Origin of the sequence: Rhodococcus rhodochrous, assembly GCF_900187265.1 — a bacterium.
In the GTDB taxonomy this organism is placed as follows: Bacteria; Actinomycetota; Actinomycetes; order Mycobacteriales; family Mycobacteriaceae; genus Rhodococcus; species Rhodococcus rhodochrous.
On sequence record NZ_LT906450.1, the window covers coordinates 2,181,752 to 2,297,094 of the forward strand.

The window sequence follows — 115,343 nt, forward strand, 5'->3', positions numbered from 1 at the left end:
TCCGGCAGCGATCGGATCCTGCGCGCCATGCGCCGCTCGTACCGCAAGGAACGCTTCCTGGGCATCATCGAGCGGGTCCGTGCCGCGATGCCGCACGCGGCGATCACCACCGACATCATCGTCGGCTTCCCCGGTGAGACCGAGGAGGACTTCCAGCAGACCCTCGAGGTCGTCGAGAAGGCGCGCTTCACCAGCGCGTTCACCTTCCAGTACTCGAAGCGCCCCGGCACGCCCGCAGCCGACATGGAGGGGCAGGTCCCCAAGGCCGTGGTGCAGGAGCGTTACGACCGTCTGATCGCGCTGCAGGAACGCATCACCCTCGAGGAGAACCGCAAACTCGTCGGCACCGAGGTCGAACTGCTCGTCGCAGCGGGGGAGGGCCGCAAGAACGCCGAGACCGCCCGGATGAGCGGGCGTGCCCGCGACGGCCGCCTCGTCCACTTCCGTCCCGAGGGCGCGATCGACACCTCGGTGCGTCCCGGCGACGTCGTCACGATCGTCGTCAGCGACGCCGCGCCGCACCACCTCGTCGCGGACACCCTGATCCTCACGCACCGCCGCACACGTGCGGGCGACCACTTCGAACAGGGCCGGCTGCCCAAGACACCGCCGATCGGTGTCGGACTCGGACTGCCGAGCATCGGCGTCCCGGACCCGCTGCCGCCTCAGATGGGATGCAACGCATGACCACCGACAAGCCGCACGATCACCACGCGACGGGTGACGTACGCGCCGAACTCGAAGCCGCCGAACGGAAGGTGGCGAGCGACATCGACCCGGGCGCCCGGGCGATGTTCGTCGCGATCGCGGTCCTGATCCTGCTGGCGACCTTCAGCCTGCCCCACGCCGGATCCGCCAACGGGTGGGAGGTACTGTCCTTCGCCCCGGACGCGACCGCCGAGGAGATCGGTCTCCCGTCACGGCTGTTCGTGGGCTTCGCCGTGGTCTTCGCCGGTCTGGGCTCGATCCTCGCGCTCGTCACCCGCAAGTGGGCGCTGGCGTGGGTGTCCCTGGCCGGCTCGGCCGTGACCATCGTCTTCGGCATGCTCGCGATCTGGTCGCGCCAGACGCTGCCTGTCGAATCATCCGCCGCGGGACCGGGATTCGGTCTCGTGATCGGCTGGTTCGCCGTCATGGTCATCGTCTTCCACTGGGCCCGTGTGGTGTGGGCGCGGACCTCGGCCCAGCTCGAGGCCGAGGCCGAGTTGCGGAAGGTGGCGGCCCAGCACGAACGGCCCCGCCTGATGCGCGACGACCCCGAGGACTGACGCCTCCCGAACGAAGACGATCCCCCTCTCCCGACCGGGAGAGGGGGATCGTCCGTTTCGGATGTCGCGGGTCAGCGCTCGCCGACGGCGCCTTCGGCTGCGTCCGCCCACTCACGCCACTGCGCCGCCTGGGCGAGAGCCTTCTCGGCCTCCTTGGCCCGGCCCGCGGCGGTCGCCTTGGCGGCCTGCTCCTCGAACTGGCGCACCCGCTCACGGAACTGGGCCGCGCGCGCGAGTGCCTCGGGATCGGTGCGGCGCCACTCGGAATCCGCGGCCTCGCGCACCTTCTTCTCGATGGCCCGCAGCCGACCTTCGAGATCGTGCATGCGGTCGCGCGGCACCTTGCCGATCGCCTCCCACTGGTCCTGCAACTCGCGCAGGCGCGCCCGGGCACCTTCGAGATCGGCCGACGGGTCGATCGAGGAGGCCGTCTCGAGCAGGGCCTCCTTCGCGCGGGCGTTCTCCTCGAACTCGGCGTCGCGCTCGGCGTTCGCGGCGTTGCGCGCGGCGAAGAAGACGTCCTGGGCGCCCTTGAACCGCTTCCACAGCTGGTCGTCGGCGTCCTTCGGTGCGCGTCCGGCCGCCTTCCACTCGGCGAGCAGGTCGCGGAAGGCCGCGGCGGTGGCACCCCAGTCGGTGGAGTTCTGCAGTTCCTCCGCCCGGGCGACGAGTTCCTCCTTGCGGCTCTTCGCCGCGGCGCGCTCACGATCGAGTTCGGCGAAGTGGGCTCCGCGACGCCGGTTGAACGCCTCGCGTGCCTTCGAGTAGCGACGCCACAACACGTCGTCGACCTTCCGGTCGACCCCGCGGATGGTCTTCCACTCCTCGAGGATCTCGCGCAGCCGGTCGCCGGCGGCCTTCCACTGGGTGGATTCGGCGGCGATCGTCTCGGCCTCGGCCGCGAGGGCCTCCTTGCGGGCCGTGCTCTCGGCGCGCCGACGCTCCTTCTCCTGCTTGGCGAGAGCCGCAGCCTCCTCGGAGTGCTCGATGATCGCGGCGAGCCGGGTGGCGAGCGCATCGAGATCACCGATGACGGCGGCGGTCGGCAGCGACTCGGCCAGTGCCTCGGCGGCCGCGCGGGTCTTCTTCACGTCGGCGGTGCCGGAGGTCAACCGGGTCTCGAGGATCGCCACCTCGGTGGCGAGATCGTCGTAACGGCGTCCGAAGTGCGCGAGGCCCTCGGCGGCGTCGCCTGCCTGCCACGATCCGATGCACCGCTCGCCCTCGCTCGTGCGGACCCATGCGGTGCCGTCCTCGTCGACGCGTCCGAACCGACTCGGATCGCTCGCGGGCACCGCCGGGACGTGGGGGTGCGTCTGGGCCGCGACAGGATGCGGCTTCGGGGGTGCTGCGGTGGAACTGCCGTTCTCTCGGCCCGCAGGGCCGGGCGTCGCAGCATGGGCTCGGGGCGTGGCGGGACCGGGACGCGGGGTCCGCTCCTGCGTCGACTCGCCGGTTCGGTCCTGTGCGTTCGGGTCGCTCATCGATACCTCATCTCTGCCGCGCGGCACGGCTGCCTGGTCGCATGGTCTACCGCCGGTCGATCCCGGGGTTCCGCGATCGTGTCCGCCCACTATTGAAACAGGTCGTGTCGATGCAGGGCGCCGGGTCCGGTGGACTACGGTTGCCGATGTGTTGACCGCCGCGGCGTTCGTGCCGTCCCCACCGCTGCTCGTCCCCGAGCTGACCGGTCTCGCCGCGTCCGAGACCGACGATCTGCGCGAGGCGGTTCTCGAGGTCGGTCGCAGCCTGTCCGATGCCGCGGAATGGGTGGTCGTGGGCGCCGAGTCGGCCGAACAGACCGTTCCCTCCACCGCGCGCGGGACCTTCCTCGGGTTCGGTGTCGACGTCACCGTGCAGCTCGGTCCCGAGGCCGCCGGCGAACCCGATCCCGCGCTCGCATTGACCGCTCTGGTGGCCGGCTGGATCCGCGACCGCACGGCACCCGGCACCCGCGTGACGACCCACGTGGTGGCCGTCGACGCGGACGCCGCGCACTGCGCCGATCTCGGCCGCGACCTGCGCACGGCGCTCGACCGCGACGATCTGCCGCGAGCACTGCTCGTCGTCGCGGACGGAGCGACCACCCTCACGACCAAGGCGCCCGGCGCCTACGATCCGCGCTCGGAGGAGGTCGAGGCTGCCCTGGCGGCGGCGCTCGCCGCCGGCGACCCGGAGGCGCTCGCGGCGCTCGACCCCGACCTGTGTTCGGACATCAAGCTGACCGGACGCGCCGCCTGGCACGTCCTGGCGGCCACCCTCGGCGAGCGCCCGCGCTCGGCGTCCGTGACCTACTCCGCCGCGCCCTACGGCGTGGGCTACCACGTGGGGATCTGGACACCGTGAGCGCAGGAAGCACCGGTCCCGCCGACACGCTCGTCCCGATCGCGGTCGTGGGCCCCACGGCCACGGGCAAGTCCGATCTCGGACTGGACCTTGCCGAGGCGCTCGGCGGCGAGATCGTCAACATCGACGCGATGCAGCAGTACCGCGGCATGGACATCGGGACGGCCAAGCTGCCGGCGGACGAGCGTCGCGGCATCCCGCACCATCAACTCGACGTCCTCGACGTCACCGAGACCGCGACGGTCGCCCGCTACCAGCAGGCCGCCATCGACGACGTCGAGGCGATCCTCGGCCGCGGTCGCCTCCCGATCGTCGTCGGTGGATCGATGATGTACGTGCAGGCACTGCTCGACGAATGGCAGTTCCCAGCGACGGATCCGCAGGTCCGCGCCAAGTGGGAGGCGGTGCTCGAGACCGAGGGACTCGCAGCGGTCCACCGGGCACTGCAGAGCGCCGATCCCGCCGCCGCGGCGACGATCCTGCCCACCGACGGCCGCCGCATGGTCCGCGCGCTCGAGGTCGTGGAGCTGACCGGGCAACCGTTCGCGGCATCGCAGCCGACGATCGGTGAGCCCCGTTGGGGCACCGTGATCCTGGGCGTCGACCGCGACACCGCCGAGCTGGACGACCGCATCGCGCGTCGCACGGACCTGATGTTCGAACGCGGCCTCGTCGACGAGGTGCACGGACTCCTCGAAGTCGGCCTGCGCGAGGGTGTCACGGCGCGTCGCGCGATCGGTTACGCGCAGGTCCTCGCGTACGTCGACGGGGAGTACGACCTCGATCACGCGCGCGAGCGGACGTTCATCGGGACCCGGCGCTACGTGCGACGGCAACGCTCGTGGTTCCGCCGCGACCCGCGCATCCACTGGCTCGACGGCGCCGACCCCCACCTGCTCGACGTCGCCCTGCGGGCCGTCCGGGACGCACGCACATCACCGGCCTCACCAGCCCGATAAGGTAGCGCGCATGGAGTTCAGCAAAGGGCACGGAACCGAGAACGACTTCGTGATCCTTCCCGATCCCGACGCGCGTCTGGACCTCGACGCAGGCCGGATCGCCGCCCTGTGCGACCGGCGTCGCGGGCTCGGTGCCGACGGTGTGCTCCGCGTCGCCCGTGCCGGTGCGCTGGTGTCGGCCGGCGTGCTCGGAGAACTGCCCGAGGGCACCGGGGCCGACGACTGGTTCATGGACTACCGCAACGGCGACGGATCCATCGCCGAGATGTGCGGCAACGGTGTGCGGGTGTTCGCGCACTATCTCACCGCGCACGGGCTCGAGAACCGCCGCGAGTTCGTCGTCGGCAGCCGCGCCGGAGGCAAGCCCGTCACGGTGCACGAGACCGGACCTGTCCTCGGCGAGGTGACGGTGGACATGGGCACGGTGCGCACCCTCGGCGAGTCGGCGGCGACCATCGACGGGCGGGTCTATCCGGGCATCGGCATCGACGTCGGCAACCCGCACCTCGCGTGCGTGGACCCGCACCTGAACGAGACGAGCCTGGCCGGTCTCGACCTCACCTCGCCCGGCTTCGACCCGGGCTTCTTCCCGCACGGCGTCAACATCGAGTTCCTGACCCCCATCGCGGCCGGAACGGTCCACATGCGCGTCCACGAACGCGGCGTGGGGGAGACCCGCTCGTGCGGAACCGGCACGGTGGCCGCGGCCGCTGCGGCCCTGCGCTTCGACGGCGCATCCGACGGTGCGGTGCGGGTGCAGATTCCCGGCGGCTCGGTCGAGGTGCGGATCGAGGACGGTCGCGCCTGGCTGCGCGGACCGTCGGTGCTGGTCGCGACGGGTGAACTGGACGACACCTGGTGGTCGGCGCCGAACTGATCGGCGCTGCTCGGCCCGGCGGAGGGTGCACTCGGGTACCCCCTGCGCGAATGCGGCGGAGAAACTCGAATGCACCGATTCGGGCTTCGTGACACCATGGAGGTGTATGACGAACACACAGCGCACGCGCCGCGCAACCACAGATGACAGCACTTCGACCGCGTACGACGCACCCGGAGGCTGGACCGCCGAGGATCCGTCCGTCGGCGAGATGCAACTCGAAGACCGCAGCGCGTTGCGGCGTGTGGTCGGTCTGTCCACCGAACTCGAGGACATCACCGAGGTCGAATACCGCCAGCTCCGACTGGAGCGTGTCGTGCTCGTCGGTGTCTGGACGGGCGGAACGGCCGCCCAGGCGGAAGCGAGCCTGGCCGAGCTGGCCGCACTCGCCGAGACCGCCGGCTCCGAGGTCCTCGAAGGTCTCGTCCAGCGTCGCGACCGGCCCGATGCCTCCACCTACATCGGTTCCGGCAAGGCCGACGAGCTCCGGCAGATCGTACTGACCACCGGCGCGGACACCGTGATCTGCGACGGCGAACTCACTCCCGCCCAGCTCACGGCGCTGGAGAAGGTCGTCAAGGTCAAGGTCATCGACCGGACCGCGCTGATCCTCGACATCTTCGCCCAGCACGCCACCTCGCGAGAGGGCAAGGCGCAGGTCTCCCTCGCGCAGATGGAGTACATGCTCCCGCGTCTGCGCGGCTGGGGCGAGTCGATGTCGCGGCAGGCCGGTGGTCGTGCCGGCAGCAACGGCGGTGTGGGCCTGCGTGGTCCCGGTGAGACGAAGATCGAGACCGACCGTCGCCGGATCCGCGAGCGGATGGCCAAGCTCCGTCGCGAGATCAAGGCGATGAAGGCCGCGCGCGACACCAAGCGCACCCGGCGTCTGCGCAACAGGATCCCGTCCGTCGCGATCGTGGGCTACACCAACGCCGGCAAGTCGAGCCTGCTCAACAAGCTCACCGGCTCCGGTGTCCTGGTGCAGAACGCACTGTTCGCGACCCTCGACCCGACGACCCGCCGGTCGGCGCTGCCCGACGGCCGCGAGTACGTGCTCACCGACACCGTCGGTTTCGTCCGGCACCTCCCGACCCAGCTGGTCGAGGCGTTCCGGTCGACCCTCGAGGAGGTCGCCGACGCCGATGTGCTGCTCCACGTCGTCGACGGCTCCGACCCGCTGCCCACCGAGCAGATCAAGGCGGTGCGCGAGGTCGTCACCGAGGTGCTTCGCGAATCGGACGCACCGCCGCCGCCGGAGTTGATCGTCGTCAACAAGATCGACGCCGCCGATCCGGTGACCCTGACACAGTTGCGCAGCGCGATCCCCGGCGCGGTCTTCGTCTCCGCGCACACCGGGGAGGGCGTCGAGGAGTTGCAGACCCAGCTCGCGGGTCTGCTCGAGGATCCCGACGTCGAGGTGAAGCTGCTCCTGCCGTACACCCGCGGCGACCTGCTCGCACGCATCCACTCGGACGGTCAGATCCTCTCGTCCGAGCACGAGGTGGACGGCACGCGGGTGCACGCGAAGGTGCCGGCAGCGCTGGCGTCGGCATTGGTCGACTTCGCGGCCTGATGCGGGTCGTGCGCCGGGCGGCGCTGCTCGCTGCCGTCGCGGCGTTCGTGCCGGCCCCGAACGCCGGCGCGCAGGACACCGCGATCCCGGTCGCGGATCTGCCGACCGGGATGCTGTGCACTCCCGACGATCCCGCGCTCGCCGAACTGTCCGGCCTCGCGACGATCGGAGACCGGCTGTTCGCGACCCCCGACGCCGGAGAGGACGAACGCATCGTCGAACTCGACGGGAATTGTGCGGTTCTGCAACGGATCCCGTCGCCCGTCGATCCCTACGACGTCGAGGATCTCGCCGCGGGTCCCGACGGCCGGTTGTGGCTCGGCGATCTCGGCGACAACACCCGCGTCCGCGAGACGATCGCGCTCATCTCCCTCGACCCCGACACCGGGCAGGGAGATCTGCACCGGCTGACCTATCCCGACGGTCCCCGCGACGCCGAGACCGTACTCGTCTCCGCGACAGGCGAACCGATCATCGTGACGAAGGCGCTGTTCGGATCGAGCAATGTCTACCGACCCGCACGTGGACTGACGATCGACGGCCTCCCCGTCCCGGGGCCGGCCCCTCTCGAGAAGGTCGGGTCGCTGGCACTCGGACCGTCGGATACTCCCGGCGGCCCCATTCCCGGTGCGTCGTCCTCGATGATCACCGGTGGGGCGGTGAGCGCCGACGGGACGGTCGCGGCGGTCCGCACCTACACCGACGTCTACCTGTTCCACGTTCCCGACGGCGATCTCGCGGCCGCACTGGTCGCCGGTCCGCGCTTCCGCATCCCGGTCCCGGACGAACCACAGGGCGAAGCCGTCGCCTTCACCGCCGACGGTGACCTGCTCACCGCGTCCGAACGGGGTGCGGCGGGCACGGAGAATCCACCGATCCGGATCCGTCGCGGCGCGACCGATCTCTTCGCGCCCGCGGACGACGCTGCCGCGGACGAGATATCGTCCGCGGCACTGCCGGTCGTGGGTGCGGGCGTGGCGGCCGGGGTCATCGTCCTCGGGGTCCTCGGACTCGTCGTCCGGCGCCGCACCCGCGGCTGAGATCAGACGCCGCGAGCCCGCGGCCGAGATCAGGCGTCGAGGTCTGCGGCGACCAGTTCCGCGACCTGCGCGAGGACCGCGTCGTCGTCGCACGAGATCGTGACCTGCGTGCCCTTTTCCGCGCCGAGCGTCATGATCATCAGGGCCGAACCGGCGTCGACGGGCTCGCCGCCGTCGACCGAGAGGGTCACCGGGACACCGGCCGCGACCACGGCCTCGGCGATGATTCCTGCGGGACGGGCGTGGAGGCCGATGGACGAACCGACGGCAACCGTGGTGCTGGGCATGTGAATCTCCTTCGTGGTGGGGAAGTGCAGGGCGTCGATCAGGAAGATGCCGCTGTGATCAGGAGCGTGCGGCTACGGGCTCGGGGTTCGTCTCGTCGGCGGCTTCCCGGGCGGGACGGGTGATCGACTTGGCGATGCTGACCGCGAGTGCGGCGACCACCGTGCCCGCCGCCAGCGCGATCAGGAACCACACGACGCGGTCCATCGCGAACAGCACGAACAATCCGCCGTGGGGAGCGGTGAGCGTGACACCCGTCGCCATGACGATGCCGCCGGTCACGGCGCCGCCGAGCATCATCGACGGGATCACCCGGAACGGGTCGGCCGCCGCGAACGGAATGGCGCCCTCCGAGATGAACGACGCACCGAGCAGCCAGGCTGCCTTGCCGTTCTCGCGCTCGGCGGTGCTGTAGAGACGCGGACGCACCAGCGACGACAGCGCCATGGCGAGCGGCGGAACCATGCCGGCAGCCATGACCGCCGCCATGATCTCGAGCGAACCGGTGTTGGCGACGTCGAGACCCGCGACCGCGAAGGCGTAGGCGGCCTTGTTGACCGGTCCACCGAGGTCGAAGCACATCATCAGGCCGAGGATCGCACCGAGCAGCACCGCGGAACCGCCGGACAGACCGTTGAGCCAGTCGGTGAGACCGGTCGTGATCGCGGCCAGCGGGCGACCGAGCAGCAGGAACATGAGCCCGCCGACGATCAGGCTTGCGAGCAGCGGAATGATCACCACGGGCATCAGGCCGCGAGCCCACGTGGGCAGCGGGATACGGCCGACCCACAGGGCCGCGAAACCGGCGATGATGCCGCCGACGAGACCACCGATGAAACCGGCGCCGACGAAGACTGCCACCGCACCGGCGGTGAAGCCCGGGGCCAGCCCCGGGCGGTCCGCGATCGCGAAGGCGATGTAACCGGCCAGTGCCGGGACGAGGAACGAGAACGCCAACGAGCCGATCTGGTACAGGACCGCACCGAGATAGGTGCCGAGCCCACCTGCGGGCAGGTTGGTGAGCGTGTTGTCGAGAACGATGTCGGAGGCCGAGTCGGTGATGTCGGGACCGGCGAGCAGGAAGCCCAGGGCGATGAGCAGACCGCCGGCCGCGACGAACGGGATCATGTAGCTCACGCCGGTGAGCAGGATCTGCCGCAGACGGGTACCCCAGCCGAGGTCGCTGCCGCTCTCCGACTCACCCGCCGGGGCGCCGGAGGTTCCTTCGACGGTGCGCGCGGACGGATCGGTGGCGGCCCGCAGAGCCTCGTCGATCATGGTGTCCGGTTCGTTGATCGCGCGCTTGACGCCCGAGGCGATCACGGGCTTGCCGGCGAACCGCTCCCGGCCCTTGACGCCCACGTCGGTGGCGAAGATGACGGCTTCGGCGCCGGCGATCACGTCGGCGGGCAGGGGAGTGCTGCCACTCGATCCCTGCGTCTCCACCCGGACAGTCACACCCGCGCGTTCACCGGCGGCGGACAGCGCGTCGGCGGCCATGTAGGTGTGCGCGATGCCGGTCGGGCACGCGGTGACCGCGACGATCGTGCGGCCTCCGGGCTGTTCCGCGCTCTGAGGCGGCGCGACCGCGGGCTTCGCGGAGGCTGTCGGTGCCGGCTGCTGCGGCGCTGCGGTCGAGGTGGCGGGAGTGCCGCTCGACGGCGCCGGTCGGGGCGGGAGGACGTCCTCGACCAGCGCGATGACCTCCTCCGCGGACGCGGCCGCGCGCAGCGACGCGACGAAGTCGGGGCGCACGAGTGCACGAGCGAGAGCGGTGAGGAGCTTCATGTGGTCGCCGCCCGCCCCTTCGGGCGCGGCGATGAGGAAGACGAGGTCGGCGGGGCCGTCGGGCGCACCGAAGTCGGCCTTCGGGGATAGTCGGGCGAATCCGAGCGACGGTGTGGTCACCGCTTCGCTGCGTGCGTGCGGGATCGCGATCCCGCCGGGAAGACCGGTGGCGGACTTGGCCTCCCGTTCGAGAACGGCTGCGGTGAGTGCGTCGGCGTCGGACGCGCGACCGGTCGCTGCGAGGCGCTCGGCGAGTGCGGCGATGACGGAGTTCTTGTCGGATCCCAGGTCGGCATCGAGCGAGACGAGTTCCGTGCCGATGATCGAGGAACCGCCTGCGGAGCCGGAGGTGGTGTCGGACATGACGTTCCTTAGGAGTGGGAGGGGAGCGGTCGGGGTCGGCGGTGGACGTCGGTGACGTGCACTCGGGATGGATCGACGGAATCGGGTGTGGGCAGGGCTGTTCCGGGGAGCGTGACGGCCGCGGTCCCGTAGGCCACGGCGAGGCGCAGGCACTCGTCGGGTGTGTGACCGGCCTGCTCGGCGAGCAGATATCCGGCGAGCGACGAATCGCCCGCGCCGACCGTGCTGCGGACCGTGACGTCGTCGGTGGTGGCCCGCCACGCTCCGGTGGCGGTGACCAGCACCGCGCCCGCACCACCGAGGGTCGCGAGCACCGCACCGACGCCGCGTTCCACCAGCACCCGGCCCGCGTCGACCACGGCGCCGACGTCTCCTGCGGCGGCGCCGGATTCGAGTTCGTGGGCGTCGGCGCCGGTGAGCTGGGCCAGTTCGTCGGAGTTCGGCTTGATCACGTCGGGGGCCGCCGCGGGGAACCGTTCGGCGAGGGCGAGCAGAGGCCGTTCGGAGGTGTCGACCGCGATGCGGCATCCGAGACCGCGCAGAGCACCCACGAGGTCGGCATACCACGACTCGGGCACACCCGGAGGGAGGGAACCGGACAGGACGGTCCACGCGGCTCCCTGCGCGCATTCGAGCAGGACGGCGTTCAGCTCGCCGAGTGTACTTCCGGTGCAGGGCGTTCCGGGTTCGTTGAGCTTCGTGGTGGTGCCGTCGGGTTCGGCGACGGTGACGTTGTTGCGCGTCGGCCCGGAGGTGGGCACGGCCCGATGGGTGATGCCCTGGTCGTCCAGCGCGGCGAGCAGAGGATCGCCGGCGTTGGCGGGAAGCACGGCGACGACCTCGGTCGTCGCGGCGTGCAGCACGCGAGCGACGTTGATCCCCTTACCACCCGGATCGACGGTGGATCGCTCGGTGCGATGCACCCTCCCGCGCTCGAGAGGGCCCGTCAGCCCGACCGTGCGATCGAGACTGGGGTTGGCCGTGAGCGTGACGATCATGCCGTCACCACCTCGATTCCGTGTTCGATGAGTTGCCGACGGTCGGTGTCGTCGAGGTCGGTGTCGGTGACCAGGACGTCGATCGGATCGAGCGACGCGAAGCTCAGCAGATTGCGCCGACCGACCTTCGAGGAGTCGGCGACCACGACGACGCGGTCGGCGGTGCGCACCATCGCGCGCTTGACCGCGGCCTCGTCGGCGTCGGGGGTGGACAGGCCGTGGTCGATGCTGAGCGCGTTGGTGCCGATGAACGCCACGTCGACGTGCACCGTCGACAAGGTGGCGAGGGCCTCGGCGCCCACCGCCGCCTGCGTGACACCGCGGACGCGACCGCCGAGCAGGTGCAGTTGCACGGTGCTCATCGCGGCGAGGCGCGCGGCGATCGGTACCGAGTTGGTGACGACGGTGAGTTCGACCTCGGGCGGCAGTGCTCCGACGATCCTGCCGGTGGTGGTGCCGGCGTCGAAGAGCACGCTTCCGCCGGACGGTGGGAGAAAGGACGTCGCGGCGGCGGCGATGCGGTCCTTGTGTTCGGCGCGGGTGTGCTCGCGTTCGGAGAGAGCGGGCTCGGAGACCGAGAGCGAGGCGGCCGGGATCGCGCCGCCGTGGACACGACGCACGAGTCCCAGGCGTTCGAGATGCGCGAGGTCGCGGCGCACCGTCTCGGTGGTGACGCCGTACCGGTCGGCGAGCGCCGCAACCGATACGCGGCCGCGAGCCGCCACCAGCGCTGCGATCGCCTGCTGCCGTTCCTCTGCGTACACCGACACTCCTGAGGGTACCCGATTTGTGGGAAAACAATGTTGGTTTATGTTGTTTTACACCCGTCTGTGTTGACATGTCAAGGCTTCTGAGTAATCTGAGTCACAACGAACTACTGCGGTGAGGAGATCTCCATGGAGCAGTCGGCGTCCGTCCTGCACGGCACCCCCGTCGTCCCCGGCATCGGATACGGGCCGGTCATCCGGCCCATCGCGCGTCCTGTGGTCCCGGAGCAGGGCGCCTCGATCCCCGACACGGCGCGCGAGGCCGAGGTGGGCCGATTCGAGGACGCCGCGAAGGTCGTGGCCGAGCGGCTGCGGGCCCGCGCCTCGCGTGCATCGGGAGCCGCGGCAGAAGTGCTCCAGGCCACCGCCGTGCTGGTCGAGGACCGCGCCTGGCGCGGGGCGGCCGCGACGAAGATCCGGTCCGGCACCGACGCGGTCGGCGCCACAGTCGCCGCCACCGACCAGTTCGCGGCCCTGTTCGAGAAGATGGGCGGGCTGCAGGCCGAGCGGGTCACCGACCTGCTCGACATCCGCGACCGCGTGATCGCCGAGCTGCAGGGCGCCCCCGAGCCGGGCCTCGAGATGCCCGACGCGCCGTCCGTGCTTCTCGCCACCGATCTCGCGCCCGCCGACACCGCCGGACTCGACCCGTCCGTCGTCGTCGCGCTGGCCACCTCGCTCGGAGGACCCACGAGCCACACCGCGATCATCGCGCGCCAACTCGGCATCCCGTGTGTCGTCGCGGTGGCAGGTCTCGACGACGTCCCTGCCGGCACCGAGGTGCTGGTCGACGGCGCGACGGGCCGGATCGTGATCTCCCCGGACAGCGCCGAGGCCGCAGCCGAGGTCGAACGCGACCGCGTCGAGCGCGAGCGGGTGGCGGGCTGGTCCGGTCCCGGCGCCACCGCCGACGGTCACCCGGTCGAGATCCTCGCCAACGTGCAGGACGGATCGGGTGCCCGCGCGGCGCACCGGACGCCGGCGCAGGGCGTCGGACTGTTCCGCACCGAGCTGTGTTTCCTCGACCGCGACACCGAACCGACGGAGGACGAGCAGGCCGACATCTACGCGGAGGTCTTCGACGCGTTCGAGGGACGGAAGGTCGTCCTGCGGACCCTCGACGCCGGCTCCGACAAGCCCCTCCGGTTCGCCAACCACCCCGACGAACACAATCCCGCCCTCGGCGTCCGCGGAATCCGCATCACGACCACGGCGCCGGGAGTGCTCGATCGTCAGCTCGACGCGGTGGCCGCCGCGGCCTCGCGCACCGGCGCCACGCCGTGGGTCATGGCACCGATGGTGGCGACCGTCTCGGAAGCAGCCGATTTCGCCGCGCGGGTGCGCGAGCGCGGGCTGTCACCCGGCGTCATGATCGAGGTTCCGTCCGCGGCGCTGCTCGCCGATCGGTTGCTCGAACACCTGGACTTCCTGTCGATCGGCACCAACGACCTCGCCCAGTACACGATGGCGGCCGATCGGATGTCGCCGCAGCTGGCCGCACTCACCGACCCGTGGCAGCCCGCGGTGCTCGCACTCGTGGCCCGCGCGGCGGAGGCCGGGGCGGCCGCGAGCAAGCCGGTGGGGGTGTGCGGCGAGGCGGCGGCCGATCCGCTCCTCGCCTGCGTCCTGGCCGGGATGGGCGTGACCTCCCTGTCGTGCGCGGCGTCGGCGGTGACGGGCGTCGGGGCCCGGCTCTCCTCGGTTCCGATGGACCGTTGTCGCGAGGCGGCCGAGGCGGTCCTCGCGAGCGACGACCCCGTCGCGGCACGTGCTGCGGCCGCGAAACTGCTGGACTGAGCGGCACGGCCGGGACGGCCTGTTCCACCCGGCCGGGACGGCCTGTTCCACGCCGCCGGGCCAACCGGTTCTACGATGTCCTGTCGTGACCGAACGAGCGAACACCACCGGACGCACGACCACACGCCGCGGCTGGACACTGCACGGCGACGGGCGTCGCATCAACCCCGGTGCGGTGGTCGCACCGCACGAGCGACTGTCGTGGCCGCGCACCATCGGCATCGGGATGCAGCATGTCATCGCGATGTTCGGCGCCACGTTGCTCGTGCCGACGATCACGGGCTTCCCGGTCACGACGACGCTGCTGTTCTCCGGTATCGGCACCGCGCTGTTCCTGATCATCACGCGCGGTCGGGTGCCCAGCTATCTCGGTTCGTCGTTCGCGTTCATCGCGCCGCTCAGCGCGTCGGCCGGTTCCGGTCCGGCAGCGCAGCTCGGCGGGATCGTCGCGGTCGGTATCGTGCTCGTGCTCATCGGCCTGGTGGTCAAGGCGGCAGGTTCGCGCATCATCGATGCGGTCATGCCGCCGGTGGTCACCGGGGCGATCGTCGCCCTCATCGGTCTCAACCTTGCGCCGACCGCCACGGGCTCGTTCGAAGCCCAACCGCTCGTCGCCACGATCACGCTCGTGGTCACGCTGCTCGTGACGGTGGTCGGCCCGGGCATGCTCGGCCGCCTCGGCATCCTCGTCGGTGTGATCGTCGGATGGATCTTCGCGGCGTTCACCGGGGCGATCGCGTCCGAACGTATCGACGCCATGCGGGACGCCGCCTGGTTCGGTCTGCCCGACCTGCGCGGCCCCACCTTCGAACTGTCGGTCGTGCTGCTGGCGCTGCCCGTCGTCGTCGTGCTGGTCGCGGAGAACGTCGGCCACGTCAAGGCGGTCGCCGCGATGACCGGCCGCAACCTCGACGACATGGCCGGCAACGCGCTCATCGCCGACGGCCTCGCGACCACCCTCGCAGGTGCGGGCGGTGGCTCGGGCACGACCACCTATGCCGAGAACATCGGCGTCATGGCGGCCACGCGCGTGTACTCGACCGCTGCATACGCCGTCGCGGCGGTCACCGCCGTGGTGCTCGCCTTCTCGCCGAAGTTCGGTGCGCTGGTGTTCACCGTGCCCGACGGTGTCCTCGGTGGCGCGACCCTCGTGCTCTACGGCCTGATCGGCATCCTCGGTGTCCGCATCTGGACGGAGGCGAAGGTCGACTTCACGGATCCGGTCAACCTCACGGTCGCGGCCGCCGCGCTCGTTGCCGGAATCGGCGACCTGACCCTGTCGATCGGCTCGGTCGAACTCGGCGGTATCGCCTGGGGTTCGATCGGCATCCTGGTCGCGTACCCCCTGCTGCGCAGACTCGCGGATCTGCGTCGCTGACCCGAGATCGGCGCGTCATGCGACCCACTCCGCGCCCATGGGGTCGTCCGGGTCACAAAATGCGCTCGCTTGTGTCAGCGTCACCACGCGCTCTCCTGCATACCGTGAGTATGTCGAACGACGTCTCACACAGGAGCGCAGATGGAACGCACCCTTTTCGAGCCCGAGCACGACCTCTTCCGGGAGTCGTACCGGAAGTTCCTCGAACAGGAGGTGGCCCCCTTCCACGAGCAGTGGGAGAAGGACAAGATCGTCGACCGTGAGGTGTGGAAGAAGGCCGGCGCGCAGGGCTTTCTCGGCATGGCGGTGCCGGAGGAATACGGCGGCGGTGGCATGGACGACTTCCGTTACAACGCCATCATGGCCGAGGAGACCACCAAGCTCGGCTTCAGCGGCCTGGGCTTCATGCTGCACAACGATGTCGTCGCTCCCTACCTGCTCGAACTCACCAACGAGGAGCAGAAGAAGCGCTGGCTCCCGGGCTTCTGTTCGGGCGAGCTGATCACGGCCATCGCGATGACCGAGCCCGGCACCGGCAGCGACCTGCAGGGCATCAAGACCCGCGCGGTGCGCGACGGTGACGACTGGGTCCTCAACGGCGCCAAGACGTTCATCACCAACGGTATCCACTCCGACCTGGTGATCGTCGTCGCCTGCACCGATCCGGAGAAGGGCGCCCAGGGCTTCTCGCTGCTCGTCGTCGAGCGCGGCATGCCGGGCTTCGAGCGGGGACGCAACCTCGACAAGATCGGCCTCGACGCCCAGGACACGGCGGAGCTCAGCTTCAACGATGTCCGCGTCCCGGCGTCCAACCTCCTCGGCCAGGAGGGCATGGGCTTCATCTACCTGATGCAGAACCTGCCGCAGGAGCGCCTCGCGATCGCCGTCGTCGCCGCTGCCGCGATGGAGCGCGTGCTCGACGACACGATCCAGTACTGCCGCGACCGCAAGGCGTTCGGCAAGCCGATCGGCAAGTTCCAGAACACCCGCTTCGAGCTCGCCGAGCTCGCCACCGAGACCCAGCTGGCCCGGGTCTTCGTCGACCGGTGCATCGAGCTGCTCAACGAGAAGAAGCTCACCGTCCAGGAGGCCGCGATGGCCAAGTACTGGACCACCGACAAGCAGGTCGAGCTGATCGACCGCTGCCTGCAGCTGCACGGTGGCTACGGCTACATGCGCGAGTACCCGGTCGCCAAGGCGTACCTCGATGCGCGCGTGCAGAAGATCTACGGCGGCACGAACGAGATCATGAAGGAAGTCATCGGGCGCGGCCTCAACGTCTGAGGCACGTACGAGAAGGCCGGGGTGGCTCCGCTGTGCGGAGCCACCCCGGCCTCGTTCGTCTCCGGTGGGCCCGGGGATCAGATCTTGCGGACGACCGTGACGACCTTGCCGAGGATGACGGCGTCGTTGCCCGGGATCGGTTCGAACATCGGGTTGTGCGGCATGAGCCAGACATCGCCATCGACCCGCTTGAAGGTCTTGACGGTGGCCTCGCCGTCGAGCATCGCGGCGACGATGTCGCCGTTCTCGGCGACGTTCTGCTGCCGGACGACCACCCAGTCGCCGTCGCAGATGGCCGCGTCGATCATCGACTGGCCGACGACCTTGAGCAGGAACAACGAGCCCTGACCGACGAGCTCGCGCGGCAGCGGGAAGACGTCCTCGACCGATTCCTCGGCGAGGATCGGACCACCGGCCGCGATGCGGCCGACGACGGGAACCATTGCAGCCGAAGGAATGTCGTCGGTCGACGAGCCGGCGACCACCTCGGGGGAGGACTCCGGTGCGGGGGTGGGCTCGAGGCCGCGGACGTCCACGGCGCGCGGACGGTTCGGATCCCGGCGCAGGAAGCCCTTCCGTTCGAGCGTGCGGAGCTGATGTGCGACGGACGACGTGGAGTTGAGTCCGACGGCGTCGCCGATCTCACGGATGCTCGGTGGGTACCCCCGTTCGCTGACGGAATCGCGGATGACCTCGAGTACACGACGCTGACGCTCGGTGAGGCTCGCGGTGGGATCGTCGGTCGTGGGTCCGCCCCGGCGGGCTGTGGATGTTCCGTCCGCCTTCATCGTGACCTCCGTGCGGCGAGTGTCGGATGGGTTGCAAGTTGCCTTTCGAATCTATCGAGATCCCGCGCGTATATCAAACAGATGTTCGAGATTCACCCTCCGAGGAGCTGTCGCAGGGGCGTGACTCGTGGTAGAACATTCGAACAGACTTTCGTTCGAACACATGATCGAGTGATCGAACAGGGTCGTGAGACCACGCCCGGCGACACGGACGGGGTCGGAAGACCACGCACAGCGACACGGAGGATTTCCGATGAGCAGAGCGGTTCGGATCGACACGGCGGTTCCGGTGGGTACGGCGGGAGAGGGCGCTGTGGCCCGAACCGGTGCCTTCGTCCGGACGAGCACGGCAGGGCGAACCGTCGCGAGCCCGCCCGGAGCAGGTGCCCCCGGGGCTGCGGCGTATCGCATCCGGCCGATCGCGACGTCGACGCTGCATCATCGCACCCGTGTCCCGGCGCGGACGAGACCGCGCGTCGCCGCGCCCACGCGCGAATATCGCGAATATGTCGCCGCACCCTCGCACGAACCCCTGCACCGTCGCTCGGAGATCACGCCGCGCAGTCGCCGGCCTGCGGAGGGGGCGAGTTGGCGGCAGATGGCCGCGACGGTGCTCCTCACCGCGCTCGCGACGACGATGCTCCTCGTGCTCGCCCACGTGCGTACCGATGAGGTGATCTCGCAGGGCGCCGGCACCACGGTCACGGTCGTACGCGAGGGGGAGAGCCTGGAGGCGTTGGCCGCTCGCGTGTGGCCCGATGCTCCGGTCGACGTCACGGTGGCGAGGATCGCCGACCTCAACTCGCTCGACGGTACGGCTGTGCAGGCCGGAAGCCGTCTCCTCGTGCCGGATTCCTCCCGGGGATGAGGGTGTCGTGGCCCTGCCCGACCCGCGATCCGCGCCCGAACCGGACAGGCGGGTATTGTCTAACACTGTCAGTCACACCACTCCGTGTGGTTGCGGCGGTGTCGGCCCACTCGCGGGTGGAGACGGTTCCGGTCGGGAGGCATTGCTTCGGCGCCGACGTCGCGACCCGCACGGGCACGACGAAGGAACCGACATGTACTGCCCGTATTGCCGCCACCCCGATTCCCGGGTGGTCGATTCGCGCGAGGCAGACGAGGGTGCCGCGATCCGTCGTCGGCGGGCGTGTCCCGAATGCGGGCGCCGCTTCACCACAGTCGAGACGGCCGTGCTGTCCGTCGTCAAGCGCAGCGGCGTGACCGAGCCGTTCAGCCGCGAGAAGGTCGTGCGCGGCGTGGCCCGCGCCTGTCAGGGACGCGATGTCGACAACGATGCGCTCAACAAGCTCGCGCAGCAGGTCGAGGACGCGGTGCGGGCGAAGGGATCACCTGAGGTCCCGAGCCACGAGGTGGGACTGGCGATCCTCGGGCCCCTGCGCGATCTCGACGAGGTCGCCTATCTGCGATTCGCCTCGGTCTACCGTTCCTTCAGTTCCGCAGAGGATTTCGAACGCGAGATCCAGGAACTGCGCGAGCACAAGAAGTCCCGCTCGGACGCGACCGACTGACGGTTTCGGTCGCTACCGGATCGTGTCGATCGCCTTCAGGACGCGCTTCTCCGACACCGGGATCCGTGTCCCGAGACCCTGCGCGAACAGGCTCACGCGCAATTCCTCGATCATCCAGTAGATCTCGACCACCTCGGGTGCGGCACGTCGCTCCTCCGGCAGTCGCGCGAGCAGCTTGTCGTAGGCGCCGTAGACGCGATCGAGCACATCCATTCCCGCCGCGTCGCGATGCGCACTTGCCGGCAACGCCTCCAGGCGCTGCGCGGCCGCGGTGAGGTAGCGCGGCAGGTCGGCGATCCGCCGCGATCCGAGGTCGGTGACGAAGCCGGGGAACAGCAACGACTGCAGCTGTTCGCGTACGTCGTCGGCAGCCTCGCCGTTCGACCGATCGAGGAGCACACCCACCTCGTGGGCGCGGGACAGCACGGGCACAACCGCTTTCAACAGACGGGCCACGCGCCCCGGCAGATGTGAGCGCACCGTGGCCGCGAGCGCCTCGAACTCCTCGGGTGTGCGCACGGGAGCTCCGTGTGCGGCGATGAGTTCGTCCACCGCGCAGGCACGGCAGTCCTCGATCAGCGCTTCGAACGATCCGTCCGGGTTCCGCCCGAGCGCGAGTCGCTCCATGTTGGTCAGCCCCGAGGTCACGGCCTTCGCCTTCGTCGGTGCCGACGAGAGCAGCAGGGCGCGCAGCCCTTGCCGTGTCGCGTTCTGCTGGGCCTGCGGTGTGCTGAGCACGCGCACCGCGACGCCGTCCTTCTCCGCGACGAGGGCGGGATAACCGGTGACCTTCCGGCCGCCGACCTCGCGGGTGACGGTCTCCGGCAGGTTCCCGAGGGTCTCGGCCGTCCACACCACCGCCGCGGGACGCTCGGTGCCCGCCGCGGCGCGTGAGACCTCCGCTTCGACCCGCGGAGCCAACTTCTTCCGCAGCGCCGCCAGGCTCTTGCTGCGGCCGAGCACGGTACCGCGCTCGTCGACCGCGGCGAAGGTCATCCGCAGATGGTCGGGCAACGCCCCGGGATCGAAGTCCGAGGGTTCGATCGTGCACCGTCCGAGCCGGGACAGTTCGCGGGCCATCGCGTTGACGAGCGGTTCGGAGCGGGGCGTCACCGACGCGAGCGCGGCCGCCGCGAAATCCGGAGCCGGGACGACCTGTCTCCGAAGATGTTTCGGCAGGGTCTTGATGAGGGCCGTGACCAGCTCGGTCCGCATCCCGGGTACCAGCCAGTCGAAACCGACGGACTTGAGGTTCGCGAGCAGCGCGACGGGGACGCGGGCGGTGACACCGTCCTCCTCCGTGCCCGGCTCGAACTGGTAGGTGAGGGGGAACTGGATCTCACCCTGGCGCCACGCATCCGGGTAGTCGCCTTCGAGCACCGACGCGGCGTCCTGGTTCACCACGGTGTCGGGCGTGAACGTCAGCAGGTCGGGTTGTTGCCTCCGGGTCTTCTTCCACCACGTGTCGAAGTGCCGGGCCGAGATCGCTTCCGGGCCGACCCGCTGGTCGTAGAAGTCGAACAGGGTCTCGTCGTCGACGACGATGTCGCGGCGGCGCGCACGGTGTTCGAGTTCCTCGACGTCCTCGAGCAGCGCCCGGTTGTCGTGGAAGAACTTGTGCTGCGTGCGCCATTCGCCCTGCACGAGGGCATGGCGGATGAACAGTTCGCGCGAGACCTCCGGATCGATCCGTCCGTACGGCACGGGACGCTGGGCGACCAGGGGGATGCCGTAGAGCGTGACGCGTTCGTAGGCCATCGCCGATTCGCGGCGCGTGGACCAGTGCGGCTCCGAGTAGGTGCGCTTGACCAGGTGCGGGGCGAGCTTCTCGACCCACTCGGGTTCGATGCGCGCAGCCGTCCGGGCCCACAGCCGTGAGGTCTCCACGAGTTCGGCCGCCATCACCCAGCGCGGTGGCTTCTTGAACAGCGACGACCCCGGGAAGATCGCGAACCGCGCGCCGCGGGCACCGAGGAAGTCGCGCTTGTCGCCCTCGCGAAGACCGATGTGCGACAGCAGACCTGCGAGCATCGACTTGTGGACGTCGTCGGGGTTCACGTCGCGATGGTGCGTCTGCCAGCCCATGTCGACGGTGATCTGACGCAGCTGCCCCTGTAGGTCCTGCCACTCGCGGATCCGCAGCCAGTGCAGGAACTCGTCGCGGCACAACCTGCGGAACCTGCTCGACGACAGTTCCCGCCGTTGTTCCTTCAGGTAGTCCCACAGCCGCAGGAAGGCCAGGAAGTCCGAGCCCTCGACCGCGAACCGCGCGTGCTTCTCGTCGGCGGCCTGCTGGAACTCGGTCGGGCGCTCGCGCACGTCCTGGATCGACAGGGCCGCGACGATGATGAGGACCTCGCGCAGGCATCCGTTGCGGTGGCCCTCGACGATCATCCGGGCCATGCGCGGATCGACGGGCAGCCGGGCGATCTCGCGGCCCGTCGCGGTCAGGCGCGGCGTCTCGCCCTTCTTCGCGGGTTCGAGCGCGCCGAGTTCCTCGAGCAGAGCGATGCCGTCGCGGATCGCGCGGGGATCCGGTGCCTCCACGAACGGGAACGCCTCGATGTCGCCGAGACCGAGCGCCGTCATCTGCAGCACGACCGACGCAAGGTTGGTGCGCAGGATCTCGGGTTCGGTGAATTCCGGCCGACCGTCGAAGTCGTCCTCCGAGTACAGCCGGATGCAGATACCGTCGGCGACGCGACCGCACCGTCCGGCACGCTGACGCGCCGAGGCCTGCGAGATCGGCTCGATCGGCAGTCGCTGCACCTTCGTCCGCACCGAATACCGCGAAATGCGGGCGGTGCCGGGGTCGACGACGTAGCGGATGCCGGGAACCGTCAGGGACGTCTCGGCGACGTTGGTGGACAACACGACCCGCCGGCCCGTGTGCGGTGCGAAGACCCGGTGCTGTTCGGCCGCCGACAGGCGTCCGTAGAGCGGGAGGATCTCGGTGTTGCGCAGCTTGCGGTCGCGCAGTGCGTCGGCGGTGTCGCGGATCTCGCGCTCGCCGGAGAGGAAGACCAGGATGTCGCCGTCACCCTCGCGCTGGAGTTCCTCGACGGCCTCGCACACCGCGTCGACGGGATCGCGGTCGACGAGCGTGTCGCCTACCTCGACGGTCAGCGGGCGGTAACGCACCTCGACGGGGTAGGTGCGGCCGGAGACCTCGACGATGGGCGCGGGCGTGCCGTTCGCGTCGGCGAAGTGGCGCGCGAAACGTTCGGGGTCGATCGTCGCCGAGGTGATGATCACCTTCAGGTCGGGGCGACGCGGAAGCAGCTGCGCGAGGTAGCCGAGCAGGAAATCGATGTTGAGGCTGCGCTCGTGCGCCTCGTCGATGATGAGCGTGTCGTACTGACGCAGCAGCCGGTCGCGCTGGATCTCGGCGAGGAGGATGCCGTCGGTCATCAGCTTGACGAGTGTCGACTCGGTGACCTGATCGTTGAACCGCACCGTGTATCCGACGGCGTCGCCGAGCTCGGTGTCCAGTTCGTCCGCGAGTCGCTCGGCGACGGCGCGCGCGGCGATACGGCGCGGCTGGGTGTGGCCGATCAGGCCGCGAACTCCACGCCCGAGTTCGAGGCAGATCTTCGGGATCTGCGTCGTCTTGCCCGAACCGGTCTCACCGGCGACCACCACGACCTGGTGGTCGCGGATCGCGGCGGCGATGTCGTCCTTGCGCTGCGAGACCGGCAGATCCTCGGGATAGCGGATCTGCGGGACCGACGACGCGCGGGACGCGAGCCGGGTGCGGGCATTCTCGATCTCGGCGGCGACCTCGGTCAGCGCCTCGCCGCCCCGCGCCCGGTCGAGCCTGCGACGGAGGCGGTTCTCGTCGCGGAGGGAGACCTCGGACAGGGCAGCGCGCAGTTCGCGACGATTCGGGGCGGAGGAGATGGACATGCTGATCACACAGCCTAGCGAAACGGCCCGGTCGGGGCCGGTCGGGGAGGGCAGGCTCCGGTGGTCAGCCCGCCGAGACGCGTACCCGGCCGATCACCTCACCGAAGATCTCCCGGTACGGGGCATGGACCGTGAAGTGGGTGAACCCGTAGCGCTCCCGGCTGCGCAGGATCTGCCCGGCCATCTCGTCGACCGTGCCGATCAGCACGAACGGCGAGTCGAGCAGATCGTCGGCGTCGATCGTGTGCTCGAACCGCTCGGCGAGCGCGGCGGCGGTGCCCGCCCGGTCGTCGGTCTCGACGACCGCCTGGAGCAGGGTGTGCCACTCGATGTCGTCGACCCGGTCGCCGGCCCGCGCCCGCGCGAACGCGACACGGTCGTCGGCCTCGGTCGCGGTGGCGATGCGGAACGTCCCCGGTGGCTTCCCCGGCAGCTGGACGGCGCCCGCGACGCTCACGATGTCGGCGTGGGCGGCGGCGACGGCGAGGATCCGGTCGCCGGTGCCTCCGACGATCAGGGGCGGGCCGTAGCCGCCGAATCCGCGCCGCTGCACCGGACGGAGCACGGGCAGGTCGAACGCTTCGCGCAGCGCCGCCTGCTCGTCGAAACCGGGCCCGGTGAACGATCGCTGCAGTTCCTGCACGATGGATTCGAGTCGCTGGGCTCGTTCGTCGAAGCGTTCCCATTCGATCCCGGCCGCCTCGAACTCCCATCTCATGTGGCCTGCGCCGAGGCCGACCTCGAGCCGCCCGCCGGTGAGCAGATCGGTGGTCGCGATCTCGCGAGCGAGCAGTGCCGGATTCCAGAAACCGGCGTTGAGCACCATCGTGCCGACCCGCATGCGCTCGGTGGCGCCGGCGGCGGCGACCAGGACGGGGAACGGTGCAGGGACACCGAGGTGGTCGGCCGCGTACACCGCGTCGAAGCCGGCGTCCTCCACGGCGCGGCACCAGCGAGCGAACCCGTCGGGGGACCCGACCTCGAAGATGTTGACGGAGAAGCGGAACTCGGTCATGGCTCCCAGGGTGGTGGGTTCGGGCCTCCGGCGCCAGAGTCGTTTCCTCCGCATACGATGACGGGTGTCGTGATCGTCGTGGACGGGAGTTGGTCGTGGGTGCGTTGTGGCACGGATTCGCCGATATGGGCGCGATCGAACGGGACGGCGCATTCGTCGTGTCGCGCGGGGAAGGCGCCTACATCTGGGACGACGCCGGCAACCGTTATCTCGATGCCACCGCCGGACTGTGGTTCACCAATGTCGGTCACGGCCGTACCGAGATCGGCGAGGCGATCGCAGCGCAGGTCGCGAAGCTCGCCCACTATTCGAACTTCGGCGACCTGACCTCCGAGCCCGCGGTCGAACTCGCCGAGCGTCTCGCGGGGATCGCCCCGGTCCCCGGCAGCAAGATCTTCTTCACTTCGGGTGGATCCGACTCCGTAGACTCGGCGGCCAAGCTCGCGCGGCGTTACTGGCAGGAGGTCGGCAAGCCCGGCAAGCGGCTGCTGGTCTCGCGTGAGAAGGCGTACCACGGCATGCACGTCGGTGGCACCTCGCTCGCCGGTATCCCCGTCAACGGGGAGGGCTACGGCCGCCTGTGGGAGGACACCGCGCGGGTTGCCTGGGACGACGCCAAGGCGCTGCTCGAACTCATCGATTCGGTCGGTGCCGACTCCATCGCGGCCTTCTTCTGCGAACCCGTCATCGGTGCGGGCGGGGTGTACCTGCCGCCGGACGGCTATCTCGCCGAGATCCGCGACATCTGCCGCGACCACGACATCCTGTTCGTCGTCGACGAGGTCGTCACCGGTTTCGGTCGTATCGGTGGTTCGTGGTTCGCGTCGTCACGATTCGACCTGGCTCCCGACATGGTCACCACCGCCAAGGGACTCACCTCCGGCTACCTGCCGATGGGCGCCCTGTTCGTCGCTCCGCGCGTCGCCGAACCGTTCTTCGCCGGAGACGTGTGGTGGCGCCACGGTTACACCTACGGTGGGCACGCCGCTGCTGCGGCGGCCGCGCTCGCCAACCTCGACATCATCGAGCGCGAGGATCTGCTCACCGAGGCGGCGCGGATCGAACGGACTCTGCACGACAAGCTCGCTCCGCTGGCGGATCATCCGCGGGTGGCCGAGGTGCGCAGCGGTCTCGGTGCGGTGGCGGCCGTGCAGCTCGCCGATCCGTCCGAAGCTCTCGGTTTCGTCAAAACCCTGCGACAGCACGGGATCTCGGGACGCGCGGCCGGTCAGGGCGCGATGCAGATCTCCCCGTCGTTCGTGATGACCGACGAGCAGATCACCGATCTCGCCGACGGAATCGCCGCAGCACTCGGCTGATCCGTTCCTTCGGCCCGATCGGTACCTCGGCGAGGGGGAGTTCGGCGCTGCCGTCGCGTGCGGCGAGCGAACGGGCATAGCGCTCGTGCAGCACCGAACGCACCTCGTCGGGGCTGTAGTTCCGTCGCTGTCGCTCGTTGCGGGCGGCGACAGCACCGGTCGCCGCGACTCCCACGATCCCGGCGAGTCCGACGAGCTTCCACCACTTGCCACCGCGCAGTGCCATGGGGACGACCCTAGCGGCCGTCGGGGCCATGGGGACGACCCCCAGCGGTCCGTCGGGGTCATGGGGACGACCACAGCGGCCGTCGGGCATGGCAGGCTGACGGCATGGACACTTCGTCGGCAGATCGGTCCGCCGGTGCGCGTTCGCGTCTCACCCTCGACGAGGCCGTGGCGACGACCCGCACGGGGGACCTGTGGATCTTCCGCGGCGCCGCCCCGGCCGACCGAGCGATCCAGACGCTGACCAACGCACCGGTCAACCACGTGGGGATGACGGTCGCGCTCGAGGACCTGCCGCCGCTGATGTGGCACGCCGAGCTCGGACGCAGTCTCCCGGACATGTGGACCGGGCGGCACCAGCGCGGCGTGCAGTTGCACGACCTGCGCAGCGCGGTGCAGGTGTGGGCCGCGCGTTACGGCCAGCGCGGTTGGCTGCGGCAGATCTCGGTGGCGGTCACCCCGGACCAGGAGGACCAGCTGCTGCGCACGATCGCGCGGCTCGACGGCACACCGTTCCCGTCGACGACGAAACTCACGGGGCGATGGTTCGCGGGCCGGCTCCCGCGCCGTCGCCGAGCTGCAGTCCCGTCCGGTGGGCTCGAGAGCGCGTACTGCGCCGAGGTGGTGGGGTTGACGCTGGAGGAGATGGGGTTGCTGCGGCAACGGCACCGGGGGAGCAACTGGTACGACCCCGGCCGGTTCTGGAGCGGCGACCGGCTGCCGCTCGCTCCCGGGGTGGAGTTCGGTGGCGAGATCGAGGTCGTGCTCGACGAGGACGACCTGGCTGCCGGAAGAGCGGCGGGCTCGGCGTCGTAGGACCTGGCAGTCGGCGCAGCGAGCGCCCCGTCTCGTGGTCGACGCACGACCGTCCGATAGTTGCGAAAGGTAAAGGCGATAGGTCGCACTACACTGATAGGCGTGACCGATCAGAGCTACCAGCCCACCCTCTCGCAGCTGCGTGCCTTCGTCGCGGTGGCCACCTACCGCCACTTCGGCACGGCAGCAGCGCGACTCGAGGTCAGCCAGCCCACCCTGTCCCAGGGCCTGGCGGCTCTCGAGAACGGCCTCGGCGTCCAGCTCATCGAGCGGAGCACCCGCCGCGTGCTCGTGACACCGGTGGGAGCGCGCCTGCTTCCCTACGCGGAGGTGGTACTCGACGCCGCCGACGGCTTCGTCGACGCGGCCGCAGGCGTGTCCGACGGACTCTCCGGCCCGCTGCGGGTGGGCCTGATCCCCACCGTCGCGCCCTACGTCCTGCCCGAGATCCTGCCCGCACTCGACCGGGCGATGCCGGCGCTGTCGCTGCAGGTCGTCGAGGACCAGACCGCGCGTCTCCTCGACGCACTGCGCGCCGGAACCCTCGACGTCGCCGTCCTCGCCCTCCCCGCAGACGTCTCGGGTGTCATCGAAGTGCCGCTGTACGACGAGGATTTCGTCCTCGTCCTACCGACCGGACACGAACTCGCCGGGCGCACCGACCTCTCGGTCTCCGCACTCGACGACGCACAGCTGCTCCTGCTCGACGAAGGTCACTGCCTGCGCGACCAGACACTCGACCTGTGCCGGTCCGTCGACGCGCGACCGGCACTCGGCGACACCCGTGCGACCTCCCTGTCCACCGTGGTGCGCTGCGTCGCAGGACGATTGGGCATCACCCTCGTCCCGGCCTCCGCGGTCGCCGTCGAAACTGCCCGGGGAGACCTCGAGGTCGCGCACTTCGCGGACCCGGCACCCGGCCGCCGGATCGGGCTGGTGTTCCGCTCGTCGTCCCCACGCGGAGTCGACTACCGCATCCTCGCCGACACGATCCGCGGCTGCGTCCCGCCGACCTGCCGCCCCGTCTCCTGACGAAGACCCCGATCAGCGCCGACCGCGGCAGTGTCGATCAACGCTTACCGCGGCGGTATCGATCAGCGCTTACCGCGCCGGGGCTTCCCGGGGCGCTTCCGCGCGGACGTCCCCGCCCGGCGGGACGTCTTGGGCTCGGGCGCGCGGCGCTTCGGGGTCGAGCCCTTGCGTTCGCCACGACGCGAGGTGCCGCCCGACTCGGCGTCCGGCTCGGAATCGCTGCGGCGGCCACGGGAACTGTTGGCCGTCCGTCCCCGGACGATGCCCACGAACTCGTCGACGTGATCGGTGGTCCGGTCGGTGACCCACACGAGACCCACCTGGGACGCGGGCGCGTCGACGACGGGACGGTAGGTCAGGTCGCGGCGGTGGTGCAGGCGGGCGAGCGACTGCGGCGTGACGAGCACACCCACCTCCGAGGCGACGTGCGAGATCGCGTCCTCGGTGGTCGCGGGCCGCTCGAAGGCCTCCTCACCGGGGAGGGCGACCCAGTCGAGCACGTCGTCGAGCGGATGCAGCACCGTCTCGTCGGCGAGGTCGGACACCGACACCTCGTCGACCGCCGCGAACACGTGCTCCTTGGGCACCACCACGACGGAGACCTCGGTGTAGAGCGGGATGACCGACAGGCCGTCCCGCTGCAACGGCAGGCGCAGCAGCGCGATGTCGGCGACGTCCTCGCGAAGCGGATCCGCACCGGCCGTGGGATCGACGGGGACCAGTTCGATCGGGACGTCCGGCATCCGCTCGTTCCACACCCGCACCCACTTCGCGGGGGTGACACCCGGGACGTAGGCCAAGCGGAAGGGTTGCACGGTCGGTTCGCTCACCGAGTCAGGCTACCGCTCCCGAGGTCCGCCGCCTACGACGATCAGCCCTCGACGATCTCGAACTCGTCGAACACCACTTCACCGGCCGCATCGGACTCGCCGAGGTTCACCTCGCCGATCAACGCCCAGCCGTGATCGCCCTGCGGATCGTGCAGGGTCTGACGCACCCGCCACAACTCGGGACCCATCTCGACGGTGAACAGCAGCGGTCCACGCGCGTCGGGGCCGGTGCCGATCTCGTCGTACTCGTCGAAGTACAGCTCGAGCAGGTCCTCCCAGTCCTCGGCGTCGAGACCGTCGCCGAGGGCCGCGAGTTCGTCCCAGCGTCGACGCGAGGCCAGTTCGACCCGCTTGAACATCGCGTTGCGGACCATGACCTTGAACGCGCGGACATTCGCGGACAACGGGCGAGGGGAGTCGACGCCGAACGCGATCTGCTGGTCGTCGGATTCCACCCCGGGATGGGTGAGGGACTCCCACTCGTCGAGCAACGACGAGTCGACCTGCCGGATCAGCTCGCCGAGCCACTCGATGATGTCCTCGAGTTCCTCCGTGCGCGCGGCGTCCGGCACCGTCTGCCGCAGCGCGCGGTAGGCGTCGGCGAGATAGCGCAGGACCAGCCCCTCGGAGCGGGCCAGGCCGTAGTGCGAGACCATCTCGGAGAAGGTCATGCTGCGCTCGATCATGTCGCGCACCACCGACTTCGGGGACAGGGGGAACTCCGACACCCAGGGATGCCCACCCCGGTACGTCTCGAAGGCCGGCTCGAGCAACTCCACGAGCGGCTTGGGCCAGGTGATCTCCTCGAGCAGTTCCATCCGCTCGTCGTACTCGATGCCGTCGGCCTTCATCTGCGCGACGGCCTCACCGCGTGCGGCATGCTGCTGCGCCATGAGCACCTGACGGGGATCGTCGAGCGTCGACTCGATGACCGACACCACATCGAGTGCGTAGGTGGGGGAGTCGACGTCGAGCAGTTCGATCGCTGCGAGGGCGAACGGCGACAGCGGCTGGTTGAGCGCGAAGTCGCGTTGCAGGTCGACGGTGAGGCGGGCCCGGCGCCCGAACTCGTCGGGCTCGTCGAGTTGCTGCACCACACCCGCCTGGAGCAGGCCCCGGTACAGCGAGATCGCCTTGAGGATGTGCTTGCGCTGCGCCGGACGGGGTTCGTGGTTGTCCTCGAGCAGGTGCCGCATCGCGTCGAAGCAGTTGCCCGGTCGCGCAATGACGTTGAGCAGCATCGAGTTGCTCACCGAGAAGCGTGACTGCAGCGGTTCGGGCGAAGCCGCGATCAGCTTGTCGAAGGTGCCCTCACCCCACGAGACGAACCCTTCGGGAGCCTTCTTGCGCTGCACCTTCCGGCGCTTCTTCGGGTCGTCCCCGGCCTTGGCGAGCGCCCGGACGTTCTCGATCTCGTGCTCGGGGGCCTGCACGACGACCGTGCCCATCGTGTCGTATCCCGCGCGGCCTGCGCGACCGGCGATCTGGTGGAATTCGCGCGCCTTGAGCTGCCGGGTGCGGGTGCCGTCGAACTTCGTCAGGCCCGTGAGCAACACGGTGCGGATCGGCACGTTGATGCCGACGCCGAGCGTGTCGGTGCCGCAGATGACCTTCAGGAGCCCGTCCTGCGCGAGCTTCTCGATCAGGCGCCGGTACTTCGGCAGCATGCCCGCGTGGTGCACACCGATACCGTGCCGGACGAGACGCGAGAGGGTCTTGCCGAAGCCGGTGGAGAACCGGAAGTCGCCCAGCGCGGTGGCGATCGCCTCCTTCTCGGCCTTCGTGCACATGTTCACGCTGGTCAGGGCCTGGGCGCGCTCGAGGGCCGCCGCCTGGGTGAAGTGCACGACGTAGACGGGCGCCTGATGCGTGGTGACGAGTTCTTCGATCGCTTCACCGATGGGTGCCTGCGAGTACGAGAAGGTCAGCGGGACGGGGCGTTCGGAGCCCGAGACCTCCATCGTCGGCCGTCCGGTGCGGCGGGTCAGATCCTTCTGCAGGAAGGTCACGTCGCCGAGCGTCGCGGACATGAGCAGGAACTGCGCGTGCGGCAACTCGATGAGCGGAACCTGCCACGCCCACCCGCGGTCGGGTTCGGAGTAGAAGTGGAACTCGTCCATCACGACCTGGCCGATGTCGGAGTCCGGTCCTTCGCGCAACGCGAGATTCGCGACGATCTCCGCGGTCGCGCAGATGATCGGCGCTCCGGCGTTGACCGATGCGTCGCCGGTCATCATGCCGACCTTGTCGGCACCGAAGACGTCGCACAGGGCGAAGAACTTCTCGCTCACGAGCGCCTTGATCGGGGCGGTGTAGAAGGTGCGCTTCCCGGCAGCGAGCGCGAAGAAGTGCGCGCCGAGCGCCACCATCGACTTTCCCGAGCCGGTGGGCGTGGCGAGGATGACGTTGGAGCCGGCGACGAGCTCCATGAGCGCTTCCTCCTGCGCCGGATACAGCGAGATGCCCCGATCCGTCGTCCAGGTGGTGAACGCGTCGAACAGCGCGTCGTCGTCGACGGGGTCGGGTATCAGATCGGGAAGCAGCACTTCTCCAGGCTAGTCGGAAGGACCCGACCCACCGGAGCGGGTCGCGTGGCCCTGCGTGTAGTGCAGGTCAGGTGGCGCTGCGCTCGTCCGAACCCATCGCGCCGAGCACCGCCATGCGGGTCTCCGGGCCACCGGAGATCTGCGACTCGCTCACACCCGACACGAGGAGCCGACGCCAGCGGTCGAGGTCGAACTCCAGGGGAGCGGTGGTCTCCAGGAAGTTCTCGACCACCCGCAGGAAGCGCATCGGGTCGTCGCGGAACGGGAAGTGGCCGGAGCCCCGGAAGACCTCGAGACGTGAACCGGGCATGGCCGAATGCGCGAGATAGCCGTGGGCGATGGGGATGACACTGTCGTGATCGCCCCAGATGAGCTGGACGGGAAGGTTCTCCGTCAGATAACAGCGGTCGAGCATGGTCACCACCTGACCGCGCCAGTCGACCACCGCACGCAGCGTACGCAGATACGCTTCGTAGGCCGTGGGGTCGGGGAGGTTCCCCAGTACGCGCACCAGATCCGAGGTGTCGTGCAGCAGGGCACCGGGCCGCAGCGGTGATCCGTTGACCCGGTTCAGTACCGCGCCGGCAGCGCGCAGGACGGGCATCGCCCCGGGCAGCCGCAGGACCCGCAGCGCTTCGCTGACGATCGGCACCGAGATCAGGCGCAGGGCGGGATGAACGTCCTTGGTGACCCCGCCGGAGGCGACGAGCACGAGACGCTCGACCATGTGGGGGAACTGGTAGGCGAACTGCATCGCCACCCCGCCGCCGAGGGAATGGCCGATCACCGTGACCGATTCGATCCCGAGGACCGACAGCAGGTCGCGCATGCCGTTCGCGTAGGCGGCCACCGAGTAGTCGGCCCGCGGCTTGTCGGAGCGACCGTGCCCGAGCAGGTCGGGAGCGATCACGGTGTACTTCTCCGCCAGGTGCGGGATCACGTCCTGCCAGGTCGACGAGTCGTCACCGATGCCGTGTACGAGCAGCAGTGCGGGACCGCTGCCGGCCATGCGGAATGCGCGTCGGTAACCGTGGATCGTGCGGAACACGATGCGGGGTTCGTTGTCCGGAACCGGGCGGAGCGTCCGGGCGCGCGGTGGAACCATGAGCGTCTCCTGCGACGTCGGTGATCGCGTGGTGGTAGCCGGGCTGCCCGACCCGTCGCCGGGAATCGGACACGACTACCACTGTGGCATGCCGCCGAAGCGTACCGCCTGTATGTGACGTCGACAACGACGATTGTGACGATCATGAAACATCCGGCGGACCCGTCGTGGCGTCAGCGCGGAGCGGAATCGTCCCCGTCGTCCGGACCGAGCTCGCCGAACCCACCGCCGCCGGTTCCTCCGTCGCCCGGACCGGGGAGATCGTCGCCGGGGTCGGTGCCACGCCGGTCGTATTCGGCGAGGAACCGCTCGAACTCCGCCCCGATCTCCTCACCCGTCGGCAGACTCTCGTCGGTCGGCAGGGGAGAGGTCTGTTGTTCCTGGGCGGCCACGTAGCTGTCGTACTGCCGCTCGAGCGCGTGCACCACCCCGAGGACCTCGGCGTTGTCCTCGATGTGCTCGTCGATCTGTTCCCGCACCCGCGCTGCGGCCTCACCGAGCGCCTGCAGCGGCAGATCGAGACCACCGACCTCGGCGACGTTCGTCAGCAACGTCTCGGCGGCCGCCGGATAGTCGGTCTGGGCGAGATAGTGCGGCACGTGCACCGAGAAGCCCACGGACTCGTGCCCGTGCTGTCCCATCCGGTATTCGAGCAGCGACGACACTCCTGCGGGCACCTGCAGCTCGCCCGACCAACGGTGGTGGCCCGCGATGAGGTCCTTGTTCGTCGAGTGCGCGGTGACCGCCAACGGCCGGGTGTGAGGGATCGCCATGGGGATCGCGTTGAGCCCGATCGTCCGCCGCACCCCGAACTGCTCGGCGAGCAACCGCACTGCGGTGATGAAGCGCTCCCACTTCAGATCCGGCTCGGCACCTGCGAGGAGCAGGAACGGGGTGCCCGCCTCGTCGATGAGTGCGTACAGATTCAACTCCGGCTCGGCGTAGTCCGAGAAGTGGTCGGCCTTGAACGTCATGAGCGGGCGACGCGACCGGTAGTCGATCAGTTCGTCGACGGCGAACGACGCGACGAGTTCGGTCTCGAGACTCTCGCGCAGATGTGTGGTCGCCAGCCGCACCGCGTGTCCCGCGTCGGCGAACCCTTCGAGACCGTGCACGAGGACCGGCCCCTCACCGTCCGGGGAGGTGAGTTGCGGAGCCGGGAATTCCAGCTCGTACATGCGGGACTGCTCGTCCATCTGCGAACCACTCCGATCACACTTCGTCTCGGCTCTCCGTCGGGTCACCCGACGTGGCATGGTGGTGTTCGAGTCTAATTGACGCCACGACGACCGATTCCGGGGCGCACATCCTGCCCGACGTCGACGACCGAGGGAGGTTCGGGTGACCCGACGCGACACTCGTCCGATGCACCGCGCATCGGCCGGTCGGAGCGCGGTGGCGGCCGCCTGCCTGGTGCTCGCATCCGCCTGCTCCCAGACCGTCTCCGGTGATCCCAGGCCCGAGCCGGCGGCCCTGACGGCAACCGCACCTGCGTCCGCACCCGCGATCGTCCGGGCACCCGGCGATCTGGTGCTGCCCCCCGAACGTTTTCCCGAACCGTACGTCGCGGTGGTCCTCCCGCCGGAGGCGGTGGCGCAGGCGGCGCCCGACCTGACCGGGATCCAGCCCGGTTCGAAGGTCGATCCGGGCGGATGTCTGCCGCCCGCGCAGGATTACGGCCCGGAGAGCACCGCCATGGTGGTCGGTACCGACAACGCCGGTCGCGCGACGATCAGTGTCGAGGTCACCCGTGCCGCTCCGGATCTCGGCGAGTACCGCACCTATCTCACCGAGTGCTCGCAGGTGGACGCCACCGTGCGGGGGATCACCTCGACCGTCTCGACCGTCCTCGGCGACGATCCCGCCATAGCCGTCGACGGGGCCGAGACGCTGGCCCTGACCCGCACGGTCGACTCCGGCAGGGGATCGGGTGGCATGACGCAGTCGATGGCCGCGCGGATCGCGCAGATCGAGGACGTGCGTGTGACGGTCACGTACCTGTCCTTCGACGCGGCGCCGCCCGACGCCGACAATCTCGACCTCGTGTTCCGGGAGGCCGTCGACTTCGCCGCCCGCCCCTGACGGGGCCGGGTGCGCACCCTAACAGCGCTCACCGACGGGATCGTCCGTTCGGCACGGGTCGACGATGCCGGTCGCGGAGTTGTCCACAGCCGGCCGGTTCATCCCCAGAAGGCCGCGGAACGGCCCCGGGAGCCGCTTTCCGCTCGGACCGATGGGCCACGGTCCGAGCATGACAACTTCCACGCCTTCGTCGTCGCATCCGCTCCGTCTCACCGATGTCGGTGACGTGATCGCCGCCCTGCCCGCACTGATGGGGTTCCCGCCGACGCGCTCGATCGTCGTGATGTGCCTGACCCCGACCGGTGACGCCCCGACCCGCCCGAACGGGAAGGTGGCGAGTATCGGCGCCGTGATGCGACACGACCTCGTCCTGCCCCGGCCCGGGGAGCCGGTCCCGGAACTCATGCGCGCGGCGTTCCGGCGCTTCTGCGCCGTCTGTGCCCGCGAGGGCGCCGAATCGGTGGTGGCCGTTCTCGTGGACGACGATCTCATCGACCGGCACGATCCGGTGATCGCCGACGTGTGCAGGCTCGTCGACGACTTCGCCGATCGTCTCGACGCCGTCGGCATCGACCTGGCGGGGGTGTATGCGCTACCGGAGATCTCCGGTGGAGCGACCTGGTTCGTGCCCGGCCAGGACATCACCGGCAGCGTGGCCGATCCCGGGTCCTCGGTGGTCGCGGCGGCCCGGGTGTTCGAGGGCAGCCCGATCCGCGGCTCCCGCACCGAACTCGCCGCCCTGCTCGCGCCGTATCCGCCGGCGGTTCGGCAGGAGGTCGCGCGGTGCATCGACGAGGTCGTCGAAACCCGCGACCGCGAGTACGAGCGCTGTGCCCGCGAGGGCGGTGGTGAACGCGCCGACCGTCTCGAACTCGAAACCGTGCTCGCGCACATCGAGACGTACGCCGCCGGAACGGATCCCAGTGCGTCCGACATCGCCGAACTGGCCGTCCTGCTCGCCAACCGCACGGTGCGGGACGCCGCCATGGGGCTCGCGACCGGACCGCTCGCACGGCCGGCGGAGCGCTTGTGGACCGAGCTCGCCCGCGCCCTGCCCGATCCGGAGCGGGCCGATGCCGCCGCGCTCGTCGGCTTCGGTGCCTACGTGCGCGGCGATGGTCCGCTCGCCGGGGTCGCACTCGCAGCGGCCCTCGAATCCGATCCCCGCCACCGGCTTTCGGATCTACTCGACCAGGCCCTGCAGGCGGGACTGCGACCCGAGTCGATCCGCGGCCTCGCGGAGACCGGTCACGAGATCGCGGCGCGGTTGGGACTCGAACTGCCGCGCGGCGACGAACCGTCCTGACCGGAGCCGTGTGCGCGGTCGGGTCGTGCGCTCGATCAGCGTCGAGCGGCGTGCAACCGGTCGCCGAGGGCGCGGGTGAACTCCCACGCATCGGAGACGATCTCGTCGAGATCGGTGTGCTGGGGGTTCCACCCGAGTTCGGAGATCGCGCGACCGCTCGAGGCGATGAGCACGGCCGGATCACCGGCGCGGCGCGGCGCGTCGACCGCTGCGATCGGCAGGCCCGTGACCCGCTCGCATGCCGAGATGACCTCGCGGACGGTGAAACCCTCGCCGCTGCCGAGGTTGTAGATGCCGTGGCGGCCGGGCTCGGACTTCGTCAGAGCCAGCACGTGGGCGTCGGCGAGGTCCTTCACGTGGATGTAGTCGCGCACCGCGGTGCCGTCCTTGGTCGGCCAGTCGGTGCCGAAGACCGAGATGTGATCGCGCACACCGAGAGCGACCTGCAGTACCAGCGGGATCAGATGCGTCTCGACGACCCGGTTCTCCCCGGCACCGCCGTAGGCGCCGGCAACGTTGAAGTACCGCAGGCTCGTCGCCGCGAGACCGTGGGCGTGCGCATACGAGGAGATCGCATGATCGATGGCGAGCTTCGACGCACCGTACGGGTTGGTCGGCCGGGTGGGCGCGTCCTCGGTGATCGGCACGCTGTCGGGTTCGCCGTAGGTCGCGGCGGTGGAGGAGAACACCAACCGCGGGGTACCCGAGCGACGGATGGCCTCGAGCAGGGCGAGAGTGGTCACCACGTTGCCCTGCCAGTACTTCTCGGGGAACTCCACCGACTCGCCGACGAGGGACTGTGCACCGAAGTGGAGGACGCCGTCGAAACGGGATCCGGAGAGCAGTTCGTCGGCGACGGCCGCGATGTCGCCCTCGACGAACTCGGCACCGGTGGGCACCGCCTCGGCGTTCCCGGTGGACAGGTCGTCGACGACCACGACATCGTGGCCCTGCTCGAGCAGCACGGTCGTGCACACGCTGCCCACATAGCCGGCGCCGCCGGTCACCAGAAGTCTCACGCTGGACATCCCCTTTTCGCATGCCCGTACCGGACATGCGAAAAGGGGTCTGTGTCAGACCTGCTTCACCTGCACGGCGTGGGCCATCTCGTCGGAAAGCTCGAAGCTGTCGTGACCGGCCACGGTGATGGACACCGAGCCCGGTCGCGTCTCGACTGTAACCCGCGCGTCCGGGACCACACCGGCCTCACGCAGTCGCGCGATGACCTCGGGGTCGGACTGGACGTACTCCGCGAGCCGGCGCACCACGACCGCGGTCGGCTTGCCGTGCGGGATCTCCGTCAGCCGCACCAGTTTCTCGTCGAGGACCGCCGTGCGGTCGAGACCGAGCTGCGCCAGTCCCGGGATCGGATTGCCGTAGGGGGAGGTGGTCGGGTTGTTGAGCACCTCCACGAGGCGGCGCTCGACCTCCTCGCTCATCACGTGCTCCCAGCGACACGCCTCGGCGTGCACGTTCTCCCAGTCGAGACCGATCACGTCCACGAGAAGCCGTTCGGCGAGCCGGTGCTTGCGCATGACCGAGACCGCGAGATCGCGGCCCTTCTCGGTGAGCTGCAGGTGGCGGTCGCCGGCGACCCGGAGCAGGCCGTCGCGTTCCATACGGGCCACGGTCTGGCTGACCGTCGGTCCGCTCTGTTCGAGGCGCTCGGCGATACGCGCGCGCAGCGGCACCACGCCTTCCTCTTCCAAGTCGTAGATGGTCCGGAGATACATCTCCGTTGTATCGACCAGGTCCTTCACTCTCACACCCCTTCGTCTGGGCCGATTCTAACCGTGCGAACAGGACGGTGGGGGCGCCCTCCGAGGCTCGCATGTCGGTGGGTGGACCAGTAGCGTCTGTGTCCATGACCACGAGCTCCACCGCGGCGGGCGGTACGACACAGCTGAGCGGCGATCGGATAGTGGTGTGGAGCCCCGACTACCTCGATTACCGGTGGGGTCCGACACATCCGATGAATCCCACGCGCCTCGATCTCACGATGGCGCTGTCCCGCAGTCTCGGTCTCCTCGAGGGCGTCGAGACGGTCCGCCCGTCCCCTGCGGACGACACCGATCTGCTGCGCATCCACACCGCTTCCTACGTCGACGCGGTCAAGCGCGCGGGCTCCGCTCCGGAGGGAGCGGCACCCCCGGCCGACGCACCCCACGGTCTCGGCACCGAGGACAACCCGATCTTCCCCCGTATGCACGAGGCCAGCGCGACGCTCGCCGGGGGAACCCTCGCGGCCGCACGCGAGATCGCGAGCGGCCGGGCCCGCCGCGCGGTGAGCATCGGGGGCGGCATGCACCACGCGATGGCCGACTGGGCCGCCGGGTTCTGCGTCTACAACGACGCCGCCATCGCGATCTCGTGGCTGCTCGACCACGGCTACGACCGCATCGCCTACATCGACGTCGACGCTCACCACGGCGACGGTGTGCAGCACGCCTTCCTCGGCGATCCCCGCGTCCTGACCATCTCCCTGCACCAGCATCCCGCGACGCTGTGGCCCAACACCGGGTGGTCCAGCGAGGTCGGTTCGGGTCCGGCCGAGGGCACCGCCATCAATCTGCCGGTGCTGCCGGGCACCGTGGACGCGTTGTGGTTGCGCGCCTTCCATGCCGTCGTGCCGGGCGCGGTCGCGGCGTTCCGCCCCCAGATCCTCATCAGTCAGTGCGGTGCCGACAGCCACCGCGAGGACCCTCTGGCCGATCTCTCCCTGACCGTCGACGGCCAGCGCGCGTCGTATCTCGCGATGCGCGATCTCGCCGACCGCTACTGCGAGGGTCGCTGGCTCGCCGTGGGCGGCGGCGGTTACGGCCTCGTGCGGGTGGTGCCGCGCGCGTGGACCCACCTGATCGCCGCGGCGCTGGACCGCGAGATCGACCTGAGCACCCCGGTCCCGGCGGACTGGAGCGAGCGCGTCGGCGCTCTCGCCCCGAGCGTCGAACTGCCCACGGTCATGGGGGAGGGCTCCGACGTCTCGTACCTGCCGTGGGACGGTCCCGGTGGCACACCGGAAACGGGGATCGCGTCCCTGGACCGCGCACTGACCCGCATCGATTCGGCGATCATCGCCACGAGGCGGGCGGCCTTCCCGCTGCTCGGCCTGGACCCGGAGGACCCCCGTGACTGACCGGCAGAATCCCTCGGCGGCACCGGACTCCGCGTCTGCGACGGGCGCGGCCCCCGCGCAGGGTGCCGGGACGGCGGGGGAGACCGACCCCGCGCGCGAGGCGGCGCTGGCGCGCGCCCGCGACTATCCGCGGCACTGGGTCGCAGACGTGCTGGCCTCGGACGGCGGTGTCGTACACCTGCGGCCGATCGTCCCCGAGGACGCCGACGCGATCGTCGCCTTCCACAGCAAACTGTCCGAACGCACCCGCTATCTGCGGTACTTCGGTCCGTACCCGACGATCTCGAAGAAGGACCTGTTCAACTTCACGGTCGTCGACCACAAGTCCCGCGTGGCGTTCGTCGCGGTGCTCGGCGACGAGATCATCGCCGTCGGTCGGTACGAGGGACTCACGAACGAGGGCGACGGTCTCTCCGCCGAGGTGGCCTTCACCGTCGCCGATGCCCACCAGGGCCGCGGCCTCGGTCCGATCCTGCTCGAACACCTCGCCGGCGCGGCCGCCGAGAACGGACTGCACACCTTCGTCGCCGAGGTGCTCGCCGAGAACCGGCACATGATCACGGTCTTCCGGGAAGCCGGCTACCAGGTCAGCCGCAGCTTCGAAGGAGGAGTCGTCCGGCTCGAATTCGCGATCGATCCCACCGAGGCCCTCGTCTCCGTCCGCAACGCGCGCGAACGCGCCGCCGAGGCGCGCAGCGTGCGAAACATCCTCGGCCCCGGCAGTGTCGCCGTCATCGGTGCGTCCACCGACAGCCGCAAGGTGGGCAACGCCGTGCTGGTGAACATGCTGCGCAGCGGGTTCACCGGGCCGGTCTACCCGGTCAACGCCGAACACCGGTCCGTCCGGGGGGTCCGCGCCTACCCGACGGTCCGCGACATCCCCGACGAGATCGACCTCGCCGTCGCCGCCGTACCCGCCGAATCGATCGACTCGGTGCTCGACGACTGTCTCGCGAAGGGCGTCAAGGCGCTGCTCGTCGTCTCGTCGGGTTTCGGCGAGACCGGACCGGAAGGCCGCGACGCCGAGCGGCGGCTCACCCTGGCCGCGCGGTCGCACGGTATGCGCCTCATCGGGCCGAATGCTCTCGGTGTCGCCAACAACGATCCCGCGGTCCGGCTCAACGCGACCCTCGCACCCGTGCTCCCGGCAGCCGGCAACGTCGGCTTCTTCTGCCAGTCCGGTGCCCTCGGCATCGCCATCCTCGACGAGGCCGCCAAGACGGGGGTCGGGCTGTCGTCCTTCGTCTCGGCCGGTAACCGCGCCGACCTGTCCGGCAACGACCTGCTGCAGTACTGGGACACCGATCCCGCCACCGAAGTGGTGCTGCTGTATCTGGAGAGCTTCGGCAACCCGCGCAAGTTCTCGCGCATCGCGCGGCGGGTGGCGCGTAGCAAACCGATCGTCGCCGTCAAGAGCGGCCGCCACGCGGTGCCGCCGGCGCTCGCCGCGCGGACGGGGGAGATGGACGACACCATCGTGCGATACCTGTTCGAGCAGGCCGGTGTCGTCCAGGTCGAGTCCATCGGCCAGCTCTTCGACTCGGCGCTGCTGTTCGGTTACCAGCCGCTGCCCGCGGGTCCCCGCGTCGCCGTGGTCGGCAACTCCACCGCCCTGGGTCTGCTCGCCGTCGACGCCGCCCGCGGCCAGGGTCTGCAGGCACCGGACGCGGTGGATCTCGGCGCGCAGGCGTCGCCCGAGGAATTCGCCGAAGCCGTCGCCCGGGCGCTCGACTCACCCGATGTCGACTCGGTGATCGCGGTCTTCGTCCCACCGGTCGCCGTCGACGTCCAGCCCTACGCGCAGGCCCTGCGCGACGCCGTCGCCGGATCGGAGAAGCCGGTGGTCACGACCTTCCTGGCGACCGAGGGCATCCCCGACGTCCTGGCCGTGCGCGGACCGGACGGCAACCCGACCCGCGGATCCGTGCCGTCCTATCCCGGTCCGGAACGAGCCGCGCTCGCCCTGGGACGGGCCTGGCGGTACGCGAAGTGGCGCAGTCGTCCGCCCTCGCAGGTCGTGCGACCGGCGGGCATCGATCCCGAGCGTGCCCGCGCGCTCGTGGACGGCTGGCTCGAGACGACTCCGGAGGGTCGCTACCTGTCGGACACCGAGGCGGCGCTGCTGCTGTCCTGCTACGGGGTCGAGGTCGCGGACTTCCGCGCGGTCACCACCGAGGAGGAGGCGGTCGAGGCGGCGGAGGAGATCGGTTTCCCCGTGGCGGTCAAGGCCACCGGTGCCCAGTGGCGGCACCGGCCCGACCTGAGCGGGGTCCGGCTCGATCTCGTCGACGCGGATTCGGTGCGGATCGCCTATCGCGACCTGGCCGCGGTCTCCGGGGAGCCGTTGATGCACGTGCAGCGGATGGCCCACAAGGGCATCGGGTGCGCGATCCGTGTGCAGGACGACCCGTCGTTCGGTTCGCTCATCTCGTTCGGTCTCGCCGGTGTGATCTCCGACCTGCTCGGCGACCGGGCCTACCGGGTCCTACCGCTCACGGAGGACGAGGCGGTCGAGCTGATCGATGCTCCGAAGGCGGCGCCGCTGCTGTCGGGCTACCGCAACGCCGCGCCCGTGAACAAGCCGGCGCTCGTCGACTTCGTCCAGCGGATCTCGGCGCTCGCCGACGACCTTCCCGAGGTACGCGAGCTGGTGTGCGAGCCGGTGCTGGCCTCGGTGGTGGGAGCCGAACTCACCGACGCGCACGTGCGGATCGGGCCCGAACCGCACCCGCTGGACCTCGGACCGCGCCGTCTGCGCTGACGTGAGGCCGGGGCGACGACTCCCGGCGGGACACCCCGGACAGCAACGATCCCCGAGAACCCAGCCCGGTTCTCGGGGATCGGATACCGCTGACGCGCCCGGTCAGCTGGCGTAGGCGCGAAGACGCTCGGCGCGGTCTCCTTCGCGGAGCTTGGCCATCACTTCGCGTTCGATCTGGCGGACACGCTCACGGGAGAGCCCGAAGAGCTTGCCGATCTGATCGAGGGTGCGGGGCTGACCGTCGTCGAGGCCGTAGCGCAGCCGGATGACCTGCTGTTCGCGCTCGTCGAGCGTTGCGAGGACGCTGCGGACGTCGCTGTGCAGCAGGCCGGCGATGACGGCGGTCTCGGCGGACGTCGCCTCGGCGTCCTCGATGAAGTCGCCCAGCGGGGCCTCCTCGTCGTTGCCGACGGGCATGTCGAGGCTCACCGGGTCGCGGCTGTGGTCGAGCAGGTCGGCGATCTTCTCGACGGGGATACCCGACTCGTTGGCGAGTTCCTCGTCGGTCGCCTCACGGCCGAGCTGCTGGTGCAGCTCACGCTTGATGCGGGCGAGCTTGTTGACCTGTTCGACGAGGTGGACGGGGAGCCGGATCGTGCGGCTCTGGTCGGCCATGCCGCGGGTGATGGCCTGACGGATCCACCACGTCGCGTAGGTCGAGAACTTGAAGCCCTTCGCGTAGTCGAACTTCTCCATCGCGCGGATCAGACCGAGGTTGCCCTCCTGGATGAGGTCCAGCAGGGGCATACCGCGTCCGGTGTAACGCTTCGCCAGCGAGACGACGAGGCGCAGGTTGGCCTCGAGCAGGTGGCTGCGAGCGGCCTGTCCTTCACGAACGATGATCGCGAGGTCGCGCTTCTTCGCGGCCGACAGGCGCTTCTTCGTCTCGAGCAGGTGCTTGGCATACAGGCCGGCCTCGATCCGCTTGGCCAGTTCCACCTCGTCGGCTGCGGTGAGCAGAGCAGTCCGTCCGATACCGTTCAGGTAGACGCGAACGAGATCGGCTGCGGGGCTCTGACCGTCGAGGTCGGAATCGAAGCGAGCGGTGGTTTCGGGGCGTGCCATGACGTGCCTCCTCATCGGTGGTGTCTCACAGGGTTCAACGACCGGCGAAGCGGTGGAGTTCCCGTCGGTCTCCGAGTACCACCGCGCTGACCTGCACTAACCCGATGAGCTCCTGAGAAGTTGCTGAGAGAACCGAATCGTGGAACCTCAGGAACGCCCCGAAGGGGGTCAGACGGGCTCGATCAACCCGTGCCGGACCAAGCCGTGCACGAGGCCCACCGATTGCGTGAGGAGGTCGTCCTCGTCCTCGCCGTGCGCGGCCGCGAGCAGCGACACGAGATCCCCGAGCGGAAGACCGTCGGCGCGCATGCCGCCGAGCAGGGCGGCCGCGAGATCGTCCACCTCGTGCTGCCAGGCCGGACCGCCACCACGGTGCACCCGCACGACCACCTGGTCCCACCCGTCCTCACCGGGCAGGTGCACCCGCTCGAGGGCCGTATCGGGCCGCACCGCGAAACGGGCGTCGAGCACCTCGTGCGTACGCAGCCAGTCGAGGCGACGGAAGTAGTCGACCGCCTCGTCACCCAGCGCATCGGTGAACGCGTGCCGCAGATCCTCGGCCATCACGTCGGACGGCAGGTCGGTGCGGCGCAGGTAGACGAACCCGAACCCGACGCCCTCGACGCCGTGCTCCTCGAAGTGGTCGAGCCACTGCTCGGCGCGCACCGCGACCTCCGGCTCCCGCTGATCGGCGTCGCCGTCGCGCAGCCACGTCCCGACGTACAGGGCGGGATCGGCCACATCACGCTGCACGATCCAGGCGTCGACGCCGTGTGACGGCAACCACGATGCGACCCGCGCCCGCCAGTCCTCACCCTCGACGTGCACCCAGGACGCGAGCATCGCGGCGGTGCCGCCGGGATTCAGGTGCTCGGCGGCCTGCGAGATCATGAGCCGACTGGCGCCGTCGAGGTCGAGACCGGAGTCGCGGTAGCTGTGCTCGACGCGTCCCGCGCTCACCACGAACGGCGGGTTCGCGACGATGCGGTCGAAGGTCCGGCCGGCGACCGGCTCGAACCACGACCCTTCGAGAAGATCGATGTCGATCTCGTTCAGCGCGGCGCTCGCGGCGGCCAGGGTCAGGCAACGGGGATTGATGTCGGTCGCGGTGACCTCGTCCGCGTGGTCCGCGGCGCGGATGGCCTGCACCCCGCAACCGGTGCCGAGGTCGAGCACCGAACCCACCCGATCGGTGGGGGTGGCCTGCAGCAGCGACAGGGAGGCCTGACCGACGCCGAGGACGTGATCGGGCCGGGTCGGGGCGGGCCGGATCGAGCCGTCGAGATCGGACAGCACCCAGCGGCTACCGGTCCCGGCGTCGAGGGGTCGCAGGTCGAGAGCGGCCCGCACGCCGTCGCCGTCGCGTTCGACGAGCCCCGCCTGCACGGCCTGCTCCGTCGTCACCGGAGCGAGAGCCTGCGCGACCTCGTCCTCGGGGCAGGTGTCCTGGAGGAGGAACAGTCGCACGAGCACGCCGAGATCGCCCGCGCCACGCGCGATGCGCCGGGCGGGGACGGGTTCACTGCGTCCGAGGGCGGCGTGCGCCTCGGGTCCGAGCAGTTCCCGCACGGTGTCGAGGTCGTAGCGGCACCGGATCAGTGCGGTGCGCAGAGCCGGGCAGAGAGACAGGAGAAGGTCGCGGTCCACCACGACATTCTCGCAAGCGCCCCGTCGGGGGTCCCTCTCAGCCGTCGATCACATGGTGTCGGGACGACTCGATCGCCGGGGCGTCGTCGAAGCGGCCGTCCCAGCGGCTCGGTTCGTCCTTGCGGCGCGGCGGCCGGTCGTTGGCGATGAGGACGGCGATCCACGGCAGCGGGATCGACACCCCGATGATCGCCATCGAGATCCAGGGATTGGCCCATACGCCGTACGCGATCGCCGCCAGCAGCAGGGCGGGGATGCGGACCGACATGATGGTGAGGTACTTGCGAACCCGTGCTCGGTGCTGATCCTCGAGCGACGTCTCCGCCGCGGTGATCAGAACCGGGTTGTCGGGCGATCCGTTCTCGGGGGATCCGCCGAAACCGTGAGTTCTCGCCATGTCTTCCACCTTCCCACGCCGGGCCGTCGCACGCACATACGCATCCGGCCCTTCCGTGCGGCATCATGGACACGTGAGCACGGATATCAAGGAACGGCCGGATACCACCACCGACGAAACGACCGACGACGACACCCCGAAGTTCTTCCACTACGTGAAGAAGAACAAGATCGCCGAGAGTGCGGTCATGGGTACCCATGTGGTCGCGCTGTGCGGTGAGGTCTTTCCGGTGACCCGGTCGCCGAAGCCCGGCTCGCCGGTGTGCCCCGAATGCAAGAAAGTCTACGACGGTTTGCGCAAGGGCGACTGAGACACCTGGTGGAACACCCCGTCGTCCGCCGCGGCGTCGGGTGATTCCGGCGGAAGCGTCTCCACCGGCGGAAGTTCGGTCTCGGCCGGGGGAACTTCGGATCCCCCGGCCTTGTCGTCGTGCCCGGCCTTGTCGTCGTGCCCGGCCTTGTCGTCGTGCCCGGCCTTCTCGTCGCACGAGGCCGTGTCGTCGGGTGGTGTCGTGTCGTCGTGGGATGCCGCCTCCGACTCGGCGGGCTTCCCGTCGATGGGCCACGACTCGGGTTGGCGATCGCCGGGCCGGATCAGGTCGGACAGACGGATGGTCGTGGAGCCCGTCAACCGGCGGGTGAGGTTCGTCACCGGCCCGCTGTCGGGCGACGGATCACGTGCCGACTGCTCGGCGAGCCAGATCCGCCACTGCTCCAGACGTGTGGCGCGCGCCGGCCAGAACTCCTGCACCGTGGCGTTGAACTCGGCTCCGAGGACCACGGCGAAACCCAGGAAGAACGTGAACAGCAGGAACGCGATCGGTGCGGCGAGTGCGCCGTAGGTGTAGCCCGTGGCGGCGACCCACGTCAGGTACCACCTCAGGATCACGCTCGACGCGAGGAAGAACACCCCGGCCAGGACCGCGCCACCGAGCAGTCGGTGCCACGGCAGCGACTTGGGCAGCGCCACCTTGTAGAGGGTCGTCAGCCCGATCAGCAGGAGCAGGCCCACCGCGGGGAAGTAGAAGGTGTCGATGATCCGTGAGCCGACATCGAACCAGGCGTCGGGCAGCAACCTGCCGATCAGGGTGGGTCCGAGCGCGACGAGGGGCATCGTGAACACCGCCAGGATCAGGAAGACCACGTAGAGGAGCAGCCCGAAGATCCGCTGCCACACGGGGTGACGATGGTCCTGCTGGTGGTGCGCTTCGACGATGGAGTCCACGAACGTCGAGATCGCCGACGATCCTGCCCACAGCGACAACACGAAGCCCAACGACATCACGTCGGCGCGCCCCCGCCGGAGGACGTCCTCGACGGTGGGCTCGATGATCTGGTCGACCACGCTGTCGCTGAAGACCGAGCGGAGGAAGGTGACGGTCTTCGACGTGATGATCTCCACCGTGTCGGGACCGAACCAGCCACCGACGTACCCGAGGCTGCCGAGCAGACCGAGCACCAACGGCGGTAGCGAGAGGGTCTGCCAGAAGGCCGCGGTCGCCGCCTTGCTGAAGATCGAGTGGTCCCAGGCGGACGACAGGGTGTGGGTGACGACCTTCCAGCCCTTTCCGACCGCGCGGCGAACGCGGCCGGAGGATGCCTGGGCGGGGGATCGTGGTGTGTCGTTCATCTACTTCCAGAATTCCTGATGACACGCTCGCGTGCGCGCACAGGCAGGTGAGGGCCTCTCGAATTCTGCCACGCAGTCCTCGGAGAACCCGCCGACGCCGCGGCTTCGGCGGGTTCGCGGGCTCCGAGACGATAGGCTGCATGACGGTCGGCGCCCGGACGAGTGCGGTGGGACCGACCCGAGCGAAGCGGACAAGGAGCACGAGAAACCGGTGAGCACCGAAACCGTCGGACAAGCTACGACCTCCGCCCCTGTGGCCCAGCTGCGTGCCTGGCAGCGCCGCGCCCTCACCAAGTACCTCGCGACGAAGCCGCGCGACTTCCTCGCCGTCGCGACCCCCGGCGCCGGTAAGACGACCTTCGCCCTCCGGGTGGCGTCGGAGCTGCTGCGCGACCGGACGGTCGACCAGATCACCGTCGTCGCCCCCACCGAGCACCTCAAGCACCAGTGGGCGGGTGCCGCTGCCCGCATCGGCATCGCGCTCGACTCGAACTTCACGAACTCCACCGGGCAGACGTCGAGCGACTACCAGGGCGTCGTGGTCACCTACGCGCAGGTCGCCTCGCATCCGTTCAAACACCGCGTGCGCACGGAGGCGCGTCGCACCCTGGTGATCCTCGACGAGATCCACCACGGTGGCGACGCGAAGAGCTGGGGTGAGGGCATTCTCGAAGCGTTCGGGGACGCGACCCGTCGTCTGGCGCTGACCGGTACGCCCTTCCGCAGCGACGACAGTGCGATCCCGTTCGTGAGCTACGAGCCGAACGAGGACGGTCTGTTGCAGTCCAAGGCCGACCACGCCTACGGCTACGCCGACGCGCTCGCCGACGGCGTCGTGCGCCCCGTCGTGTTCCTCGCGTACTCGGGCGAGGCGCGCTGGCGCACGAGTGCGGGGGAGGAGTTCACCGCCCGGCTGGGAGAGCCTCTCAGCGCCGAGCAGACGGCTCGGGCGTGGCGGACTGCCCTCGACCCCCAGGGCGACTGGATTCCCGCGGTGCTGGGGGCGGCGAACACCAGACTGCAGCAGCTGCGTGCCGGCGGCATGCCGGACGCCGGTGGACTCGTCATCGCCACAGACCAGACCACCGCCCGGGCGTACGCGAAGATCCTCGAGGCGATCACCGGCGAGATGCCGACCGTCGTGCTCTCGGACGATCCCACCGCGTCCGACCGCATCTCGCAGTTCAGCGAGGGCAACCAGAGGTGGATGGTCGCCGTGCGCATGGTGTCCGAGGGCGTCGACGTCCCGCGACTGGCGGTGGGCGTGTACGCGACCAGCGCCTCGACCCCGTTGTTCTTCGCGCAGGCGATCGGCCGCTTCGTGCGGTCGCGGCGCAAGGGGGAGACCGCCAGCGTCTTCCTGCCGTCCGTGCCGGTGCTGCTCGAACTCGCCAGCCAGCTCGAGGCCCAGCGCGACCACATCCTCGGCAAGCCGCACCGGGTCAAGGAGGGCTTCGACGACGAGTTGCTCGCCGACGCGAACCGGCGCAAGGACGAGCCCGGCGAGGACGAGAAGGCCTACCACTCGCTCGGGGCGGACGCCGAACTCGATCAGGTCATCTACGACGGATCCTCGTTCGGCACCGCGACATTCGCCGGTTCCGACGAAGAGGCCGACTATCTGGGGCTCCCCGGTCTGCTCGACGCGGAACAGATGCGGGCGCTGCTGCGTCAGCGTCAGGAACAGCAGCTGAACAAGCCCAAGGCCGAACCGGCACCCACGCCGCCGCCCCAGGTGACCGAGCGGGTCGAGACCGCCGACACCCTCGCCCAGCTCCGTCGCGAACTCAACTCGCTCGTCGCGGTCGTCCACCACCGGACCAGGAAGCCGCACGGGGTGATCCACGGCGAACTGCGTCGCCAGTGCGGTGGTCCGCCGACGGCGATGGCGACCGCCGAGCAACTGCGCGATCGGATCGCGATCCTGCGCAGCTGGTGACGACGAGAACGGGCGACCACCGCGAAGGTGGTCGCCCGTTCGGTCGGGTCTCGGAACCGGGGTTCCGGACGGCGGATCACACGGTGGCGTCGGACTCGTTCACGATCGTCGCTCCGAGTTCACGGAGGCGGTCGGTGTGCTCGTTCGCGTGGTGCCCGCAGAACAACAGTTCTCCGCCGGTCGGAAGGACGGCGCGGACACGAGCGGCGGCATTGCACCGATCGCAGCGATCTGCAGCGGTCAACTTCGGGCTGGTCAACGTACCGGGCATGACTCCTCCAAACTGGCCACCGCTCATATCGGGTGCCGGGGTCTGGTCCGCCGCACCGGCCGGCGCGGTGGATCTACTCTGACAGACGATTCGTATTCACGTGTTGTTCCCTTGGATGCCCAATGGTGGCGTGTTTCACGCATCCAACAGCGAAAACGCTGCGACATGGCCGTTTTCCGCACCGTGTGTTCGCTCACAGCGCAGAGCCCGAGGGTGCCCGGAACGCCTCGGACGGGCTGTCCTACGCACAATGACGCCATGACCGAGACCCTGCTGCACATCATCACCCGTGACGATTGGAACCGCTTCCGGCCCCTCGGGGCGGTCGCGCCGGACTCCCTGGGAACCCAGGGTTTCGTCCACCTGTCCACGCCGCACCAGGTGCACCTGCCTGCCGACCGGTTGTACTCGGGGCGCACGGATCTCCTCCTGCTGCACGTCGACGCGACGCGCCTCGTCGACCCGCTCCGTTTCGAACCAGGCGTGCCGGAGGACCCGGAGTCCATGCGCTTCCCCCATCTCTACGGGCCGCTGCCCGTCGACGCCGTGGTGGAGGTGACGCCCTACCTGCCGGGGCCGGACGGTCGGTTCGCACCCCTCGACCGGGAGCGACCGGACGCGGTCGGGCCGGAGGACTAGTCTTTCGGCATGATCGTCGACGTGACGCCGCTGCCCGGGATCGGTGTACGCAAGGACTTCGAACTGGCCTCCGGGCGCCGCATCGGGGTGATCACCCACCGGGACGGTCACAGCGACCTCATCATCTCGAAGGCGGACGACCCCGACGCGTGTGCGGCCTCCCTCCCTCTCACCGTCGAGGAGGCGGCGACGCTCAGCAATCTGCTCGGCGCCCCACAGCTCGTCGCCCAGTTACGTGAGGACCACCGCGACCTGCCCGGGATCCTCACCCGCCAACTCCACATCCACGAGGACTCCCGCTTCGACGGAGCGGTCCTGGGCGACACCGCACTGCGCACCCGCACCGGCGTATCAGTCGTGGCGGTGATGCGTGCCGGCCAGGTCATGCCGTCCCCGACACCCGACTTCGTTCTCACAGGCGGGGACATCCTGGTGGCGGTCGGCACGGCGGACGGCCTCGACGCTGCCGCCAGGATCCTGCGCAACGGCTGATCCGGCGGTATGGACACCACGACACTCGCACTCATCGAACTGGGTGCGGTGTTCTTCGGACTCGGCGTCCTCGGCCGGCTCGCGGCGCGGATCGGCATGTCGCCGATCCCGTTCTATCTGATCGGCGGCCTGTGCTTCGGCAACGGTGGCTTCATCCAGCTCGGCGACATCGGGGCGTTCAGTCACATCGCCAGCGAGATCGGCGTGGTCCTGCTGCTGTTGCTGCTCGGTCTCGAGTACACGGCGAACGAGTTGATCAGCGGTCTGCGGCGCTCCCGGATCGGAGGCCTGATCGACCTCGCTCTGAACGCGGTGCCGGGAGCCGCCGTCGCGTTGATCCTGGGTCTCGGACCCATCGGAGCCTTCGTGCTCGCGGGTGTGACCTACATCTCGTCGTCCGGGATCGTGGCGAAGGTCCTCGCCGATCTGGGGCGCCTCGGCAACCGCGAGACACCGGTCGTCCTGTCGATCCTCGTCTTCGAGGATCTCGCGATGGCCGTCTACCTCCCGGTCCTCACGGCGATCCTGGCGGGCGTGAGTCTGCTCGGCGGCCTCGAAGCCGTCGCGATCTCGCTCGGTGTCGTCACCGTGGTGCTGGTGCTGGTGGTGCGATACGGGCGCTACGTCTCGGTCGTACTCGACAGTCCCGACCGGGAAACCCTGTTGCTCAAGCTGCTCGGCGCGGCGCTGTTGGTGGCGGGGATCGCGTCGGCCCTGCAGGTGTCCGCGGCCGTGGGCGCGTTCCTGCTGGGCATCGCCATCTCCGGTTCGACGGCACACAACGCGGTCCGGGTCCTCGAACCGCTCCGCGATCTGTTCGCCGCCATCTTCTTCGTCTTCTTCGGACTGAACACCGATCCGACGGCGATACCGCCGGTGCTCGGCTGGGCGATCCTGCTGGCTGTACTGACGGCGCTGACGAAGCTCGTCACCGGATGGATCGCGGCGGCCCAGCACGGTATCGCCGTGATGGGGCGGGCGCGCGCCGGCGCGGCACTCATCGCCCGGGGCGAGTTCTCCATCGTGATCGCCGGGCTGGCCGTCGCCTCCGGCCACGTCGACAGTCGCCTCGCGGCGATCGCGTCGGCATACGTGATGATCACCGCGGTGCTCGGTCCGGTAGCCGCGCGGGTCGTCGAACCGGTGATGCGGTTCGCGTCCGCCCGGCTCCCCGGACGCGAGGGACGACAACGTCTTCCAGGAGACGAACCGGAACTTCTCTAGCGCCCCCCGTGCCCGGAACCCCCGGGCCCGGAACGAGGAACGAGGGCCACCCGATCGGATGGCCCTCGTTCGTCCGTGAAGGATGTCAGTCGAGGTAGTCGCGCAGTACCTGCGACCGCGAGGGGTGGCGCAGCTTCGACATGGTCTTCGACTCGATCTGGCGGATGCGCTCGCGCGTCACGCCGTAGACCTGACCGATCTCGTCGAGGGTGCGCGGCTGGCCGTCGGTGAGGCCGAAGCGCAGACGCACGACGCCCGCTTCGCGCTCGGACAGGGTCTCGAGCACCGACTGCAACTGATCCTGCAGCAGGGTGAAGGAGACGGCGTCGACGGCCACGACGGCCTCGGAGTCCTCGATGAAGTCGCCGAGCTGGCTGTCGCCCTCGTCGCCGATCGTCTGGTCGAGCGAGATGGGTTCACGCGCGTACTGCTGGATCTCCAGCACCTTCTCCGGCGTGATGTCCATTTCCTTGGCGAGCTCCTCGGGCGTGGGCTCGCGGCCCAGATCCTGGAGCAGCTCGCGCTGGATACGGCCGAGCTTGTTGATGACCTCGACCATGTGCACCGGGATACGGATGGTGCGGGCCTGGTCGGCCATGGCGCGGGTGATGGCCTGACGGATCCACCAGGTCGCGTAGGTGGAGAACTTGTAACCCTTGGTGTAGTCGAACTTCTCGACCGCGCGGATCAGACCGAGGTTGCCTTCCTGGATCAGGTCCAGGAACGCCATACCGCGGCCGGTGTAGCGCTTGGCGAGCGAGACGACGAGGCGGAGGTTCGCCTCGAGCAGGTGGTTCTTGGCCCGGTTGCCGTCGCGGCAGATCCAGTTCAGATCGCGGCGCTGGGCGACGGGGAGCTTCTCGCCCTTCTCCGCCAGCTGCTGCAGCATGTGGGTCGCGTACAGACCGGCCTCGATGCGCTTGGCGAGCTCGACCTCCTCCTCGGCGTTGAGGAGGGCGACCTTGCCGATCTGCTTGAGGTAGGCGCGCACGGAGTCGGCCGAGGCGGTGAGCTCGGCGTCCTTGCGTGCCTGACGCAACGCTTCGGACTCCTCCTCGTCCCAGACGAAGTCGCCCGAGGCCTTGTCCTTCTCGCTGGGCTCGTCCTCGACCGCGACATCCTCGGCGCCGGCGAGATCACCCTCCGAGACCTCGAGGTCTGCGAGGTCCGCTTCCTCGGTGGCGTCGAAGTCCTCGTCGCCCGAACCTGCAGCCTTCGTGGCCTTCTTTGCTGCCTTCTTCGCGGTGGTCTTCTTGGCTGCCTTCTTCGCAGGAGCCTTCTTGGCGGCTGCCTTCTTCGCGGGGGCCTTCTTCGCAGCGGTCTTCTTCGCCGGCGGCTTGGCACCGGGAGCGGTGCCCTCCGCGGAGTCCGCAGCGCCTGCGACGCTCGAAGCGCCCGCAGCGGGTGCCGATTCGTTGGCGGAATCAGCGGTGTGGATGTCGGTGGCTGCCACGTACGCCCTTTCGTGACGAGGTAGTGCGGCGTCGCGCCAGAGTGATTCCGGCGGAGAGGTCTGTCGGGATGAGGGCCGGTTCCGGCCTGCTGGGGACCATTGTAACGATCCCTCGGGCGGCCGATGCGCCGGACTCAGGGAGTGACACCTGTTTTCGCAGCATATGCAGCCCCTACGATTCCCGCCGCGTTGCGCAGTTCGGCGGGGACCACCGGGGTGCGGTTGGTCAGGTGCGGGATCCACTTCTCGTGCTTGCGGCTGATGCCGCCGCCGGCGATGAACAGGTCGGGCCAGAGCAGAGCCTCGAAGCGGGTGAGGACACGGGAGACCTCCTTTGCCCACTGCTTGTACGACAGGTCGTTGCGTTCCTTGACCGACGAGGCGGCGCGGTGTTCGGCTTCCTTGCCGTCGACCTCCATGTGCCCGAACTCGGTGTTGGGCAGCAGTACACCGTTGTGCAGCACGGCCGAACCGATCCCGGTGCCGAAGGTCAGGAGGATGACCACGCCGTCGGTGTCCTTGGCGGCACCGAAGCGGTCCTCGGCGATCCCCGCGGCGTCCGCGTCGTTGAGCACCGAGACGTCCCGACCGCCGAGCACCCGCGAGAAGAGGGACCCGGCGTCGGTGCCGATCCACGACTTGTCGATGTTGGCGGCGGTGCGGGCGACGCCTCCGGTGACCACGCTCGGCAACGTCACGCCGACGGGACCCGTCCAGCCGGCCTGCTCGACGATCTGCGCCACCGTCGTCGCCACGGCCTCGGGAGTGGACGGTTGCGGAGTGAGGATCTTGATCCGGTCGCCGACCAGACGACCCGTGTCGAGATCCACCACGGCACCCTTGACGCCACTTCCCCCGATGTCGACTCCGAATCCGTGGTTGGCGGGAGTCGATCGGTCCGTGGGGACGTCCTGTGCCATTGCGTACTTCCTCTCGCTGGGTGGGGCCGGCTGCTCCGCTCGTGTGGAAACGATAATGCCCGGTGTCGCCGGGTGCGGGGTCGGTGGCGAAACCGTCGGCACTGTGTTCGGATCGGTTCGTGCACGCACAGAGAACACTCCCCGAATCCGAGTTGTCCGAACTGAGGGACGTGGCGGTGACCGTCGCACGTGAGGCCGCGTCCTACGTCCGTGCACGCCGGGTCGAACTGTTCGGTCCTCCGGGCTCGGGGGAGGCCGCCCGTGTCGGGACGAAATCGACGGCGACCGATCCCGTCACCGCCGCCGACACCGAGAGCGAGGAACTCATCCGGCGCCGGCTCGCGGAACTGCGGCCGGGCGACGCCTTCCTCGGTGAGGAGACTGGGAGCGACCACGGGACGTCGGCGGCCGCGGGCGGCGTCGTCTGGGTGGTCGATCCCATCGACGGCACGGTCAACTTCGTCTACGGACTCCCTGCCTCGGCGGTCTCGGTGGCCGCACGGGTCGACGGGCGCTCGGTGGCCGGTGCCGTCGTCGACATCGCATCGGGGGAGACGTTCTCGGCGGCAGAGGGCCTCGGTGCCCATCTGGACCTCGACGGCACGCGGGTGCCGTTGAGATGCAATCCCGTGACGGATCCGCGACTGGCGCTCGTGGCGACCGGCTTCTCGTACTCACCGGCACGGCGCGCGCGTCAGGGGCAGCTGGTGGCGGCGTTGCTACCGAGGGTGCGTGACATCCGGCGGGTAGGAGCGGCCGCCCTGGACCTGTGCATGGTCGCGGCCGGCAGGGTCGACGCCCACTACGAACACGGACTCGGTCCCTGGGACTGGGCGGCGGGGGCACTCGTCGCCGCGGAAGCCGGTGCGGTGGTGCGTGTCCCGAGCGGCACCGGGGACGACGGGGAGCTCACGGTCGCGGCCGCGCCGGGGATCGCCGCCGATTTCGAAACTCTGCTCGCCGAAATCGGAGCGCTCGACGCAATTCCGAATTGACCGATTCGTCGCATCGGGGAATTGCCGTTCGTCACCTTTTACCGCAATAGTGACGAAAAACAGGATGCACGGTCTGTGAATACGGATTCAGCAGCGGGCATTGCGTGCGGCCGTGAGCAGATCGAGGTCGAGCGGAGCCGTCTGCTCGCCCACCGGGACCTCGCGCAGCGCCCGCAGGACCTCCTCGGCGTCGGCCCCGGGAGAGATGTCCCGGAAGTAGGTCCCCAGCGCGAGATCGACCGTGTCGTCCTCGCGTGTGTCCTGCACCAGTTCGGCGCACGGGGCGAGCAACCACACCGAGGATGCGGCCGCGCGCCCGGCCTCGCCGAAGCGGATCTGCCCCTGGCACTGCATGTTCTGGTCGACGTAGACCGGATCGTTGCCGGCCTGCACGTCGGGCGGGCTCGAGAAACCGTAATCGCTCAGTTGCGCGGCCACATGCGTCGCCTGGCCGCGTTCGCCGTTGGCGTTGTAGACCCGGACCCGGGTGGCCGCCAGGGGAGCGGGTTCGACCTCGAGCAGCGTCGATCGGTCCACGACCTCGCCGAGTGGCGCCGGCTGCGGGCCTTCGGGATCGGTGGCCTCGGTCGGGGGAGCGTTGCATGCCACGGTGGTCGTGACGGGCTCGGACGAGGTGAACACGGAGGTCCACACGACGATGGTGGCGGCGGCGAGGACGGCACCCGCCACGGCGGCCGGAACCATCCGGCGCCGACGGAACGGGCGGCCGCGGTCATCGGTTGCGCTTCCTTCGGTGATCAGGGAAACCACGCGGCCCTGCCTCTCGTGTCATGCCGTGTTCGTCGCACTCACTGTAGAGGTCGCGGACGTGGTCGGTGGAACCGCCGACCCGAGGAAATGTCACGAGTCGTTGTGTTGTTGATGACGATTGCCAGACAATTTCCGGCGTTTCCGCGCATCGATTGCATATTCGTGCGTGCGGTCGGCTATTGTTCGGCGGCCGAACCGTCCAAGAAGGGACGGTGCGGCGCGAAAACAGAGTGAATTCGGGTATGCCACAGCAGTGACACACCCGTCGGGAACTCCAACGGACGGCCGTGCGTTGCCCTGGCCGGGAGCACCGTCCGTGTCCCGGCCGGCTACCGGTACGAGTACTAGAAGGTAAGAGGAAATGGCGACTGACTACGACGCACCCCGGCGGACCGACAGCGACGATGTGTCGGAGGATTCACTCGAGGAACTGAAGGCCCGGCGCAACGAGGCCCAGTCCGCGGTGGTGGACGTCGACGAATCGGATACCGCCGAGTCCTTCGAGTTGCCCGGGGCGGATCTGTCCGGAGAAGAACTGTCGGTGCGTGTCGTCCCGAAGCAGGCCGACGAGTTCACCTGCTCGAGCTGTTTCCTGGTGCATCACCGGAGCAGGCTCGCGAGCGAGGAGAACGGAGTCATGATCTGCAGGGACTGCGCCGCGTAGGCATAGGGCAGCGTGAGGACCCACGTGCGAAACGAGGCGGGGTGACGACGGTGCGCCGTGGTCACCCGCGTCTCCCTCGTGCGTGCCCCGGCGCCGCGGCAGCCTGTGCTGTCCCGGCACCCGGGGCACGGTTGTATCCGGGGTCCTACCTACCTGTCGGTCCGGCCGTCCTTGCGGCCCGACTCGTCGCAACCCAGCGCCGCGAGCAGTTCGGCAGGCCGCCGCGTGCTCACCAGCCAGTAGGGAGTCGGATCCTCCGGGTCGTCGAGCACGACGAGTGCCATGGTCCGCACCCAGGGACGGTGCTGGACGAACGCTGCCGGATCGAGCTGGCGTCCCATCGCGGCGCTCTTGGCCGATGCCGGAACCACCACACCCCGCGAGATCACGTCGACGGGCAGATGTGCGCGACCGACGACGAGTTCGCCGCCGACCACCTCGACCCGGCTGCGTGAGAGCCAGGTCAGGACCCAGATCGGGACGGGGAGCAGAAGGACGTAGGGCAGCCACGCGTACATCCCCGGGGCGCCCATGTGCAGCTCGGCCGCGAGCAGAGCGGCCACACCGAGCCCGATCGGCCACCACCACCACGGCACCCACATCCGCTCCGAGAAGGTCGGAGCGTCGGCCGTCGGAGGGGTAGTCGGTGAGGTGCGCGAGGAACGGGACACACCGTAAGGATAGTCGCCTCGGTGGGGCGGCCCGGCACGCGAGTAGTCTCGGACGACGTGACCGATCTTCCCCCGATACCGCTGCGCCGGCTCGATCCGGAGCTCCCCGTGCCCACTCGTGCCCACCCCGGTGATGCCGGTGTGGACCTGTGCACGTCGGTCGACGTGACCCTTGCCCCGGGGGAGCGGGCGCTCGTCGGCACCGGCATCGCTGTCGCGCTGCCCGTGGGCACGGTCGGCCTGATCCACCCCCGTTCGGGCCTCGCCGCCAAGTTCGGCCTGTCCGTCGTGAACACTCCCGGGACGGTCGACGCGGGCTACCGTGGAGAGATCAAGGTGTGCCTGATCAACCACGACACCGAGCGCGCCGTCGAACTCCGCCGAGGCGACCGCATCGCGCAGCTGCTCGTCCAGCGTGTCGAACTCGTCGACTTCGTCGAAGTGGACGAGCTCGACGACACCGCGCGGGGCAGCGGCGGATACGGATCGAGCGGCGGGCACGCCGGCCTCGTGAAGGAGGGTTCCTGACATGTTCGGACGACGCCGCAAGGACCGCGGGTCGAACGTCGAGACGACCGACGCGGCATCCGCCGGCGACCTCGGCGCGTACGACGGGCCCTCCGACGAGGACTACGACGAATACGCCACCGGAAGTGCGGCCGATTCCGGCCCGTACGACATCGACGAGGTCGACGAGGAGACGGTGACCGATTCCCGTCTGGACCTGGGGTCCGTGCTCGTCCCGCTGCCGGCCGGTGGCCAGATCCAGGTCGAGATGGCACCGAACGGGACGCCGCAGAACGTCCACCTTGTGACCCAGTTCGGGCGCATCACGGTCTCCGCATACGCCGCACCGAAGTCGCCGGGACAGTGGCGCGAGGTCGCGGCCGAGCTCGCAGAGACGCTGCGCAACGACAACGCCGAGGTCAGCATCGAATCGGGGCCCTGGGGGCGTGAACTCCACGGCAGGACTCCGAACGCCGATCTCCGGTTCATCGGTGTCGACGGCTTCCGCTGGATGATCCGCTGTGTCGTCGCGGCGCCATCCGGGAACGCCGGAGCCGACTCCGAACTCGTCCGGATCGCGCGGTCGGTGATCTCCGGTACCGTCGTCCGCCGCGGATCCGAGCCCCATCCGGTCCGTACGCCGCTGCCGATCGTGCTGCCCGAGGCACTCACCCGCCAGCTCGTCGCGGCGCAGCAGCAACAGGCCGCCGCTCAGCAGCAGGGCGCGGTTCCGGCGCAACCCGCTCCGCGGACGGCTCCGCCGGCGCAGCCCGCCCAACCGACGCAGCAGCAGGTCCCGCCCACCCAGCCGAGCCCGCCGCCGCGCCGGGGCGAATCCGGTTCGGCGATGCAGCAACTCGGCTTCTGAGGCCGATTCCGATCATCGTTTCGGGACGGGGGCGATCCTGTCGAGCGCGGTGAGGCACAGCCTCCCGAGCACGGAGGGATCGTCCCCGACCTGTCCGAGCGTCACCGTCGCGAGTTCCGCGTGCGGGATCTCCCGCGCCCATTGCTGCCCCACCTCGAGCGGATGGACCGCGTCGTCCACCGCGGCCGCGATACCGACCGGCACGGTCACCGATCGCAGTTCTTCGACGTCGAGTGCTCGGTACTGTGCGGCCTCGTCCAGCGCGGACGGGAGATCGGGCCACTGTGCGCTCCACGAGCGCGTCAACTCCCGTGCGAGCCAGGGCGGACTCGATGCCGTCATCGCAGCGGTGACCGCGGCGAGCCCGTGTTCGCGCAGCTCGGAGGCCGTCCACCGCGCGCTCGCGGCGGCCGGCGCCTCTCGCGGATCGCCGGTCCACGCAGGTAGGGCCGCGAGGACGCCGACGACCCGATCCGGATTGTCGAATGCCCACCTCAGGGCGACGGCCGCTCCGATCGACACCCCTCCCACGAGGATCGGTCCGTTTCCGGCCGCGTCGTCGAGTGCGGCGAGATAGCTCGCCACCACACCTCGCGGATCCGGATCGACGGCGATCGGGGTGATGCCCCGCCGTCGGAGTTCGGCGCCGAACGCCTTGTCGGCGAAGCATGCGTCCGAACCCGTGCCGGGAAGCACGACCGCGGTGCCGGCGGTCGGAGTGACCGGGGATGCGCTGTGGGACATGCGGACGATCCTGCCCCATCGGGCCCCGGAGACCGCGCTCACCTGCCCGCACAGCAGGACGAACGACAGCTGCACGCCTGTGTGCATCGTGCAACTTGTATCCGGCGAGAATGCGTCTACAGTGGCGGTCGAAGAAGAGTCCGGTGGCACGTGATCCGTGCCCCTTCCGTACAGGAGCGTGTTATGGCTTCCCCGGCCGGCTACCTGCGTCGGCTCACACGGCGGCTCACCGAGGACATCGAAGAACTCGATGCCGAGGAGATGGCCGAATCCTCGCACTCCACGGGCGCCCTACCCGTCGTCGAATGCGCCCGCGGTCAGGAAGTGACCATGTACGGACGTCTTCGCAGTGTCGAGTCGTGTTCGCGTGCTGCTGCCGCCGTCGTCGAGGCGGAGTTCTTCGACGGCACCGATTCGATCCAGCTCGTGTGGATCGGTCGTCGGCGCATCCCGGGGATCGAACCCGGGCGTACGTTGACGGTCCGCGGTCGTGTCGGCGAGCGCGGCGGACGCAAGGTGATCTACAACCCCTACTACGAGTTGCGCGAGCCCGCCTGACCCTGGCGAGCGCGAGGGGTACCCCTGGTGCATGCAGGGTCTCGTACCCCTGTGCCGGATGTGGCAGGCTCGTAGGAGTGAGCGACACCAACCAGCAGACGATGCTCGAACAACTCGGTGGGATCAGCGGGTTGATCTATTCGACGCTGCCGGTGCTGGTGTTCGTCCCCGTCAACAGCCTGTGGGGTCTCACCGTCGCCATCTGGTCCGCGCTGGGCGTCGCCCTCGCGGTCCTCGTATGGCGTCTGATCCAGCGCACCCCGATCCAGCCCGCGATCTCGGGCTTCTTCGGTGTCGCCCTGTGTGCCTTCATCGCTCATCGCACCGGCGACGCGAAGGGATACTTCCTCTTCGGGATCTACGCGAGCCTGGTCTACGGGGGCGCTTTCCTGGTGTCCGTGCTCGTCCGCAGACCGCTCGTGGGTGTGATCTGGGGGATGCTCAACGGCCAGGGATCGCGGTGGCGCTCGCATCCCACCGCGGTACGCGCATACGACGTCGCGACCCTCGCGTGGACCCTGGTCTTCCTCGGCCGCTATCTCGTGCAGAACCACCTCTACGACGAGGACCGCACCGGCTGGCTCGCGGTGGCGCGGATCGGTATGGGCTGGCCGCTGACCGCGCTTGCCCTGCTCGTGACACTCTGGGCGGTCCGGCGCGCCGACCGCATCGTCGAACCCCCGCCTGCGGCGACGGCCGACGACGCATCGGTCGACGACGCACCTACCGATGATCCTGGGGCGGACGAGGCGCGGTCCGAAAAACCCCGCGACGAACACGGCGCGCACGACGAGCAGCGATTCCCCGGTCGGCACAGACTCCACGACTAGTCGGTACAAGCTCTGCGACCAGTAGGTACTGCCTCCGCGACTAGCGGTTCACCGCCTGCCGGAGATCGTCCTCGACGTCCTCCGCCGTGACGAACAGCAGTTCGTCCCCGCCCTCGAGCGGATCGTCCGGCTGCGGGACGATCACACGCCCGCCGCGCAGGATCGCCACCAGCGTCGTATCGCGCGGCAGTTCCAGTTTCCGAACCGGTTTCCCGGCGAGAGCGGTGGTGTCGCGCAGAGTGATCTCCACCAGGTTCGCACCCTTGCGGAGCGTCATCAGCCGCACCAGATCGCCCACGGTGACGGCCTCCTCGACGAGCGCTGCGAGCATGCGCGGCGTGGACACCGCGACGTCCACACCCCACGATTCGTCGAACAACCACTCGTTGCGGGGATCGTTGACGCGGGCCACGACCCGCGGGACACCGAACTCGGTGGTCGCCAGCAGACTGAGGACCAGATTGGCCTTGTCGTCGCCCGTCGCCGCGATCACGACGTCGTACTGCTCGAGTCCGGTGGATTCGAGCGAGCTGAGTTCGCAGGCGTCGGCGTGGACCCACGTCGCGTCCGGCACGGACTCGGGTTCGACGTGGTCGAGCTTGCGTTCGATGAGCATCACCTCGTGGGCGTTGCGCAGCAGTTCCCGCGCTATCGAGCGCCCCACCGCGCCGGCGCCGGCGATCGCCACCTTCATGTGGGCTTCCTCTCGGGTGGACGGGTCAGTTCTCGTCGACCGGCGGGTTCTCGGCGCGCGTGATCGCCTCCGAGACCGAACCGGACACGGCCGCGATGTAGACGGAATCGTCGGCCTGCAGCACGGTCCTGCGGTCGGGCAGCAGCCCGGTGCCGAACCGGATCAGGAACGCGACGCGCGAACCCGTGGCCTCCTCGAGGTCGGTGACGCGTCGTCCGACCCATCCCTCGTGCACGTTCACCTCGGCGATGGCGACGGATCCGGTGGGGTCGCGCCAGCGGGCGGTCTCGCTGTCGTGCGTGAGCGCATGCAGGAAACGGTCGGTGGTCCACGGCACGGTCGCCACGGTGGGGATGCCGAGCCGCTCGTACGCCGCGGCCCGCTTGGCGTCGTAGATCCTCGCGACGACGCGTTCGACGCCGAAGGTCTCGCGGGCCACGCGCGTCGAGATGATGTTCGAGTTGTCGCCGGACGAGACCGCCGCGAAGGCGTCGGCTCGTTCGATGCCGGCGGAGATCAGAACTTCGCGGTCGAAGCCCATGCCGAGCACGGTGTGCCCGGGGAAATCGGGACCGAGTCGTCCGAACGCGCTCTCGTCGCGGTCGATGACCGCGACCTCGTGACCGAGCCGGACGAGAGCGGTGGCCACCGCCGAACCGACCCGACCGCACCCCATCACCACCACGTACACCCGTGGACTCCGTTCCGGTCGATCTTTCCGAGACGGACCGCAGCGGACCGCCGATCCGAACGGTACCGCGTGACGATCTTCGACAGGTCGTGACCCGGCCGAGGGGTACTTCGGGGCCGGAACCGCATAGGCTTTGCGCGTGTCCAAGCTTTCCACCGCGGCTAAGCGGCTCGTGCTGGGTCGTCCCTTCCGCAGCGACACTCTCGGGCACGAGTTGCTGCCCAAGCGCACCGCACTGCCCGTCTTCGCCTCCGACGCGCTGTCGTCGGTCGCCTACGCACCCGAGGAGATCTTCCTCGTCCTCTCCGTTGCGGGGCTGTCCGCTTATGCCTTCTCCCCGTGGATCGGTCTCGCGGTCGCCTTCGTGCTCGTGATCGTGATCGCCGGTTACCGCCAGACCGTGCGCGCCTATCCGTCCGGCGGTGGCGACTACGAGGTGGCCACGAAGAATCTCGGCCCCACTGCAGGACTGACCGTGGGCAGTGCGCTGCTCGTCGACTACGTCCTGACGGTCGCGGTGTCGCTGTCGTCCGCGGCGGCGACGGTCGGATCGGCCGTCCCGTTCGTCGCCCGGCACAAGGTGCTCTTCGTCGTCGTCGCGATCGCGTTGCTGACCGCGGTGAACCTGCGCGGGCTCCGGCGCGCCGGCCGGGCGTTCGCCGTCCTCACCTACACATTCGTGGGCTGCATGCTGGTGATGCTCGGGGCCGGACTGTTCCGGATCTTCGTCCTGGGCGACGATCTGCGTGCGGAGTCGGCGGACTTCGAACTCGTCGCCGAGCAGACGGATCTGACCGCGCTCGCTTTCGTCCTCCTGCTCGCGCGCGCCTTCTCGTCCGGTTGCGCGGCGCTGACGGGTGTCGAGGCGATCAGTACGGGTGTGCCGGCCTTCCGGAAGCCGAAGGCGCGCAATGCCGCGACGACCCTGCTGGTGCTCGGCGGTATCGCCGTCACGTTGTTCCTCGGGGTGGTCTTCCTCGCCGAGCGGCTCGGTGTGGTGGTGGCCGAGCATCCCGCCACCCAGCTGCGGGGTGCACCCGAGGGCTACGAGCAGAAGACGCTGCTCTCCCAGTTGGCGCACACCGTCTTCGACGGGGTGCCGGTCGCGTTCGTGCTGATCACGATCGTCACCGCCGTGATCCTCGTGCTCGCCGCCAACACGGCCTTCAACGGATTCCCGGTGCTCGGTTCGGTTCTCGCGCAGAACCGCTACCTGCCGCGTCAGTTCCACACCCGCGGCGACCGGCTCGCCTTCAGCAACGGCATCCTCTTCCTCGCCGGGATCGCCATCGTCTTCGTGTGGGTCTTCGAGGCCGAGGTCACCCGGCTCATCCAGTTGTACATCGTGGGTGTGTTCGTCGCGTTCAGCCTGGGGCAGGCCGGCATGGTGCGTCACTGGACGCGGGAACTGGGCACGGAGACGGATCCGTCGGCGCGGGGCCGCATGGTGCGGTCGCGGTGGATCAACGGCGTCGGATGCGTCTCCACGTCGGTGGTGCTGCTGGTCGTGCTGACGGGCAAGTTCGCCGCCGGGGCGTGGATCGCGGTGGTGACCATGATCGTCGCGTTCGTGCTCATGAAGGCGATCCGGCACCACTACGACACGGTCGCTGCGGAACTCGAGAGGGCGGACTGGGACGGTGTGCTGCCCAGCCGCACCCATTCGATCGTGCTCGTCTCGACCCTGCACCTGCCCACGATGCGCGCCCTCGCCTACGCCCGGGCGACCCGCCCCGACACCCTCGAGGCGATCACCGTGAACGTCGACGACGAGAGCACGCGGCGTCTCGTACTCGAGTGGGAGAAGAGTGATCTGACCGTGCCGTTGAAGGTCGTCGAGTCGCCCTACCGGGAGATCACGCGGCCCGTCCTCGACTACGTCCGTCGCGTGCGGCGCGATTCTCCCCGCGACGTCGTGACCGTCTTCATCCCCGAATACGTGGTGGGGCACTGGTGGGAGCAACTGCTCCACAACCAGAGTGCCCTGCGGCTCAAGAGCCGGCTCCTCTTCCAGCCGGGGGTGATGGTGACGAGCGTGCCCTGGCAGCTGCGCTCGTCCGCGGACGCCGGCGCGGTGGGGCGGGCCACCCCGAACGGACAGGATCGACAGTTCGACAACGAGGAGGAACCGCGGTGAATCGTCAGGCACACCCGCGCACGGATTGGTCCGGCCGGAGGATCGAGGTGGTCCTCGGCAACCCCGCCCACGGTGGTGCGTGTGTCGCGCGGTTCGAGGGACGCGTCGTGTTCGTGCGGCACGGACTGCCGGGGGAGCGGGTCTTCGCTCGCGTGACCGAGGACCGGGGCGGGTCGTTCTGCTTCGCCGACGTGGAGGACGTGCTCGAGGCGTCCGAGGACCGCGTCGATCGGGTGTGCCCGATCTCCGGTCCGGGAGGAGCGGGTTGCTGCGACCTCTCGCACATGACCGTCGAGGCGCAACGCCGGTTCACGGGTGCGGTGGTGGCCGAGCAACTGCGCCGGCTCGGTGGGGTGGACCGGGAGGTGACCGTCGAGGAGGTGCCGGGTGGTGCGTCCAACGGCACCCTGTGGCGCACCCGGGTCCGGCTCGCGGTGGACGTGGTGGGGAACCCGGGATACCGCCGGTATCGCAGCAACGAGGTCGTCCCGGAACTGGCGTGCCCGCAGATCGATCCGCACGCCTACGTCGGTCTCGCCGATCGTGTGTGGCAGCCCGGAGCGGAGCTGCAGGTCGTGCTCGACGCGGACGGCCGCCGGCACGTGGTGGAGATCGCACCTCCCGTTCTCTCGGGTGGTGCCCGACGGCAGGGCCGGCGTGGCGCTGCGTCGCGTCGGGCGGCGGTGAACGCGCCCCGGCCGGAGAAGGTGATCGAAGGCCCGGGACGTGTGGTCGAGCGGGTCGGCGAGCGCGAATGGCGGTTGGCGCCGACCGGTTTCTGGCAGGCCCATCGCGGCGCTGCGTCGACCTATTCGGCGGCGGTGGCCGACTGGGCGCAGGCATCGGAAGGCGCGACGGCGTGGGATCTGTACGGCGGAGTGGGGGTCTTCGCGGCCGTGCTCGCCGAGCAGGTCGGTCCGTCCGGTCGGGTGGTGTCGGTGGAGTCGTCGAAGACCGCCGTCGACGACGGGATCGAGGCGCTCGCCGACCTCGGTCAGGTGTCCTTCCGTCACGGGCGCGTGGAGCGGGTGATCCCCGATCTGCCGGCTCCCGAGGTGGTCGTCCTCGACCCGCCCCGCGCGGGGGCGGGCAGGGACGTGGTGGCCGCCGTGGCCGCAGCGGGACCGCGCCGGATCGTCCATGTGGGCTGCGATCCCGCGTCCTTCGGCCGTGATGTGGGTCTGTACCGGGATCACGGATTCGAGTTGGCGGACGTCCGGGCCTTCGCGGCGTTCCCCTCCACCCATCACGTGGAATGCATCGGTCTGTTCACCCGTTGAACCGGTTCCCGTCGCACCTCTCGGGGGGTGTGACGGGGATCGCATCCGGGTGGTCGGTGTGACATGAGAAAGAGATTGCTTGTAGTACGCAACTAATCTGTATAGTTGCATGACGTAATCAATTAGTTCATTCCGACGGAGGTTCGCTGTGCCGGAAAAGGCTCAGGCCCACGAACTCGCCGACGCCATCTTCATGTTCGGTCGCACGCTGCGTGGTGCACTCGTGCACCACGACACCGATGTGCTTCCTTCCGCGCTCGTCGCGGTGCTGTTCGTGCTCGCGCGGATGGGGGAGTGCCGCCCCAGCGAGCTCGCCGTCGAAATGTGCGTCAGCCAGTCGTCGTTGAGCAGACAGATCGCCGAACTCGTCGAGCGCGGCCTCGTGGATCGACATCCCGATCCCGACGATCGTCGCGCTCACCGGGTGAGTTGTTCGGTCGCGGGTATCGAGATCCTCGAACTCGTGAAGAAGCGCCGGACCGAACGGCTCTCCGCAGAACTCGCGGACTGGCACGAGGACGAGATCGCGGGCGCCATCACGACGCTCGAACGTCTCACCTCGTCCCTGGCTCCGCTCGTCATCGATACTCGAAGGACCAATTCATGACCACAGTCTCCGGATCGGGAGCGCAGCCGGATGCTCCGGCAGCCGAGGAGCAGATGACGCACCGCGAGATCCTCGTCGTGCTGTCGGGCCTCCTCGCGGCTCTCTTCACGGCGCTGCTGAGCAGCACCATCGTCTCGACCGCTCTGCCGACGATCATCGCGGATCTGAACGGCACCCAGACCCAGTACGCCTGGGTCATCACCACGGCGCTGCTCGCGAACGCCGCGTCGACGCCCATCTGGGGCAAGTTCGCCGACCTGTTCAACAAGAAGCTGCTCGTCCAGCTCGGGATCCTGGTCTTCGTGATCGGCTCGGTGCTGGCCGGTATCGCGCACAACGTGCCGGTCCTGCTCGCCGCCCGCGTGATCCAGGGCATCGGCATGGGCGGTCTGACCGCTCTCGTCGTCGCGATCATCGGCAGCATCATCCCGCCCCGTCAGCGTGGCCGGTACTCCGGTTACATGGGCGCCGTCATGGCCGTCGCGATGTCGGGCGGACCCGTGCTCGGTGGTGTCATCGTCGACCTCCTCGGCTGGCGCTGGTGCTTCTACGTCTGCGTGCCGATCGCGGTCGTCGCGCTGATCCTGCTGCAGCGCACGCTGCACGTCGCGACCGTCCGCAAGGAGAACGTGAGCATCGACTGGTTCGGTGCCACGCTCATCACCGCTGCCGTGAGTGTCCTGCTCGTCTGGGTCTCCTTCGCCGGTAAGGCCGACTACTACGAGTGGTTCTCGGTCGAGTCCGCCCTCTACGTCGGTGCCGGCATCGTCCTGCTCGTCGCGACGCTGATCGTCGAGTCCAAGGTCGCCGATCCGATCATCCCGCTGAAGATCGTCACCGAACGCACCACCGGCCTCGCGATCATCGCGTCCGTGGCAGTCGGTATCGGCCTGTTCGGTGCCACCACCTTCCTCGGTCAGTACTTCCAGACCTCGCGGGCCTACAGCCCGACGGTCGCCGGTCTGCTCACCATCCCGATGGTCGCCGGCACGCTCGTCTCGTCGATGCTCTCCGGTCAGCTCATCACGCGCTTCGGCAAGTGGAAGGGCTTCCTGATCGGCGGCGCGATCCTGCAGATGGTCGGCTTCGGCCTGCTCGGCACCGTCGACCACCTCACCTCGCTCACGCTGATCAGCGTGTACATCGCGATCGTGGGGCTGGGCACCGGCATGCTGATGCAGAACCTCGTCCTCGCCGTGCAGAACACCGTCAGCGTGCGCAACATCGGCGCCGCGAGCAGCTCGGTCGCCTTCTTCCGTACCTTCGGCGGCGCGATCGGTGTGTCGGTGCTCGGTTCGATCCTCGCGTCCCGTGTCGCGACGATCTCCGCCGACGGCCTCGCGAAGCTCGGTGTCGACACCTCCGGCGGTGGATCGGGCGGAACCCTCGACTTCTCCCAGCTTCCCGAACCGGTGGCGGAAGTCATCCGTGCCGCCTACGGCGACGCGACGGCGACGCTCTTCCTCGTAGCGGCGGCGTTCGCGGTCGTTACCCTGGTGGCAGTGGTGCTGATTCCGAACCAGGCGTTGCGCACCACCATCGACCTCGTCGAGGAGAAGTCGCCGGCCGATCGCGCCGACATCTCCTCGTGAGGGTGACCTCGCTCACCGGCGGACGATCCGTCCGCCGGTGACCAGGAGATCACGCGGAAGCGAGTCGGTGGCGGGAGACGCTCCGTTCCTGCGCTCCGTAGACTGAGGAAATCACTCGCGCGACGAGCGTGAGCCACGAGCCGGAGGGAGCTGTTCCAGTTGGGTGTTCTGTCCCGCATCCAGTCGCCCGACGATCTACGTCGACTCTCCCCTGTGGAGCTCACCGAGCTCGCGGGGGAGATTCGGGAATTCCTGGTCGAGAAGGTCGCGGCGACCGGCGGTCACCTCGGGCCCAATCTCGGCGTCGTCGAGCTGACCATTGCTCTGCACCGAGTGTTCGATTCGCCACGCGATCCGATCCTCTTCGACACCGGTCACCAGGCCTACGTCCACAAGATCCTCACCGGTCGTCGCGACGAGTTCGACAGCCTCCGGCAGAAGGGTGGGTTGTCCGGCTACCCGTGCCGCGCGGAGAGCGAACACGACTGGATCGAGTCGTCGCACGCCTCGGCCGCCCTGTCGTACGCCGACGGGCTCGCCAAGGCCTATTCGCTGTCCGGGCAGTCCGATCGGACCGTGGTGGCCGTGGTGGGCGACGGCGCGCTGACCGGCGGTATGTGCTGGGAGGCGCTCAACAACATCGCCGCCGGGCAGAACCGCTCGATGGTGATCGTGGTCAACGACAACGGCCGCTCCTACGCGCCCACGATCGGTGGTCTCGCCGAGCACCTCGCGGCGCTGCGTCTCAAGCCCGGCTACGAGAAGGTGCTCGACAACAGTCGGCGCATCGTCAAGCGGATCCCCTGGATCGGCTCGGCGGCCTACTCGGTGCTGCACGGCATGAAGGCCGGCGTGAAGGATGCGGTGAGCCCCCAGGTGCTCTTCACCGATCTGGGCATCAAGTACCTCGGACCGGTCGACGGGCACGACGAGCAGGCGATGGAATCGGCTCTGCGTCGCGCGAAGGCGTACGGCGGCCCCGTCCTGGTCCACGCCGTCACCCGCAAGGGAGCCGGCTACGCGCCCGCCGAGAACCACCTCGCCGATCAGATGCACGCCACGGGCGTGATGGATCCGCGCACGGGTCGCGCGAAGTCCGCCTCCGCCCCCGACTGGACGTCGGTCTTCTCCGACGAACTCATCGCGCTGGGGGAGAAACGGGAGGACGTCGTGGCCATCACCGCCGCGATGCCCGGACCGACCGGCCTCGCCAAGTTCGGCGAACGGTTCCCCGACCGCACCTTCGACGTCGGCATCGCCGAACAGCACGCGGTGACCTCGGCGGCAGGTCTCGCGCTCGGCGGGATGCATCCCGTCGTCGCCGTCTACTCGACCTTCCTCAACCGGGCGTTCGACCAGCTGCTCATGGACGTCGCGCTGCTGAAGCAGCCGGTCACCGTGGTGCTCGACCGTGCGGGTGTGACGGGCTCCGACGGCGCCAGCCACAACGGCATGTGGGATCTGTCCTTGCTGGGCATCGTCCCCGGCATCCGGGTCGCCGCTCCACGCGACGGGGCGACGCTGCGCGAGGAACTCGGTGAGGCGCTCGACGTCTCCGACGGACCGACCGTCCTCCGCTTCCCCAAAGGCTCGGTGGGAGAAGACATCCCGGCGATCGAGCGTCTCGACGGCACCGTCGACGTGCTGCGGATGCCGCCATCGCGGCGCGGCGACGCACTGATCGTCGCGGTCGGCGCCTTCGCCGGTCTCGCGCTCGACGTCGCCGATCGTCTCTCCAAGCAGGGCATCGACGCTGCCGTCGTCGACCCGCGGTGGGTGTTCCCGGTGCCCGACGCGGTGGTCGACCTCGCCCGTGGCTTCCGGATCGTCGTCACGATCGAGGACAGCGGCCTCCACGGTGGTGTCGGCTCGGCGGTCTCCGCCGCGTTGCGCCGCAACGACGTCGACGTGCCCACGCGCGATCTCGGGGTGCCGCAGAAGTTCCTCGATCACGCCTCCCGCAACGAGATCCACGCCGAACTCGGTCTGACGGCCCAGGACGTGGCGCGTCAGGTCACCGGTTGGGTCGCCGGCCTGGACAGCGAACCCGAGGAACGGTCGCGCCCCTCGGCGGTCGAGCAGTCCGACCGCGAAGCGGGCTGAGTCCGGCCGGACCCAGGTACACACAGACACGAGGGGCGGTATCCGGTGATCCGGATACCGCCCCTCGCGTCTGTATCGACTAGCTCTGCATCTCCTCGAGTTCCATGCCCTTGGTCTCGGGAATCCTCGACTTGACGAAGAAGAACGACAGCAGGGCGAAGAACGCGAACAGTCCGTACAGGAACCACAGTCCGACCGCGGAGGTGAGCGGCGGGAACGCCAGCGTCACCGTGAAATTCGCGACCCAGTTGGCGGCGGTGCTGATGCCGAGGGCCACTGCGCGCATGCGGTTCGGGAACATCTCGCCGAGCATCACCCACATGATCGGGCCCCAGGTGGCAGCGAAGAAGATCACGAAGGCGTTCGCGCCGACGAGCGCGAGCGCCCCCCACGGTGCCGGCAGTTCGACGTCCTCACCGCTGCCGACCGCCTGCGAGAAGGCGATCGCGGCGAGCAACAGGCTGACGAACATGCCGATCGAACCGGTCATCAACAGCGGACGGCGGCCGATCTTGTCGACGAACAGGATCGCGACGAACGTCATGAGCACGTTGATCACGGCCGTGATCACCGACGTCGTGAACGACTGGTTCTCGGTGAAGCCCACCGACTTCCACAGGGTCGTCGAGTAGTAGAAGATCGCGTTGATACCGACGAACTGCTGGAAGACGGCCATCGTGATGCCGACCCACACCAGCGGCTGCAGACCGAAGACCGGGCCGCGGATGTCGCCGAAGGACGCCTTCGACTCCCGCCGCAGCGTCAGCCGGATCTCGCGGACACGCTCGTCGGGCCGGAGTTCGCCCGTGACGTTGGCCAGCACGGCCGCGGCCTCTTCGTCCAAGTCCTTGCCGACGAGATAGCGGGGCGACTCCGGGATCGTCAGCGCCAGTACGCCGTAGAGGACGGCGGGCGCGACGCCGACGAGGAACATCCACCGCCAGGCCTCGAGATTCCACCACAGCTCGTTCGACGCTCCACCGGCGGCGTTCTGCAGGACCGCGTCGGACAGCAGGGCCGCGAAGATGCCGAGGGTGATGGCGAGCTGCTGCAGCGATGCGAGCGCACCGCGGTAGCGGGCGGGTGCGATCTCGGAGATGTAGGTGGGTGCGATGACCGAGGCGATACCGATGCCGAGGCCGCCGAGCACGCGCCACAGCATGAGATCTGGAACGCTGAAGGCCAGACCGGACCCGATCGACGAGATGACGAACAGGGCGGAGCCGAGGAGCATCACGCGCTTGCGGCCCCAACTGTCGGCGAGGCGTCCGGCGAACCATGCGCCGACGGCACAGCCGAGCAGGGCGATGGCGACGGCGAAACCGGTCACGAACGAACTGAGCGCGAAGTTGTCCTGGATGGAGTCGACGGCGCCGTTGATGACCGAGCTGTCGAAGCCGAACAGGAAACCGCCCACGGCTGCCGCGACGGTCACGGCGATGACTTTCGCGGCGTGTGCGGTCGATGGTTGGGTCACCGAGAAACTCCTGGATGAGAACTGGCCGCGAGGGCGGGAAAAGGGCTGGACACACTGCGTTCTCTTCAGGGGAACATTACGCCGCAGCGAACGGCCGACTCGACGTTTCCGGCGAGAACTCGCCCACAGGACGGACCCCGGACAACGCATCCACGGCGTGCGACGACGGCCCGGAGCGGGCAGTAAGTTAAGAAGTATTCTCTCCGCACCGTCGTTCGGACTGCGACATTCCCGTCCGGTGATGACTCCCACTTGACACGGTGTGATCTGGGAATACAGTCTCGTTCCATGACTCGGCGACGACCGGACGCGACGGTACGGGGTGTGGTGAGTGAAGCAGCGTTCCTGCTGACCTCGCCCCGGAGGTTCCTCATGGAGATCGCTCTGCCTCCGGTAGGGCACGGTGTGGTGGAACACAGCAGGGCGCTCATCGATCCCGTCACACGTTTCCGGAACACGAGCGCGTACATCTTCCTGACGGCGTTCGGCGACGACGAGGAGCGACGCAGGATCGTGCGCTTCGTCAACCGCGCACACGCACCGGTTCGCGCCGAGGGATACAACGCCTTCGATCCGAAGCTCCAGTTGTGGATCGCCGCAGTGATGTTCCACGGCGGCCGCGACGTGTACGAGCGGTTCTTCGGCCGCCTCGATCGGGCCGAGGCCGAACGGCTGTACCGCGAGTTCGCGGTCTACGGCACATCGCTGCAGGTACCTGAGGAGATGTGGCCCGCCGACCTCGACGCGTTCGATGCCTACTGGCACAGCGTCGTCGACGATCTCGAGATCGACGAGACCGTTCGTTCCTGCGCGCGCGCCCTGCTCTCCGGGGGCGAGTTGCCGATCGTCGTCCGGCCGACGATGGCGCTCACCAGGTTCTTCACCCTGGGTATGCTCGATCCCCGTATCCGGGAGGCCTACGGCTTCACGTGGACCGATAGCCACCAGCGGTGGTTCGATCGCCTCATGCGGATCGCGGTGCCCGTCTACCGGGCACTGCCCATGGCGGCACGGCACCTGCCCATGAAGCTCGTCCTGCGCGATGCGCGCACGAGGTTCTCTGGTGTGTCCGCGCACGCTGCTGCCTAGGACGCGGCAGCGCCGGAATCCGGCAACGCGCAGGAGGGACGGGGATCAGTTCTCCGCCGTGAGGGCCTTCGCCAGTCGCGGCACGGTCAGCGCGCGCTGCCACGGCCGTGCCCCGCCCTCGGCGAAGCGGCCTTCGATGTACTCCTCGACGTCGACCCCGTCGGAGACGTCCCAGTCCCAGCACAGGCGCCGAACGAGCTCGGGACTCACCAGGTTCTCCACGGGAACGGCGACTTCCTCGCTCAGAGCGGCAAGTTCGCCGCGCGCGAGGGCGAGACGTGCGGCCTCCTCGGGGTGGTGACGCGACCATCGACCGGCAGGGGGAGGCCCGGTCAGCGGCGGCGTGAGGGGTGGGAGCCGGTCCTCCGGCAGTGCACGGGCCCGCTCGATCGCGTTGAGCCACGCGCGCGAGGAACGCCGCTGCCGCGGACCACCGAAGACCGGAAGCTTCTGCAACTGTTCGATGGTGGTGGGATTCGCCTCCGCGGCGGCGATGATCGCGGAGTCGGGAAGGATGCGCCCCGGCGCGATGTCGCGTCGGGCGGCGATCTCGTCGCGCGTGGTCCACAGTTCCCGGACGATCGCGAGGCGACGCCGGTCCTTGATCGCGTGGATCTTGGACGTCCGCCGCCACCGGTCGGGCTTCGGAGCGGGCGGCCCCGCGAGCCGGATGTGCTCGAATTCCTGGGCGGCCCACTCGGTCTTGTTCTGCTGCTCGAGTTCGCGCGCCATCGCGTCGCGGAGTTCCACGAGCGGTTCGACGTCCAGCGCGGCGTAGTTGAGCCACGAGTCGGGGAGCGGTCGCGTCGACCAGTCCGCCGCACCGTGGCCCTTGCGCAGCTCGAGGCCGAGGGTCTCGGCCACGATCGCGGCGAGACCGACGCGGGGGAATCCGGCGAGACGACCGGCGAGTTCGGTGTCGTACAACTTCGCCGGGCGGAGCCCGAGTTCGGCCAGGCCGGGGAGATCCTGGTCGGCGGAATGCAGGACCCATTCGAGGTCGTTGATCACCTCGGCCAGGGGAGCGAGGTCGTCCCGCGTGGGAATGGGATCGAGCAGCACCGTGCCGGCGCCGTCACGACGGAGCTGTACGAGATAGGCGCGCGCGGAGTAGCGGTAGCCCGATGCGCGTTCGGCGTCGACGGCGAGCGGGCCGTGTCCCTGCGCGAGCATCGCTGCCGCGTCGGCGACCCCGCGCGCCGTGGTGACGACCTCCGGGACGCCGTCGCGGGGTTCGAGGAGCGGCACCGTGGTCACGCTCGTGCTCTTCTGCTCGTCCTCGTCGTTCTGTGCCGGCATGGGCGTGACTCTAGCGGTGTCGTCCCCGTGTGCAATTCCGTTCCTGTCCGGAACGTCCGATCGGTGGACACGCACGGACCCGCTCGACGTCTCGCGAACTCCCCTCGGGACGCCGTCACCTCTCCTGCGAGACGACATCGTCGCGCTCCGCATCCGATGCGAGGATGTCGTCGTTCTCCGCGCCGGCCGCGAGGATGAGGTCCTCGAGGGCGGAGGAGAAGTCGTCGACGAGTTCCCACAGGTCGGGAACGAGATCGGGACACGAGATCAGACCGATGTCGAGCCTGCCGTCGAGGGAGAGCACCGTGATGTTGAGCGCCGCGCCGTGGAAGATCGGTCCGAAGGGGTACATCGCCGTCATGCGGGCGCCCAGGAAGTACAGCGGCACGGCAGGTCCGGGCACGTTGGAGATCACGAGGTTGTGGATCACCGGATGCCGGTCGGCGAGCCGCAGTCCGGCGTAGGCGCGCATCGCGGGGGCGAACACGGCCGCGCCGAGGAACTGGGACCAGTCCTGCAGCAGGTTCGCGCCGAGGTCGGCGTTGTGTTCCTTGGCCACCGCGTTCGCTTCCGAGAGTGCCCGCAGCCGCTCTGCGGGGTCGGCGATGTGGGTGTGGAGGTCGGCGAACATCGCCGAGACCTGGTTGCGTCCCGGCCGATCCGACCTGCCGTGGACCGAGACCGGGATCATCCCGATGAGCGGGGAGTCGGGCAGCTCGCCGCGCCGCTCCAGATATCGGCGTAGCGCGCCGGCGCACACCGCCATCACCACGTCGTTGACGGTGACGCCGAAGACGTTCTTCACCAGCTTCACGTCGTCGAGGTTCAGCTCGGCGAAGCCGACGTTGCGGTGTCCGGTGATGGTGGAGTTGAACGGGGTGCGCGGCGCCGTGAACGGCGCGGGCATGGCGTCACCGCGTCGGGCGCGGGCGATCCACGAGGTCAGCGATGTGACCGCGCCGGGAAGGATCCGCAGCAGGTGGAGGGGCCGGCGGGCGACGTTGAGGGCTCCGGCGATCGCGATGGCGAGATCGTTCGCGTCGCCGGCACCCCACTGCACCGGTTCGGGCCGGGGATCGGCCGGGTCGAGGCTGCACAGCTGCGCGATGAGTGCGGCACCGGAGACCCCGTCCACCCCGGCGTGGTGCATCTTCGCGATGACGGCGATCCTGCCGTCGTCGAGACCGTCGACGAACCACATCTCCCACAGTGGCCGGGAGCGATCCAGGGGTTGCGCGGCGATGTGTCCGCACAGCTCCGCGAGCTCGGTCCGGCCGCCCGGGGCGGGTACGCCGACGTGGTGGACGTGCCGGTCGAGGTCGAAGTCGTGGTCGTCGACCCAGACCGGATGGTCGAGGTTGAACCTGCTGTCGGCGAGCTTCATCCGGAACTGGGGTACGGCGGTGAGGCGCGCTTCGAGTTCGTTGCGCAGGCTCACGTAGTCGTAGCCGCCCGGGACGGTGGACGGATCCAGCACGATCAGCCCGCAGATGTGGAGGAGCTGACTTGGGGTCTCGAGATAGAGGAAACCGGCATCGAGCCCGCTGAGACGCTGCATGGAACCAAGAGTAGAACAGGTTCTAGAAATCCGGCGGATTGCAGCGGTTTTCACCGCTGGAGTCGCGCAACCCCCGCCGGAGGCAGACCCGCGGCATATGCGAGGACGTCACAGAACGCCTCCACGTGTGGGGTCAGCATGTCGGACTGCGGGGTCCACGACGCGCGCAGTTCCAGTTGGTGGGCGCGTCCCGGGCCCGCGATGTCCCCGAACCGCACGGAGGTCGTCGCCGTCACCGTGCCGCCCAGCGCCGTGAGCGGTTCACCGTGCGCGGCAAGGGCGTCGACGAGCCAACTCCACGCGACCTCCGGCAGCAGCGAGTCCGCTGCCAGGCTCTCGTCGACGTCGGCCTGGATGTACGAGACGAGCCGGGTGGTTCCGTGCCACGCCTCGTCGCCGTCGGGGTCGTAGAGAAGGATGAGGCGGCCGAACGCGTCGCCCTCGGACTGCTCGGGCACACGGTCGGTCTCGTCGTGCAGGACCTCGGCGCCCAGCGCGTAGCTGTAGGGCGCGAGCCGTTGCGGGGGCCGGATCGGCCCGACCTCGATCTCCGGGCGCACGGTGGCCGCGTTCATCGCATCGACTGCGGAACGGAAGCGGGCCGGCTCGGCGGGCGAGGTGGTCACCGAGCGGAGGTTAGTGCCGGTGACGCACCGCACGCGGGAGGCGCGCCGATTCCGGCGAACGGCGCGGGCGTGGCAGCATGGGCAGCGGGTCCGGACCACACGTCCTGTGTGCGACCGGCAGACGCTGCCCTGCGCGACGGCGCGCAGTGCCCGAAGAACGAGGATCGATGACCGGCTTGGAGAACACGAACGTCGGATCTGCGGTGCCCGCGGAGTACCCCGCGCGGAGGATCCTGCCTCATGCGCCCCTGCTGGCGGCCGCGCGCGGCGAGAAGCCTGCCCACCGCCCCGTGTGGTTCATGCGCCAGGCCGGCCGCTCCCTGCCCGAGTACCGCGAGATCCGGGCCGGCATCGGCATGCTCGAATCCTGCTTCGACCCCGAACTGGTCTGCGAGATCACGATGCAGCCGGTGCGGCGGCACAAGGTCGACGCCGCCATCCTGTTCTCCGACATCGTCGTCCCGCTCAAAGCCGCCGGGATCGACCTCGACATCGTCGCCGGCACGGGCCCGGTCGTCGCGAACCCCGTCCGCACCGCCGCCGACGTCACCGCGCTGCCGACCCTCGAGGCCGAGGAGGTCGGAGCGGTCGCCCGCGCGGTCGGTCTGCTGACCCGCGAGCTCGGCGACACCCCGCTCATCGGGTTCGCGGGCGCGCCCTTCACCTTGGCGTCCTATCTCGTCGAAGGCGGCCCGAGCCGCAACCACGAGCGCACCAAGGCGCTCATGCACGCCGACCCGAAGACCTGGCACGCCCTCCTCGGCAAGCTCACCGATGTCGCCATCGCCTTCCTCCGCGCGCAGATCGGTGCCGGTGTCGACGCCGTCCAACTCTTCGACTCGTGGGCCGGTGCCCTCTCTCTCGCGGACTACCGCGAGTACGTCCTGCCGCACTCCGAGCGTGTCTTCGCCGAGATCGCCGGTGCGGGGGTGCCGCGCATCCACTTCGGTGTCGGCACCGGTGAGCTCCTCGGCGCCATGGGTGAGGCGGGCGCCGACGTGGTGGGCGTCGACTGGCGCATCCCGCTCGACGTCGCCGCGACCCGCGTCGGCCCGGGCAAGGCCCTGCAGGGCAACCTCGACCCCGCGATCCTGTTCGCGGGCCGGGAGGTCGTCGAACGCGAGGTGCGCCGCATCGTCGCCGAGGCCGACCGTGCTCTCGAGGCCGGCGCTGTAGGACACATCTTCAACCTCGGTCACGGTGTCCTGCCCGACACCGATCCCGACGTCATCACCCGAGTGGTCGAGCTGGTGCATTCGCTGTGACCCCGCCGACGGTCGCGGTCGTCGGCGGTGGGATCAGCGGGCTCGTCGCCGCGTACCGGCTGCGTCGTTCGCTCGGCGCCGCCGCGCGGATCGTCGTGCTCGAACGGTCGACGCGGCTCGGCGGCAAGCTCCGCACGGTCCCGCTCGCGGGCGACCCGGTCGACGTCGGTGCCGAGGCGTTCATCGCACGCCGACCCGAGGTGCTCGCGCTCGTCGAGGAACTCGGCCTGAGCGACCACATCGTCCACCCCTCGGCGGCCCGTCCCCTCCTGTACGCCGACGCGCGACTGCATCCGCTGCCGGCGGGCACGCTGATGGGCATCCCCGCATCCGCGCAGTCCGTCGAAGGACTCGTCGACGACGAGACCCTGGCACGCATCGCCGCCGAACCCACCGTGCCGTTCCACTGGGACCGGGACTCCGACGTCTCCGTCGCGGATCTCGTCCGAGCACGCTTCGGTGAGCAGGTGGTGCGGCGCAGCGTCGACCCGCTGCTCGGCGGGGTGTACTCGGGGCTGTCCGACACCGCGGGTGTCCGCGCCACCGTCCCGACGCTCGCGGCGGCGCTCGACGCCGGCGCGACGAGCCTGAGCGAGGCCGTCGCCCGCGCCCTGCCCCCGAAGACGGACGCCCCGGTCTTCGGGACGCTGCGCGAGGGCTACGGCGTGCTGATCGAGGCCCTCGTCCGCGAGGCCGACGCCGAGTTCCTGTACGGCACGGCGGCATCCGGACTGAAGCGCAGCGCCGGCCGGTGGTCTGTCGACCCGCTCGGCGAGGTCGACGGTGTGGTGCTCGCCGTGCCCGCCCCGGACGCCGCCCGGCTGCTCGCCGACAGCGTGAGATCCGCCGCGCAGTGCGCCGCGCAGATCCCGCTCGCCTCGTCGGTGGTGGTCGCGCTCGCGTTGCCGCACGACGCCGGTCTGCCGCAGAACTCCGGGATCCTCGTCGCGACGGGGGAGGATCTGTCGGCGAAGGCCTTCACGCTGTCGAGCCGCAAGTGGCCGCACCTCGCCGAACGACCCGTCGCGCTCGCCCGCGCGTCGTTCGGACGGTTCGGCGACGACGCGCTCGTCGACGCGTCCGAAGCCGATCTGATCGCGCTGGCCCGCGCGGATCTCGCGACCGTCACCGGAGTCGACGCCGAACCGGTGGCCGCCTTCGTGCAGCGGTGGCACGGCGGGCTGCCGCAGTACCGCGAACACCACGGCGAGATCGTCGCCGCCTTCGAGGCCGAGATCGCAGGGATCGACGGACTCGAGGTCGCCGGCGCGATGCTGCACGGTGTGGGCGTACCCGCATGTGTCGCAACAGGCACGGCCGCGGCCGCACGCCTGGCTGCACGAATGGAAGGATGAACGTCATGGCACGTCTCGACTACGACAAGCTCAATTCCACACTCCGTTACGCGATGTGGTCGGTCTTCCAGGTCCGGCCCGGCGTCCTCGGCGACGACCGCACCGCGGCGATCGAGGACGCGAAGGCGTTCTTCGCCCGCTTCGACGACACCGACGTGATCGTGCGCGGTATCTACGACGTGGCCGGCACCCGCGCCGACGCCGACTTCATGATCTGGACGCACGCCGAGCACATCGAGGATCTGCAGAAGCTGTACGCCGACTTCCGGCGCACCACGATCCTCGGCCGCGCGAGCACCCCGGTCTGGTCGAACACCGCACTGCACCGGCCCGCGGAGTTCAACAAGAGCCACCTCCCCGCCTTCATCGCGGGGGAGGAACCGGGCAACTACGTCTGCGTGTACCCCTTCGTGCGGTCCTACGAGTGGTACCTGCTGCCCGACGAGCAGCGTCGCAAGATGCTCGCCGACCACGGCATGGCGGCCCGCGGCTACCCCGACGTCCGCGCCAACACCGTTCCGGCCTTCGCGCTCGGCGACTACGAGTGGATCCTCGCCTTCGAGGCGCCGGAGCTGCACCGCATCGTCGACCTCATGCGCGACCTGCGGGCCACCGACGCGCGCCTGCACGTCCGCGAGGAGACCCCGTTCTTCACCGGACCGCGGGTCGACGTCGAAGCCCTCGTCGCGTCGCTGCCCTGACGTGACCTCGACGAGCGCGGTGCCACCCGAGGGGGAAGGTCGTCTGTTCTCCCAGATGGCGCACTGGGGGATGTTCTCGGCGCAGGCACGCGACGGCGAGGTCGTCGCCGTGCGCCCCTACGCCGGGGACCGCGACCCCTCACCGATCCTGGGGAACATCCCCGGATCGGTGCGGCACCGTGCTCGCGTCGCCGGCCCGGCCGTGCGCCGCGGCTGGCTCGAGAACGGACCGGGACCGAGCTCACGACGCGGCGACGACGAGTTCGTCGCCGTCTCGTGGGACGAACTCACCGAGATCCTCGCGGGCGAACTGCAGCGTGTGAAGGACCGGCACGGCAACCGGGCGATCTTCGGTGGCTCCTACGGCTGGTCGGCACCCGGCCGGTTCCACCACGCACAGAGCCAGGTGCACCGCTTTCTGAAGATGTTCGGCGGCTACACCCGCTCGGTGCACTCCTACTCGCTCGGCGCGACCGGCGTGATCATGCCGCACGTCGTGGGGACCCACTGGAAACTGTTCGCGCGCTCGACCTCCTGGGAGGTCATCGCCCGCGAGACCGATCTGATGGTGTGCTTCGGCGGGATCCCGCTCAAGAACACCGCCGTCAACGACGGCGGCACGAGCGACCACCCCACCCGCGACGCCCTCGACCGGATGCGGGCCCGCGGCGGCCGGATCGTCTCGTTCAGCCCGATCCGCAGCGACGTGCACGGTGAGCACGAGTGGCTGGCACCCCGGCCGGGCACCGACGTCGCGATCATACTCGCCCTCGGCTACGTCCTGGCCACCGAAGGCCTCGCCGACCGCGAGTTCCTCGACCGCTACTGCACCGGTTACGACCGCTTCGAGGAATACCTGCTCGGCCGCACCGACGGCGTCCCCAAGACCCCCGAGTGGGCCGCCGGACTGTCGGGCATCCCGGCCGGTACCCTCGTCGACCTCGCGCGGCGCATGGCCCGAGGCCGCACCCTGGTGTCGGTCACGTGGTCGCTGCAACGCGTGCGGCACGGCGAGCAGGCGCCCTGGGCAGGCGTGACCCTCGCCGCGATGCTCGGCCAACTCGGCGTTCCCGGAGGCGGTTTCGGCCACGGCTACGGTTCGATGAACGAACCCGGTCTCGCTCCCGTCCCGTATCCGCTGCCCACCCTCTTCCAGGGCAACAACGACGTCGAGGACTTCATCCCCGTCGCCGCGATCTCCGACCTGCTGCTGCGGCCGGGGGAGCAGTTCGACTACGACGGGCAACGCCTGACCTTCCCCGACATCCGGCTCGTGTACTGGGCGGGCGGCAACCCCTTCCACCACCACCAGGACATCGGCCGGCTGCGGCGTGCCCTGCAGCGACCCGACACGATCGTCGTCCACGACCCGTACTGGACGCCGATGGCCAAGCATGCCGACATCGTCGTGCCGTCGACGACGGCGCTCGAACGCGACGATCTGACGTGCACGCGCAACGATCCGCTGCTCGTCGCGATGCAGGCCGCCGTCCCGCGGTTCGCCGACGCCCGCGACGACTACGACACCTTCACCGATCTCGCCCACCGTCTCGGTTTCGGCGAGAAGTTCACCGAGGGCCGGACCTCGCGGCAGTGGCTCGAGCACCTCTACGAGCAGTGGCGCGGTTTCGTCCTCGCCGACGACCGCCGGATCGAGGACCCACCGCCCTTCGACGACTTCTGGTTCGGCGGACCGGTCCGGATGCGGACCGAGGACGATCTGACGCTGTTCGAGGACTTCCGGTCCGACCCCGAGGCTAATCCGCTGCGGACCCCCAGCGGACGGCTCGAGATCTTCTCCGCCGACATCGACTCGTTCGGATACGACGACTGCGCCGGGCATCCCACCTGGTACGAACCCGACGAATGGCTCGGCTCCTCGCGGGTCGAGCGGTTCCCGCTGCACCTGATCGCCAACCAGCCGGCCACCCGCCTGCACGGGCAGCTCGATCACGGTTCGGTGAGCCAGGCATCGAAGATCCGTGGACGCGAACCGATCCGGATGCATCCCGAGGACGCGGCCGCGCGAGGTCTGGAGGCCGGTGACATCGTGCGCGTCTTCAACGAACGGGGTTCCTGCCTCGCCGGGGTGGTCCTCGACGACGGCCTGCTGCCGAACGTCGTCCAGCTCGCGACCGGAGCCTGGTACGACCCGCTGGATCCGTCCGATCCCGGGTCGATGTGTGTGCACGGGAACGCGAACGTGCTCACCCCCGATGTCGGCACGTCGTCGCTGTCCCACGGGTGCACGGGGCAGCACGTGCTCGTCGACGTCGAGCGGTTCGACGGCGAGTTGCCGCCCATCCGGGCCTACGATCCGCCGGTCGTCCGGCAGCGCTGAGCGGTCACAGGCCGAGGGACGCCTGGACCTCGCGCAGAGTGGCCGAGGAGGCGGCCAGCCCCGCCTCCTCCTCCGGCGACAGCGGCACGTCGAGCACGGTGTGCGCGCCGCGCGCGTCGACGACGGTGGGCAGCGAGAGGCAGACGTCCTGCAGGCCGTGCCGCCCGGTCTGCAGCGTCGAGACCGCGAGCACGCGGCGCTGGTTCCGCAGCACGGCCTCCACGATGCGGGCGCTCGACAGGCCGATCGCGAGATTCGTGGCGCCCTTGCCGCGGATGATCTCGTAGGCGCTGCGCACGACCTCGTCGAAGAGTTCGGCGCGGGTCTCCGGATCGAAGACCGGCCGGCCGTCGACGGAGAAGGACTTCACCGGCACACCCCCGATCGTCGCGCCCGACCACAGTGCGACCTCCGAATCGCCGTGCTCCCCGACGACGAACGCGTGGACGTTCTCGATCGCGACGTCGGCGCGGTGGGCGAGCAGATATCGCAGCCGGCCGGAATCGAGCACCGTGCCCGACCCGAAGATCCGGCCGTCCGCGATGCCGCTCGCCGCGATCGCGGCGCGGGTGACGATGTCGACCGGATTGCTGACGAAGACGACCACCGCCTCGGGGGAGACGGACAGGAGGCCGGGAGTCAGGTCCCGTGCCAGGGCGACGTTCGCGGCCGCGAGATCGAGGCGGGACTGGCCGGGATGCTGTTTGGCACCGGCGGTCACGACGATCAGATCGGAACCGGCGGTGACGGCGATGTCGTCGCTGCCCTCGATGCGGCACGACGGCGCGAACTGGGTGCCGTGGTTCAGGTCGAGGACCTCCGCGCGCACCTTCGCGGCATTCGTGTCGTACAGCGCGATCGCGTCCGCCGATCCCCGGAGCAGGCACGCGTACGCCACTGCGGTACCGACGCTCCCGGCGCCGACGACGGACAGCTTCGTGTGTCGCCGGATTCTCGTACCCGTCTCACCCATGCGAGGAATTGTGGCTCATACGGGCGGCTCGCTCGCTACCGTTGGGATTCATGAACCGGTCCGCATCGGCACGTTCCCTGCGCGCGGCCGGTGCCGCGGTCGCAGTTGCGATGATCGTCGGAGCCTGCTCGGGGTCCGACGACGACAGTTCGCCGACCGAGGGGACCTCCCCGCCCGGTACGGCTGCGGGGGTCTCCGCGACGGACACCGCCGTGAACCCGGTCGACCAGGCGCGGCTCGAACAGGTACTCGAGCAGACGGCGCAGGAGTTCCTGGTGCCCGGTGCCGCGGCCCTGCTGCGGACACCGTCCGGCACCGTCACCGCCACCTACGGGACCACCGAGCGCGACGGTGGGGACCCGGTCTCCCTCGACGACCATGTCCGGGTCGGTTCCAACACCAAGACCTGGACGGCGACCGTGATCCTGCAGCAGGTGCAGGACGGGAACCTCGCACTGTCGGATCCGGTGTCGAAGCATCGACCCGACGTCCCGAACGGCGACGCCATCACGATCGAACAACTGCTGAACATGCGGTCCGGTCTCTACAACTACACCGAGACACCGGAGTTCAACCAGGCGATGGACGACGATCCCGAACGGGTCTGGCAGCCCGAGGAACTGCTCGACCTCGCGTTCGCCAACCCGCCGTACTTCCCGCCGGGGGAGGGCTACCACTACTCCAACACCAACTACGTGCTGCTCGGCCTGATCGCCGAACAACTCGACGGCAGACCGCTCGCGCAGATCTTCGACGAGCGCCTCTTCCGTTCGACCGGTCTGACCAGGACATCGCTCCCGGGGCCCTCCGACACGTCGCTGCCGTCGCCCTACGCCCACGGTTACTTCTACGGCACCAACATGCTCACCCTCACCGACCCGGCGCTTCCGCCCGAGATGCAGGCCGAGGCCCGGGACGGCACGCTCGAACCGACCGATGTGACCAGGATGAACCCGTCGTGGGCATGGGCGGCGGGCGGGGGTATCTCGACCGCCGAGGACCTCGCCACGTGGGTGGAGGCGCTGACCGGCGGCGACCTCCTCGACGCGGACCTGCAGCAGCAGCGGATGACGACCATGCAGTCGACCGATCCGGCGAACCCGGACGCCCCGAGCTACGGCTGGGGCATCGCGAAGAGGGGTCCCATGTACGGGCACACCGGTGAACTGCCCGGGTACAACTCGTTCATGGGCTCCGATCCCGACAACGGCGTCACGCTGATCGTATGGACCGATCTCGCGCCCGGGGTCGACGGCCGTGATCCCGCGTCGACCGCGGCCAAGAGTCTCATGGAGGAGATGTACCCGAGCTGACCTGCCGATGTCGCGCAGCCGTTAGCCTCGGGGCATGGCCGAGACCCCCTTCGATGCCGTCCTGTTCGACTTCTCCGGCACCCTCTTCCGGCTCGAGGAGGACGAGAGCTGGCTCGCGGACGTCACCGACCACGAGGGCAGACCCTTCGACGTGCACCGGCAGGCCGAACTCATGCGGCGGCTGACGCAACCCGTCGGGCAGCCCGTCGAGATGGACGCCGACGAGCACCACGCGTGGACCAACCGCGACCGAGAGCCGCGCTGGCACCGCGAGGCCTACCTGACGGTGCTGCGCAAGTCCGGCGTGGCCGATCCCGAGCAGGCACAGGCGCTCTACGAGAAGGTGACCGACCCCGACTGCTGGACCGTCTATCCGGACACCGTCCCCGTCGTCGAGGCACTCGCCGGCGACGGCATCGCGGTCGGCGTGGTGAGCAACATCGCCTTCGACCTGCGACCGGCCTTCGCGCGCCTCGGTATCGACGACCTCGTGTCGGTGTTCGCGCTCTCCTTCGAGGTGGGCGCCGTCAAGCCCGAGCCGGAGATCTTCCGCTACGCAGTCGACGCACTGGGCGTCGACCCGCAGCGCACGTTGATGATCGGCGACAGCGAGAAAGCGGACGGTGCCGCCCGGTCGATCGGATGCGCCTTCGAACTCGTCGAACCGGCACCGACCGCCGAACGGCACGACGCGCTGTGGACCGCGCTGGCCGCGGCCGGGATCACTCCGACGGAACCAGGCGCAGGGAGATCGAGTTGATGCAGTACCGCTGGTCGGTGGGCGTCGGGTAACCCTCGCCCTCGAAGACGTGCCCGAGATGGCTGTGGCACGTCGCGCACACCACCTCGATGCGCCGCATGCCGAGCGAGTTGTCCTCGCGCAGGATCACGGCGTCGGAGTCGGCGGGGTCGAAGAACGACGGCCACCCGCAGTGGGAGTGGAACTTCTCGGTGCTGCGGAACAGTTCGGCACCGCACGCGCGGCATTCGTAGATGCCCTCGGTCTCGGTGTCGGTGTACTCGCCGACGAAGGGGCGCTCGGTGCCGGCCTGCCGCAACACGGCGAATTCGGCGGGAGTGAGCTTCGCGCGCCATTCCTCGTCGGTGTGGACGACCTTGGGCGCGGGTTCGGATCGAGGAGCAGACGTCATGATCTCCACGCTAACCGCGGTCGGCGCACGCGTCACGTCTGCACCGGAAGCAGCGGGTCACGTCCGTGCCGGCTGCTTCTCCTCGAGCAGGTGCGACGGCTCGATACCGTCCGCCAGGCGTCCTTCCCGCTTCGCGGCGAGGTAGCGGTCGAGCAGGACGGCGAAGACGACGATGAGCAGCAGCGACCAGCCGAAGGTGGTCTTCATGTACTCCGCCGCGCGACCGGCCTCCACCCACCGGCTCGACAGCCACGAGTCGTAGCTCAGGAAGCCGTAGACGGCGAGCCAGGCGGGCCAGTTCCGCATCACGGAATTCGGCAGCAGCACCGTCATCAGCAGCGGGAACAGCATCATCGAGTAGTACATCTGGCCGAGCGATCCGAGCAGGAACGAGGCCGCGAGCAACACACCGCCGGCGGTGCACACGAAGAACACCTCGTCGTGGCGGCAGTAACGGTAGAGCAGCCACACCGAGACCGCGACCATCACCGCGAGCACCGCCCGCAGGCCGAAGACCAGCCAGGCCGGGAGCCCGTAGTACATGCCGTTGCCGACGATCGCGCTGTTGAAGTAGTCGCGGGACTCGAGCAGGTACGGCACGGTGTGTTCGACGAACTGCCACGCGTCGACCGACAGGGGCCACGCGATGATCGTCAGCGCGATCGGGACGCCCGCGGCGGTGATGAAGACCTTCCACTGTCCGCGCACGAGTGGCAGGAACAGCAGGGGAGCAAGGATCGGTTTGACGGCGAAGGTCAGGCCGAGCGCAGCTCCCGCCCACAGATCACGGCGTTTGAGCAGCAGCGTCAGGAAGGCGATCTCGCCGAGCAGGACGAGACCGTTGATGTTCGTGAAGACGAGCGTGTTCGTCACCGTCTCGGACGCGAACGCGGCGAAGACCAGCACCGGCGCGATCGGCGAGTCGAGTCGCAGACCGAACATGCGCAGCAGCAGGTACAGCGCGACGAGGATCGCGATCGCATTGGCGAGGATGAACAACCACCGCGACCGTTCGGGGTCGATCACCGCGATCGGGGCGATCAGCAGCGTGCCGGAAGGTGGGTAGAGATAGTGGGGATCGACCCACTGGAACTCGGCGGTGTACACCGGCCGGCGGTTGAGGAAGGCCAGCGCCGCGTTGTAGACCGGGGTGAAGTCGTCCGTCCGGAACCCGTTGACCGCTTTGATCACGACCCGGTGCAGAACCGTCAGTACGGCAAGGGGCCACACCACAGCCTTGACCACCTCGGCGGTCGTGCGTGCGGTCCGGGGTTCGAGACTTCTGAGGAACACTACGGCACGGTACACCGCGGGCCTGCGGACCCGTGCACACGCCCTGACCCCGTGCCGGGAAGGTTCACGCGGGGCACAGGCTCCCGTTGGGCGGAAGTTCCCCCTCGGACAGATAGGCCTCCACCCGGGCCTGCACGCAACCCGAGTGCAGGACTGCCGAGTAACCGGCGCCCTGCCACGACAGTGACGCCCAGGCGATACCGCCCGCGGTGAGCACACCTGTCACCGACTCCACGCCGGCATTGCCCACGACCGGGTCCGCGGCCCCCGAGGAGACGAGCACGGGCACGTCGAGCGCAGCCGGCAGCGGCGGGGGAGGCAGGCTCGGCCACGCCGCACATGCCGTCAGGCCCGTCGCAAGGTCCGCGCCGTAGAGCGGATACAGGGTCGACCAGCTCCGGGCGAGATCGCCCGCATGGGTCGGGGTCGGCCACCGCTGTCCGTCGCTGCACCGGGCGACGAACTGACCGTCCGTCGAGAGCCTCTCCTCGGCCGCGCCGACCAGTTCGATGAGCGGCATGACATCGCCGTCCCGTGCCGCCGCGAGGACGTCCGCCACCTCACGGACGCGACCCTGCAGATCGCCGCGCGGCGTGCCGAGGACACCCGTCAGCGCCGTGAGGAACGAGTTGGCCGAGACCGGCGCGAGGTCACCCTCGGTGGCCTGCTCGTGCAGATCCTCGATCGCCGCGCGGGGATCGTCGCCCAGGGCGCAGTCGAGGGCGATGCACTGCCGCGTGAAGGCATCGACGGCGGCCTCTGCCCCGCGGGCCTGCGACTCGGCCATGAGCTCGGCGTCGGCGGTGGCCGTGGCGGGGGAGTCGAGGACCAGGCGGCCGACCGCGCCCGGATAGGCGGCGGCGTAGGCGAGCGCGACCGTCGCACCGTTCCCCACGCCGAGGAGGCCGATCCGGTCCACTCCCCATGCCTGGCGGAGGCGTTCGATGTCGTCGGCGGCGTGCGACGCGCCGAACATCAGCTGCTGCGGCTGCAGGTAGTCGGTGCACGAGACGGTCGCCTGACGGCCCAGATCGGCGACACGTTCGGGTGCATCGCCGGTGCGGCCGAATTGCCCGAGATCGCCGAGGCCGCGACGATCCGCGGGAAAGATGCAGTCGATCGCGAGCGAGTTGCCGATTCCGCGCCGATCCACCGCGACGATCGGACGCATCGCCAGTGCACCGGACATCGGACCGGTCGCCATCCCGGTCAGTGCACGCGTCGATGCGATGTCGGCGCCGGTCGTGAGAACCAGCGGCGCCACGTCGGTGGGGGTGTCGGGTAGTCGTGCGCGCATGACGGCCAGGGGGAAGGTGCCGGTGACGGTGCCGGCCGCATCGATCGGGGCGACGACCTCCGCGCACTCGAGAACGAGGCCCTGGGGACCGGGAGGTGCGTCGAACGAGGAGAGCGTCTCGTCCGTGCAGTTCCGCCACGTCGGTTCGGCCGACGGCACCGGAAGTTCGGGTACCGCGGTCTCGTCCTGCGGGGTCCTGTCGACGGCGACACCGGGATCGTCGCGCACCACGGCGACGTCGGGACGTATCGACGGTCCTGCTCCGCACGCGGTCGACGCCGCGGCAACCGTGATCAACATCGCGGCGATCACTCCCGATCTGCGCATGCGCACAGCCTGCCAGGTTCACCGACGGAGGCGTGCAACCGGTGGTGGAGCAGCCGATCGGAAGTGTCCTCCCGGAGCGTGACGCCGAGGTGAACGCCGTGTGAAGTAGGTCGCATTCCGGATTCGAGTGCGGATCCGAGCATGGTGCGGTCGTACCCTGGGCTAATGCACGAACGTCTCGTCGACCGCAATCCGGTGGTGCCTGCTGACCAGTTGGTGGCGCAGATGGTGCCCCCCGCGATGTTCGACGAGGTGAGCTTCGAGTCGTACATCCCGGATCCGAACGAGCCGAGCCAGGCGGCCGCGGTGAAGACCGCTGCGGAGTTCGTCAGCAAGATCGGGAAGATCCGCGGTGGCAAGCGCGGCCTGTTCGGCCGCCGCTCCCAGCCGCAGGGTGCCGGCCTCTACCTCGACGGCGGCTTCGGCGTGGGCAAGACCCACCTGCTCGCCTCGATCTTCCACAGCGCACCCTCTCCCAAGGCCTTCGGCACGTTCGTCGAGCTCACCCACGTCGTCGGCGCCCTCGGGTTCAACAAGGCCGTCGAGGAGCTGTCTAGCCACAGCGTGCTGTGCATCGACGAGTTCGAACTCGACGATCCGGGCGACACCATGCTCGTCTCGCGCCTGCTGACCGAACTGTCGGCCCGCGGTGTCTCGATCGTCGCGACCTCCAACACGCTCCCCGGCCAGCTGGGGGAGGGACGGTTCGCGGCACAGGACTTCCTGCGCGAGATCAAGAAACTCGCGTCGATCTTCGAGACCATCCGCGTCGACGGCCCCGACTACCGTCACCGCGACCTGCCGCCCGCACCCGATCCGGTCGACTCGGCCGAGCTCACCGAGCGCGCCGAGGCGATCCCGGGTGCCACGCTCGACGACTTCGACGAGCTGTGCGCGCACCTGAGCACGTTGCACCCCTCGCGGTACGGCAAGCTCGTCGAAGGTGTGCCCGCCGTCTTCCTCGAGGGTGTGCATCCGGCGAAGGACCAGTCGGTGGCCCTGCGTCTGGTGGTCCTCGCCGACCGCATGTACGACGCGAGCATTCCCGTGACGGTCTCCGGCGCCAAGCTCGACGAGATCTTCACGCCCGAGATGCTCGCCGGCGGTTACCGCAAGAAGTACCTGCGTGCGACCTCCCGCCTCCTGGCGTTGTCCCGCTTCGAGGTCGCCGCGGGCTGAGCGGATACCCGGCGCTCATCCGCGCCGGGTCGTTCACACCGCATCACCGGATCACTGCCGGCATTCCGTTCAGAGGGTGCGCTGCATGACGAAATCGTCGTGTGTCTGCGCGCCCACGACGAACGTGCGCGTGCCCACCACCTCGAAGCCCTGCTTCTCGTAGAAGCGCCGGGCGCGGGTGTTCTCCTGATTGACGCCGAGCCACAGGCCCGCCCGCCCGAGCGCGCGGGCCCGCGCGACGATCGCGTCCATGAGCGCTGCGGACACCCCCGACCCGTGATGGCCCGGCATCACGTACAGCTTGCTGATCTCGATCGCCGGCCGCGCCGTGATCATCGCGTCGATCGCCGGATCCTCGGGCGCGGCGTCCACTGCCATCAGGTAACCGACGATCTCCTCACCTGCGCGTGCCTCGAGAACGATGCGTTCGGGGGAGGACAGGTATTCGGCGAACTTCTCCGCGCTGAGGGTGCGCTCGATGAAGTCGGCGATGTCGTCCTCGGCGGCGTCCGGAGGGCAGGCGAGCGGGAAGGTCGCGGCGGCGACCTGGGCGATCGCCTCGGCATCCCAGATGCCCGCCTCGTCGACGGAGACCGCTTCTTCGAGTGGTGGCATGGACATGCACACCAGTGAAGCACTCGGACGGGATGATCCGGCAGGAGCCCCGGCGTGTCGATGCGAGACGGAGACACGAGCCCGGACACGAGGCGAAGAAGGGCCGGATATGGCTGAACCCCAGCCTTGGATGGGGGGTCATGGCTGGGGTTCGACACCATCGGGGGGATGGCAACATCCACGCTACATGAGGGATACCTCAGGTTCCAGCCGCAGTGGTCACGGTTCCGTCACACGGTCCCGTGCATACGACTTGCACGAAATGTCGGTGCGTTGTACCGTCGCGGCTATGAAGCGCGTACTCGTAGTTCACCGCCGTAGCGGGGTCTGATTCGGACCGACCCCTCGCTGCGGGTCGTTGAGCTACGCGTCGGTCCTTCCTTCTCGTGGAAGACCACTACGAACGATGAACGCCTTCACCTCCTTCTCCGGTTTCGCTCCGATGTTCCCCTTCGGCACCCCTGATGCCGATCCGTTCTTCGCCCGCTACGGGCGCGCACTTCCTCGGGGATTGCGCGAGGAAGCCTCCGGCATGAGCTGGACGGAATTCGAATCCACCTACGGTGCCCAGCACGGTCCGGTCCGCCTCGGCGGCTGGACTGCGACGACCCTCGGTGCGGGACGCAGCGCCTTCGAGGCGACGATCGCGATCGGCGACACCATCCATACCGCATCCGCCACGACCTGCGGGCCGATCGCCGCGATGACCGCGATGCTGTACGACCTCGGACTGAACATCGAGATCCTGTCGTTCCATCGCCACGACCTCGGTGGGATGTCCGCGACCTTCCTGCTGTGCCGCTCCGGCGAGCGCACGGCCTGGGTCATGGGCACCGGCGAGACCGGCACCGAGTCGTCGCTGCGGGCGATGATCGCGGGGATCAACAAGCTCGGCGCGTGACGCGCCGGTCCGGTGCGGGGGAGTACCTCTGCACCGGATCGCTGTCGGATTCCTCACCGGATGGCTCGGACGTCGACCCACTCCACGAACGAATGAAGGCCCCCTTCGAAATTCGAAGGGGGCCTTCATCTTCTGTGCGCGATACTGGGATTGAACCAGTGACCTCTTCCGTGTCAGGGAAGCGCTCTCCCGCTGAGCTAATCGCGCCGGCATGGTGATCGCCGGAGTGGAGCGGATGACGGGATTCGAACCCGCGACCCTCACCTTGGCAAGGTGATGCGCTACCAGCTGCGCTACATCCGCATGTGCACGTTGTTTCGGTGAACCGGTCCGACCCACGTGCTGGTCGAACCTGGTGCGCGATACTGGGATTGAACCAGTGACCTCTTCCGTGTCAGGGAAGCGCTCTCCCGCTGAGCTAATCGCGCGAGGTGGAGACGGGAATCGAACCCGTGTGCACGGCTTTGCAGGCCGTTGCCTCACCACTCGGCCACTCCACCGTAAAAGGTCGAGTCCAACCTCTCGAGCGGATGACGGGATTCGAACCCGCGACCCTCACCTTGGCAAGGTGATGCGCTACCAGCTGCGCTACATCCGCATTCGCACCGTTCGGCGTCTTGCTCTCCGTGGTGCGGTTCAAAACAGTAGCCGAGCATCTACGGAACACACAAATCCGCAGGTCAACGGAAGAAAACCGGCAGATTTCGCGAAGGTGACGGGTCGATGACCCCCGCGGGAGGCGCCGAATCGGGTTGCCGAATCGGGCTTCGGGGGTCGATCTCGTGTCGCTCCCGCCGGCGGTTGCACCTTCCGGGGCCTCCGGGACGAAGAGATCGTCCGAGGCTCCGGCTTCGAGGTGCCGGCTCCGGATGCCGAGTCCTGGGTCCGACTCCTGTCCCTCGCGTACGCGCGCGTGCAGCGCGGGGACGCGCCGCACGGAACAGCGCATCGAAACGCTGTCACCAGGCGATTCGTGTTCATGGCGGGAGCGTGTTAGTGTTCCATCTCGTTCGAGCCGCTGTGAAGCGGCCCGGTCCCGTGGCTCAGTGGAAGAGCGTCCCGTTCACACCGGGGAGGTCGCTGGTTCGATCCCAGCCGGGACCACCGAGATCGACAGTGACGAAAGGCACCCCCGCAGGGGTGCCTTTTTTCGTACCTTGATGAAATCGTTGAGCATGCGTGGCGCCCGGTCGGGCGGGTCGCCCGCGAGCGCTTGTTTCCTTCGAACCGCAACGGCCCCATCGGGCTCGACCACGCGTGTCGTGTGGGCACAGCTGTGGTGCTTGTGGCCGAAGTGCGCATAGTGATGGCAGGATCGTGGTCGTCGAGGAGGACACGTCCGGATGAGCGTTGCGGACAGCGAATGGCCGGTCGTGGGGGCGACCGGAGCGAGATTCGGATCCGGTCGGTCCCGTCGACGTCGGCGGCCGGCGGATCACGCCGTGCCGGTACGGAATCACCGCGAGCCGGGCCCCGTCGTGGACGAGGTCACGGCAGCCGAGGTGTACCGGCCCGCAGCGCAACCGGTCGACACAGCGCAACCGGTCGACAGAGCGCAGTCGGTCGGAGCAGCGCAGGCGGCCGGCCGGAATGCGGGCACCGGGACCAGTGTGGGAATCGAGGACATGAACCAGCCAGAGACGTCGTCGTTCGTGCGCCCGTTCGTACGGAGCGGGGGACGCACCCGAGCCGAGGTGGAGTTGCCTCTCGAAGTGCTCGTGTCGGCCGTCCCCTCCGCGATGGGCAGTGAGTCCGGTCCGGCGATGGACGAGCATCGCCTCGTGCTGGCGTTGTGCGCCCAGCCGAGATCGATCATGGAGATCGCGGCCCTCGCGCAGATCCCGCTCGGTGTCGCCCGCGTGCTCGTCGGCGATCTCGCGGCGACCGGCGAGATCACCGTGCACCGCACCGCCGACAAGGTGGGACCGAACGTCGAACTGCTCGAACGGGTACTGACGGGTCTCAACCACCTCTGAGGACTTCACGGCTCCCTGTGTTCGCGGTCCGCGCGGATGTCGATAGCATGAGGAAGTTGCCGTGTGCTCGCGGTCGTCGACCGCAGCACGTGCCCGGCGACGACCACGTATCAGGCATCGAGCCGAGGAGTCCGTCACAGTGACCACGCCCGCATCCGTGAAACCAGCCACGATCGTCCGGGTGCCCGCGGGGACCACTGCGGGCGCGGCGGTCCGTGACGCGGGTCTGCCCACCAAGGGACCCGAGACGATCGTGGTCGTCCGCGACTCCGAAGGCGCGCTGCGCGACCTGTCCTGGACGCCCGAAGCGGACGTCGAGGTCGAGGCCGTCGGCGCCGACACCGACGACGGCCGCAGCGTCATCCGCCACTCGGCCGCCCACGTGCTCGCGCAGGCCGTGCAGCAGGAGTTCCCGGAGGCCAAGCTCGGCATCGGCCCGCCGATCCGCGACGGCTTCTACTACGACTTCCAGGTCGAGCGTCCCTTCACGCCCGAGGATCTCGCGAAGCTCGAGAAGCGGATGAAGAAGATCGTCAAGGACGCCCAGCGCTTCTCGCGTCGCGTCGTCGACAGCCTCGAGGACGCCCGCGAGGAACTGAAGGACGAGCCGTTCAAGCTCGAACTCATCGACGACAAGTCCGGCATCGACGACCCCGAGGTGATGGAGGTCGGCGGCAAGGAACTGACCATCTACGACAACCTCAACCCGCGCACGGGTGAGCTCGTCTGGAAGGACCTGTGCCGCGGCCCGCACGTGCCCACCACCAAGTTCATCCCGGCCTTCAAGCTCACGCGCAGCTCCGCGGCCTATTGGCGCGGCGACCAGGACAACGCCGGCCTGCAGCGCATCTACGGCACGGCCTGGGAGTCCACCGAGGCGCTCGACGCGCACCTCGAACTCCTCGCCGAGGCCGAACGCCGCGACCACCGCAAGCTCGGCAACGAGCTCGACCTGTTCTCGTTCCCCGACGAGCTCGGTTCGGGTCTGCCCGTCTTCCATCCCAAGGGCGGCATCATCCGCCAGGAGATGGAGAACTACTCGCGCCAGCGGCACGTCGAGGCCGGCTACGAGTTCGTGTACTCGCCGCACATCACCAAGGGTCAGCTGTACGAGGTCTCCGGTCACCTCGACTGGTACCGCGACGGCATGTTCCCCGCGATGCACATCGACGAGGAGCTCAACGAGGACGGCACCGTCCGCAAGCCGGGCCAGGACTACTACCTCAAGCCCATGAACTGCCCGATGCACGACCTGATCTTCCGGTCGCGCGGGCGCTCCTACCGCGAACTGCCGCTGCGCATGTTCGAGTTCGGTTCGGTCTACCGCTACGAGAAGTCCGGTGTCGTCCACGGCCTGACCCGCGTGCGCGGCATGACGCAGGACGACGCACACATCTTCTGCACCCCGGAGCAGATGCGCGACGAGCTCACCAGCGTCCTGAACTTCATCCTCGACCTGCTCAAGGATTACGGGCTCGACGACTACTACCTCGAACTGTCGACGAAGAACCCCAAGAAGTTCGTCGGCAGCGACGAACTGTGGGACGTCGCGACCGAGACGCTGCGCGAGGTCGGTGAGGCCTCCGGCCTGAACCTCGTGCCCGACCCGGGCGGAGCCGCCTTCTACGGCCCGAAGATCTCCGTGCAGGTCAAGGACGCGCTCGGCCGCAGCTGGCAGATGTCGACGATCCAGCTCGACTTCAACCTGCCCGAACGCTTCGAGCTCGAGTACACCGGCGCCGACGGTGCCAAGCACCGCCCCGTCATGATCCACCGCGCACTGTTCGGTTCCATCGAGCGGTTCTTCGGTGTGCTCACCGAGCACTACGCCGGTGCCTTCCCCGCGTGGCTCTCGCCCGTTCAGGTCGTGGGCATCCCCGTGGCCGCCGACTTCGAGGGTCACCTGTTCGACGTCGTCGGAAAGCTGAAGGCGCAGGGGATCCGCGCCGAGGTCGACGTCTCCGACGACCGCATGCAGAAGAAGATCCGCACACACACCACGCAGAAGGTGCCGTTCATGCTGCTCGCCGGAGAGCGCGACGTCGCGGCCGGCGCGGTCAGCTTCCGCTTCCGCGACGGCACGCAGGTCAACGGCGTGCCCGTCGACGAGGCCGTGCGGATCGTCACCGAATGGGTCCGCCGCCGCGAGAACGCCTCGCCCACCGCCGAACTCGTCGGCTCCGGTGGGGAAGGCAGCCCGTCGTGACGGGCGACCGCACCCCGGGGCCCGCCGACATCCCAGCGACGGAGGACAGTCCCGCCTCGATGGTCGATCGCGGCGTGGGAGAGTCCGACCACCTGCAGCGCCTGTGGTCGCCCCACCGGATGTCGTACATCACCGAGTCCCCGCGGGGTCGCGACGAGCCGTACGAGCCCTTCACCGACATCCCGAAGATGTCCGACGAGGAGGGCCTGGTCGTCGCACGCGGCGAACTGGTGTACGCGGTGCTCAACCTGTACCCGTACAACCCGGGACATCTGATGATCGTGCCGTATCGCCGGGTGGCGAACCTCGAGGATCTGACGCCCGAGGAGAGCGCGGAGCTCATGCAGTTCGCGCAGCGCGCGCTCCGCGTCATCAAGCGCGTCTCGCGGCCGCACGGCTTCAACGTCGGCCTCAACCTCGGTGCCGCGGCGGGAGGCTCGCTGGCCGAGCATCTCCACCTGCACGTCGTCCCGCGCTGGGGCGGCGACGCCAACTTCATCACCGTCCTCGGTGGGTCGAAGGTGATGGTGCAGCTGCTGCGCGACACCCGTGCACTGCTCGCCTCGGCATGGGACGAGTGACAGCCCTCCCCGAGTCGTCGCGATCGCAGCGCACGGCCGTGGTGCCGTTCGCATGCCGATCCACCGCGGGCCGACCGCGCATTTCCGGCTCCACTCGTGGCAGGATCGGATTCCGGACACAACGGTCGGACAGGAAGACAGGGGTCGCGGGATGCTGAGCTTCTTCGGGCGTGCGTCGGTGTCGAAGGTCACCGCGCCGCTCGGCAAGGCGCTGATCCGTACCGGCCTGACTCCGGACGCCGTCACGCTCATCGGCACCGTCGCCACGATCGCCGCCGCCGTGACCCTGTTCCCCATGGGACACCTGTTCTGGGGAACGATGGTCATCTGGCTGTTCGTCATGTTCGACATGCTGGACGGCGCCATGGCCCGGGCCCGTGGGGGCGGAACGCGCTTCGGAGCGGTACTCGACGCGACCTGCGACCGGGTCGCCGACGGTGCGATCTTCGGTGGTCTCGCGTGGTGGGCCGTCTACCACGAGCAGAGCCGCCCGTTGTTCGTCGCCACCCTCGTCTGCCTCGTGACGTCGCAGGTCATCTCGTATGCGAAGGCGCGGGCCGAGGCGAGCGGTCTGTCCGCCGATGGCGGCCTGATCGAGCGACCCGACCGGCTCGTGATCGTGCTCGTGGGCGCCGGTCTCACCGGCCTCGGGCTCGACTGGGCGATCCACATCGCGATGTGGCTGCTCGTCGTCGGATCGGTGATCACGGTCTTCCAGCGGGTTCTCGCCGTCCGCAACTCCGCGGGTGCGCGCGAACTGCTTCCCATCACGCCCCCGGCCGGTGGGACGACGGAGACCCGGGACGACGGGGGAGCGCAGTGAGTGTCGGCGAGAAGGCGTCCGATCTCGCGTACGCGGGTGGCTGGCGCCTGGTCCGGGCACTGCCCGACGGCGTCGCGCGACGGTTGTTCGACGCCGGCGCCGACTATGCGGCGCGCCGTGGCGGCGGACCGCAGCAACTGCGCCGCAACCTCGCGCGGGTGCTCGGGGTGCAGCCGGACGAGGTGCCCGACGATCTGATCCGCCGGTCGGTCCGGTCCTACGCGCGCTACTGGCGCGAGGCGTTCCGCCTGCCGTCGATGGATCTCGACGCGACCGCGAAGTCGATCGATTCGTCCATCGAGGGCCGTGAGCACATCGAGGCGGCGCTCGCCGCCGGTCGCGGCGCGATCCTGGCGCTGCCCCACAGTGGGAACTGGGATCTCGCCGGCGTGTGGTGCGTCCGCTACTTCGGCGGATTGACCACGGTCGCCGAGCGCCTGCGTCCCGAGTCCCTCTACCGCCGTTTCGTGGACTACCGCGAGGGTCTCGGTTTCGAGATCTTCCCCTCGAGCGGCGGGGAGACGCCTCCGTTCGGGGAGCTGGCCGCGCGGTTGCGCGACAACCGGATCGTGTGCCTGCTCGGCGAACGCGACCTCGCTCGCAAGGGAGTCCCGGTCACCTTCTTCGGCGAACCGACCCGCATGCCCGCCGGACCGGCGAAACTGGCCATCGACACCGGTGCGGCACTGTTGCCGGTGCACTGCTGGTTCACCGAGGACGGCTGGGGGTTCCGTGTGGATCCGGAGCTCGACGTGAGCGTCGGGATCGACGCTGCCACACAGGCCCTCGCCGACCGGTTCGCCGCCAACATCGCCGCCCACCCCGAGGACTGGCACATGCTGCAACCGTTGTGGCTCGACGACCTGTCGGAGGCCCGCCGCGCCCGGATGGAGGCGTAGGTGAGGATCGGGATGGTCTGCCCGTACTCCTTCGACGTTCCCGGTGGGGTACAGGCACACGTCGTGGATCTCGCGGAGGTCCTCATCGGCCGCGGGCACGAGGTGAGCGTGCTCGCTCCCGCGTCGGAGACGACGCCCCTGCCGGACTTCGTCGTCTCCGCAGGTCGCGCCGTCGCCATTCCGTACAACGGATCGGTCGCGCGCCTGAGTTTCGGTCCCGTCTCCTACGCGCGGGTCCGCCGCTGGATCAACGACAACGATTTCGACGTCCTCCACATCCACGAACCGAACGCGCCGAGCCTGTCGATGCTCGCGCTCAAGGTGGCGGAAGGGCCGATCGTTGCGACCTTCCACACGTCGACGACGAAATCGCTGGTGCTCAGCACCTTCCAGGGCGTCCTGCAGCCCTATCTCGAGAAGATCAGCGGCCGGATCGCGGTGTCCGAGCTGGCCCGGCGCTGGCAGGTCACCTCTCTCGGCGCCGACGCGGTCGAGATCCCCAACGGCGTCGACGTGTCGTTCTTCCGGCACGCCCCGCTGCTGCCGGGCTACCCGCGACCGGGCCGCACGGTGCTCTTCCTCGGCCGGTACGACGAATCCCGCAAGGGCATGGATGTCCTGCTCGGAGCGTTGCCGGCTCTCGTCGCCCGGCATCCCGACATCGAGATCCTCGTGGTGGGGCGCGGCGACGAGGAGCGGTTGCGGAAGGAGGCGGGGCGCTACTTCCGGCACCTGCGCCTGCTCGGGCAGGTCGACGACGACGAGAAGGCGTCCGCGATGCGCAGCGCCGACGTGTACTGCGCGCCGAACCTCGGTGGTGAGAGTTTCGGCATCGTGCTCGTCGAGGCCATGGCGGCGGGGACGGCGGTCGTCGCCTCCCAACTCGACGCCTTCCGCCGTGTGTTGCGCGACGGACAGGCCGGTGTCCTCGTCCCGGTCGGCGATGCCGACGCGCTCGCACGCGGCATCCTCGAGGTCCTCGACGACGACGACCGCCGGCAGGCGCTGGTCGACTTCGGATCCACGGTGGTCGAGGCGTACGACTGGCCGGTGGTCGCTGATCAGATCCTGCGGGTCTACGAGACCGTCACCGTCGGTGCCGGCCCGGTGCGGGAGGTCCGGTCGTGACCGTCAGCGCGGTGACGATCCTCGTCCTGTCGCTGGTCGCCGCCGTGGTCGTGGCGATCGGTGTGTGGGCCTATTCCACCGCCAACCGGCTCGACCGTCTCCACGTGCGCTCGGATCTGTCCTGGCAGGCACTCGATGCGGCCCTGGCGCGCCGCGCGGTGGTCGTGCGGAGCATCGCCGCGTCGATCCCCGTCCCGGAGGGACGCGCACTCGCCCAGCTCGCCGACACCGCGGAGCGGGCCGACCGCGACCGGCGCGAGGAGGCCGAGAACGCGTTGTCGGCTGCCCTGGCACGGCTCGAGACCGGCCGGCTGCGGCCCCAGCTCGTGGCCGAACTCGCCGATGCGGAGGCACGCGTGCTCATCGCCCGCCGCTTCCACAACGACGCGGTACGCGACACCCTGGCGCTGCGCACCCGACGACCGGTCCGCTGGCTGCACCTCGGGGGAACCGCGCCGCTGCCCACCTACTTCGAGATCGCCGAGCGGGCGGGTGCAGTCGCCACCGCGTCTCCGGCCGTTCCCGGCACGGCTCCTTCTCCGAGCGCGACCCCTGCCTCCGGCACTGCCACTGCTCCCGCTGCGCGCACCACCCCCGTGCCGGATCGGGCACGCACGTCGGCCCGCGTCGTGCTGCTCGACGAGGACGGCCGGGTCCTGCTGCTGCGCGGACACGACCCGGCGGTGCCCGAGCGGCACTTCTGGTTCACGATCGGCGGCGCCGTCGAACCCGGCGAGGACCTCGCGTCGGCCGCGCTCCGCGAGCTCGCCGAGGAGACCGGCCTGCGGGTCGAGCGCGACATCCTGTGTGGGCCGATGTGGCGGCGCGTGGCCGTCTTCCCGTTCAACGGCGAGGTCCTGCACTCGGAGGAGCTGTTCTTCGCGGTGCGGGTGCCGTCCTTCGAACCCGCAGCGGACGGCTTCACCGATCTCGAGCGGAGCATGCGCCTCGAACACCGCTGGTTCGACGACGACGAACTGCAGACGCTCGTGCAGTCCGGGAACCCGGTCTACCCGCACGATCTGCCCGAGCTGCTCGACGAGGCGCGGCAGGTCGCGATGCGGCGGCTCGAGCCGGAGATCCGCGCGATCCACTGAGCCCGAGCCGCTCCTCACACGAGCGTCGACCGGAACGACCAGGCGTCCTGCAGCCGGGCGTAGAGCCTGCCCGTGGCGACCAGCTCGTCGTGCGTGCCGTCCTCGACGATCCGGCCCCGGTCGAACACCAGGATTCGATCGGTGACCCGCGCACTGTGCAGGCGGTGGGCGATCGTCACCGTGGTGCGTCCCCGTCCGATCGATGTCAGCGCCCTTTGCAGGCGCACGTCGGTTCCGGCATCGACACCGCTGGTGGCCTCGTCGAGGACCAGCAGGTCGGGGTCGACGAGCGCGGTGCGTGCCAGCGCGACGAGCTGGCGTTCGCCGACCGACAGCGCCTCACCGCGCTGGCCGGTGCGGGTGTCGAGGCCGTGCGGCAGGTCGCGGGCCCAGTCGTCGAGCCCCAGCTCGGCAAGGATCGCTTCGACGTCGTGCCGGTCGGCTCCCGGACGGGCGACGGCGATGTTCTCGAGGACGCTGCGATCGAACAGGAAGGGATCCTGGGGGACCACGGCGACACGCCGGGCGAGCGACTCGTCGCCGATGCTCGCGACGTCGACACCGGCGAAGCGGACGGTACCGGTCGTGGGGTGCAGTTGCCGGGTGAGCAGCTTGGCGAAGGTGCTCTTGCCCGAACCGGTCTCGCCCACCACCGCGACCTGCTGCCCGGCACCGATCCGCAGGTCCAGCCCGCTCAGGACCGGGCGTCCGGGGACGTAGCCCACCTCGACGGTGTCGATGTCGACGTCGAACATCCCGGGTCGCAGCGGCGTCGCGATCTCCTGTGCGACCGCGTCGGTCTCCAGGTCGAGGATCGCGAGCACCCGGCGCAGTCCCGCCTCCGAGTTCTTGGCGTCGGCGAGCGTGTTGACGGCGAACTGCAGGGGACGGACGAAGAACGTCACGAGGAAGACGAAGGCGACCACCGTCCCCACGGTGATCGACGAACCCACACCGGAGGTGCCGAGGCCGAGCACGACCCCGCCGCACATCACCGCGATCGTGATGAGTGTGTCGATGCTCTGGCCGACGGAGAACGAGGCGCTCATCGGCAGCAGCGTGCGGACCTGTGCGTCCGCCGTCGCATCGATCCGCGAATGCAACCGGGTCCGGACCCGCTCGACGGCGCCGGCGGCCCGGATCGTGTCGATCCCGGTGAGGGTCTCCGCGAACGCCGCGTACAGCTGCCCGATCCGCGAGCGCACCACGTCGAACCGGCCCGCGATGATCCGCTGCACGTAGCGGCCGACGAGCGGCACGACGCACGCGACCAGCGCCGCCAGGATCGCCAGCGGCCACGAGTACACCGCCATGACGACGAACGCGATCGTCATCTGGGTCAGGTTCTGGACGAGGGTCATGCCGCCACCCTGGGCGAACACCGTCACCGCATCGAGGTCGTCGGTGCTCCGCGCGACGAAGCCGCCCTGCGCGCCGGATTCCAGACGGGTGGGAGGCAGCCGCAGGGTGTGGTCGAGCACCCGGATCCGCAGGGCGGACACGACGTCCTCGACGGTCGAGATCAGACGACGGTTCATCAGCGACGAGCCGACGCCCGCGACCAGCACGGCCGCCATTCCCAGGAGCGCGCACCGGACGACGATCCGGGTGCGCTCCTCGGAGGTGACCGCGGTGAGCAGACCGTGATCGATCGTGTACTGCACCACGACGGGAACGACGATGCGTCCCACCGCCGCGAACGCGGCGAACGCCAGGGTGGCGGCCAGGCCGGTCCGCACCGACGGGACGAGTCGGGCGACGCGGCGGAGCAACGCGACGGTGCCGAGTCGTTCGGTGTCGGTCCTTTCGGCGTCCGGTTGTGGGGATGCGGTGGGGGACACGGTCATCGGGTCGCCCCCTCGAGTTCGGCCGTGCGTGCATTGTCGTCGTAGGCCGTCACCAGATCGCGGTAGGCGGGCACCGATGCCGCGAGACCGGCGTGAGTGCCGGTCGCGACCACCCGGCCCTGATCGACGAAGACCACCTCGTCGGCGAGTGAGATCATCGCCGGACGGTGTGCGACGACGAGGATCGTGGTCTCCGATCGTCCCTGCGAGAACTCCGCCCGCAGGTTGTCGACGACGGCACGCTCCACGGCGGGATCGAGCGCGGACGTGGCGTCGTCGAGGACGAGCACACGGGGTCGCCGCACGAGTGCCCGAGCGAGGGCGATGCGCTGACGCTGGCCGCCGGACAACCGCGCGTGACCGTCGCCGATCACGGTGTCGAGACCGTCCGGCAGTTCGTCGACGAAGCCGGCCTCGGCGAGCGCGAGCGCGCGACGGACCGCTGCCTCGTCGATCCCGTCGTCCCACAGGGTGAGGTTGTCGCGCACGGATCCGGCGAAGACGAACGGGGTCTGGGTGACGAGAGCGACGTGTCGTGCCGTGTGACCGGGTGGTGTCGTGGCCAGGTCGACGTCGTCGAGGGTCACGGTGCCCGAGGTGGGCGGGAACAGACGAGTGAGCAGCGCGACGAGGGTGGACTTGCCGGAACCGTTGCGCCCGACGAGCGCCACGATGCGTCCCGGGCGCAGATCCAGGTCGACCGAGTCGACAGCGGGCCGGTCGGCGTCGGCGAAGCGGTAGGAGACGGCATCGGCGCGCAGACGGGCCGGAGCTACCGAGTGGGGGACGGAGGCCGAGCCGGACGGCTCCGATTCGGACTCGGCCAGGACCGCCTCGACGCGGCGGCGACCGACCACACCGGCCGGCAGGACGGCGAGGAAGCGGCCGATGACACCGAGCGGCATCGCCATGGTGAGCAGCAGGTAGACGACCGAGACCAGAGCGCCGATGGTCACCGCACCGGCCTCGATCCGCACCACGCCCACGAGCAGGACCACGAGGACCGCGAACGACGGGGTCAGTTCGATGAGCGGGTCGAAGATCGCCCCGACACGACCCGCGGACCGATTGGCCCTCGCGAGTTCGTGTGCGGCGCCGGCGAATCGCCGCGTCTCGTCGTCGGTCGCTCCGAGCGTGCGGATGACCTGGGCGCCGGCGATCGCCTCGTGCGCGAGCGCGGCGACCTCGGCGCGGCGCGACTGCACCTGCCGGGCGCGCGGCGACAGGACCCGTTGGTAGACCACGTTCGTCGCGATGAGCGCGGGGATGAGCACGGCCGCGATCACACCGAGCCGGGTGTCCGTGCGGAAGACCTGGACGAGCACCGCCAGGAGCATGCCGGTCATGCCGACCGCGAACGGGAAGTGCTGCATCGGGGCGTGGGCGGAGTCGGCGTCGGAGACGGCATGGGCGAGCAGGCGACCGGTGGGATGACCTCGGTGCCAGCGCGATCCGGAATCGAGATAGTGATCGGCCAGGCGCGTGCGCGTGCGGGCCAGTCCGCGGAACTGGACGGTGCCTCCCGCGAACGTGCGGGTCACGATGCTCAGGACGCGCAACAGGGCGACGCCGATCAACGCGAGGGCCGTTGCCACAGCGACGCCGGTGGACAGCTCGCCGCGTTCGAAGCTCCCGAGGACGAGATCGTCGGTGGCCGAGCCGATCACGTCGGCGAACAGCACCGTGCACAGGCCGTTGGCGATGCTCGCGCCGATCGCGACCGCCGCGGGGACGGGGAATCGGCGACAGTCCTCGACCATCATCGCGATCCCTGCCCGGAAGGTGGCTCCGCGGAGCGGTTCACGGGCAACAGGGCGGTTCGGTGCCACGGGCATCCCAGCCTTTCGTCGGTTCCCGGACATCCGCGTGAACCCTCGAGGTGAAACGGCGGAGTGCGCCCACGGCCGTGGGCGCACATCCCTCCCATCATGAGCATCGGCAACGATCCGGGCGACGGTTCGAGTCGGCGTGATCGAAACCTCCGGAGCCCGGCCGGGGGGAGTGGACCGGCAGTGTGCAGTCCAGTTGTTGTCAACTGGCTATGGGGGTGGCTCGGATACGGCCCTAGGCTGGGGTCCGCTGCCCGTCGCCCGTGCGCCGGCAGTATTCGCCGATCCGTCCACCGAGGAGGAATCCCCATCGTGACCAGCCCCGATACCGCCCCCGTCACCGGCACCGCCCGCGTCAAGCGCGGCATGGCCGAGATGCTCAAGGGCGGGGTGATCATGGACGTGGTGACCCCCGAGCAGGCGAAGATCGCCGAGGACGCCGGCGCGGTGGCGGTCATGGCCCTCGAACGCGTGCCCGCCGACATCCGCGCGCAGGGCGGCGTGTCGCGCATGAGCGATCCCGACATGATCGACGGCATCATCGAGGCCGTCTCGATCCCCGTCATGGCCAAGGCGCGCATCGGCCACTTCGTCGAGGCGCAGATCCTGCAGGCCCTCGGGGTCGACTACATCGACGAGTCGGAGGTGCTCACCCCCGCCGACTACGAGAACCACATCGACAAGTTCGCGTTCACCGTGCCGTTCGTGTGCGGCGCCACGAATCTCGGTGAGGCACTGCGCCGTATCAACGAGGGTGCGGCGATGATCCGCTCGAAGGGCGAGGCCGGCACCGGCGACGTCTCGAACGCCACGACCCACATGCGCCGGATCCGCCAGGAGATCCGGCGCCTGACCTCGCTTCCCGAGGACGAGCTCTACGTCGCCGCCAAGGAATTGCAGGCCCCCTACGACCTCGTCGTCGAGGTCGCCCGCGCCGGCAAGCTGCCCGTCACCCTCTTCACCGCCGGTGGCATCGCCACCCCCGCCGACGCCGCGATGATGATGCAGCTCGGGGCCGAGGGCGTGTTCGTCGGATCCGGAATCTTCAAGTCGGGCAACCCTGCCCAGCGTGCGGCCGCGATCGTCAAGGCCACCACCTTCCACGACGATCCCGACGTGCTCGCGAAGGTCTCGCGGGGTCTCGGCGAGGCGATGGTCGGTATCAACGTCGACGAGATCCCGCAGCCGCACCGGCTCGCCGAACGCGGCTGGTGACCGCTCTACCGGGGTGCGCTCTACCGGGGTGCGTGCATGGCGAGCAGGGCGACGTCGTCCTGCACGCCCGCTCCGAGCGTCGCGAGCGCCTCGCGGACGGCCCCGACCGATTCCGCCGCGCTCGTCGGCTTCGACGCGCGGACGTGGTCGAGGAGCCGATCCTCCCCGTAGCGTTCACGGGTCTCGCCGGAGACGAGCGCCTCGGTCACCCCGTCGGTGTACAGCAGCAGCGTGTCGCCGGGGCGCAGCGCGAAGGTATGCTCGACGAGTCGCGGCGTGGGCAGCATCCCGATCAGCTGTCCGCCGATCGTGGGGAGATAGTCGACGTTGCCGTTGGCGCGCACGAGGAGCGGCGGCGGATGCCCACCCGAGGCGAGACGGATGTCGACCCGTCCCGTATCCGGATCGGGAGCGACCGTACCGAAGGTGAGCGTGCAGAAGGGGGCTCGCGTCTCGCTGTCGCGTTCGTCGAGCAGGGTGGTGTTGAGCGTCCTGAGCGCCGCGGACGGGAACGTCTCGTAGACCGCCGCGGCGCGCAGCGTGTAGCGGACGATCGACGTCACCGCCGCTGCGCGAGCGCCCTTTCCGCACACATCGCCGAGGAACAGCCCCCACGTGCCGGCGCGCGCGGGGAACAGGTCGTAGAAGTCGCCGCCGACCTCGTCGGGGGACGCGATGTGGTAGTACGCGTCGACCTCGAGTCCCGGTACCGCGGGCAGGCTCGGTGGAAGCAGGGTCGCCTGGAGCGTGGCGTTGATCTTGCGGAGCCGCTCACGCTCGAGTTCCGCCTCGCGACGGGCACGGAGCAGTTCTGTCTCGTAGGCGCGGCGCTCGCGCGCATCGAACAGCATCGTGCGGATCAGCGCGGGCCTGCCCTCGGCGTCCGGCTCGACCACCGAGGCGGCCAGGACCGGAAGCCGGGTCCGGTCGGCACGGACGAGTTCGAGAGCGATCCCGTTGATCTGCCCGTGCATGAGCAGGAGCGGCGCGTAATGGGTCTCGTGGTAGATACGGCCGCCCACGCTGAGCAGGTCCGAGAAGTACCGCTTGCCGACCAGTTCGTCGCTCGGGAACCCGAGCCAGTCCGTCAACGTCCGGTTCACCTCCGTGATCCGTCCGTCCGGGAGCGTCGTCAGGAATCCGCACGGCGCGTTGTCGTACAGCGCATCGCCGTGTCGGATACGGGGATCGAGGGTCCGATCGGTCGTCGCCGTCACCCCGATCGGCGCGCGAACGCCGCGATCGCGGCTGCTGTCTCTTCGGGTGCGCTGAGCTGCGGGCAGTGGCCGGTCGCGTTCAGAGTCACGAGTTCGCTCCCGGGGATCTGCTCGTGAACGAAGGCACCGACCTCGCGCGGAGCGATCGCATCGTGGGCGCACTGGGCGACGAGCGTGGGCACCGACACCGCGGCCAGATCGGAGCGATTGTCGGCGAGGAAGGTCACCCGGGCGAAGACGCGCGCCACCTCGGGATCCGTGCGGCAGAAGATCTCGGCGAGTTCGTCGCCGAGCTCCGGCCGCTCGGGATTGCCCATGATGACCGGCGCCATCGACTCGGTCCAGCCCAGATAGTTCGCTTCGAGGGATTCGAGCAGCTCGTCGATGTCGTCGGCGCTGAACCCACCTCGGTAACCGGTGGCCGGATCGTCGATGAAGCACGGGGACGGCGCGAGCAGCACGAGACCGGAGAAGACCTCCGGGGCAGCGGCCGCCGCGAGGACACCGATCGACGCGCTCACCGAGTGACCGACGAAGAGCACCGGCCCGAGATCCAGGCTCCGGCACAGGTCCACGACGTCCTCGGCGTAGGTCTCCATCCGCGAGTAGCGCTGGGAGTCCCAGGCGGTCGCATCGGAACGCCCGGAGCCGACGTGGTCGAACCGCACCACGGTGAAGTCGGGTTCGAGCAGCGGGATCACCAGTCGCCACAGGTGCTGGTCGCAGCCGAAACCGTGCGCGAGGACGACCACCGGGCCCTCTCGGTTGCCCGTGATCGTCACGCTGTTCCTGTGCACCACATCGGTGACTTGTCGCATTGCACCCCCTCCGTTCTCCCGAGGGTGTCATATTCGCTACTCGATAGCGATCCCGGTTCTCTCGCCACTTCCCGGGGACACGGCGTTCGGCACACGTCCGTGCAGCTAGCCTTCTTGCGTACGGTGCACAGAAGGAGTTCCCATGGCGAAGATCGAGCAGATCCTGGCGCTCGAACAGATCGAGAACGACATCTTCCGGGGCATAGCGACGGAGACGTTGCTGCCGCGGACGTTCGGTGGTCAGGTGGCCGGTCAGGCGCTCGTGTCGGCGGTCCGCACCGTCGATCCCGCATTCGGGGTCCACTCGCTGCACGGCTACTTCCTCCGCCCGGGGAACCCGACGATGCAGATCGTCTACCTCGTCGACCGGATCCGCGACGGCCGCTCCTTCTGCACCCGGCGCGTGACGGCCGTCCAGGACGGCAAGGCGATCTTCACCATGTCGGCGTCGTTCCACGTGCGCGACGAGGGGATCGAGCATCAGGACACGATGCCGCGGGTGCCGGCGCCGGAGGAACTGCCCGATCCGGAGACCGTGGTCGACGACGCGACCCTGCTGTGGGCGAAGAAGGAATGGGCCGAATGGGACTTCCGATTCGTTCCCCGCGACCGGATGGACTCGTCGAGCAGGATGGCCGCCCAGCAGCAGCTGTGGTTCAAGTCCCGCGAGATCCTCCCCGACGACCCGGTCTTCCACGTGTGCACGCTCGCGTACATGAGCGACATGACGTTGCTCGGCTCGGCGAGCGTCGGCCACGACGACGAACGGACGCAGGGCGCATCCCTGGACCACGCGATGTGGTTCCTGCGACCGTTCCGCGCCGACGACTGGCTGCTCTACGACCAGACGTCACCCTCCGCCGGGCTGGGGCGCGCACTGACCCAGGGGCGGATCTTCGATCGCAACGGCAACATGGTCGCGGCGGTGGTGCAGGAAGGACTCACGCGGTACCTGCGCGAGTCCTGAACGAGGGCGTCCCCGACGAGGACGTCCCCACAGAGTGCCTGCGCATCGGCGACCCCGAACGGACAGGCAGGCAACGATGACCATTTCCTCTCCCACGATCGGCGTCCTGGCACTGCAGGGCGACGTCCGCGAACACCGCAGTGCTCTCGAGGCGGCGGGTGCGCGGACGATCGCGGTGCGGCGCGAGCGCGAACTCGACGAGGTCGACGGCATCGTCCTCCCCGGCGGCGAGTCCACGACCGTCAGCCGTCTGTTGCGCGTGTTCGATCTGCTCGAGCCGTTGCGGAGCCGGTTGAAGGCGGGCCTGCCCGCCTACGGTTCGTGCGCCGGCATGATCCTGCTCGCCTCCCGGGTGCTCGACACCACCGAGGACGCCGAACACCTCGACGCCCTCGACATCGTGGTGCGCCGCAACGCGTTCGGCCGTCAGGTCGACTCGTTCGAGACCGACCTGCCGCTGACCGGCCTCGACGACGGGCCCGTGCGTGCGGTGTTCATCCGCGCACCGTGGGTGGAGGAGGTCGGGCCCGACGTCGAGGTCCTGGCCACGGTGCCGGACGGGCCGGCGGCGGGCCGGGTGGTCGCGGTGCGTCAGGGTGCCGTGATCGCGACCTCCTTCCATCCCGAGATCACCGGCGACCATCGCGTGCACCGGTTCTTCGTGGAGACCGTGCGCTCGGCCACCTGACCGCGGAGCGCGCCCGACGACCTCGACGACATGACGACACGGCCACCGTGCCGGTGGCCCACACCGGGAGCGAGTAGAATCGACGCTCCGACCTGTCGGTTGACGCCGACCACACTTCGCCGGAAGGGGCTCGAAGCGAATGAGCGGCCACTCCAAATGGGCCACCACCAAGCACAAGAAGGCGGTCATCGATGCCAAGCGCGGCAAGATGTTCGCGAAGCTCATCAAGAACATCGAGGTGGCGGCTCGGACCGGCGGTGGCGACCCGGCGGGTAACCCGACCCTGTTCGACGCCATCCAGAAGGCGAAGAAGAACTCGGTCCCGAACGACAACATCGAGCGTGCCCGCAAGCGTGGCGGCGGTGAGGAAGCCGGCGGTGCCGACTGGCAGACCATCACCTACGAGGGCTACGGCCCCAACGGTGTCGCGCTGCTCATCGAGTGTCTGACCGACAACCGCAACCGCGCCGCCGGCGAGGTCCGCACGGCGATGACCCGCAACGGCGGCAACATGGCCGATCCGGGTTCGGTCGCCTACCTGTTCACCCGCAAGGGAGTCGTCGTGCTCGAGAAGAACGGCCGCTCCGAGGACGAGATCCTCGAGGTCGTCCTCGAAGCGGGTGCCGAGGAGATCAACGATCTCGGCGACTCCTTCGAGATCGTCTCCGAGGCGTCCGACCTGATCGCCGTGCGTACGGCTCTCGTCGACGCCGGCATCGACTACGACTCGGCCGACCCCGATTTCCGGGCGTCCGTCGAGGTGCCGGTCGACGCCGAGGGTGCACGCAAGGTCATGAAGCTGGTCGACGCGCTCGAGGACTGCGACGACGTGCAGAACGTCTACACGAACGTCGACATCTCCGACGACGTCCTCGCCGAACTCGACGCCTGAGCGACGCTCTCGTCGTACTCGTCCACGAGCGACGCTCGTCGTACTTGTCACAGCGGCCGGGGTCGCGTGTCGGTCTCCCGGCACCCGATCCCGGCCGCTATGCTCTCGAACAGGCGTTCGCAATCGTGCGAAGCGAGGTCGGGTCCGTCGAAGGCGTCGGAAACCGGCCGTATTCGGGTGTCGAGAGGTGAGTCGGGTGCGCGTGATGGGTGTCGACCCCGGTCTGACCCGCTGTGGTCTGGGGATGGTCGACACGGGACGCGGACGCGACGTGATCCCCGTCGCCGTCGGTGTCATCCGCACCTCGCCCGAACTCGACCTCGAGCACCGGCTCCTCAAGGTCTCCGACTCGGTCGAGGAGTGGATGGACCGCTACAAGCCCGACGTCGTGGCGATCGAGCGCGTGTTCTCCCAGCACAACGTACGTACCGCGATGGGCACCGCGCAGGCCGGCGGCGTCGTCGCCCTCGCCGCCGCGCGGCGCTCGATCCCGGTCATGTTCCACACGCCGAGCGAGGTGAAGGCCGCGGTCACCGGCAGTGGCACGGCCGACAAGAAGCAGGTGACCACGATGATCACCCGCATCCTCAAGCTCGACGCCGCGCCGAAGCCCGCCGACGCCGCAGACGCACTCGCACTCGCCGTCGCACACTGTTGGCGGGCCCCGCTGCTCGCCAGACTCGCGGCCGCCGAAGCTGCGGCCGCCCAGCAGAAGAAACGCTACGAGGAGCGGCTGCGCGAACAGTCGGCCGCACGGAAGGCAGGTAGCCGGTGATCGCCTCGGTACACGGCGAGGTACTCGACATAGCCCTCGACCACGTGGTGATCGAGGCGGGTGGGATCGGCTATCGGATCAACACCACACCCGCCACCCTCGCGGGTCTCCGGCGCGGCGAGCAGGCCAGGCTCGCCACCGCGATGATCGTCCGCGAGGACTCCATGACGCTGTACGGCTTCGTCGACGCGGAGGCGCGCGAACTGTTCGGCCTGCTGCAGACGGTCAGCGGCGTCGGTCCCCGGCTCGCCATGGCCACGCTCGCCGTCCTCGAACCCGATGCTCTGCGTGCGGCTCTCGCCGACGGCAACACCTCGGCCCTGACGCGGGTGCCCGGGATCGGCAAGCGTGGGGCCGAACGCATGATCGTCGAACTGCGCGACAAGGTCGCGGCCTTCGGCGCCACGGGTTCGTCGCCCGTCGCGGCCGGTGCTTCGCCGCTGCGCGACCAGATCGTCGAGGCGCTGGTGGGTCTCGGATTCACGCCGCGTCAGGCCGAGCCGGCCGCCGACAAGGTCCTCACCGAGGACCCGGGCGCCGACGTCTCGACGGCACTGCGCTCGGCGCTCAAGCTGCTGGGCAGGTCGCGGTGACCGACGAGTACCGCGAGTTCGACGCGGCAGGAGCGGACCGCGAGCGGTCGCCGGTCACGGCGGAGCATCTGCCCTCCGACAGCGACATCGAGACCAGCCTGCGCCCGACCAGCCTCGACGACTTCATCGGGCAACCGCGGGTCCGCGAGCAGCTGCAGCTCGTCCTGCGAGGAGCGAAGCTGCGCGGCGGCACTCCCGACCACATCCTCCTGTCCGGTCCGCCCGGTCTCGGCAAGACGTCGATGGCGATGATCATCGCCGCCGAACTCGGCACGTCGCTGAGACTGACCTCCGGTCCCGCGCTCGAACGCGCCGGCGATCTCGCCGCGATGCTGTCGAATCTCGCCGAGGGCGACGTGCTGTTCATCGACGAGATCCACCGCATCGCCCGACCGGCCGAGGAGATGCTGTACCTCGCGATGGAGGACTTCCGCGTCGACGTCGTGGTGGGCAAGGGCCCCGGCGCGACGTCCATCCCGCTCGAGGTCGCACCCTTCACCCTCGTCGGCGCGACCACGCGTTCCGGCGCCCTCACCGGCCCGCTCCGCGACCGGTTCGGTTTCACCGCGCACATGGACTTCTACGAGCCTCCCGAACTGCAGCGGATCCTGCACCGTTCCGCGTCGATCCTCGGGATCGATCTGCGCGACGACGCCGCCACGGAGATCGCCGGTCGTTCCCGCGGCACGCCGCGTATCGCCAACCGGTTGCTGCGCCGCGTCCGCGACTACGCCGACGTGCGCGCCGACGGTGTCGTGACCCGGGCCGTCGCACAGGCCGCCCTCGAGGTGTACGACGTCGATCCCATCGGTCTCGATCGTCTCGACCGCGCCGTCCTCGGCGCACTCGTCCGCAGTTTCGGTGGCGGCCCGGTCGGCGTGTCGACACTCGCCGTGGCCGTGGGGGAGGAGCCCGCCACCGTCGAGGAGGTGTGCGAGCCGTTCCTGGTCCGCGCCGGCATGGTCGCCCGAACCCCGCGCGGACGTGTGGCCACGCAGGCCGCCTGGTTGCAGCTCGGCCTCACCCCGCCGCCGGAGGCCGCCACCGGGGGCATCGAGGTGCGTGCGCGCGAACCCCAGCTCGAGCTGTTCGAGGACGACCCCGACACGACCCTCGAGGGCGGTGTCGATCCGTCCGACCCGGACGATCCGGACGTACGGCGGTAGGACGCTCGCCCGGGGAATGGCACACTGGTCTACTGCGTCGGTCCGTGGAGGCCGATCCCGACGTCGTGGTGCCGCATGCGCCACCACGACCCGCTGGTGTCGCCCGCGTCACCACCCACCGACAACGAACGAGGACTGACTTCAACGATGGAACTGCTCTTCCCTCTCCTGATCCTGGCACTGCTCGTCCCGACCTTCCTGGGCGTGCGGCGTCAGAAGAAGGAGATGCAGAAGGTGACGGCGCTGCAGGACTCCCTGCGCATCGGCGACCGCGTGATGACCACCGCGGGTCTGCACGCCACGGTGGCCGCCCTCGCCGACGACACCGTCGATCTCGAGATCGCGCCGGGTGTCGTCACGACCTGGTCGCGTCTGGTCATCCGGGAGCGCGTCGAGACCGAGACCCCGCAGGATCCGGATCTGCTCCGCAAGGACGACGATGCGACCCCGCCGGAGGGACGTCCGACCGAGTACTGACAGCCGATTCGCGACGCACGGTTTCGGCACCGGAGTCTCCGGTGCCGGTGCCGAGCGCCGCGCGACTGCACCCGACCACCACTCACTCGCATCGAGGAGACTGACAGACCGTGGCACCTTCCAACGGATCGGTGCATCCCGTGCGCGCTCTCGCCCTGTTCGGGGTGATTCTCGCCGCGTTGTATGCACTGGTCTTCTTCACCGGGGACAAGTCGCCCACCCCGAAGCTGGGCATCGACCTGCAGGGTGGCACCCGCGTCACCCTCACCGCGCGAACCCCCGACGGGAGCAGCCCGAGTCCGGACAGCCTCCGCCAGGCCCAGCAGATCATCGAGACCCGCGTCAACGGCCTCGGTGTGTCGGGTTCGGAAGTGATCGTCGAGGGCGACAACCTCGTGATCACCGTCCCGGGTGAGGACAGCTCCCAGGCCAGGACGCTGGGCCAGACCGCCCGTCTGTACATCAGGCCGGTGATCGGGGGACCGATCGACGCGAACATGACCGCCGAGGATCTCGCCGAGCAGCCCGGCGCCGGTACGCCCGAGGGTGGGCTGCCCGCAGAACCGGCCCCTGCCGAACCGGCACCCGGCGAACCCGCACCGGCCGATCAGGCTCCGCCCGCCGATGCGCCCGAACCGCAGGGACGTCCGTTCCCGGCGCAGGATCCCACCGCGCCCACCGATGCCCCGGAACCGGCCGAGACGCCCGAGGCTCCGACCGAGCCCACCGGAGTACCCGAGGTTCCCGAGAACGACGGCTCGCTCACCCCGCAGGAACAGGCGGCCGCCGACATCGCCGCGGCCAAGGCCACTCGCCAGAGCGAGGACCCCGCGGTGCAGCAGGCCGCGGCTCTCGCGCTCGACTGCTCCGCGGCCGACCCGCTCGCAGGCAACGACGACCCGGCGCTTCCGCTCGTCGCGTGCTCCACGGACGGCACCGCGATCTACCTGCTCGGCCCGAGCATCATCGACGGCCAGCAGATCGACGACGCCACCTCCGGCTTCAACCAGCAGCAGTCGCGCTACGAGGTCAGCCTGACCTTCGACAGCGAGGGCAGCAACACCTGGGCACAGTTCACCGCCGCGAACATCGGTCAGCAGGCCGCCTTCGTGCTCGACTCGAAGGTCGTCAGCGCCCCGGTGATCCAGGGCGCCACCCCCGCCGGCAGCGCCACCTCGATCACCGGCCAGTTCACGAACACGCAGGCCGCCGAGCTCGCGAACACCCTCAAGTACGGCTCGCTCCCGCTGTCGTTCGTCGCGTCCGAAGCCGAGACCGTCTCCGCGACACTGGGTCTGGCCTCGCTCGAGGCCGGCCTGATCGCCGGTGCGGTGGGCCTGGCCCTCGTGCTGATCTTCTGCCTCGCCTACTACCGGATGCTCGGACTGCTCACCGCACTGTCGCTCGTCCTGTCGGGTCTGGCGGTCTACGCGGTCATGGTGCTGCTCGGCCGATACATCGGGTTCACGCTCGACCTCGCCGGCGTCGCCGGTCTCATCATCGGTATCGGCATGACCGCCGACTCGTTCGTCGTCTTCTTCGAACGGATCAAGGACGAGATCCGCGAGGGACGAAGTTTCCGTTCCGCCGTGCCGCGCGGTTGGGCCCGTGCCCGCCGGACCATCCTTTCCGGTAACGCGGTCAGCTTCATCGCCGCCGCCGTGCTCTACGTCCTGGCCGTCGGTCAGGTCCGTGGCTTCGCGTTCACCCTCGGCCTCACCACGATCCTCGACGTCGTCGTGGTGTTCCTCGTGACCTGGCCGCTGGTGTTCCTGGCCTCGAAGTCGAAGTTCTGGTCCAAGCCGAGTGTGAACGGTCTGGGCGCGATCCAGCAGGTGGCCGACGAGCGTCGCCTCGTTGCCGCGACCGCTGCGAAGGAGGCGTGACGATGACCGACACGACCACGACGACGGCCATACCGCAGCACGGTCTGCTGTCCCGCCTGTACACCGGCACGGGTGCCTTCGAGATCGTCGGCCGCCGCAAGCGGTGGTACATCGTCACCGCGGTGATCGTGCTGATCGCCCTGCTCAGCATGCTGCTGCGCGGATTCAGCTGGGGTATCGACTTCGAGGGCGGCACCCGCATCCAGATGCCGGCAGTGGCCGGTGTCTCCGTCGACGATGTCGAAACCGTTTTCAGCGACACGATCGGCTTCGAACCCGAAGCGGTGCAGACCGTCGGCGCCGGAGACGGTGCGACCGTGCAGATCCGGTCGGAGACCCTCGACATCGAGCAGGTCGCCGAGCTGCAGACCGCGCTGTTCGAGGAGTTCCAGCCCGCCGGGCCGGACGGTGAGCCGTCCCGCAACGCGATCAGCGTCGCCGATGTCAGCGAGACGTGGGGAAGCCAGATCACCAACAAGGCGCTGATCGCGCTGGTGGTCTTCCTGGTCATCGTGAGCATCTACATCACGATCCGATACCAGCGGAACATGGCGGCCGCAGCGATCGCGGCCCTGTTCTTCGACATCATCGTGACAGCGGGTGTCTACGCCCTCGTCGGTTTCGAGGTCACCCCGGCGACCGTCATCGGTCTGCTCACGATCCTCGGTTTCTCGCTCTACGACACGGTCGTGGTCTTCGACAAGGTCGAGGAGAACACCCGCGGCATCCTGCACCTGCACCGCCGCACCTACGCCGAGCAGGCCAATCTCGCCGTCAACCAGACGCTCATGCGCTCGATCAACACCACGATCATCTCGGTGTTGCCGGTGCTGGCGCTGATGGTCATCGCGGTGTGGCTCCTCGGTGTGGGCACGCTCAAGGACCTCGCCCTCGTCCAGTTGGTCGGCATCGTCGTCGGTACCTTCTCGTCGATCTTCTTCGCGACCCCGTTGCTGGTTACGCTCGAGGAATGGCGTGGTCCGGTCGCGAAGCACACCCGCAAGGTGCTCGCCAAGCGGGAGGAGGCCGCCGCCCGCGCAGCGAAGGCCGGGACGACGGCCGGATCGCAGTCGGCCGACGCGGTCGACGCGAAGGTGGTGCCGACGGTGCAGGGTGCCGGATCCCTGCCCGACCGGGCGACGGTCCGTCGCGGCCCCGCCCCCGGGGCACGACCCACGGGAAAGCGCGGCAAGAGAAGGTCCTGACATGGCGGTGAGCGAGCGGAACGACCCGACGACGAGGCGGTCGCCGAGGCGCCGCGGCACGCTCCTCGCGTGCGCGGCGGTGGCCTCGACACTCGCGTTCTCCACCGTCGCGTGCGGCACGGACGAGGAACCGGTGCACTCGATCGGGTACGCGATCGACAACACGGTGACGACCTACAACGCGAACACCGTCGACGGTGCGGCCTCGGGCGCGCGCCAGGCGTTCGCCCGGGTGCTGCCGGGCTTCGGCTACGTCGGCCCGTCGGGCCGGGTGATCGCGGACACCGACATCGGCACCGCCTCGGTCGTGCCCGGTGAGGGGCTCACCGTGCAGTACCGCCTGTCGCCGGACGCGGTCTACTCCGACGGTGTGCCCATGTCCTGCGACGACCTCGTCCTGGCCTGGGCCGCGTCGAGCGGACGCTTCACCGCTCCCGACGAGTCCGGCGAGCAGGTCCCGCTGTTCGACGCCGCCCATCGTGGTGGTTACGCCGACATCGACCGGGTCGACTGTCAGCCCGGGTCGAAGGAGGCCACCGTCGTCTTCCGGCCCGGCCGCGAGGACACGAACTGGAAGGCGCTGTTCGGGGCCACCGAGCTGATGCCGGCCCACGTGGCGGCAGGAAGGTCGGGTGTGTCCGACCTGGTCGGCGCGATCACGGCGAACGACACCGAGGCCGTCCGGCGCATCGCGGAGTTCTGGAACACCGGCTGGACCCTCACCCCGGGTGAGATCGATCCGGCGCTGTTCCCGTCCGCGGGCCCGTACCGCATCGAGTCGTACACCGCCGAGGACGGCCTGACGCTCGTCGCGAACGAGCGGTGGTGGGGAAACGCTCCGGGCACCGACCGCATCGTCGTCTGGCCGCGCGGCACCGACACGTCCGCGGCCGCGGAGGACGGCCGCATCCACGTCGTCGACGTGGCCGAGGGATCCGTCGGTCACAGCAACCTCGGCGACGGCGCCGACGTCTCCACCGTCGTCTCACGCAACCTCGAACAACTGGTGTTCGCCACGAGCGGTGTCTTCCAGGACCCGGCGGCGCGCCGCGCAGTCGCCCTGTGCACACCTCGCACACAGCTGTTCGACGAACTCGGCGCATCCGACGAGTCGAACGGCGTCACGGGCCCGATCACCTCGCGGCTCCTGGCGCCCGACTCACCGCTGTACCCGCAGACCGTGCCGACCGCCGAACGCTACGCCGAGGTCGACATCGACGCCGCGCGTTCCGAACGTGAGGCCTCCGGTCAGGACCGCATGCAGGTCCGCATCGGCTATCTCGGACCGGACGAGCGCCGCGCGCGCACCGTCGAGCTGATCGGCGAGTCCTGCCGCGAGGCGGGCATCGAGATCGTCGACGCCGGCTCCGACAGCTTCACGCCGTCGCAACTGACGGCGAGGGACGTCGACGCGATCCTCGTCGGGACGGCCACGGCGGCCGGTGCCGGTGGCGCCGCCGACATGGAGCACGCCCGCGACGCACTGCACTCCGGCGCCGGCAGCAATGTCGGCGGCTATTCGATCGGCCGCGTCGACGAACTGCTCGACGGTCTGCTCGTGGCGAAGGACAACGCGGCCATCGCCGGACTCGCGACCGAGGCCGAACGCATCCTGTGGGGCGACGTCCCCACCCTGCCCCTGTTCGCGCAGCCCCGCACGATCGGGTTCGCGGCGGGAATGCATGCCGGGGTGCCGAACCCGACGACCGCGGGTGCGGGCTGGAACATGGACCGGTGGATACTCGGAGGATGAACGCTCAACGGATCGGCGACCCGCGGCTCGTCGAG

At 69.3% G+C, this 115,343-nt stretch carries 103 protein-coding genes and 6 tRNA genes (2 of these 109 running past the window's edge); 64 read left to right on the top strand and 45 right to left on the bottom strand.

Going from position 1 to position 115,343, the window contains the following annotated elements:
* Window positions 1-687, top strand: partial view of a tRNA (N6-isopentenyl adenosine(37)-C2)-methylthiotransferase MiaB gene (gene miaB / locus CKW34_RS09975; RefSeq protein WP_231921925.1) — the 3' end only. Its footprint begins 771 nt before the window's first position; the window shows 687 of its 1,458 coding nt (coding positions 772-1,458); the start codon falls outside the window, past its left edge; the stop codon is at window positions 685-687.
* Window positions 675-1,268 (top strand): Rv2732c family membrane protein, encoded by a 594-nt coding sequence (locus tag CKW34_RS09980; RefSeq protein ID WP_059381252.1) that lies wholly within the window; start codon window positions 675-677, stop codon window positions 1,266-1,268. The genes miaB and CKW34_RS09980 overlap by 13 nt, the downstream gene beginning before the upstream one ends.
* Window positions 1,269-1,339: 71 nt before the next feature.
* Here CKW34_RS09980 and CKW34_RS09985 read toward each other — a convergent pair whose 3' ends face one another.
* Complete coding sequence (locus CKW34_RS09985) at window positions 1,340-2,752, bottom strand: DUF349 domain-containing protein (protein WP_059381253.1); 1,413 nt, start codon at window positions 2,750-2,752, stop codon at window positions 1,340-1,342.
* Between the two features lie 148 nt (window positions 2,753-2,900).
* Here CKW34_RS09985 and CKW34_RS09990 point away from each other — a divergent pair, with 148 nt between their 5' ends.
* The 5 genes from CKW34_RS09990 to CKW34_RS10010 all read left to right on the top strand — a co-directional run bounded on the left by CKW34_RS09990 (window position 2,901) and on the right by CKW34_RS10010 (window position 8,063).
* Window positions 2,901-3,614: a class III extradiol dioxygenase subunit B-like domain-containing protein gene (locus tag CKW34_RS09990; protein WP_059381254.1), complete on the top strand. Its 714-nt coding sequence runs from the start codon at window positions 2,901-2,903 to the stop codon at window positions 3,612-3,614.
* Complete coding sequence (miaA, locus tag CKW34_RS09995; RefSeq protein WP_059381255.1) at window positions 3,611-4,573, top strand: tRNA (adenosine(37)-N6)-dimethylallyltransferase MiaA; 963 nt, start codon at window positions 3,611-3,613, stop codon at window positions 4,571-4,573. Before CKW34_RS09990 ends, miaA begins: the two co-directional genes overlap by 4 nt.
* Before the next feature lie 10 nt (window positions 4,574-4,583).
* Entirely contained in the window at window positions 4,584-5,450 is an 867-nt protein-coding gene (dapF, locus tag CKW34_RS10000) for a diaminopimelate epimerase (protein WP_059381256.1), read from the top strand.
* Between the two features lie 106 nt (window positions 5,451-5,556).
* Window positions 5,557-7,023, top strand: a complete 1,467-nt coding sequence (gene hflX, locus CKW34_RS10005) for a GTPase HflX (protein ID WP_059381257.1) — start codon at window positions 5,557-5,559, stop codon at window positions 7,021-7,023.
* Complete coding sequence (locus CKW34_RS10010; protein WP_059381258.1) at window positions 7,023-8,063, top strand: hypothetical protein; 1,041 nt, start codon at window positions 7,023-7,025, stop codon at window positions 8,061-8,063. Before hflX ends, CKW34_RS10010 begins: the two co-directional genes overlap by 1 nt.
* Window positions 8,064-8,092: 29 nt before the next feature.
* Here CKW34_RS10010 and CKW34_RS10015 read toward each other — a convergent pair whose 3' ends face one another.
* Genes CKW34_RS10015 through CKW34_RS10030 form a run of 4 tightly spaced genes read right to left on the bottom strand, consistent with a single transcriptional unit; the run spans window position 8,093 to window position 12,261 of the window.
* The gene (locus tag CKW34_RS10015) at window positions 8,093-8,350 is read right to left on the bottom strand and encodes an HPr family phosphocarrier protein (RefSeq protein ID WP_016692704.1); all 258 of its coding nucleotides are present in this window, start codon (window positions 8,348-8,350) and stop codon (window positions 8,093-8,095) included.
* A gap of 58 nt (window positions 8,351-8,408) precedes the next feature.
* Window positions 8,409-10,499: a PTS fructose transporter subunit IIABC gene (locus CKW34_RS10020; protein ID WP_059381259.1), complete on the bottom strand. Its 2,091-nt coding sequence runs from the start codon at window positions 10,497-10,499 to the stop codon at window positions 8,409-8,411.
* Window positions 10,500-10,507: 8 nt separating this feature from the next.
* Window positions 10,508-11,497, bottom strand: coding sequence for a 1-phosphofructokinase family hexose kinase (locus CKW34_RS10025; RefSeq protein ID WP_059381260.1), 990 nt, complete (start codon window positions 11,495-11,497; stop codon window positions 10,508-10,510).
* A complete protein-coding gene (locus CKW34_RS10030) occupies window positions 11,494-12,261 on the bottom strand; it encodes a DeoR/GlpR family DNA-binding transcription regulator (protein ID WP_059381489.1) in 768 nt (255 codons plus the stop codon). Before CKW34_RS10030 ends, CKW34_RS10025 begins: the two co-directional genes overlap by 4 nt.
* A gap of 132 nt (window positions 12,262-12,393) precedes the next feature.
* Here CKW34_RS10030 and ptsP point away from each other — a divergent pair, with 132 nt between their 5' ends.
* The 3 genes from ptsP to CKW34_RS10045 all read left to right on the top strand — a co-directional run bounded on the left by ptsP (window position 12,394) and on the right by CKW34_RS10045 (window position 16,723).
* Window positions 12,394-14,061, top strand: coding sequence for a phosphoenolpyruvate--protein phosphotransferase (gene ptsP / locus CKW34_RS10035; RefSeq protein WP_059381261.1), 1,668 nt, complete (start codon window positions 12,394-12,396; stop codon window positions 14,059-14,061).
* 85 nt (window positions 14,062-14,146) lie between these two features.
* Window positions 14,147-15,439 carry a uracil-xanthine permease family protein gene (locus CKW34_RS10040; protein WP_059381262.1) on the top strand — a complete coding sequence of 431 codons (1,293 nt, stop codon included), beginning with the start codon at window positions 14,147-14,149 and terminating at the stop codon, window positions 15,437-15,439.
* A gap of 141 nt (window positions 15,440-15,580) precedes the next feature.
* Entirely contained in the window at window positions 15,581-16,723 is a 1,143-nt protein-coding gene (locus CKW34_RS10045; RefSeq protein WP_059381263.1) for an acyl-CoA dehydrogenase family protein, read from the top strand.
* Between the two features lie 77 nt (window positions 16,724-16,800).
* On the opposite strand, the gene lexA is transcribed toward CKW34_RS10045, so the two are convergent.
* Complete coding sequence (gene lexA / locus CKW34_RS10050; RefSeq protein WP_059381264.1) at window positions 16,801-17,511, bottom strand: transcriptional repressor LexA; 711 nt, start codon at window positions 17,509-17,511, stop codon at window positions 16,801-16,803.
* Window positions 17,512-17,764: 253 nt separating this feature from the next.
* Between lexA and CKW34_RS24645 the strand changes: the two genes are divergently transcribed.
* Both CKW34_RS24645 and nrdR read left to right on the top strand, forming a co-directional pair.
* Complete coding sequence (locus tag CKW34_RS24645; protein WP_231921865.1) at window positions 17,765-18,379, top strand: LysM peptidoglycan-binding domain-containing protein; 615 nt, start codon at window positions 17,765-17,767, stop codon at window positions 18,377-18,379.
* A 193-nt stretch (window positions 18,380-18,572) separates the two neighbouring features.
* Window positions 18,573-19,043 (top strand): transcriptional regulator NrdR, encoded by a 471-nt coding sequence (nrdR, locus tag CKW34_RS10060; protein WP_059381265.1) that lies wholly within the window; start codon window positions 18,573-18,575, stop codon window positions 19,041-19,043.
* 12 nt (window positions 19,044-19,055) lie between these two features.
* On the opposite strand, the gene hrpA is transcribed toward nrdR, so the two are convergent.
* Together hrpA and CKW34_RS10070 are read right to left on the bottom strand one after the other, a co-directional pair.
* Window positions 19,056-22,949, bottom strand: a complete 3,894-nt coding sequence (gene hrpA, locus CKW34_RS10065) for an ATP-dependent RNA helicase HrpA (protein ID WP_059381491.1) — start codon at window positions 22,947-22,949, stop codon at window positions 19,056-19,058.
* A gap of 64 nt (window positions 22,950-23,013) precedes the next feature.
* Window positions 23,014-23,964 carry a TIGR03621 family F420-dependent LLM class oxidoreductase gene (locus tag CKW34_RS10070; RefSeq protein ID WP_059381266.1) on the bottom strand — a complete coding sequence of 317 codons (951 nt, stop codon included), beginning with the start codon at window positions 23,962-23,964 and terminating at the stop codon, window positions 23,014-23,016.
* 125 nt (window positions 23,965-24,089) lie between these two features.
* Here CKW34_RS10070 and CKW34_RS10075 point away from each other — a divergent pair, with 125 nt between their 5' ends.
* Window positions 24,090-25,283, top strand: a complete 1,194-nt coding sequence (locus CKW34_RS10075; RefSeq protein ID WP_059381492.1) for an aminotransferase family protein — start codon at window positions 24,090-24,092, stop codon at window positions 25,281-25,283.
* Here CKW34_RS10075 and CKW34_RS10080 read toward each other — a convergent pair.
* Complete coding sequence (locus CKW34_RS10080; RefSeq protein WP_006551320.1) at window positions 25,243-25,509, bottom strand: hypothetical protein; 267 nt, start codon at window positions 25,507-25,509, stop codon at window positions 25,243-25,245. The genes CKW34_RS10075 and CKW34_RS10080 overlap by 41 nt on opposite strands.
* 104 nt (window positions 25,510-25,613) lie before the next feature.
* On the opposite strand from CKW34_RS10080, the gene CKW34_RS10085 reads away from it, so the two are divergent.
* Together CKW34_RS10085 and CKW34_RS10090 are read left to right on the top strand one after the other, a co-directional pair.
* Window positions 25,614-26,324 (top strand): hypothetical protein, encoded by a 711-nt coding sequence (locus CKW34_RS10085; protein WP_059381267.1) that lies wholly within the window; start codon window positions 25,614-25,616, stop codon window positions 26,322-26,324.
* A gap of 102 nt (window positions 26,325-26,426) precedes the next feature.
* Complete coding sequence (locus CKW34_RS10090; RefSeq protein WP_059381268.1) at window positions 26,427-27,356, top strand: hydrogen peroxide-inducible genes activator; 930 nt, start codon at window positions 26,427-26,429, stop codon at window positions 27,354-27,356.
* Window positions 27,357-27,418: 62 nt separating this feature from the next.
* Here the strand turns inward: CKW34_RS10090 and CKW34_RS10095 are convergent, their stop codons facing one another.
* The 4 genes from CKW34_RS10095 to CKW34_RS10110 all read right to left on the bottom strand — a co-directional run bounded on the left by CKW34_RS10095 (window position 27,419) and on the right by CKW34_RS10110 (window position 33,033).
* Window positions 27,419-28,186, bottom strand: a complete 768-nt coding sequence (locus tag CKW34_RS10095) for a LysR family substrate-binding domain-containing protein (protein WP_059381269.1) — start codon at window positions 28,184-28,186, stop codon at window positions 27,419-27,421.
* A gap of 41 nt (window positions 28,187-28,227) precedes the next feature.
* Window positions 28,228-30,732, bottom strand: coding sequence for a DEAD/DEAH box helicase (locus CKW34_RS10100; protein ID WP_059381270.1), 2,505 nt, complete (start codon window positions 30,730-30,732; stop codon window positions 28,228-28,230).
* A 67-nt stretch (window positions 30,733-30,799) separates the two neighbouring features.
* On the bottom strand, window positions 30,800-31,837 hold the full coding sequence (locus CKW34_RS10105; protein WP_059381271.1) for an alpha/beta fold hydrolase: 1,038 nt from the start codon (window positions 31,835-31,837) through the stop codon (window positions 30,800-30,802).
* Window positions 31,838-32,010: 173 nt separating this feature from the next.
* Complete coding sequence (locus tag CKW34_RS10110) at window positions 32,011-33,033, bottom strand: proteasome assembly chaperone family protein (protein WP_059381272.1); 1,023 nt, start codon at window positions 33,031-33,033, stop codon at window positions 32,011-32,013.
* Between the two features lie 169 nt (window positions 33,034-33,202).
* Between CKW34_RS10110 and CKW34_RS10115 the strand changes: the two genes are divergently transcribed.
* Window positions 33,203-33,919, top strand: coding sequence for a DUF5642 family protein (locus tag CKW34_RS10115; protein WP_059381493.1), 717 nt, complete (start codon window positions 33,203-33,205; stop codon window positions 33,917-33,919).
* Between the two features lie 169 nt (window positions 33,920-34,088).
* Window positions 34,089-35,225, top strand: coding sequence for a DUF4192 domain-containing protein (locus CKW34_RS10120; RefSeq protein WP_059381273.1), 1,137 nt, complete (start codon window positions 34,089-34,091; stop codon window positions 35,223-35,225).
* 35 nt (window positions 35,226-35,260) lie between these two features.
* On the opposite strand, the gene galE is transcribed toward CKW34_RS10120, so the two are convergent.
* Complete coding sequence (gene galE / locus CKW34_RS10125) at window positions 35,261-36,253, bottom strand: UDP-glucose 4-epimerase GalE (RefSeq protein ID WP_174479575.1); 993 nt, start codon at window positions 36,251-36,253, stop codon at window positions 35,261-35,263.
* A 45-nt stretch (window positions 36,254-36,298) separates the two neighbouring features.
* Window positions 36,299-36,985: a metal-dependent transcriptional regulator gene (locus tag CKW34_RS10130; RefSeq protein ID WP_016692727.1), complete on the bottom strand. Its 687-nt coding sequence runs from the start codon at window positions 36,983-36,985 to the stop codon at window positions 36,299-36,301.
* Window positions 36,986-37,089: 104 nt separating this feature from the next.
* Between CKW34_RS10130 and CKW34_RS10135 the strand changes: the two genes are divergently transcribed.
* Together CKW34_RS10135 and CKW34_RS10140 are read left to right on the top strand one after the other, a co-directional pair.
* On the top strand, window positions 37,090-38,361 hold the full coding sequence (locus tag CKW34_RS10135; RefSeq protein WP_026061234.1) for an acetoin utilization protein AcuC: 1,272 nt from the start codon (window positions 37,090-37,092) through the stop codon (window positions 38,359-38,361).
* Window positions 38,362-38,467: 106 nt separating this feature from the next.
* A complete protein-coding gene (locus tag CKW34_RS10140) occupies window positions 38,468-41,122 on the top strand; it encodes a bifunctional acetate--CoA ligase family protein/GNAT family N-acetyltransferase (protein ID WP_059381495.1) in 2,655 nt (884 codons plus the stop codon).
* A gap of 102 nt (window positions 41,123-41,224) precedes the next feature.
* On the opposite strand, the gene CKW34_RS10145 is transcribed toward CKW34_RS10140, so the two are convergent.
* The 3 genes from CKW34_RS10145 to CKW34_RS10155 form a co-directional block, all read right to left on the bottom strand.
* Window positions 41,225-42,187: a sigma-70 family RNA polymerase sigma factor gene (locus tag CKW34_RS10145; RefSeq protein ID WP_016692730.1), complete on the bottom strand. Its 963-nt coding sequence runs from the start codon at window positions 42,185-42,187 to the stop codon at window positions 41,225-41,227.
* A 168-nt stretch (window positions 42,188-42,355) separates the two neighbouring features.
* The gene (locus tag CKW34_RS10150; protein ID WP_059381274.1) at window positions 42,356-43,834 is read right to left on the bottom strand and encodes a DUF7782 domain-containing protein; all 1,479 of its coding nucleotides are present in this window, start codon (window positions 43,832-43,834) and stop codon (window positions 42,356-42,358) included.
* Between the two features lie 37 nt (window positions 43,835-43,871).
* Entirely contained in the window at window positions 43,872-44,231 is a 360-nt protein-coding gene (locus CKW34_RS10155) for a DUF3099 domain-containing protein (RefSeq protein WP_059381275.1), read from the bottom strand.
* Window positions 44,232-44,304: 73 nt separating this feature from the next.
* Between CKW34_RS10155 and CKW34_RS10160 the strand changes: the two genes are divergently transcribed.
* On the top strand, window positions 44,305-44,541 hold the full coding sequence (locus CKW34_RS10160) for a DUF3039 domain-containing protein (protein WP_006551335.1): 237 nt from the start codon (window positions 44,305-44,307) through the stop codon (window positions 44,539-44,541).
* Here the strand turns inward: CKW34_RS10160 and CKW34_RS10165 are convergent.
* Window positions 44,514-45,860, bottom strand: coding sequence for a YihY/virulence factor BrkB family protein (locus tag CKW34_RS10165; RefSeq protein ID WP_059381276.1), 1,347 nt, complete (start codon window positions 45,858-45,860; stop codon window positions 44,514-44,516). The genes CKW34_RS10160 and CKW34_RS10165 overlap by 28 nt on opposite strands.
* Window positions 45,861-46,071: 211 nt before the next feature.
* Here CKW34_RS10165 and CKW34_RS10170 point away from each other — a divergent pair, with 211 nt between their 5' ends.
* Window positions 46,072-47,799, top strand: a complete 1,728-nt coding sequence (locus tag CKW34_RS10170) for a DEAD/DEAH box helicase (protein ID WP_059381277.1) — start codon at window positions 46,072-46,074, stop codon at window positions 47,797-47,799.
* A 76-nt stretch (window positions 47,800-47,875) separates the two neighbouring features.
* On the opposite strand, the gene CKW34_RS10175 is transcribed toward CKW34_RS10170, so the two are convergent.
* A complete protein-coding gene (locus CKW34_RS10175) occupies window positions 47,876-48,070 on the bottom strand; it encodes a DUF7455 domain-containing protein (RefSeq protein ID WP_059381278.1) in 195 nt (64 codons plus the stop codon).
* A gap of 258 nt (window positions 48,071-48,328) precedes the next feature.
* On the opposite strand from CKW34_RS10175, the gene CKW34_RS10180 reads away from it, so the two are divergent.
* From CKW34_RS10180 to CKW34_RS10190, 3 genes are read left to right on the top strand one after another with little or no spacing between them, the layout of a single operon-like run.
* The gene (locus tag CKW34_RS10180; protein ID WP_059381279.1) at window positions 48,329-48,709 is read left to right on the top strand and encodes a DUF952 domain-containing protein; all 381 of its coding nucleotides are present in this window, start codon (window positions 48,329-48,331) and stop codon (window positions 48,707-48,709) included.
* 9 nt (window positions 48,710-48,718) lie between these two features.
* A complete protein-coding gene (locus tag CKW34_RS10185) occupies window positions 48,719-49,201 on the top strand; it encodes a cation:proton antiporter regulatory subunit (protein ID WP_059381280.1) in 483 nt (160 codons plus the stop codon).
* A gap of 9 nt (window positions 49,202-49,210) precedes the next feature.
* Window positions 49,211-50,425, top strand: a complete 1,215-nt coding sequence (locus CKW34_RS10190; protein WP_059381281.1) for a cation:proton antiporter — start codon at window positions 49,211-49,213, stop codon at window positions 50,423-50,425.
* 85 nt (window positions 50,426-50,510) lie between these two features.
* Here CKW34_RS10190 and CKW34_RS10195 read toward each other — a convergent pair whose 3' ends face one another.
* Complete coding sequence (locus tag CKW34_RS10195; protein WP_059381282.1) at window positions 50,511-51,878, bottom strand: RNA polymerase sigma factor; 1,368 nt, start codon at window positions 51,876-51,878, stop codon at window positions 50,511-50,513.
* A gap of 134 nt (window positions 51,879-52,012) precedes the next feature.
* On the bottom strand, window positions 52,013-52,798 hold the full coding sequence (gene ppgK, locus CKW34_RS10200; RefSeq protein WP_059381283.1) for a polyphosphate--glucose phosphotransferase: 786 nt from the start codon (window positions 52,796-52,798) through the stop codon (window positions 52,013-52,015).
* Window positions 52,799-52,899: 101 nt separating this feature from the next.
* Here ppgK and CKW34_RS10205 point away from each other — a divergent pair, with 101 nt between their 5' ends.
* Window positions 52,900-53,793, top strand: coding sequence for an inositol monophosphatase family protein (locus CKW34_RS10205; protein WP_059381496.1), 894 nt, complete (start codon window positions 52,900-52,902; stop codon window positions 53,791-53,793).
* A gap of 87 nt (window positions 53,794-53,880) precedes the next feature.
* Here the strand turns inward: CKW34_RS10205 and cei are convergent, their stop codons facing one another.
* Window positions 53,881-54,564 carry an envelope integrity protein Cei gene (cei, locus tag CKW34_RS10210; RefSeq protein ID WP_059381284.1) on the bottom strand — a complete coding sequence of 228 codons (684 nt, stop codon included), beginning with the start codon at window positions 54,562-54,564 and terminating at the stop codon, window positions 53,881-53,883.
* 361 nt (window positions 54,565-54,925) lie between these two features.
* Between cei and CKW34_RS10215 the strand changes: the two genes are divergently transcribed.
* A complete protein-coding gene (locus tag CKW34_RS10215) occupies window positions 54,926-55,228 on the top strand; it encodes a DUF4193 domain-containing protein (protein ID WP_006551346.1) in 303 nt (100 codons plus the stop codon).
* A 149-nt stretch (window positions 55,229-55,377) separates the two neighbouring features.
* Here the strand turns inward: CKW34_RS10215 and CKW34_RS10220 are convergent, their stop codons facing one another.
* Complete coding sequence (locus CKW34_RS10220) at window positions 55,378-55,830, bottom strand: DUF3093 domain-containing protein (RefSeq protein WP_059381285.1); 453 nt, start codon at window positions 55,828-55,830, stop codon at window positions 55,378-55,380.
* 126 nt (window positions 55,831-55,956) lie between these two features.
* Here CKW34_RS10220 and dut point away from each other — a divergent pair, with 126 nt between their 5' ends.
* Together dut and CKW34_RS10230 are read left to right on the top strand one after the other, a co-directional pair.
* The gene (gene dut, locus CKW34_RS10225) at window positions 55,957-56,427 is read left to right on the top strand and encodes a dUTP diphosphatase (protein ID WP_059381286.1); all 471 of its coding nucleotides are present in this window, start codon (window positions 55,957-55,959) and stop codon (window positions 56,425-56,427) included.
* A gap of 1 nt (window position 56,428) precedes the next feature.
* Window positions 56,429-57,274: a DUF3710 domain-containing protein gene (locus tag CKW34_RS10230; protein ID WP_059381287.1), complete on the top strand. Its 846-nt coding sequence runs from the start codon at window positions 56,429-56,431 to the stop codon at window positions 57,272-57,274.
* Window positions 57,275-57,286: 12 nt separating this feature from the next.
* Here the strand turns inward: CKW34_RS10230 and CKW34_RS10235 are convergent, their stop codons facing one another.
* Window positions 57,287-58,018: an alpha/beta fold hydrolase gene (locus CKW34_RS10235; protein ID WP_179161700.1), complete on the bottom strand. Its 732-nt coding sequence runs from the start codon at window positions 58,016-58,018 to the stop codon at window positions 57,287-57,289.
* 183 nt (window positions 58,019-58,201) lie between these two features.
* Between CKW34_RS10235 and CKW34_RS10240 the strand changes: the two genes are divergently transcribed.
* Entirely contained in the window at window positions 58,202-58,576 is a 375-nt protein-coding gene (locus CKW34_RS10240; protein ID WP_059381289.1) for a DNA-binding protein, read from the top strand.
* 77 nt (window positions 58,577-58,653) lie between these two features.
* Window positions 58,654-59,406, top strand: a complete 753-nt coding sequence (locus CKW34_RS10245) for a DUF3159 domain-containing protein (protein WP_059381290.1) — start codon at window positions 58,654-58,656, stop codon at window positions 59,404-59,406.
* Window positions 59,407-59,446: 40 nt separating this feature from the next.
* Here CKW34_RS10245 and CKW34_RS10250 read toward each other — a convergent pair whose 3' ends face one another.
* Window positions 59,447-60,100: a potassium channel family protein gene (locus CKW34_RS10250; protein WP_059381291.1), complete on the bottom strand. Its 654-nt coding sequence runs from the start codon at window positions 60,098-60,100 to the stop codon at window positions 59,447-59,449.
* Between the two features lie 25 nt (window positions 60,101-60,125).
* Complete coding sequence (locus CKW34_RS10255; RefSeq protein ID WP_059381292.1) at window positions 60,126-60,791, bottom strand: potassium channel family protein; 666 nt, start codon at window positions 60,789-60,791, stop codon at window positions 60,126-60,128.
* Between the two features lie 139 nt (window positions 60,792-60,930).
* Between CKW34_RS10255 and CKW34_RS10260 the strand changes: the two genes are divergently transcribed.
* The 5 genes from CKW34_RS10260 to dxs all read left to right on the top strand — a co-directional run bounded on the left by CKW34_RS10260 (window position 60,931) and on the right by dxs (window position 68,510).
* A complete protein-coding gene (locus tag CKW34_RS10260; protein ID WP_059381293.1) occupies window positions 60,931-62,928 on the top strand; it encodes an APC family permease in 1,998 nt (665 codons plus the stop codon).
* Entirely contained in the window at window positions 62,925-64,208 is a 1,284-nt protein-coding gene (locus CKW34_RS10265; protein WP_059381294.1) for a class I SAM-dependent RNA methyltransferase, read from the top strand. The genes CKW34_RS10260 and CKW34_RS10265 overlap by 4 nt, the downstream gene beginning before the upstream one ends.
* 148 nt (window positions 64,209-64,356) lie before the next feature.
* On the top strand, window positions 64,357-64,815 hold the full coding sequence (locus tag CKW34_RS10270) for a MarR family winged helix-turn-helix transcriptional regulator (protein WP_059381295.1): 459 nt from the start codon (window positions 64,357-64,359) through the stop codon (window positions 64,813-64,815).
* A complete protein-coding gene (locus CKW34_RS10275) occupies window positions 64,812-66,407 on the top strand; it encodes an MDR family MFS transporter (RefSeq protein WP_059381296.1) in 1,596 nt (531 codons plus the stop codon). Before CKW34_RS10270 ends, CKW34_RS10275 begins: the two co-directional genes overlap by 4 nt.
* Before the next feature lie 159 nt (window positions 66,408-66,566).
* On the top strand, window positions 66,567-68,510 hold the full coding sequence (gene dxs / locus CKW34_RS10280) for a 1-deoxy-D-xylulose-5-phosphate synthase (RefSeq protein WP_080968164.1): 1,944 nt from the start codon (window positions 66,567-66,569) through the stop codon (window positions 68,508-68,510).
* Between the two features lie 79 nt (window positions 68,511-68,589).
* On the opposite strand, the gene CKW34_RS10285 is transcribed toward dxs, so the two are convergent.
* Window positions 68,590-69,987, bottom strand: a complete 1,398-nt coding sequence (locus tag CKW34_RS10285; protein ID WP_059381298.1) for a sugar porter family MFS transporter — start codon at window positions 69,985-69,987, stop codon at window positions 68,590-68,592.
* 288 nt (window positions 69,988-70,275) lie between these two features.
* Between CKW34_RS10285 and CKW34_RS10290 the strand changes: the two genes are divergently transcribed.
* Window positions 70,276-71,076 (top strand): oxygenase MpaB family protein, encoded by an 801-nt coding sequence (locus tag CKW34_RS10290; RefSeq protein ID WP_059381299.1) that lies wholly within the window; start codon window positions 70,276-70,278, stop codon window positions 71,074-71,076.
* 45 nt (window positions 71,077-71,121) lie between these two features.
* On the opposite strand, the gene CKW34_RS10295 is transcribed toward CKW34_RS10290, so the two are convergent.
* The 3 genes from CKW34_RS10295 to CKW34_RS10305 all read right to left on the bottom strand — a co-directional run bounded on the left by CKW34_RS10295 (window position 71,122) and on the right by CKW34_RS10305 (window position 74,559).
* Window positions 71,122-72,375: an HRDC domain-containing protein gene (locus CKW34_RS10295; protein ID WP_059381300.1), complete on the bottom strand. Its 1,254-nt coding sequence runs from the start codon at window positions 72,373-72,375 to the stop codon at window positions 71,122-71,124.
* A 115-nt stretch (window positions 72,376-72,490) separates the two neighbouring features.
* Window positions 72,491-73,933 (bottom strand): WS/DGAT/MGAT family O-acyltransferase, encoded by a 1,443-nt coding sequence (locus CKW34_RS10300; protein WP_059381301.1) that lies wholly within the window; start codon window positions 73,931-73,933, stop codon window positions 72,491-72,493.
* Between the two features lie 50 nt (window positions 73,934-73,983).
* On the bottom strand, window positions 73,984-74,559 hold the full coding sequence (locus CKW34_RS10305) for a DUF3000 domain-containing protein (RefSeq protein WP_026061620.1): 576 nt from the start codon (window positions 74,557-74,559) through the stop codon (window positions 73,984-73,986).
* A 167-nt stretch (window positions 74,560-74,726) separates the two neighbouring features.
* Here CKW34_RS10305 and hemE point away from each other — a divergent pair, with 167 nt between their 5' ends.
* The 4 genes from hemE to CKW34_RS10325 are packed head-to-tail and all read left to right on the top strand — an operon-like array spanning window position 74,727 to window position 80,221.
* Window positions 74,727-75,824, top strand: coding sequence for a uroporphyrinogen decarboxylase (gene hemE / locus CKW34_RS10310; RefSeq protein ID WP_059381302.1), 1,098 nt, complete (start codon window positions 74,727-74,729; stop codon window positions 75,822-75,824).
* A complete protein-coding gene (locus CKW34_RS10315) occupies window positions 75,821-77,179 on the top strand; it encodes a protoporphyrinogen oxidase (protein ID WP_059381303.1) in 1,359 nt (452 codons plus the stop codon). The genes hemE and CKW34_RS10315 overlap by 4 nt, the downstream gene beginning before the upstream one ends.
* 5 nt (window positions 77,180-77,184) lie before the next feature.
* Window positions 77,185-77,880 carry a hydrogen peroxide-dependent heme synthase gene (gene hemQ, locus CKW34_RS10320; protein ID WP_006551366.1) on the top strand — a complete coding sequence of 232 codons (696 nt, stop codon included), beginning with the start codon at window positions 77,185-77,187 and terminating at the stop codon, window positions 77,878-77,880.
* 55 nt (window positions 77,881-77,935) lie between these two features.
* Complete coding sequence (locus tag CKW34_RS10325; protein ID WP_059381497.1) at window positions 77,936-80,221, top strand: molybdopterin-dependent oxidoreductase; 2,286 nt, start codon at window positions 77,936-77,938, stop codon at window positions 80,219-80,221.
* Window positions 80,222-80,225: 4 nt separating this feature from the next.
* Here CKW34_RS10325 and CKW34_RS10330 read toward each other — a convergent pair whose 3' ends face one another.
* Window positions 80,226-81,194, bottom strand: coding sequence for an L-lactate dehydrogenase (locus CKW34_RS10330; protein WP_059381304.1), 969 nt, complete (start codon window positions 81,192-81,194; stop codon window positions 80,226-80,228).
* Between the two features lie 50 nt (window positions 81,195-81,244).
* On the opposite strand from CKW34_RS10330, the gene CKW34_RS10335 reads away from it, so the two are divergent.
* On the top strand, window positions 81,245-82,507 hold the full coding sequence (locus CKW34_RS10335) for a serine hydrolase domain-containing protein (protein ID WP_059381305.1): 1,263 nt from the start codon (window positions 81,245-81,247) through the stop codon (window positions 82,505-82,507).
* 34 nt (window positions 82,508-82,541) lie between these two features.
* Window positions 82,542-83,267 (top strand): HAD family hydrolase, encoded by a 726-nt coding sequence (locus CKW34_RS10340; protein WP_016694444.1) that lies wholly within the window; start codon window positions 82,542-82,544, stop codon window positions 83,265-83,267.
* Here the strand turns inward: CKW34_RS10340 and msrB are convergent.
* The 3 genes from msrB to CKW34_RS10355 form a co-directional block, all read right to left on the bottom strand.
* Complete coding sequence (gene msrB / locus CKW34_RS10345; RefSeq protein WP_059381498.1) at window positions 83,230-83,658, bottom strand: peptide-methionine (R)-S-oxide reductase MsrB; 429 nt, start codon at window positions 83,656-83,658, stop codon at window positions 83,230-83,232. The two genes, CKW34_RS10340 and msrB, sit on opposite strands and share 38 nt — an antisense overlap.
* A 57-nt stretch (window positions 83,659-83,715) precedes the next feature.
* Window positions 83,716-84,951, bottom strand: coding sequence for a glycosyltransferase family 87 protein (locus CKW34_RS10350; RefSeq protein ID WP_080968165.1), 1,236 nt, complete (start codon window positions 84,949-84,951; stop codon window positions 83,716-83,718).
* 64 nt (window positions 84,952-85,015) lie between these two features.
* Window positions 85,016-86,560, bottom strand: coding sequence for an alpha/beta fold hydrolase (locus CKW34_RS10355; RefSeq protein WP_059381307.1), 1,545 nt, complete (start codon window positions 86,558-86,560; stop codon window positions 85,016-85,018).
* Window positions 86,561-86,740: 180 nt separating this feature from the next.
* Between CKW34_RS10355 and zapE the strand changes: the two genes are divergently transcribed.
* Window positions 86,741-87,754 (top strand): cell division protein ZapE, encoded by a 1,014-nt coding sequence (zapE, locus tag CKW34_RS10360; protein WP_059381308.1) that lies wholly within the window; start codon window positions 86,741-86,743, stop codon window positions 87,752-87,754.
* 69 nt (window positions 87,755-87,823) lie between these two features.
* On the opposite strand, the gene CKW34_RS10365 is transcribed toward zapE, so the two are convergent.
* Complete coding sequence (locus tag CKW34_RS10365) at window positions 87,824-88,375, bottom strand: GNAT family N-acetyltransferase (RefSeq protein ID WP_059381309.1); 552 nt, start codon at window positions 88,373-88,375, stop codon at window positions 87,824-87,826.
* Between the two features lie 400 nt (window positions 88,376-88,775).
* On the opposite strand from CKW34_RS10365, the gene CKW34_RS10370 reads away from it, so the two are divergent.
* On the top strand, window positions 88,776-89,270 hold the full coding sequence (locus CKW34_RS10370) for an alpha-isopropylmalate synthase regulatory domain-containing protein (protein WP_059381310.1): 495 nt from the start codon (window positions 88,776-88,778) through the stop codon (window positions 89,268-89,270).
* A 135-nt stretch (window positions 89,271-89,405) separates the two neighbouring features.
* Here CKW34_RS10370 and CKW34_RS10375 read toward each other — a convergent pair.
* From CKW34_RS10375 to CKW34_RS10395, 5 genes are all read right to left on the bottom strand, one after another.
* Window positions 89,406-89,477: transfer RNA gene (locus tag CKW34_RS10375), tRNA-Val, on the bottom strand.
* Window positions 89,478-89,497: 20 nt separating this feature from the next.
* Window positions 89,498-89,573: transfer RNA gene (locus tag CKW34_RS10380), tRNA-Gly, on the bottom strand.
* A gap of 50 nt (window positions 89,574-89,623) precedes the next feature.
* Window positions 89,624-89,698, bottom strand: a tRNA-Val gene (locus tag CKW34_RS10385).
* Between the two features lies 1 nt (window position 89,699).
* A tRNA-Cys gene (locus CKW34_RS10390) sits at window positions 89,700-89,770 on the bottom strand.
* A gap of 25 nt (window positions 89,771-89,795) precedes the next feature.
* Window positions 89,796-89,868, bottom strand: a tRNA-Gly gene (locus tag CKW34_RS10395).
* 434 nt (window positions 89,869-90,302) lie between these two features.
* On the opposite strand from CKW34_RS10395, the gene CKW34_RS10400 reads away from it, so the two are divergent.
* From CKW34_RS10400 to CKW34_RS10435, 8 genes are all read left to right on the top strand, one after another.
* A tRNA-Val gene (locus CKW34_RS10400) sits at window positions 90,303-90,374 on the top strand.
* Between the two features lie 239 nt (window positions 90,375-90,613).
* Complete coding sequence (locus CKW34_RS10405) at window positions 90,614-91,246, top strand: DUF742 domain-containing protein (protein WP_059381311.1); 633 nt, start codon at window positions 90,614-90,616, stop codon at window positions 91,244-91,246.
* 139 nt (window positions 91,247-91,385) lie between these two features.
* Entirely contained in the window at window positions 91,386-93,452 is a 2,067-nt protein-coding gene (thrS, locus tag CKW34_RS10410; RefSeq protein WP_059381312.1) for a threonine--tRNA ligase, read from the top strand.
* A 59-nt stretch (window positions 93,453-93,511) separates the two neighbouring features.
* Window positions 93,512-94,033, top strand: a complete 522-nt coding sequence (locus tag CKW34_RS10415) for an ATP adenylyltransferase (protein WP_051033086.1) — start codon at window positions 93,512-93,514, stop codon at window positions 94,031-94,033.
* Window positions 94,034-94,184: 151 nt separating this feature from the next.
* Window positions 94,185-94,856, top strand: a complete 672-nt coding sequence (gene pgsA / locus CKW34_RS10420; RefSeq protein WP_026061728.1) for a phosphatidylinositol phosphate synthase — start codon at window positions 94,185-94,187, stop codon at window positions 94,854-94,856.
* Entirely contained in the window at window positions 94,853-95,755 is a 903-nt protein-coding gene (locus tag CKW34_RS10425) for a phosphatidylinositol mannoside acyltransferase (RefSeq protein WP_059381313.1), read from the top strand. Before pgsA ends, CKW34_RS10425 begins: the two co-directional genes overlap by 4 nt.
* Window positions 95,756-96,883 (top strand): glycosyltransferase family 4 protein, encoded by a 1,128-nt coding sequence (locus tag CKW34_RS10430; protein ID WP_059381314.1) that lies wholly within the window; start codon window positions 95,756-95,758, stop codon window positions 96,881-96,883. It begins immediately after the preceding gene.
* Window positions 96,880-97,980, top strand: a complete 1,101-nt coding sequence (locus tag CKW34_RS10435; RefSeq protein ID WP_059381315.1) for an NUDIX hydrolase — start codon at window positions 96,880-96,882, stop codon at window positions 97,978-97,980. Before CKW34_RS10430 ends, CKW34_RS10435 begins: the two co-directional genes overlap by 4 nt.
* Window positions 97,981-97,994: 14 nt before the next feature.
* Here CKW34_RS10435 and CKW34_RS10440 read toward each other — a convergent pair whose 3' ends face one another.
* Window positions 97,995-99,827: an ABC transporter ATP-binding protein gene (locus tag CKW34_RS10440; RefSeq protein WP_059381316.1), complete on the bottom strand. Its 1,833-nt coding sequence runs from the start codon at window positions 99,825-99,827 to the stop codon at window positions 97,995-97,997.
* Complete coding sequence (locus tag CKW34_RS10445) at window positions 99,824-101,656, bottom strand: ABC transporter ATP-binding protein (protein ID WP_162232226.1); 1,833 nt, start codon at window positions 101,654-101,656, stop codon at window positions 99,824-99,826. The genes CKW34_RS10440 and CKW34_RS10445 overlap by 4 nt, the downstream gene beginning before the upstream one ends.
* A gap of 312 nt (window positions 101,657-101,968) precedes the next feature.
* Between CKW34_RS10445 and pdxS the strand changes: the two genes are divergently transcribed.
* Window positions 101,969-102,871, top strand: coding sequence for a pyridoxal 5'-phosphate synthase lyase subunit PdxS (pdxS, locus tag CKW34_RS10450; RefSeq protein ID WP_059381317.1), 903 nt, complete (start codon window positions 101,969-101,971; stop codon window positions 102,869-102,871).
* A 20-nt stretch (window positions 102,872-102,891) separates the two neighbouring features.
* On the opposite strand, the gene CKW34_RS10455 is transcribed toward pdxS, so the two are convergent.
* A complete protein-coding gene (locus CKW34_RS10455) occupies window positions 102,892-104,088 on the bottom strand; it encodes a SpoIIE family protein phosphatase (protein ID WP_059381318.1) in 1,197 nt (398 codons plus the stop codon).
* Window positions 104,085-104,906: an alpha/beta fold hydrolase gene (locus CKW34_RS10460; protein WP_059381319.1), complete on the bottom strand. Its 822-nt coding sequence runs from the start codon at window positions 104,904-104,906 to the stop codon at window positions 104,085-104,087. Before CKW34_RS10460 ends, CKW34_RS10455 begins: the two co-directional genes overlap by 4 nt.
* Window positions 104,907-105,048: 142 nt before the next feature.
* Between CKW34_RS10460 and tesB the strand changes: the two genes are divergently transcribed.
* The 11 genes from tesB to CKW34_RS10515 all read left to right on the top strand — a co-directional run.
* Window positions 105,049-105,873: an acyl-CoA thioesterase II gene (gene tesB / locus CKW34_RS10465; protein WP_059381320.1), complete on the top strand. Its 825-nt coding sequence runs from the start codon at window positions 105,049-105,051 to the stop codon at window positions 105,871-105,873.
* 76 nt (window positions 105,874-105,949) lie between these two features.
* Window positions 105,950-106,561 carry a pyridoxal 5'-phosphate synthase glutaminase subunit PdxT gene (gene pdxT / locus CKW34_RS10470; RefSeq protein WP_174479578.1) on the top strand — a complete coding sequence of 204 codons (612 nt, stop codon included), beginning with the start codon at window positions 105,950-105,952 and terminating at the stop codon, window positions 106,559-106,561.
* Between the two features lie 139 nt (window positions 106,562-106,700).
* Window positions 106,701-107,453, top strand: coding sequence for a YebC/PmpR family DNA-binding transcriptional regulator (locus CKW34_RS10475; RefSeq protein ID WP_059381321.1), 753 nt, complete (start codon window positions 106,701-106,703; stop codon window positions 107,451-107,453).
* A 196-nt stretch (window positions 107,454-107,649) separates the two neighbouring features.
* Complete coding sequence (ruvC, locus tag CKW34_RS10480) at window positions 107,650-108,228, top strand: crossover junction endodeoxyribonuclease RuvC (protein ID WP_059381322.1); 579 nt, start codon at window positions 107,650-107,652, stop codon at window positions 108,226-108,228.
* The gene (ruvA, locus tag CKW34_RS10485) at window positions 108,225-108,821 is read left to right on the top strand and encodes a Holliday junction branch migration protein RuvA (RefSeq protein WP_059381323.1); all 597 of its coding nucleotides are present in this window, start codon (window positions 108,225-108,227) and stop codon (window positions 108,819-108,821) included. The genes ruvC and ruvA overlap by 4 nt, the downstream gene beginning before the upstream one ends.
* Window positions 108,818-109,987 (top strand): Holliday junction branch migration DNA helicase RuvB, encoded by a 1,170-nt coding sequence (ruvB, locus tag CKW34_RS10490; RefSeq protein WP_059381324.1) that lies wholly within the window; start codon window positions 108,818-108,820, stop codon window positions 109,985-109,987. The genes ruvA and ruvB overlap by 4 nt, the downstream gene beginning before the upstream one ends.
* A 147-nt stretch (window positions 109,988-110,134) precedes the next feature.
* On the top strand, window positions 110,135-110,464 hold the full coding sequence (yajC, locus tag CKW34_RS10495) for a preprotein translocase subunit YajC (protein ID WP_016694925.1): 330 nt from the start codon (window positions 110,135-110,137) through the stop codon (window positions 110,462-110,464).
* Between the two features lie 110 nt (window positions 110,465-110,574).
* Window positions 110,575-112,350, top strand: a complete 1,776-nt coding sequence (gene secD / locus CKW34_RS10500) for a protein translocase subunit SecD (RefSeq protein WP_059381325.1) — start codon at window positions 110,575-110,577, stop codon at window positions 112,348-112,350.
* 2 nt (window positions 112,351-112,352) lie between these two features.
* Window positions 112,353-113,555 carry a protein translocase subunit SecF gene (secF, locus tag CKW34_RS10505; protein WP_231921867.1) on the top strand — a complete coding sequence of 401 codons (1,203 nt, stop codon included), beginning with the start codon at window positions 112,353-112,355 and terminating at the stop codon, window positions 113,553-113,555.
* A 1-nt stretch (window position 113,556) separates the two neighbouring features.
* Window positions 113,557-115,308, top strand: coding sequence for an ABC transporter substrate-binding protein (locus tag CKW34_RS10510; RefSeq protein WP_059381327.1), 1,752 nt, complete (start codon window positions 113,557-113,559; stop codon window positions 115,306-115,308).
* Window positions 115,305-115,343, top strand: partial view of an adenine phosphoribosyltransferase gene (locus CKW34_RS10515; RefSeq protein WP_059381328.1) — the 5' portion only. It continues 519 nt past the right edge of the window; the window shows 39 of its 558 coding nt (coding positions 1-39); it begins with the start codon at window positions 115,305-115,307; its stop codon lies beyond the right edge, outside the window. Before CKW34_RS10510 ends, CKW34_RS10515 begins: the two co-directional genes overlap by 4 nt.

Bases quoted from the DNA above. Each gene is read 5' to 3' on its own strand.
- CKW34_RS10190 (WP_059381281.1), top strand. From the start codon at position 49,211: ATGGACACCACGACACTCGCACTCATCGAACTGGGTGCGGTGTTCTTC.
- CKW34_RS24645 (WP_231921865.1), top strand. From the start codon at position 17,765: ATGAGCAGAGCGGTTCGGATCGACACGGCGGTTCCGGTGGGTACGGCG.
- ppgK (WP_059381283.1), bottom strand. From the start codon at position 52,798: ATGGCACAGGACGTCCCCACGGACCGATCGACTCCCGCCAACCACGGA.
- secF (WP_231921867.1), top strand. From the start codon at position 112,353: ATGACCGACACGACCACGACGACGGCCATACCGCAGCACGGTCTGCTG.
- CKW34_RS09985 (WP_059381253.1), bottom strand. From the start codon at position 2,752: ATGAGCGACCCGAACGCACAGGACCGAACCGGCGAGTCGACGCAGGAG.
- tesB (WP_059381320.1), top strand. From the start codon at position 105,049: ATGGCGAAGATCGAGCAGATCCTGGCGCTCGAACAGATCGAGAACGAC.
- CKW34_RS10510 (WP_059381327.1), top strand. From the start codon at position 113,557: ATGGCGGTGAGCGAGCGGAACGACCCGACGACGAGGCGGTCGCCGAGG.
- CKW34_RS10325 (WP_059381497.1), top strand. From the start codon at position 77,936: ATGGCGCACTGGGGGATGTTCTCGGCGCAGGCACGCGACGGCGAGGTC.
- CKW34_RS10110 (WP_059381272.1), bottom strand. From the start codon at position 33,033: ATGGACGAGCAGTCCCGCATGTACGAGCTGGAATTCCCGGCTCCGCAA.
- CKW34_RS10235 (WP_179161700.1), bottom strand. From the start codon at position 58,018: ATGTCCCACAGCGCATCCCCGGTCACTCCGACCGCCGGCACCGCGGTC.
- CKW34_RS10135 (WP_026061234.1), top strand. From the start codon at position 37,090: ATGACCACGAGCTCCACCGCGGCGGGCGGTACGACACAGCTGAGCGGC.
- CKW34_RS09980 (WP_059381252.1), top strand. From the start codon at position 675: ATGCAACGCATGACCACCGACAAGCCGCACGATCACCACGCGACGGGT.
- CKW34_RS10180 (WP_059381279.1), top strand. From the start codon at position 48,329: ATGACCGAGACCCTGCTGCACATCATCACCCGTGACGATTGGAACCGC.
- CKW34_RS10365 (WP_059381309.1), bottom strand. From the start codon at position 88,375: ATGTCCATGCCACCACTCGAAGAAGCGGTCTCCGTCGACGAGGCGGGC.
- CKW34_RS10165 (WP_059381276.1), bottom strand. From the start codon at position 45,860: ATGAACGACACACCACGATCCCCCGCCCAGGCATCCTCCGGCCGCGTT.
- dapF (WP_059381256.1), top strand. From the start codon at position 4,584: ATGGAGTTCAGCAAAGGGCACGGAACCGAGAACGACTTCGTGATCCTT.
- CKW34_RS10440 (WP_059381316.1), bottom strand. From the start codon at position 99,827: ATGACCGTGTCCCCCACCGCATCCCCACAACCGGACGCCGAAAGGACC.
- ptsP (WP_059381261.1), top strand. From the start codon at position 12,394: ATGGAGCAGTCGGCGTCCGTCCTGCACGGCACCCCCGTCGTCCCCGGC.
- CKW34_RS10330 (WP_059381304.1), bottom strand. From the start codon at position 81,194: ATGGGTGAGACGGGTACGAGAATCCGGCGACACACGAAGCTGTCCGTC.
- CKW34_RS10250 (WP_059381291.1), bottom strand. From the start codon at position 60,100: ATGAAGGTGGCGATCGCCGGCGCCGGCGCGGTGGGGCGCTCGATAGCG.
- CKW34_RS10300 (WP_059381301.1), bottom strand. From the start codon at position 73,933: ATGCAGCGTCTCAGCGGGCTCGATGCCGGTTTCCTCTATCTCGAGACC.
- CKW34_RS10105 (WP_059381271.1), bottom strand. From the start codon at position 31,837: ATGGTTCCACCGCGCGCCCGGACGCTCCGCCCGGTTCCGGACAACGAA.
- CKW34_RS10240 (WP_059381289.1), top strand. From the start codon at position 58,202: ATGGCTTCCCCGGCCGGCTACCTGCGTCGGCTCACACGGCGGCTCACC.
- CKW34_RS10080 (WP_006551320.1), bottom strand. From the start codon at position 25,509: ATGGCACTGCGCGGTGGCAAGTGGTGGAAGCTCGTCGGACTCGCCGGG.
- CKW34_RS10475 (WP_059381321.1), top strand. From the start codon at position 106,701: ATGAGCGGCCACTCCAAATGGGCCACCACCAAGCACAAGAAGGCGGTC.
- nrdR (WP_059381265.1), top strand. From the start codon at position 18,573: ATGTACTGCCCGTATTGCCGCCACCCCGATTCCCGGGTGGTCGATTCG.
- CKW34_RS10075 (WP_059381492.1), top strand. From the start codon at position 24,090: ATGGGCGCGATCGAACGGGACGGCGCATTCGTCGTGTCGCGCGGGGAA.
- CKW34_RS10220 (WP_059381285.1), bottom strand. From the start codon at position 55,830: ATGTGGGTGCCGTGGTGGTGGTGGCCGATCGGGCTCGGTGTGGCCGCT.
- CKW34_RS10295 (WP_059381300.1), bottom strand. From the start codon at position 72,375: ATGCCGGCACAGAACGACGAGGACGAGCAGAAGAGCACGAGCGTGACC.
- yajC (WP_016694925.1), top strand. From the start codon at position 110,135: ATGGAACTGCTCTTCCCTCTCCTGATCCTGGCACTGCTCGTCCCGACC.
- CKW34_RS10230 (WP_059381287.1), top strand. From the start codon at position 56,429: ATGTTCGGACGACGCCGCAAGGACCGCGGGTCGAACGTCGAGACGACC.
- CKW34_RS10290 (WP_059381299.1), top strand. From the start codon at position 70,276: ATGACTCGGCGACGACCGGACGCGACGGTACGGGGTGTGGTGAGTGAA.
- CKW34_RS10340 (WP_016694444.1), top strand. From the start codon at position 82,542: ATGGCCGAGACCCCCTTCGATGCCGTCCTGTTCGACTTCTCCGGCACC.
- CKW34_RS10015 (WP_016692704.1), bottom strand. From the start codon at position 8,350: ATGCCCAGCACCACGGTTGCCGTCGGTTCGTCCATCGGCCTCCACGCC.
- CKW34_RS10405 (WP_059381311.1), top strand. From the start codon at position 90,614: ATGAGCGTTGCGGACAGCGAATGGCCGGTCGTGGGGGCGACCGGAGCG.
- pgsA (WP_026061728.1), top strand. From the start codon at position 94,185: ATGCTGAGCTTCTTCGGGCGTGCGTCGGTGTCGAAGGTCACCGCGCCG.
- hrpA (WP_059381491.1), bottom strand. From the start codon at position 22,949: ATGTCCATCTCCTCCGCCCCGAATCGTCGCGAACTGCGCGCTGCCCTG.
- CKW34_RS10185 (WP_059381280.1), top strand. From the start codon at position 48,719: ATGATCGTCGACGTGACGCCGCTGCCCGGGATCGGTGTACGCAAGGAC.
- hemQ (WP_006551366.1), top strand. From the start codon at position 77,185: ATGGCACGTCTCGACTACGACAAGCTCAATTCCACACTCCGTTACGCG.
- CKW34_RS10045 (WP_059381263.1), top strand. From the start codon at position 15,581: ATGGAACGCACCCTTTTCGAGCCCGAGCACGACCTCTTCCGGGAGTCG.
- CKW34_RS10120 (WP_059381273.1), top strand. From the start codon at position 34,089: ATGACAACTTCCACGCCTTCGTCGTCGCATCCGCTCCGTCTCACCGAT.
- hemE (WP_059381302.1), top strand. From the start codon at position 74,727: ATGACCGGCTTGGAGAACACGAACGTCGGATCTGCGGTGCCCGCGGAG.
- CKW34_RS10175 (WP_059381278.1), bottom strand. From the start codon at position 48,070: ATGCCCGGTACGTTGACCAGCCCGAAGTTGACCGCTGCAGATCGCTGC.
- CKW34_RS10025 (WP_059381260.1), bottom strand. From the start codon at position 11,497: ATGATCGTCACGCTCACGGCCAACCCCAGTCTCGATCGCACGGTCGGG.
- CKW34_RS10415 (WP_051033086.1), top strand. From the start codon at position 93,512: ATGGTCGATCGCGGCGTGGGAGAGTCCGACCACCTGCAGCGCCTGTGG.
- CKW34_RS10370 (WP_059381310.1), top strand. From the start codon at position 88,776: ATGAACGCCTTCACCTCCTTCTCCGGTTTCGCTCCGATGTTCCCCTTC.
- CKW34_RS10335 (WP_059381305.1), top strand. From the start codon at position 81,245: ATGAACCGGTCCGCATCGGCACGTTCCCTGCGCGCGGCCGGTGCCGCG.
- hflX (WP_059381257.1), top strand. From the start codon at position 5,557: ATGACGAACACACAGCGCACGCGCCGCGCAACCACAGATGACAGCACT.
- msrB (WP_059381498.1), bottom strand. From the start codon at position 83,658: ATGACGTCTGCTCCTCGATCCGAACCCGCGCCCAAGGTCGTCCACACC.
- CKW34_RS10010 (WP_059381258.1), top strand. From the start codon at position 7,023: ATGCGGGTCGTGCGCCGGGCGGCGCTGCTCGCTGCCGTCGCGGCGTTC.
- CKW34_RS10070 (WP_059381266.1), bottom strand. From the start codon at position 23,964: ATGACCGAGTTCCGCTTCTCCGTCAACATCTTCGAGGTCGGGTCCCCC.
- CKW34_RS10460 (WP_059381319.1), bottom strand. From the start codon at position 104,906: ATGCGACAAGTCACCGATGTGGTGCACAGGAACAGCGTGACGATCACG.
- zapE (WP_059381308.1), top strand. From the start codon at position 86,741: ATGCACGAACGTCTCGTCGACCGCAATCCGGTGGTGCCTGCTGACCAG.
- pdxT (WP_174479578.1), top strand. From the start codon at position 105,950: ATGACCATTTCCTCTCCCACGATCGGCGTCCTGGCACTGCAGGGCGAC.
- CKW34_RS10155 (WP_059381275.1), bottom strand. From the start codon at position 44,231: ATGGCGAGAACTCACGGTTTCGGCGGATCCCCCGAGAACGGATCGCCC.
- CKW34_RS10215 (WP_006551346.1), top strand. From the start codon at position 54,926: ATGGCGACTGACTACGACGCACCCCGGCGGACCGACAGCGACGATGTG.
- CKW34_RS10115 (WP_059381493.1), top strand. From the start codon at position 33,203: ATGCACCGCGCATCGGCCGGTCGGAGCGCGGTGGCGGCCGCCTGCCTG.
- lexA (WP_059381264.1), bottom strand. From the start codon at position 17,511: ATGAAGGCGGACGGAACATCCACAGCCCGCCGGGGCGGACCCACGACC.
- CKW34_RS10085 (WP_059381267.1), top strand. From the start codon at position 25,614: ATGGACACTTCGTCGGCAGATCGGTCCGCCGGTGCGCGTTCGCGTCTC.
- CKW34_RS10275 (WP_059381296.1), top strand. From the start codon at position 64,812: ATGACCACAGTCTCCGGATCGGGAGCGCAGCCGGATGCTCCGGCAGCC.
- galE (WP_174479575.1), bottom strand. From the start codon at position 36,253: ATGTCCAGCGTGAGACTTCTGGTGACCGGCGGCGCCGGCTATGTGGGC.
- CKW34_RS10020 (WP_059381259.1), bottom strand. From the start codon at position 10,499: ATGTCCGACACCACCTCCGGCTCCGCAGGCGGTTCCTCGATCATCGGC.
- CKW34_RS10145 (WP_016692730.1), bottom strand. From the start codon at position 42,187: ATGGCACGCCCCGAAACCACCGCTCGCTTCGATTCCGACCTCGACGGT.